Origin of the sequence: Algihabitans albus (assembly GCF_003572205.1) — a bacterium.
Taxonomy (GTDB): Bacteria; Pseudomonadota; Alphaproteobacteria; order Kiloniellales; family DSM-21159; genus Algihabitans; species Algihabitans albus.
Genome location: NZ_QXNY01000002.1, coordinates 508,674 through 620,990, shown reverse-complemented (window position 1 = coordinate 620,990; position 112,317 = coordinate 508,674). Strand labels below are relative to the sequence as shown.

Annotated in this window: 108 protein-coding genes, 1 tRNA gene, 1 CRISPR repeat array and 1 riboswitch (1 of these 111 cut by a window edge); of the genes, 60 read left to right on the top strand and 49 right to left on the bottom strand. The window is 65.7% G+C overall.

All coding sequences use genetic code 11. From position 1 onward, the window contains the following. The first annotated feature begins 350 nt into the window (after window positions 1–350). Genes cas9 through cas2 form a run of 3 tightly spaced genes read left to right on the top strand, consistent with a single transcriptional unit; the run spans window position 351 to window position 4,903 of the window. Entirely contained in the window at window positions 351–3,632 is a 3,282-nt protein-coding gene (cas9, locus tag DBZ32_RS04520; protein WP_162906559.1) for a type II CRISPR RNA-guided endonuclease Cas9, read from the top strand. A 22-nt stretch (window positions 3,633–3,654) separates the two neighbouring features. After that, complete coding sequence (gene cas1, locus DBZ32_RS04515; RefSeq protein ID WP_119165891.1) at window positions 3,655–4,554, top strand: type II CRISPR-associated endonuclease Cas1; 900 nt, start codon at window positions 3,655–3,657, stop codon at window positions 4,552–4,554. 4 nt (window positions 4,555–4,558) lie between these two features. Beyond that, window positions 4,559–4,903 (top strand): CRISPR-associated endonuclease Cas2, encoded by a 345-nt coding sequence (gene cas2 / locus DBZ32_RS04510; protein ID WP_208539098.1) that lies wholly within the window; start codon window positions 4,559–4,561, stop codon window positions 4,901–4,903. Window positions 4,904–4,976: 73 nt separating this feature from the next. Continuing rightward, window positions 4,977–6,460: direct repeats of the CRISPR family, unit length 36 nt; unit sequence ATTGTAGCCGCTTAGAGATCGAGGGCCAGCCGCAAC. A 243-nt stretch (window positions 6,461–6,703) separates the two neighbouring features. Here cas2 and DBZ32_RS04505 read toward each other — a convergent pair. Further along, window positions 6,704–6,907 (bottom strand): hypothetical protein, encoded by a 204-nt coding sequence (locus DBZ32_RS04505; protein ID WP_119165890.1) that lies wholly within the window; start codon window positions 6,905–6,907, stop codon window positions 6,704–6,706. A 239-nt stretch (window positions 6,908–7,146) separates the two neighbouring features. Between DBZ32_RS04505 and DBZ32_RS04500 the strand changes: the two genes are divergently transcribed. Further along, window positions 7,147–7,725, top strand: coding sequence for a hypothetical protein (locus DBZ32_RS04500; protein WP_119165889.1), 579 nt, complete (start codon window positions 7,147–7,149; stop codon window positions 7,723–7,725). Between the two features lie 237 nt (window positions 7,726–7,962). Here DBZ32_RS04500 and DBZ32_RS04495 read toward each other — a convergent pair whose 3' ends face one another. Together DBZ32_RS04495 and DBZ32_RS04490 are read right to left on the bottom strand one after the other, a co-directional pair. Beyond that, window positions 7,963–9,297: an NAD(P)/FAD-dependent oxidoreductase gene (locus DBZ32_RS04495; protein ID WP_119165888.1), complete on the bottom strand. Its 1,335-nt coding sequence runs from the start codon at window positions 9,295–9,297 to the stop codon at window positions 7,963–7,965. Between the two features lie 50 nt (window positions 9,298–9,347). After that, entirely contained in the window at window positions 9,348–10,397 is a 1,050-nt protein-coding gene (locus DBZ32_RS04490) for a fatty acid desaturase (RefSeq protein ID WP_119165887.1), read from the bottom strand. A 241-nt stretch (window positions 10,398–10,638) separates the two neighbouring features. Between DBZ32_RS04490 and DBZ32_RS04485 the strand changes: the two genes are divergently transcribed. After that, window positions 10,639–11,493: a helix-turn-helix domain-containing protein gene (locus DBZ32_RS04485; RefSeq protein WP_119165886.1), complete on the top strand. Its 855-nt coding sequence runs from the start codon at window positions 10,639–10,641 to the stop codon at window positions 11,491–11,493. Continuing rightward, entirely contained in the window at window positions 11,490–12,308 is an 819-nt protein-coding gene (locus DBZ32_RS04480) for a phosphate/phosphite/phosphonate ABC transporter substrate-binding protein (protein ID WP_119165885.1), read from the top strand. Before DBZ32_RS04485 ends, DBZ32_RS04480 begins: the two co-directional genes overlap by 4 nt. Window positions 12,309–12,331: 23 nt before the next feature. On the opposite strand, the gene DBZ32_RS04475 is transcribed toward DBZ32_RS04480, so the two are convergent. Continuing rightward, window positions 12,332–12,841, bottom strand: a complete 510-nt coding sequence (locus DBZ32_RS04475) for a plastocyanin/azurin family copper-binding protein (RefSeq protein ID WP_119165884.1) — start codon at window positions 12,839–12,841, stop codon at window positions 12,332–12,334. A 369-nt stretch (window positions 12,842–13,210) separates the two neighbouring features. Between DBZ32_RS04475 and DBZ32_RS04470 the strand changes: the two genes are divergently transcribed. From DBZ32_RS04470 to DBZ32_RS04465, 3 genes are all read left to right on the top strand, one after another. Further along, a complete protein-coding gene (locus DBZ32_RS04470; RefSeq protein WP_119165883.1) occupies window positions 13,211–14,644 on the top strand; it encodes an amidase in 1,434 nt (477 codons plus the stop codon). Window positions 14,645–14,781: 137 nt separating this feature from the next. Then, entirely contained in the window at window positions 14,782–14,928 is a 147-nt protein-coding gene (locus tag DBZ32_RS22000; protein WP_162906558.1) for a hypothetical protein, read from the top strand. A gap of 93 nt (window positions 14,929–15,021) precedes the next feature. Then, entirely contained in the window at window positions 15,022–15,342 is a 321-nt protein-coding gene (locus tag DBZ32_RS04465; protein WP_119165882.1) for a YciI family protein, read from the top strand. 145 nt (window positions 15,343–15,487) lie between these two features. Here the strand turns inward: DBZ32_RS04465 and DBZ32_RS04460 are convergent. Both DBZ32_RS04460 and DBZ32_RS04455 read right to left on the bottom strand, forming a co-directional pair. Beyond that, window positions 15,488–15,563, bottom strand: a tRNA-Thr gene (locus tag DBZ32_RS04460). 143 nt (window positions 15,564–15,706) lie between these two features. Further along, entirely contained in the window at window positions 15,707–16,492 is a 786-nt protein-coding gene (locus DBZ32_RS04455) for an SDR family oxidoreductase (protein ID WP_119165881.1), read from the bottom strand. Between the two features lie 215 nt (window positions 16,493–16,707). Between DBZ32_RS04455 and DBZ32_RS04450 the strand changes: the two genes are divergently transcribed. After that, window positions 16,708–18,039, top strand: coding sequence for a glutamine synthetase family protein (locus tag DBZ32_RS04450; RefSeq protein WP_119165880.1), 1,332 nt, complete (start codon window positions 16,708–16,710; stop codon window positions 18,037–18,039). A gap of 94 nt (window positions 18,040–18,133) precedes the next feature. Further along, window positions 18,134–18,745 carry a hypothetical protein gene (locus tag DBZ32_RS04445; protein ID WP_162906557.1) on the top strand — a complete coding sequence of 204 codons (612 nt, stop codon included), beginning with the start codon at window positions 18,134–18,136 and terminating at the stop codon, window positions 18,743–18,745. A gap of 209 nt (window positions 18,746–18,954) precedes the next feature. On the opposite strand, the gene DBZ32_RS04440 is transcribed toward DBZ32_RS04445, so the two are convergent. From DBZ32_RS04440 to phnG, 12 genes are all read right to left on the bottom strand, one after another. Then, window positions 18,955–19,713 carry a gamma-glutamyl-gamma-aminobutyrate hydrolase family protein gene (locus DBZ32_RS04440; RefSeq protein ID WP_119165878.1) on the bottom strand — a complete coding sequence of 253 codons (759 nt, stop codon included), beginning with the start codon at window positions 19,711–19,713 and terminating at the stop codon, window positions 18,955–18,957. 19 nt (window positions 19,714–19,732) lie between these two features. Beyond that, window positions 19,733–20,866: a site-2 protease family protein gene (locus DBZ32_RS04435; RefSeq protein ID WP_119165877.1), complete on the bottom strand. Its 1,134-nt coding sequence runs from the start codon at window positions 20,864–20,866 to the stop codon at window positions 19,733–19,735. 79 nt (window positions 20,867–20,945) lie between these two features. Next, window positions 20,946–21,398, bottom strand: a complete 453-nt coding sequence (locus DBZ32_RS04430) for a hypothetical protein (protein WP_119165876.1) — start codon at window positions 21,396–21,398, stop codon at window positions 20,946–20,948. Window positions 21,399–21,433: 35 nt separating this feature from the next. Continuing rightward, window positions 21,434–22,282: a glutamate racemase gene (locus tag DBZ32_RS04425; RefSeq protein ID WP_119165875.1), complete on the bottom strand. Its 849-nt coding sequence runs from the start codon at window positions 22,280–22,282 to the stop codon at window positions 21,434–21,436. A 115-nt stretch (window positions 22,283–22,397) separates the two neighbouring features. After that, complete coding sequence (locus tag DBZ32_RS04420) at window positions 22,398–23,069, bottom strand: DUF1045 domain-containing protein (protein ID WP_119165874.1); 672 nt, start codon at window positions 23,067–23,069, stop codon at window positions 22,398–22,400. Window positions 23,070–23,098: 29 nt separating this feature from the next. After that, window positions 23,099–24,241, bottom strand: a complete 1,143-nt coding sequence (locus DBZ32_RS04415; RefSeq protein ID WP_119165873.1) for an alpha-D-ribose 1-methylphosphonate 5-triphosphate diphosphatase — start codon at window positions 24,239–24,241, stop codon at window positions 23,099–23,101. Further along, a complete protein-coding gene (phnL, locus tag DBZ32_RS04410; protein WP_119165872.1) occupies window positions 24,238–24,936 on the bottom strand; it encodes a phosphonate C-P lyase system protein PhnL in 699 nt (232 codons plus the stop codon). Before phnL ends, DBZ32_RS04415 begins: the two co-directional genes overlap by 4 nt. A gap of 3 nt (window positions 24,937–24,939) precedes the next feature. Continuing rightward, complete coding sequence (phnK, locus tag DBZ32_RS04405) at window positions 24,940–25,719, bottom strand: phosphonate C-P lyase system protein PhnK (protein WP_119165871.1); 780 nt, start codon at window positions 25,717–25,719, stop codon at window positions 24,940–24,942. Then, complete coding sequence (locus DBZ32_RS04400; protein WP_119165870.1) at window positions 25,716–26,621, bottom strand: alpha-D-ribose 1-methylphosphonate 5-phosphate C-P-lyase PhnJ; 906 nt, start codon at window positions 26,619–26,621, stop codon at window positions 25,716–25,718. The genes phnK and DBZ32_RS04400 overlap by 4 nt, the downstream gene beginning before the upstream one ends. Then, complete coding sequence (locus DBZ32_RS04395) at window positions 26,618–27,751, bottom strand: carbon-phosphorus lyase complex subunit PhnI (RefSeq protein ID WP_119165869.1); 1,134 nt, start codon at window positions 27,749–27,751, stop codon at window positions 26,618–26,620. Before DBZ32_RS04395 ends, DBZ32_RS04400 begins: the two co-directional genes overlap by 4 nt. A 3-nt stretch (window positions 27,752–27,754) precedes the next feature. Further along, window positions 27,755–28,348: a phosphonate C-P lyase system protein PhnH gene (gene phnH / locus DBZ32_RS04390; protein WP_208539097.1), complete on the bottom strand. Its 594-nt coding sequence runs from the start codon at window positions 28,346–28,348 to the stop codon at window positions 27,755–27,757. Beyond that, window positions 28,348–28,872: a phosphonate C-P lyase system protein PhnG gene (gene phnG, locus DBZ32_RS04385; RefSeq protein WP_119165868.1), complete on the bottom strand. Its 525-nt coding sequence runs from the start codon at window positions 28,870–28,872 to the stop codon at window positions 28,348–28,350. Before phnG ends, phnH begins: the two co-directional genes overlap by 1 nt. Before the next feature lie 181 nt (window positions 28,873–29,053). On the opposite strand from phnG, the gene phnF reads away from it, so the two are divergent. From phnF to DBZ32_RS04360, 5 genes are all read left to right on the top strand, one after another. Next, window positions 29,054–29,785 (top strand): phosphonate metabolism transcriptional regulator PhnF, encoded by a 732-nt coding sequence (gene phnF, locus DBZ32_RS04380; RefSeq protein WP_235830044.1) that lies wholly within the window; start codon window positions 29,054–29,056, stop codon window positions 29,783–29,785. Between the two features lie 240 nt (window positions 29,786–30,025). Beyond that, on the top strand, window positions 30,026–30,913 hold the full coding sequence (phnC, locus tag DBZ32_RS04375; protein ID WP_119165866.1) for a phosphonate ABC transporter ATP-binding protein: 888 nt from the start codon (window positions 30,026–30,028) through the stop codon (window positions 30,911–30,913). Between the two features lie 139 nt (window positions 30,914–31,052). Beyond that, window positions 31,053–32,069, top strand: coding sequence for a phosphonate ABC transporter substrate-binding protein (gene phnD / locus DBZ32_RS04370; RefSeq protein WP_119165865.1), 1,017 nt, complete (start codon window positions 31,053–31,055; stop codon window positions 32,067–32,069). 100 nt (window positions 32,070–32,169) lie between these two features. Beyond that, a complete protein-coding gene (phnE, locus tag DBZ32_RS04365; RefSeq protein ID WP_235830043.1) occupies window positions 32,170–33,009 on the top strand; it encodes a phosphonate ABC transporter, permease protein PhnE in 840 nt (279 codons plus the stop codon). 70 nt (window positions 33,010–33,079) lie between these two features. Then, window positions 33,080–33,406 carry an HMA2 domain-containing protein gene (locus DBZ32_RS04360; protein ID WP_119165864.1) on the top strand — a complete coding sequence of 109 codons (327 nt, stop codon included), beginning with the start codon at window positions 33,080–33,082 and terminating at the stop codon, window positions 33,404–33,406. A gap of 53 nt (window positions 33,407–33,459) precedes the next feature. Here the strand turns inward: DBZ32_RS04360 and DBZ32_RS04355 are convergent, their stop codons facing one another. Then, window positions 33,460–34,818, bottom strand: coding sequence for a DUF445 domain-containing protein (locus tag DBZ32_RS04355; RefSeq protein WP_208539096.1), 1,359 nt, complete (start codon window positions 34,816–34,818; stop codon window positions 33,460–33,462). 154 nt (window positions 34,819–34,972) lie between these two features. Here DBZ32_RS04355 and DBZ32_RS04350 point away from each other — a divergent pair, with 154 nt between their 5' ends. Then, entirely contained in the window at window positions 34,973–35,305 is a 333-nt protein-coding gene (locus tag DBZ32_RS04350; RefSeq protein ID WP_119165862.1) for a DUF5132 domain-containing protein, read from the top strand. After that, window positions 35,302–35,757 (top strand): hypothetical protein, encoded by a 456-nt coding sequence (locus DBZ32_RS04345; protein ID WP_119165861.1) that lies wholly within the window; start codon window positions 35,302–35,304, stop codon window positions 35,755–35,757. Before DBZ32_RS04350 ends, DBZ32_RS04345 begins: the two co-directional genes overlap by 4 nt. Before the next feature lie 113 nt (window positions 35,758–35,870). Here DBZ32_RS04345 and DBZ32_RS04340 read toward each other — a convergent pair whose 3' ends face one another. From DBZ32_RS04340 to DBZ32_RS04320, 5 genes are all read right to left on the bottom strand, one after another. Then, window positions 35,871–36,707 (bottom strand): Eco29kI family restriction endonuclease, encoded by an 837-nt coding sequence (locus DBZ32_RS04340; RefSeq protein WP_119165860.1) that lies wholly within the window; start codon window positions 36,705–36,707, stop codon window positions 35,871–35,873. 2 nt (window positions 36,708–36,709) lie between these two features. Beyond that, window positions 36,710–37,927 (bottom strand): DNA cytosine methyltransferase, encoded by a 1,218-nt coding sequence (locus DBZ32_RS04335; protein ID WP_119165859.1) that lies wholly within the window; start codon window positions 37,925–37,927, stop codon window positions 36,710–36,712. 141 nt (window positions 37,928–38,068) lie between these two features. Then, window positions 38,069–38,539 (bottom strand): very short patch repair endonuclease, encoded by a 471-nt coding sequence (locus DBZ32_RS04330; RefSeq protein ID WP_119166348.1) that lies wholly within the window; start codon window positions 38,537–38,539, stop codon window positions 38,069–38,071. 110 nt (window positions 38,540–38,649) lie between these two features. Beyond that, window positions 38,650–39,834 (bottom strand): methionine adenosyltransferase, encoded by a 1,185-nt coding sequence (gene metK, locus DBZ32_RS04325; RefSeq protein WP_119165858.1) that lies wholly within the window; start codon window positions 39,832–39,834, stop codon window positions 38,650–38,652. 6 nt (window positions 39,835–39,840) lie between these two features. Further along, the gene (locus DBZ32_RS04320) at window positions 39,841–42,834 is read right to left on the bottom strand and encodes a cation-translocating P-type ATPase (protein ID WP_162906556.1); all 2,994 of its coding nucleotides are present in this window, start codon (window positions 42,832–42,834) and stop codon (window positions 39,841–39,843) included. 154 nt (window positions 42,835–42,988) lie between these two features. Here DBZ32_RS04320 and DBZ32_RS04315 point away from each other — a divergent pair, with 154 nt between their 5' ends. The 3 genes from DBZ32_RS04315 (at window position 42,989) to DBZ32_RS04305 (ending at window position 47,157) form a co-directional block, all read left to right on the top strand. Then, window positions 42,989–44,152 carry a hypothetical protein gene (locus tag DBZ32_RS04315; protein WP_119165856.1) on the top strand — a complete coding sequence of 388 codons (1,164 nt, stop codon included), beginning with the start codon at window positions 42,989–42,991 and terminating at the stop codon, window positions 44,150–44,152. Between the two features lie 179 nt (window positions 44,153–44,331). After that, a complete protein-coding gene (locus tag DBZ32_RS04310; protein WP_119165855.1) occupies window positions 44,332–46,653 on the top strand; it encodes an ATP-binding protein in 2,322 nt (773 codons plus the stop codon). 99 nt (window positions 46,654–46,752) lie between these two features. After that, the gene (locus DBZ32_RS04305; RefSeq protein ID WP_162906555.1) at window positions 46,753–47,157 is read left to right on the top strand and encodes a response regulator; all 405 of its coding nucleotides are present in this window, start codon (window positions 46,753–46,755) and stop codon (window positions 47,155–47,157) included. A 42-nt stretch (window positions 47,158–47,199) separates the two neighbouring features. On the opposite strand, the gene DBZ32_RS04300 is transcribed toward DBZ32_RS04305, so the two are convergent. After that, on the bottom strand, window positions 47,200–47,952 hold the full coding sequence (locus tag DBZ32_RS04300) for a response regulator (protein ID WP_119165853.1): 753 nt from the start codon (window positions 47,950–47,952) through the stop codon (window positions 47,200–47,202). 242 nt (window positions 47,953–48,194) lie between these two features. Here DBZ32_RS04300 and DBZ32_RS04295 point away from each other — a divergent pair, with 242 nt between their 5' ends. From DBZ32_RS04295 to DBZ32_RS04270, 6 genes are all read left to right on the top strand, one after another. Further along, window positions 48,195–49,760, top strand: coding sequence for a glucan biosynthesis protein (locus DBZ32_RS04295; RefSeq protein ID WP_119166347.1), 1,566 nt, complete (start codon window positions 48,195–48,197; stop codon window positions 49,758–49,760). After that, window positions 49,748–51,571, top strand: a complete 1,824-nt coding sequence (mdoH, locus tag DBZ32_RS04290; RefSeq protein WP_119165852.1) for a glucans biosynthesis glucosyltransferase MdoH — start codon at window positions 49,748–49,750, stop codon at window positions 51,569–51,571. Before DBZ32_RS04295 ends, mdoH begins: the two co-directional genes overlap by 13 nt. Before the next feature lie 71 nt (window positions 51,572–51,642). Beyond that, window positions 51,643–52,410 carry a CDP-alcohol phosphatidyltransferase family protein gene (locus tag DBZ32_RS04285; RefSeq protein WP_119165851.1) on the top strand — a complete coding sequence of 256 codons (768 nt, stop codon included), beginning with the start codon at window positions 51,643–51,645 and terminating at the stop codon, window positions 52,408–52,410. 16 nt (window positions 52,411–52,426) lie between these two features. Beyond that, entirely contained in the window at window positions 52,427–53,011 is a 585-nt protein-coding gene (locus DBZ32_RS04280; protein ID WP_119165850.1) for a YceI family protein, read from the top strand. 29 nt (window positions 53,012–53,040) lie between these two features. Continuing rightward, a complete protein-coding gene (locus tag DBZ32_RS04275; protein ID WP_119165849.1) occupies window positions 53,041–53,802 on the top strand; it encodes an FkbM family methyltransferase in 762 nt (253 codons plus the stop codon). Next, the gene (locus tag DBZ32_RS04270) at window positions 53,799–54,605 is read left to right on the top strand and encodes a RibD family protein (RefSeq protein ID WP_235830042.1); all 807 of its coding nucleotides are present in this window, start codon (window positions 53,799–53,801) and stop codon (window positions 54,603–54,605) included. The genes DBZ32_RS04275 and DBZ32_RS04270 overlap by 4 nt, the downstream gene beginning before the upstream one ends. On the opposite strand, the gene DBZ32_RS04265 is transcribed toward DBZ32_RS04270, so the two are convergent. The 4 genes from DBZ32_RS04265 to DBZ32_RS04250 are packed head-to-tail and all read right to left on the bottom strand — an operon-like array spanning window position 54,530 to window position 57,808. Then, window positions 54,530–55,354, bottom strand: coding sequence for a methyltransferase domain-containing protein (locus DBZ32_RS04265; protein ID WP_162906554.1), 825 nt, complete (start codon window positions 55,352–55,354; stop codon window positions 54,530–54,532). The two genes, DBZ32_RS04270 and DBZ32_RS04265, sit on opposite strands and share 76 nt — an antisense overlap. Continuing rightward, entirely contained in the window at window positions 55,351–56,391 is a 1,041-nt protein-coding gene (locus tag DBZ32_RS04260; protein ID WP_119165847.1) for a glycosyltransferase family 4 protein, read from the bottom strand. The genes DBZ32_RS04265 and DBZ32_RS04260 overlap by 4 nt, the downstream gene beginning before the upstream one ends. Further along, the gene (locus tag DBZ32_RS04255; protein ID WP_119165846.1) at window positions 56,388–56,792 is read right to left on the bottom strand and encodes a 6-pyruvoyl trahydropterin synthase family protein; all 405 of its coding nucleotides are present in this window, start codon (window positions 56,790–56,792) and stop codon (window positions 56,388–56,390) included. The genes DBZ32_RS04260 and DBZ32_RS04255 overlap by 4 nt, the downstream gene beginning before the upstream one ends. Before the next feature lie 14 nt (window positions 56,793–56,806). Continuing rightward, entirely contained in the window at window positions 56,807–57,808 is a 1,002-nt protein-coding gene (locus DBZ32_RS04250; protein WP_119166345.1) for a zinc-dependent alcohol dehydrogenase, read from the bottom strand. Between the two features lie 39 nt (window positions 57,809–57,847). On the opposite strand from DBZ32_RS04250, the gene DBZ32_RS04245 reads away from it, so the two are divergent. From DBZ32_RS04245 to DBZ32_RS04235, 3 genes are all read left to right on the top strand, one after another. Beyond that, window positions 57,848–59,584 carry an alkaline phosphatase family protein gene (locus tag DBZ32_RS04245; protein WP_119165845.1) on the top strand — a complete coding sequence of 579 codons (1,737 nt, stop codon included), beginning with the start codon at window positions 57,848–57,850 and terminating at the stop codon, window positions 59,582–59,584. Then, a complete protein-coding gene (locus DBZ32_RS04240; protein ID WP_119165844.1) occupies window positions 59,581–60,804 on the top strand; it encodes an MFS transporter in 1,224 nt (407 codons plus the stop codon). Before DBZ32_RS04245 ends, DBZ32_RS04240 begins: the two co-directional genes overlap by 4 nt. A 63-nt stretch (window positions 60,805–60,867) precedes the next feature. Next, window positions 60,868–62,325, top strand: a complete 1,458-nt coding sequence (locus tag DBZ32_RS04235; protein WP_162906553.1) for a hypothetical protein — start codon at window positions 60,868–60,870, stop codon at window positions 62,323–62,325. A 60-nt stretch (window positions 62,326–62,385) separates the two neighbouring features. Here the strand turns inward: DBZ32_RS04235 and DBZ32_RS04230 are convergent, their stop codons facing one another. Then, window positions 62,386–63,429, bottom strand: a complete 1,044-nt coding sequence (locus tag DBZ32_RS04230; protein ID WP_162906552.1) for a dienelactone hydrolase family protein — start codon at window positions 63,427–63,429, stop codon at window positions 62,386–62,388. A gap of 383 nt (window positions 63,430–63,812) precedes the next feature. Here DBZ32_RS04230 and DBZ32_RS04225 point away from each other — a divergent pair, with 383 nt between their 5' ends. From DBZ32_RS04225 to DBZ32_RS04215, 3 genes are all read left to right on the top strand, one after another. Continuing rightward, window positions 63,813–64,421, top strand: coding sequence for a biotin transporter BioY (locus tag DBZ32_RS04225; protein ID WP_119165841.1), 609 nt, complete (start codon window positions 63,813–63,815; stop codon window positions 64,419–64,421). A 131-nt stretch (window positions 64,422–64,552) separates the two neighbouring features. Further along, window positions 64,553–65,506 carry an alpha/beta hydrolase gene (locus tag DBZ32_RS04220; protein WP_119165840.1) on the top strand — a complete coding sequence of 318 codons (954 nt, stop codon included), beginning with the start codon at window positions 64,553–64,555 and terminating at the stop codon, window positions 65,504–65,506. Window positions 65,507–65,553: 47 nt separating this feature from the next. Continuing rightward, complete coding sequence (locus tag DBZ32_RS04215) at window positions 65,554–66,387, top strand: alkaline phosphatase family protein (protein ID WP_162906551.1); 834 nt, start codon at window positions 65,554–65,556, stop codon at window positions 66,385–66,387. A 50-nt stretch (window positions 66,388–66,437) separates the two neighbouring features. Here the strand turns inward: DBZ32_RS04215 and DBZ32_RS04210 are convergent, their stop codons facing one another. The 6 genes from DBZ32_RS04210 to DBZ32_RS04185 all read right to left on the bottom strand — a co-directional run bounded on the left by DBZ32_RS04210 (window position 66,438) and on the right by DBZ32_RS04185 (window position 72,997). Continuing rightward, window positions 66,438–66,839, bottom strand: coding sequence for a hypothetical protein (locus DBZ32_RS04210; protein WP_162906550.1), 402 nt, complete (start codon window positions 66,837–66,839; stop codon window positions 66,438–66,440). Continuing rightward, window positions 66,832–68,229 carry a DUF7453 family protein gene (locus DBZ32_RS04205; protein WP_119165837.1) on the bottom strand — a complete coding sequence of 466 codons (1,398 nt, stop codon included), beginning with the start codon at window positions 68,227–68,229 and terminating at the stop codon, window positions 66,832–66,834. Before DBZ32_RS04205 ends, DBZ32_RS04210 begins: the two co-directional genes overlap by 8 nt. Before the next feature lie 184 nt (window positions 68,230–68,413). Continuing rightward, window positions 68,414–69,139, bottom strand: a complete 726-nt coding sequence (locus DBZ32_RS04200) for a fumarylacetoacetate hydrolase family protein (protein ID WP_119165836.1) — start codon at window positions 69,137–69,139, stop codon at window positions 68,414–68,416. A 16-nt stretch (window positions 69,140–69,155) separates the two neighbouring features. After that, window positions 69,156–70,655: an aldehyde dehydrogenase family protein gene (locus DBZ32_RS04195; RefSeq protein WP_119165835.1), complete on the bottom strand. Its 1,500-nt coding sequence runs from the start codon at window positions 70,653–70,655 to the stop codon at window positions 69,156–69,158. Window positions 70,656–70,742: 87 nt separating this feature from the next. Continuing rightward, window positions 70,743–72,269 (bottom strand): malonate--CoA ligase, encoded by a 1,527-nt coding sequence (locus DBZ32_RS04190; RefSeq protein WP_119165834.1) that lies wholly within the window; start codon window positions 72,267–72,269, stop codon window positions 70,743–70,745. Continuing rightward, entirely contained in the window at window positions 72,266–72,997 is a 732-nt protein-coding gene (locus tag DBZ32_RS04185; RefSeq protein ID WP_235830041.1) for a GntR family transcriptional regulator, read from the bottom strand. The genes DBZ32_RS04190 and DBZ32_RS04185 overlap by 4 nt, the downstream gene beginning before the upstream one ends. A 278-nt stretch (window positions 72,998–73,275) precedes the next feature. Here DBZ32_RS04185 and dctP point away from each other — a divergent pair, with 278 nt between their 5' ends. The 7 genes from dctP to DBZ32_RS04150 all read left to right on the top strand — a co-directional run bounded on the left by dctP (window position 73,276) and on the right by DBZ32_RS04150 (window position 81,005). Beyond that, window positions 73,276–74,271: a TRAP transporter substrate-binding protein DctP gene (gene dctP, locus DBZ32_RS04180; protein ID WP_119165833.1), complete on the top strand. Its 996-nt coding sequence runs from the start codon at window positions 73,276–73,278 to the stop codon at window positions 74,269–74,271. Window positions 74,272–74,366: 95 nt separating this feature from the next. Further along, on the top strand, window positions 74,367–74,927 hold the full coding sequence (locus DBZ32_RS04175) for a TRAP transporter small permease (protein WP_119165832.1): 561 nt from the start codon (window positions 74,367–74,369) through the stop codon (window positions 74,925–74,927). Between the two features lie 15 nt (window positions 74,928–74,942). Beyond that, window positions 74,943–76,274, top strand: coding sequence for a TRAP transporter large permease (locus DBZ32_RS04170; protein WP_119165831.1), 1,332 nt, complete (start codon window positions 74,943–74,945; stop codon window positions 76,272–76,274). A gap of 11 nt (window positions 76,275–76,285) precedes the next feature. Further along, the gene (locus DBZ32_RS04165; RefSeq protein WP_119166343.1) at window positions 76,286–77,764 is read left to right on the top strand and encodes a malonyl-CoA decarboxylase; all 1,479 of its coding nucleotides are present in this window, start codon (window positions 76,286–76,288) and stop codon (window positions 77,762–77,764) included. A gap of 117 nt (window positions 77,765–77,881) precedes the next feature. After that, window positions 77,882–79,060 carry a type III PLP-dependent enzyme domain-containing protein gene (locus tag DBZ32_RS04160; protein WP_119165830.1) on the top strand — a complete coding sequence of 393 codons (1,179 nt, stop codon included), beginning with the start codon at window positions 77,882–77,884 and terminating at the stop codon, window positions 79,058–79,060. Window positions 79,061–79,070: 10 nt separating this feature from the next. Continuing rightward, window positions 79,071–79,934: an alpha/beta fold hydrolase gene (locus tag DBZ32_RS04155; RefSeq protein ID WP_119165829.1), complete on the top strand. Its 864-nt coding sequence runs from the start codon at window positions 79,071–79,073 to the stop codon at window positions 79,932–79,934. 33 nt (window positions 79,935–79,967) lie between these two features. Then, the gene (locus DBZ32_RS04150) at window positions 79,968–81,005 is read left to right on the top strand and encodes a YheT family hydrolase (protein ID WP_162906549.1); all 1,038 of its coding nucleotides are present in this window, start codon (window positions 79,968–79,970) and stop codon (window positions 81,003–81,005) included. Here the strand turns inward: DBZ32_RS04150 and hemB are convergent. Further along, window positions 80,963–82,015: a porphobilinogen synthase gene (hemB, locus tag DBZ32_RS04145; RefSeq protein WP_119165827.1), complete on the bottom strand. Its 1,053-nt coding sequence runs from the start codon at window positions 82,013–82,015 to the stop codon at window positions 80,963–80,965. The two genes, DBZ32_RS04150 and hemB, sit on opposite strands and share 43 nt — an antisense overlap. 151 nt (window positions 82,016–82,166) lie before the next feature. On the opposite strand from hemB, the gene DBZ32_RS04140 reads away from it, so the two are divergent. Then, a complete protein-coding gene (locus DBZ32_RS04140) occupies window positions 82,167–83,267 on the top strand; it encodes a TRAP transporter substrate-binding protein (protein ID WP_119165826.1) in 1,101 nt (366 codons plus the stop codon). Between the two features lie 52 nt (window positions 83,268–83,319). Next, window positions 83,320–83,907 (top strand): GNAT family N-acetyltransferase, encoded by a 588-nt coding sequence (locus tag DBZ32_RS04135; protein ID WP_208539095.1) that lies wholly within the window; start codon window positions 83,320–83,322, stop codon window positions 83,905–83,907. Between the two features lie 9 nt (window positions 83,908–83,916). Here the strand turns inward: DBZ32_RS04135 and DBZ32_RS04130 are convergent, their stop codons facing one another. The 3 genes from DBZ32_RS04130 to DBZ32_RS04120 form a co-directional block, all read right to left on the bottom strand. Then, on the bottom strand, window positions 83,917–84,459 hold the full coding sequence (locus DBZ32_RS04130) for a cysteine hydrolase family protein (protein WP_119165825.1): 543 nt from the start codon (window positions 84,457–84,459) through the stop codon (window positions 83,917–83,919). 86 nt (window positions 84,460–84,545) lie between these two features. Then, entirely contained in the window at window positions 84,546–85,883 is a 1,338-nt protein-coding gene (locus DBZ32_RS04125) for an O-acetylhomoserine aminocarboxypropyltransferase/cysteine synthase family protein (protein WP_119165824.1), read from the bottom strand. A 419-nt stretch (window positions 85,884–86,302) separates the two neighbouring features. Then, window positions 86,303–87,220 carry a hypothetical protein gene (locus DBZ32_RS04120; protein WP_119165823.1) on the bottom strand — a complete coding sequence of 306 codons (918 nt, stop codon included), beginning with the start codon at window positions 87,218–87,220 and terminating at the stop codon, window positions 86,303–86,305. A 413-nt stretch (window positions 87,221–87,633) separates the two neighbouring features. Between DBZ32_RS04120 and DBZ32_RS04115 the strand changes: the two genes are divergently transcribed. The 10 genes from DBZ32_RS04115 to DBZ32_RS04070 all read left to right on the top strand — a co-directional run bounded on the left by DBZ32_RS04115 (window position 87,634) and on the right by DBZ32_RS04070 (window position 96,229). Further along, entirely contained in the window at window positions 87,634–88,773 is a 1,140-nt protein-coding gene (locus DBZ32_RS04115) for an isobutyryl-CoA dehydrogenase (protein WP_119165822.1), read from the top strand. 234 nt (window positions 88,774–89,007) lie between these two features. Next, on the top strand, window positions 89,008–90,069 hold the full coding sequence (locus tag DBZ32_RS04110) for an enoyl-CoA hydratase/isomerase family protein (RefSeq protein ID WP_119165821.1): 1,062 nt from the start codon (window positions 89,008–89,010) through the stop codon (window positions 90,067–90,069). A gap of 58 nt (window positions 90,070–90,127) precedes the next feature. Next, entirely contained in the window at window positions 90,128–91,033 is a 906-nt protein-coding gene (mmsB, locus tag DBZ32_RS04105) for a 3-hydroxyisobutyrate dehydrogenase (RefSeq protein ID WP_119165820.1), read from the top strand. 91 nt (window positions 91,034–91,124) lie between these two features. After that, on the top strand, window positions 91,125–91,781 hold the full coding sequence (locus DBZ32_RS04100) for a glutathione S-transferase family protein (RefSeq protein WP_119165819.1): 657 nt from the start codon (window positions 91,125–91,127) through the stop codon (window positions 91,779–91,781). A gap of 55 nt (window positions 91,782–91,836) precedes the next feature. Continuing rightward, window positions 91,837–92,436 carry a LysE family transporter gene (locus tag DBZ32_RS04095; RefSeq protein ID WP_162906548.1) on the top strand — a complete coding sequence of 200 codons (600 nt, stop codon included), beginning with the start codon at window positions 91,837–91,839 and terminating at the stop codon, window positions 92,434–92,436. Between the two features lie 101 nt (window positions 92,437–92,537). Next, window positions 92,538–92,685, top strand: a riboswitch (FMN riboswitch). Between the two features lie 73 nt (window positions 92,686–92,758). Further along, window positions 92,759–93,274, top strand: coding sequence for a 6,7-dimethyl-8-ribityllumazine synthase (locus DBZ32_RS04090; RefSeq protein WP_119165817.1), 516 nt, complete (start codon window positions 92,759–92,761; stop codon window positions 93,272–93,274). A gap of 95 nt (window positions 93,275–93,369) precedes the next feature. Then, the gene (locus DBZ32_RS04085) at window positions 93,370–93,819 is read left to right on the top strand and encodes a MerR family transcriptional regulator (RefSeq protein WP_119165816.1); all 450 of its coding nucleotides are present in this window, start codon (window positions 93,370–93,372) and stop codon (window positions 93,817–93,819) included. Continuing rightward, window positions 93,816–94,277 carry a PaaI family thioesterase gene (locus DBZ32_RS04080; protein ID WP_119165815.1) on the top strand — a complete coding sequence of 154 codons (462 nt, stop codon included), beginning with the start codon at window positions 93,816–93,818 and terminating at the stop codon, window positions 94,275–94,277. The genes DBZ32_RS04085 and DBZ32_RS04080 overlap by 4 nt, the downstream gene beginning before the upstream one ends. A gap of 49 nt (window positions 94,278–94,326) precedes the next feature. Then, complete coding sequence (locus tag DBZ32_RS04075; RefSeq protein ID WP_119165814.1) at window positions 94,327–95,499, top strand: isovaleryl-CoA dehydrogenase; 1,173 nt, start codon at window positions 94,327–94,329, stop codon at window positions 95,497–95,499. A 262-nt stretch (window positions 95,500–95,761) separates the two neighbouring features. Further along, entirely contained in the window at window positions 95,762–96,229 is a 468-nt protein-coding gene (locus DBZ32_RS04070) for a MarR family winged helix-turn-helix transcriptional regulator (protein ID WP_119165813.1), read from the top strand. A gap of 20 nt (window positions 96,230–96,249) precedes the next feature. On the opposite strand, the gene DBZ32_RS04065 is transcribed toward DBZ32_RS04070, so the two are convergent. Genes DBZ32_RS04065 through DBZ32_RS04050 form a run of 4 tightly spaced genes read right to left on the bottom strand, consistent with a single transcriptional unit; the run spans window position 96,250 to window position 99,539 of the window. Continuing rightward, complete coding sequence (locus tag DBZ32_RS04065) at window positions 96,250–97,005, bottom strand: LrgB family protein (RefSeq protein ID WP_119165812.1); 756 nt, start codon at window positions 97,003–97,005, stop codon at window positions 96,250–96,252. Then, on the bottom strand, window positions 97,002–97,376 hold the full coding sequence (locus DBZ32_RS04060; protein ID WP_119165811.1) for a CidA/LrgA family protein: 375 nt from the start codon (window positions 97,374–97,376) through the stop codon (window positions 97,002–97,004). Before DBZ32_RS04060 ends, DBZ32_RS04065 begins: the two co-directional genes overlap by 4 nt. Window positions 97,377–97,431: 55 nt before the next feature. Beyond that, on the bottom strand, window positions 97,432–98,433 hold the full coding sequence (locus DBZ32_RS04055) for a patatin-like phospholipase family protein (RefSeq protein WP_119165810.1): 1,002 nt from the start codon (window positions 98,431–98,433) through the stop codon (window positions 97,432–97,434). Beyond that, window positions 98,430–99,539 carry a mandelate racemase/muconate lactonizing enzyme family protein gene (locus tag DBZ32_RS04050; RefSeq protein WP_119165809.1) on the bottom strand — a complete coding sequence of 370 codons (1,110 nt, stop codon included), beginning with the start codon at window positions 99,537–99,539 and terminating at the stop codon, window positions 98,430–98,432. Before DBZ32_RS04050 ends, DBZ32_RS04055 begins: the two co-directional genes overlap by 4 nt. Before the next feature lie 200 nt (window positions 99,540–99,739). Here DBZ32_RS04050 and DBZ32_RS04045 point away from each other — a divergent pair, with 200 nt between their 5' ends. Next, entirely contained in the window at window positions 99,740–100,888 is a 1,149-nt protein-coding gene (locus tag DBZ32_RS04045) for an iron-containing alcohol dehydrogenase (protein ID WP_119165808.1), read from the top strand. Window positions 100,889–100,913: 25 nt separating this feature from the next. On the opposite strand, the gene DBZ32_RS04040 is transcribed toward DBZ32_RS04045, so the two are convergent. Together DBZ32_RS04040 and DBZ32_RS04035 are read right to left on the bottom strand one after the other, a co-directional pair. Then, window positions 100,914–101,528, bottom strand: a complete 615-nt coding sequence (locus DBZ32_RS04040) for a pyridoxamine 5'-phosphate oxidase family protein (protein ID WP_119165807.1) — start codon at window positions 101,526–101,528, stop codon at window positions 100,914–100,916. Further along, complete coding sequence (locus DBZ32_RS04035; protein WP_407923486.1) at window positions 101,525–102,673, bottom strand: acyl-CoA dehydrogenase; 1,149 nt, start codon at window positions 102,671–102,673, stop codon at window positions 101,525–101,527. Before DBZ32_RS04035 ends, DBZ32_RS04040 begins: the two co-directional genes overlap by 4 nt. Window positions 102,674–102,955: 282 nt before the next feature. Here DBZ32_RS04035 and DBZ32_RS04030 point away from each other — a divergent pair, with 282 nt between their 5' ends. From DBZ32_RS04030 to DBZ32_RS04005, 6 genes are all read left to right on the top strand, one after another. Continuing rightward, window positions 102,956–104,221 carry an adenylate/guanylate cyclase domain-containing protein gene (locus DBZ32_RS04030; protein WP_119165806.1) on the top strand — a complete coding sequence of 422 codons (1,266 nt, stop codon included), beginning with the start codon at window positions 102,956–102,958 and terminating at the stop codon, window positions 104,219–104,221. An 88-nt stretch (window positions 104,222–104,309) separates the two neighbouring features. Beyond that, complete coding sequence (locus DBZ32_RS04025) at window positions 104,310–104,564, top strand: DUF6898 family protein (protein ID WP_119165805.1); 255 nt, start codon at window positions 104,310–104,312, stop codon at window positions 104,562–104,564. 129 nt (window positions 104,565–104,693) lie between these two features. After that, window positions 104,694–105,455 (top strand): ABC transporter ATP-binding protein, encoded by a 762-nt coding sequence (locus tag DBZ32_RS04020; protein ID WP_208539094.1) that lies wholly within the window; start codon window positions 104,694–104,696, stop codon window positions 105,453–105,455. Window positions 105,456–105,460: 5 nt separating this feature from the next. Next, on the top strand, window positions 105,461–106,162 hold the full coding sequence (locus DBZ32_RS04015; protein WP_208539093.1) for an ABC transporter ATP-binding protein: 702 nt from the start codon (window positions 105,461–105,463) through the stop codon (window positions 106,160–106,162). Between the two features lie 9 nt (window positions 106,163–106,171). Next, window positions 106,172–107,047, top strand: a complete 876-nt coding sequence (locus tag DBZ32_RS04010) for a branched-chain amino acid ABC transporter permease (RefSeq protein ID WP_119165802.1) — start codon at window positions 106,172–106,174, stop codon at window positions 107,045–107,047. A gap of 23 nt (window positions 107,048–107,070) precedes the next feature. Further along, the gene (locus DBZ32_RS04005) at window positions 107,071–108,033 is read left to right on the top strand and encodes a branched-chain amino acid ABC transporter permease (RefSeq protein ID WP_208539092.1); all 963 of its coding nucleotides are present in this window, start codon (window positions 107,071–107,073) and stop codon (window positions 108,031–108,033) included. 9 nt (window positions 108,034–108,042) lie between these two features. Here the strand turns inward: DBZ32_RS04005 and DBZ32_RS04000 are convergent, their stop codons facing one another. Then, entirely contained in the window at window positions 108,043–108,486 is a 444-nt protein-coding gene (locus tag DBZ32_RS04000; RefSeq protein ID WP_119165801.1) for a TerB family tellurite resistance protein, read from the bottom strand. Between the two features lie 7 nt (window positions 108,487–108,493). After that, on the bottom strand, window positions 108,494–109,894 hold the full coding sequence (gene trmFO / locus DBZ32_RS03995) for a methylenetetrahydrofolate--tRNA-(uracil(54)-C(5))-methyltransferase (FADH(2)-oxidizing) TrmFO (RefSeq protein ID WP_119165800.1): 1,401 nt from the start codon (window positions 109,892–109,894) through the stop codon (window positions 108,494–108,496). A gap of 243 nt (window positions 109,895–110,137) precedes the next feature. Here trmFO and DBZ32_RS03990 point away from each other — a divergent pair, with 243 nt between their 5' ends. Further along, entirely contained in the window at window positions 110,138–111,175 is a 1,038-nt protein-coding gene (locus DBZ32_RS03990) for a lipid A deacylase LpxR family protein (RefSeq protein ID WP_119165799.1), read from the top strand. Window positions 111,176–111,309: 134 nt separating this feature from the next. On the opposite strand, the gene DBZ32_RS03985 is transcribed toward DBZ32_RS03990, so the two are convergent. Then, window positions 111,310–112,317, bottom strand: the 3' portion of a protein-coding gene (locus DBZ32_RS03985; protein WP_162906546.1) for an adenylate/guanylate cyclase domain-containing protein. It continues 177 nt past the right edge of the window; only the last 1,008 of its 1,185 coding nucleotides appear in the window; the start codon falls outside the window, past its right edge; the stop codon is at window positions 111,310–111,312.

The following is a 112,317-nucleotide window of genomic DNA, read 5'->3' as shown; positions in this document are numbered from 1 at the left end:
CGCTTGCCTTACCGCCGTGCCTTGGCCGCCCGACGCTGGAGGCGGCAGTTCCCCGCTGACCCTGAAGTCAGAAACGGAAAACGACGGGCCGCAACCCGCCGTTCCGCTCCGTAAAGGAGAATTTTTTGCACTCTAGAGTGCTTGTTAACGGGTGGCCCTCGATCTCTAAGCGGCTAGCTTGCAAGGCACCCTAGAAGACAACTTACACGATACACGTTACACTGCCAAGGGTCGATTTACTTTTGTGCAGTGCAACCGTTGGAATTTGTCCCCTTCGAGGCTCAATCGAGCTTGTGAAACCTGTGACGGTCATTTCGACGGCGGCCCTGCCCGATAGGGGGCTGAATACGATGAAATACCGGCTTGGCCTGGATCTCGGCAGCAATTCCATCGGCTGGTGCCTGCTGAAGTTGGAACCTCGGTGTGTTCTGGATGCCGGCGTGCGTATCCTGACGCCGAACGAGGAAGCGGGGCGCGATCCCCAGTCGAAAACCTCCCTCGCGGCCGAGCGGCGCGATGCGCGGTCGGCGCGGCGGCGGCGGGACCGCTTTCTGCGCCGGCAGAAGCGGCTGCTGCAGGTTCTGACGGCGGCCGGACTGATGCCGGCCGACACAGCCGCGCGCAAGGCGCTGGAGACGCTGGACCCCTACTGGCTGCGCGCGGAGGCGCTGGACCGCAAGCTGACGCTCCACGAGATCGGCCGGGCGGTCTTTCACCTCAATCAACGGCGCGGCTTCAAGTCCAACCGCATCGCCGATGGTGACGATGCGGAGAAGAGCGCGACCAAGCAAGGCATGAAGGCGCTGCGCGAACGGCTGGAGGCGGAGGGCGCGCGCAGTCTCGGCGAGCTGCTCGCGCGCCGCCACCGCCGCGACCGTCAGGGGCATCGGCTCAGGGACGGCGGGGGCTGGGCGGTACCGGAGCCGGTCCGCTTCCGGCCGACGAGCCAGGGCAGCAAGAACCTCTACGATCTCTACCCGGCCCGCGAGATGGTCGCGGAGGAACTGGAGAAGATCTGGGCGGCCCAGGCGCCCCATCATCCCGAGCTGACCGGCGGCCTGCTGGAAAGCCTGCGGCGGATCGTGATCGACCAGAGGCCGCTCAGGACTCCGCCGGTCGGGCGCTGCAGTCTGCGGCCCGAGGTACAGATGGTGGAGCGGGCGGGGCTGACGCTGGACCAGGGCGAGCGTGCGCCGAAGGCACACCCGCTGTTTCAGCGCGTCCGCATCCTGCAGGAGGTGGCCAACCTACGTGTCGGCTGGGCCGGCGCACGCGACCGTGCATTGACCCTCACGGAACGCGACGCGATCGTCGCCAAGCTGATGGCCTCCGGCGGAACCCTCGTCGCCTTCGACAAGCTGCGGGCGGCGGCGAAGCTGCCGGAGGAAAGCCGCTTCAATCACGAGCTGTCCGGCCGCAAGGGCTTCCAGCCCGACCAGACGGCGGTCAAGCTCGCCATGAAGAAGGCCTTCGGCAAACCGTGGCGCAGCCTGGAGCGGGACCGGCAGATCGAGGTCGTCGAGCGGCTGCTGGGCATCGAGGATCCGGAGGACCTGATCGCCTGGCTGCAGGAGATCTGCAACCTGGACCCCGACGCGGCCGAGGCTGTTTCGGAGCTGCGCCTGCCGCAAGGCCACGGGCAGTTGGGGCGCTCGATTCTCGCCGATCTGGTGGCGGTGATGGAGAGCCAGTCTAAGGAAGCGGTCGATCCCGAAACGGGTGAGCTCTACCGACGCCCCTTGACCTATGACGAGGCGGTCGAGGCGCTGAATCTGCACCATTCGAACCTGCGTGTGGACGGCACGGTGGCGCGGCTTCCTTACTACGGTGCGGCGCTGGCCCGGCATGTGGTCTCCAAACCGGATGCGCCGGACGGCAGTCAGGAGCGGATCGGCCGCGTGCCGAACCCGACGGTTCACATCGCGCTCAATCAACTCCGCAAGATCGTCAATGCCCTGATCGAAATCCACGGCCCGCCGGAGGAGATCGTGATTGAGCTTGGGCGCGAGTTGAAGCTGAGCCGCCAGCGCAAGGAGGAGATCGAGCGGGACAACCGGGCCAACGAGCGCAAGAACGCGGAACGGCGCGAACGGCTGGCGAAGCTGGGTGTCGCCGACTCCCACGACGCGCGTCTTCGGTTGCGGCTCTTCGACGAGCTGCCGCCGGACGAACGGGTCTGCGTCTTCACCGGCACGCCGCTCAACGTCGAACGGCTGTTCGACGGCTCGGTCGAGGTCGAGCATCTGCTGCCCTTCTCACAGACCCTCGACGACAGCTTCATGAACAAGGCGCTCTGCACCCGCGCCGCCAACCGCCAGAAGGGCAACCGGCCGCCGGCGGAGGCCTGGAGCGGCGAGGTGCTGCGGGAGATCGTCGAGCGGGCCGAACGCATCTTGCAAAGGAAGGCCTGGCGTTTTCAGCCCGACGCCATGGCGCGCTTCGACGCCGACGGCGGTTTCCTGGCGCGGCAGTTGATCGACACCCAATACATGTCGCGGCTCGCCAAGACCTACCTGGAACAGGTCTGCGAACGGGTCTGGGCGCCGCCCGGCCGGCTGACCGCCATGCTGCGCGCCAAGTGGGGTCTGAACGACCTGCTGCCGGACCATAACTTCACCAATCCGAACCAGCCGAAGAATCGCAAGGATCACCGGCACCACGCCATCGATGCCTTCGTGGTGGCCTGCACCGACCGGGGTCTGCTGAACCGCATGGCCCGCGCTTCGGGCCGGGCGGAGAGCCTGGATCTCGACCGGCTGTTTCCGGACGGTGGTTTCCCCGAGCCCTTCCCAGGCTTCCGCGCCGACCTCTCCGCCGCGCTGGAGCGCATCGTCGTCAGCCACAAGCCCGACCACGGCCTGCCGCCGGGGGCGCAGGACAACGTCCAGGTCACCTCGGGGCAACTGCACGAGGCCACCGCCTACGGCGAGGTGAAGGAGGAGATCGACGGCAAGCCCTATAACCTCGTCACCCGTAAACCCGTCCTGCAGCTCACCGACGGCGACATTGGCCGGATCCGCGACGCGCGCCTGCGCGAAGACCTTCAGGCCCGCATGGCTGCGGCGGCCGGCGGCGGCAAGCTGACAGATGCCGAGCGCCGTGCGGTGCTGGAGGCCTTCGCCAACGACCATGGTCTGCGCCGTCTGCGGATTCTCAAGACCGAGGCTTCGGTGCGGCGGGTGGAACATCGCGGCGCCGACGGACAGGTTTTCACGAAGGCCTACACCCCCGGCGGCAACCACCGGGTCGAGATCTTCACCCTGCCGGACGGGAGCTGGGGCGGCGAGGGCGTCACGGTGCACGATGCGAACCAGCCCGGCTACCGCCCGCACTGGCGGGAGGAATATCCGGGCGCGCGGCTTTTCATGCGGTTGCACAACGGGGACTTGCTTGAGGCGGATTTCGAAGGAAAGCACGAAATCTACCGGGTCTATCGGCTGGAGCCTTCCGCCAAGCGGGTTCGCCTCGCCGGCCACAAGGAGGCGGGCAGCATCGACCAGCGCCACAACGATCCCGACGATCCGCTGCGCTGGATCTTCGCGACCTACGAGCGGCTGCGCGATGCCGGAGCGCGGCCCGTCCGGGTCGATGTGCTGGGCCGGGTGTCCACGCTGCTGGAGCCGGTCGGATGAGGGCGCGTCGGAGGTCGCGCGCATGACCGGCCGCATCGTCGAGATCGCGGAAGACGGCCGGCATCTTGCTAAAAACCGGGGATTCCTGACCGTGAACGCGGGCGGCGAGGAGATCGGACGTCTGCCGCTCGATGACATCGCGGCGGTCATCGCCTCGGCCCATGGCATCACCTACTCCAATTCCCTGCTGGTGGCGCTGGCCGAGCGCAACGCGCCGCTGGTGGTCTGCGCCGCCAACTTCATGCCGGCCGCTGTTCTGCTGTCCGCCGACGGGCATCATGAGCAGGCCGGACGGATGATGGATCAGGCCGCCGCCTCGAAGCCTCTGCGCAAACGGCTCTGGGCCCAGCTTGTCAGCGCGAAGATCGAGGCGCAGGCCGCGACGTTGAAGGTTGTGGGGGCGCGGCACGAGGGCTTCGGGCTTCTGGCGCGCAAGGTGCGTTCCGGCGACCCGGACAACGTCGAGGCGCAGGCCGCGCGGCGCTATTGGCCGCTGCTGTTCGGCGCGGACTTCCGGCGGGACCGCGCGGCCGGTGGGCTCAATGCGTTGCTGAACTACACCTACACCGTCCTGCGGGCCGGTACTGCGCGTGCGGTCATGGGCGCCGGTCTGCATCCCAGTTTCGGCCTCGCGCACCGTCAGCGCGGCAACCCCTTCGCCCTGGCCGACGACCTTATGGAGCCCTTCCGGCCGGTCGCGGACCTTCTGGTCTTCGAGGCCGCGCGGGCCGGCATCCGCGAACCGGACAAGGACAGCAAGCCGGCGCTGGCCAGGGTGCTGATCACCGACATGAGCACGGCGGCGGGCGTCAGCCCGGTCGGCGTCTGTCTGCAACGGCTGGCCGTCTCCCTGGCGCAATGCTTCGGCGGCGAGACGCGAATTCTCGAGCTGCCGCGCCCGACGCTGCCGCTGGAGGGGTAGGGCGATGCCGCCGGACCGGCCGGCCTTGAGCGGGTATCGAATGATGTGGCTCTACGTGATGTTCGATCTGCCGGTCGGTACGCCGGCGGAGCGGAAGGCGGCGACGAAGTTCCGGCACTTCCTGCTGGATCAGGCCTTCGAGATGGCGCAGTTTTCCGTCTATCTCCGCTTCGCCGAAAGCAAGGAGGCTGCGGAAACCCTGATCGGGCGCGTCGGCGATGCGCTGCCGAGGCACGGGAAGGTCCATATCGTCAGTCTGACGGACAAGCAGTATGGCAATGCCCGAATTTTCACGGGACGAAAACGCGAACGCAGTCCGAAAAACCCGAACCAGCTTGCTCTCTTCTGAGTGCGGCCAGGCGTTTTCGGGTTTGTCATGGCAAGAAAAAACCCCGGTTTTCCCAGGGCATAGGTCAAGATCTATTGTAGCCGCTTAGAGATCGAGGGCCAGCCGCAACAAGCAGGCTGAACGCGCGTATGCGTGTTCTATTGTAGCCGCTTAGAGATCGAGGGCCAGCCGCAACCATCCTTTGCAGCTTCTTTTCCTATGTCGCATTGTAGCCGCTTAGAGATCGAGGGCCAGCCGCAACGTCCGCCGCACGGCGTTGGCGCAGCGCGGATTGTAGCCGCTTAGAGATCGAGGGCCAGCCGCAACAGATTTTGCACGAGGCCTACGGGCCGCGAATTGTAGCCGCTTAGAGATCGAGGGCCAGCCGCAACCGAACCGTCACGCGCTACAGTCACCGAGCGATTGTAGCCGCTTAGAGATCGAGGGCCAGCCGCAACAGGGACGTTGATCATGCGCGCGGCTCCCGAATTGTAGCCGCTTAGAGATCGAGGGCCAGCCGCAACCGAAGTGAAAAGCGTCCACGCGTGGCGCGCATTGTAGCCGCTTAGAGATCGAGGGCCAGCCGCAACGGGTACCGGTCCCTCATTACCCCTATATTTATTGTAGCCGCTTAGAGATCGAGGGCCAGCCGCAACCAGAAGTCACGGAACCCGCTACGCGCGCGGATTGTAGCCGCTTAGAGATCGAGGGCCAGCCGCAACCGCGCTCATGTGAAGCCACTGGGCAAGCTGATTGTAGCCGCTTAGAGATCGAGGGCCAGCCGCAACCGCCAAGGCCGTCATCAAGCCTTGAGCACTATTGTAGCCGCTTAGAGATCGAGGGCCAGCCGCAACTCCTAGCGCGTTGACGCTTCAAGTCCGGGATTGTAGCCGCTTAGAGATCGAGGGCCAGCCGCAACTACGAGGTCCTGTGATGACGCCGACAATAATTGTAGCCGCTTAGAGATCGAGGGCCAGCCGCAACAAGGTGTTTCTGCACGGCCTCGCGACGCTTATTGTAGCCGCTTAGAGATCGAGGGCCAGCCGCAACGCCGGCGGCGTCGTAGACTTCGAGGCCGGCATTGTAGCCGCTTAGAGATCGAGGGCCAGCCGCAACGATGCGGCTATGCACGCGCGCCTGCCCCAAATTGTAGCCGCTTAGAGATCGAGGGCCAGCCGCAACGAGTAGGCCACGCTACAACGAGTGATGCGTATTGTAGCCGCTTAGAGATCGAGGGCCAGCCGCAACCCTGAGGTCGCTTGACCGGTTTGTCCTGTTATTGTAGCCGCTTAGAGATCGAGGGCCAGCCGCAACGAGCCGGCCACGCTACAACGAGTGATGCGTATTGTAGCCGCTTAGAGATCGAGGGCCAGCCGCAACCGAGGCGCTGGTCCTGGCGGAACTCCAGGGATTGTAGCCGCTTAGAGATCGAGGGCCAGCCGCAACACATAACCGTCGGCCCAGGCCGGCAGGCTAATTGTAGCCGCTTAGAGATCGAGGGCCAGCCGCAACGGAGGTATTCGACGGCCGAAGGGTTGGCGAATTGTAGCCGCTTAGAGATCGAGGGCCAGCCGCAACCCCCGGACCCCAGGGTTCTTGGCCGACCTACTGGAGTTGCGTCGCACTCTGACGCTACGGGTTATCGTGATCTTCGGTGCCGTGAACGCCGCGCTCTTCGCGCTTCTGCGCTTTGCGTGATTCACGCGTCTGCGCTTTCTATGAGGGTGCGGCAGGGCCCTGCCACGCCTGCTGTCCGAAGCTTCGTGGTATAGAATCAACTCACGCTGTCTGGGTACGGTCGCCGCTTTAAAGATCGGACCCTTAGCGGAAGCGATTGACGCCCCGGTCGAGGCGGCGCAGGCGATCCTGGGTGCGGAAATCGTGGGGGTTGCCGCGCTGCTCCAGCCGGCGCCGCTCGCTGTTCAGCTTGCTGCGCTCGAGCAGGCGCTGCCCGCTGTCGCGAGCCGGGGCGACCGGCATGTTGAGGGGGCGCAGATCGCGGGCATCGGGGATGGTCCGCTCCACCGGATGAGGCGGGACCCAGGCCTCCTCGGCCGAAGACGCCGCCGCGTAAAGGATGACTACAGATGCTATGCACGTAAAGAGTGCATGCCGCGATAATAGAAAAAGCTTCATGAATCCCAAATGATGCTCTGAGGCAAAAAAAACAATCTGACGTCGTTCACGACTTGTAAACCGCCATGGCCTAAGGGTATCACTCCATTATACGAATCCTCAGAGAGCCAAGGGAGTAAGGTCGGGTCATGCAGCTTCCCAGCCTGGTGAAGTCGATTCTCGCCGCCTCCGCGACGGTTGCCGTTTTGATGGCGCCGGCGGCGGCGGACGACTTGAAGCCCGTCTACCTGGATGCCGTGATCGCCGAGGGAGCTACGCCACTGTCCGACGTGTCCTTCACGGTCGAACGGGTTCAGGGCGGCGTGGTGCAGGAGATGCGCGGCGGTGGCGCCGAAATGCAGCTCCCGGCGGGTCGCTACCGGGTCCGCGCCGCCTTCGGCCAGACCGAGGTCGAGCGCGACATCGTCGTCGATGCCACGAACACCCGCCACACGATCAACCTGAACGCCGGCGAGGTGCAGCTCAACATGATCCATGGGATCGGTCAGGATCCGATCCGCGATCCGATCCAGTGGGATGTCATGACCTTCGGGCGCGACGCCACCGGCAATCGCCACCTGCTGCACCAGGTCACAGCCTCGACGGCGCATCTGACCCTGCCGGGCGGCTGGTACTATATCGAGGCCACCCACAGCGGCCGGACGGTCAAGCACACCATCGAGGTCACGCCGGGCGCCGCCTTCAAGTACTTCGTGATGAAACAGTAGGCGTGCCGCTGCCGCGAGGCAGCGCTGCCGGACAAGATCGAAAGGGCCGTCGCAGCGCGACGGCCCTCTTTCTTTTCATGACAGTCTGCCAGACCCAGGCTGCTAGAGCGCGATCGTCTCAGGCGGAAGCGCTTCGCGTCCGCCTGAGACGTGAATCGCCCACGAACCTGATGGTGAGAGTAGGAGTCACGCCCCAGGTGGGATCGCCAGAGCGAGTCCACCTGGGGCGATCTTGCTCTAAACCCAGGGGCAGTGGCTGTTGGAGGAGCCGAAGGTGGTGCCGCCGGCGAAGCGGGTGAAGGCGAAGGGCTCCAGCTCCGGCACGCGGTTCTCGCCGGCCAGGACCTTGGCCACCAGCTTGCCGGCGCCGATCATCTTGAAGCCGTGGTTCGAGTCCGCGACCATGTAGGCGTTGTCGAGCACCCAGTCGAAGATCGGCACGTTGTCGGGGGTGAAGGCGCCGATGCCGCCGTTGCGGCGGTCCTTGAACTTGCTCCGCTGACCTTTGAAACGCGGCATCAGGTAGCCCATGGCCGAGACGAAGTAGTCGGCGAACCAGTCATCGGCCTGATAGGCGTCGTTGGCGTGGCCGTAGGGGTCCAGCGTCGCGCTGTTGCCGATCTTGATCGGGATGGTGCCGCCCTGCAGGCCGATGGTCTCCATGCGCTCGGCGGCATTCTTCCAATAGACGTAGAGGTGATCGCTCATCTCCTCGCCGGTCGTCTCGTTGATCACCGGCGTGTTCATCAGCTCCACGTGCAGGACCGGAGGGTCGCGGTCGTCGGCCGTGCGGTAGGGCCGGTCGACGTACATCTCGCCCTCGAGCAGCCGCCAGTAGGTCCACATGTCCTGGGTGACCGTGCCGCCGTCCGGATAGTGGCACTCCAGTTCTTCGGGCAGACCCAGCAGATCCCAGTGCTTGCCCATCCAGGCGCCGACCGAGAGCACCACGACCTCGGCCGAGATCTTGCCGAGGTTGGTGTGCAGCCGGCGGATCGTGCGCCCGGCCAGGTCGTAGCCGGTGACTTCGACTCCGGCCAGGATCTCGACGCCGTGCTGGGCGCACTTCTCGGCCAGTCCGGCGACGGCCTGACGGGTGCCGGCGTAACCCGAGGGATGCTCGAAGTGCGCCACCTCGATGCGGTCGGTGTTGAAGTCCGGCCAGATGGATTTGAGAAAGCTCTTGGCCTCTTGCCCGACGTAGAGGTCGGAGCGGTAGCCGCAGGCGTTGTGGCTCTCCACCATCGACTCGTAGTCGGCTTGCTGATTGGCTTCGCCGGCGGAGATGTAGCCGACCTGCTGAAAGCCGAAGCGGATCGGGTCGGACTGCCAGACGTCGACCGAGTGGCGCAGGATCGGATGCAGCTCCTTCGTCATGTAGAGGTTGCGCACGCAGCCGCAGGCGATTCCCGTGGCGCCGGCGCCCGGGCCGGTCTTGTCCAACACCACGATATCCTTGCCGCTGCCCTGACCGCGCCGTTCCAACTCCATGGCCAGATGCCAGGCGGTGGACAGGCCGTGTATGCCGGCACCGACGATGACGAAACGCTTGCTTTCGGGCAGAACGGACATCCCAGGATTCTCGCTTCAAGGGTTGCGGGAAGGGGTGACTGACTCTCGAGCTATATCGTGGCCGGCTCTTTGCGGTCCATGCCGGCAACGTCGGATTTGGCCGCGAACGCGACGCGCTCTCCGCCGCGGCCGTCGCGGGCAACGCCGCCCAGCGGATGCAGCGACGGTTCCTTTGGGGTGACGGCCCAGCGGCGCAGGATGGTGCCGTATCCGGCCAGGTAGTAGCCGTCGTTCGCCCTCAGAATGGCCTCCCGCTCGGCGCGCCAGACGGCCGGAATGCGGTACCAGGGCAGGCGCGGGCGGTTATGGTGAACGGAGTGCAGATTGTTGTTGAGGAACAGCAGGGACAGCAGCGGGCCGGTCTCCACGATCGCCGTTCGGCCCGCGACGTCCGGGTGCGCGCGATGTTCCAGGAAGGAGCGCAGGTGGGCCAGAGCGATGCCCGGATAGACGTAGAGCAGCAGGAGCTGCCAGAACGAGAGGCCCGCGACGCCCATTGCCCAGGTCAGGACCAAGCCGACGGAGACGGCGTGCAGCGCCCAGATCCGCGGGCGGCGCGGATCGCCCCGCAGCAGACGCAGCGATTCGCGGCGATAGAAGCCGGCCACGCAGAAAAGCGGGCCGAGGGCCAGGCGGCCGATCACCGTGTTGCGCAGTCGCAGCGACGTCCGCTCGACCCCGCCCAGCAGAGCCCAGCGGGCCGGAGCGATGTAGTAGCTCTCGGGGTCCTCGGCGGGGTCGGTCAGCCAGCGGTCGCGGTGATGCCGCAGGTGGGTTTCGCGATAGATCTCGTAGGGCAGCCAAAGCCAGAGGTTGGGCAGTACGATCAGCCGGTTCAGCCAGCTCCGGCTGGTCGGGTGGCCGTGGACCACCTCATGCTGCAGGGAGGCGTGCCAGGCGATCAGGTAGCTGCCGAAGGCCAGCTCCAGATACCAGGGCAGGGCGGCATGGAACCAGGTGACGAGTCCGAAGCCGCCGTAGATCGCGGCGGCGACGGCCAGGGTCGGCCATTCCAGTTGCAGGCCGCGTTTGCGTGCAGGACCGTGTTTGGCCGCGGAACGGTCGGTTTCGGGTTTCCTCGACGCCCGGTGAGCGGGCATGGTTAGCCTTGCGGGTTTTCGGGCAGTGTCCCGAACGGTGGCTCGGGTGTGACAGACTAAGGACATGAAAAGGCTCGCAGAATGAAGGGTGGCAGCACCTCTCGATGGGTGAATTGACACCAATATATGGGCAAGAACCGTTGCGTTGAGTATACGCAACAAGTGTTGACAAAATACAACGAACCGTTCACGGGCACAAGGCCTGTGGCGCAGGTTCTGCGGGCGAGGAGTATGGTCGGGCATGACCACGGCAAAAGACGACCTGATTCCGCCGTTTCGAGAACGCTTGGCCGAGGTGATCGAGCGGTCCGGGCAATCCCGCGCGGCCTTCGCGGCGGCGATCGGCCTCGATCGTTCCACGCTGTCGCAGCTGCTCTCTTCGGAAAACGAGCGCCTTCCCAGGGCGGAGACCGTGGTGGCTTTGGCCAGGGAGGCCGGAGTCTCGACCGACTGGTTGCTGGGCCTCAGTCAGTCGGCTGAAATCGGCACTCAGGTGGTGGCGAACCAGTTGGAGATCGAGGGCGGCGCCGGCGATCCCTTGGACAAGCGTTTGACCCGCTGGCACACCGAAGCGGTTGGCTCGAAGATCCGCTACGTCCCGGCCACTCTGCCCGACCTGCTGAAGACCGAAGCGACCATCGACTTCGAGTACCAGCAGCTCAGCCCGCGCGTGCAGGAAGCACAGCGCGAGCGGGCGGAGGCGCGGCTGGCCTACAGCCGCAGACCGGAAACCGACATGGAGGTTTGCTCCAGCTTTCAGATGATCGAGGCCTTCGCACGCGGCGAGTTCATCTGGCGCACCATGCCGGTGGCGGATCGGCGCGCCCAGTTGGAACAGATGGCCAAGCTGCTGGACGAACTCTATCCGACCTTCCGCTGGTTCCTCTACGACGGGCTGCAGCGCTTCTCCGTCCCCGTCACGATCTACGGACTGCAGCGCGCGGTGCTCTACATCGGCGGCATGTTCATCGTGCTGCAGGCGACCGAGCACATCCGCGTGCTGAGCAAGCACTTCGACGATCTCGTGCGGGCCGCCACCGTCCAGCCGCCAGACGTGATCTCGCTGATCGAGGGCCTCTTGCGCAAAAGCAAATGAGCCTTGCCTCCTTGCCGATGTACGACCTGCCGGAACTGCGGTGGGCGACGGATCGCGTCTGGCAGGCCGTGTCCGGGCGCTTGCGGATCGGCGGCTTCGCGGAGGCGCCGGCGGCGCTCACCCGAACCTTGAGCCTGGCCGAGACCTGGTCGGACCCGGACCTGCTGTTGAGCCAGACCTGCGGCTATCCGCTGACCCATGCTTTCGCGGGCCGCCTGTCGCTCGTGGCCGTGCCGCTTTACGACGCCGAAGGCTGCGAGTCGGAGAGCCGCTTCGGCCCGACCTATCGCAGCGCCATCGTGGTTCGCGTCGACGACTCGGCGGAGGCGCCTGCCGATCTGAAGGATCGGCGTGCCGCGATCAACGATTGGGACTCGCAGTCCGGCATGTCGGCCTTGCGGGCCCTGGTCGCGCCCTTGGCCGAAGGCGGCCGCTTCTTTTCCGAGGTGATCGAAACGGGAGGGCACGCCGTCTCCGTCGAAGCCGTTGCCGAAGGGCGGGCCGACGTCGCCGCGATCGACTGCGTCACCTGGGCGCTGCTCGGTGATGTCCGGCCACGGGCGCTCGAGTCTCTCCGCGTCCTGACCTGGTCGGTTCGGGCGCCGGCCTTGCCCTTCGTGACGTCGCCCGGTCGTGCCGCCCAGGCGGCCCGCATTGGAGGTGCGCTGACGGAGGCGATGGAGGACCCCGCTTTGACCGAGGCCCTCGCCGCGCTGCGGCTGATCGCGGTCGCGCCGCCCGAGCGCGCCGACTACCGCCGTATCCTGGAGATCGAGGCGGAAGCCGAAGCGCATGGGTATCCGGTCCTGCGCTAGAACGCGCCGCGATAGCGGAGGGATCAACTGGGTTTGGTCGTCTCGTAGCGCGTTATCAAATCGGCGAAGGCTTGTTTCTCCCGGGCGCTCGCGCGCATCTGCTCGATCTTGTCCTGTACGCCGCTCAGGTCACCGCCGTCTCCGGCAACGACGAGCATCACCATGCCGTACTGCCCATGGCGTTTGCACCTGAAGCCGTAAAGCCCCGCCGTCGGGAGAGAGACCAGCGCTTCCTTCTGGTTGGAGATTCCCACCTCCGGCACGCCCTCGGGCCAGAATTGCGGAATGGAATGAACCGTGTGCTCGCCCCGACTGTTCAAGAAGGCGATCTCGGCGCCTGGATCGGCCAGAACCAGATCCGGCGCGAAGCGAAACATATCCGTCGCCGCGGTCGCACTCACGTCTGTGATCTGATCGATGCTCTGAATCGGCGACTCACTGCCTTGGGCCTGCGACGCGCCACCGCAGCAAACCGCTGCGACGACGATCTGCAGGGCGCGACGCCGGTCGATAACGTGGGAGGTTCCAGCCATGAGAGTTCCTCTATTTTCACCATAAGGCTTCCGATCCGAACTCTCCGGTGTCGCACCCGCTTTTTGCCTCGTGCGGGCTGTTGGCTGGAGACTACAGCGCTTGGGGGTCTTGAGCGATAGGGGCTTGCCGGATCGCCAAGCCGAAGTGTGCTGGCCGGGCCTATTTCTACCGACCTGTGGGAGGCTGGCCCGCTCCGCTGCGGTCGATCGCCGGTTGCGCCGTCCGGGCGCGCCGATTACAGCGGTAACCTCGACACCTGAACCGGGGCTGTGGCGTTGGGCTCTCCGTTTCCGCGCCGGGGCCATCTGCCTTCAACGATAAACAGCCGGGCGGAACACCGTCCGGAGTGAGAGGACTGCCGAGACGCCATGACTGACCTCTGCGACCGTTCCGCCGTCGAGCTGCGCGCCCTGATGCGCCGCCGCGAGATTTCGCCTGTCGAGTTGCTGGACTCCTGCCTGGCTCGCATCGAGGCCGTGAACCCGAAGCTCAATGCCGTCGTCGCCCTCGACGCGCCGGCCGCGCGCGCCGCGGCGGAGGCCGCCGAGGCGCTGTTCCGGGTCGGTGACGGGGTGCACCCGCTGACCGGTCTGCCTGTCGGCGTCAAGGACCTGAACGAAACCAAGGGACTGCGCACCACCTTCGGCTCGCCGCTCTTTGCCGAGCATGTTCCGGCCGCGGATGCCGGAGTCGTGCGCCGACTGCGGGCCGCCGGTGGGATCGTGGCCGCCAAGACCAACACGCCGGAGTTCGGCGCGGGCGCCAACACCGACAACGCCGTCTACGGCTTCACCGGCAATCCCTTCGATCCCATGAAAACCTGTGCCGGCTCTTCCGGCGGCTCCGCGGTGGCGCTCGCCACCTCAATGCTACCGCTTTGCAACGGCTCGGATCTCGGCGGATCGCTGCGCACGCCGGCCGCCTTCTGCGGTGTCGTGGGTCTGCGGCCGACGCCGGGCCTGGTCGCCAAGAGCGCACCGGCGATTCCGACCGCGCCCCTGTCTGTCGAAGGACCGATGGGCCGCAGCGTCGCCGATCTGGCGCTGCTGCTGTCGGGGCTGGCCGGCGCGGACCCGGACGATCCCTACAGCCGGCCGCTCGAGACGGCGCCGCTCGCCGACCTGCAGCCGGTCGATCTCGGTCAACTCAAGGTGGCGGTCAGCGAGGATCTCGGTTTTGCGCCGGTCGACGACGAAATCCGGAGTCTCTTCCGGGCGCGGCTGGCGGGCTTCCGCCACCTCTTCCGCGACGTCCAGAACCGCGACCCGGAAATGGCCGAGGCCAATCGCGTGTTCGAGGTGTTGCGCAGCATCGGTTTTCTCGCGGCGCATCTGGAGAAGGTGGAGCGGCATCCCGACAAGGTCGGCGCCAACGTCGCCAACAACGTGAAACTCGGCCTGACCTTCACTGCGCGGGACGTGGCCTGGGCGAGCAAGCGCCATGGCGAGATCGCCCGCGATTTCACCGGACTGATGGAGGAGGTCGACCTCCTGATTGCGCCGGGCGCCTCCGCCAAGCCCTTCGCCAAGGGCGAAAGCTATCCGGCCGAGATCAACGGAAAGCCGCTCGACACCTACATCCACTGGGTGGCGATTTCCTACGGCCTGACCCTGACGGGCCATCCGGTGCTCTGCCTGCCCTGCGGCCTGGACGCCGACGGCATGCCCTTTGGCCTGCAGATCGTTGGCCGCCGTTGGGACGAGCGTCGTCTGCTGTCGATCGGTGCGGCCCTGGAAGCGGCCCTGGCGGCGGTTCCGGGCTGTGCCCGGCCGCTGCCCGATCTCGCGCGCCTGATGACTTGAGGGCTGGACGAGGGCCTGAGTTTCACAACCTTGGGCGCTTTCTCCTTGCGTCGAAGGGGCAGTTCTCTCATATAGCGAAGGGGAATCGCGCGGTGCCTTAAACTGCGGCAAACACAGAGAAAATCGGAGTCGAGTCGTTGGAAATCCTCTTTATCGTGCTGTTGATTGCCACGCTCGTCGCCGGTATTCCGGCCGCGCTTAAGTCGGCCGTCTGGCCGAAGGTGGCCTTCGTGGTGATCTGCGCCGTGACCTTCAAGCTCGGCATGCTGCAGTTCTACACCTAGAGCAGGGTCGCCCAGACGAGATCGCTTTGGCGATCCCGTCCAAGGCGTGACTCCTGCAGTCCTACTCTTTGGCAGGTTCAGAGAGCGGTTCACGTGCCGGGTGGAAGCGGTTTCGCTTCGACCCCCGACGATCGCCCTCTAGATCTGACGGCAGCGCTTACCGAGGTTTGGTGCTTCCGAGCCCAAGAGTGCTGCCATGGCCTGTCTGTCCTGGCTTACGACCATTCCGGCAAAGGGCGGGAACGGGAGGACGCGGGGGCCGAGCATCGGGCTTATCCGGCCTCTTTTGGCAAGCGGCTCCTGGCGTCCGCTGCGCTGCTCGGGGATGACGGTCAAACCATTGCCGGCGGTGCCAGCCTGCTCGACAGGCAGAGCAACGAGGAGGCGGTGCGCTTCGAGGCCGAAGCCCCCTAGGCCAAGATCGGTATTCGCGAGCGCGTCACCATTATTCTCTGGCGTCTGCGTTGGTGGGTCGGCCGGTTCCGGCTGGACGGACACGCGGCCTTCAAAGGACACCAGACCTTCGGGTGAAATGGTACCGAGGGACGCTGGAAAAGGCTGGTGCCCCCGGCAGGACTTGAACCCGCAACCTACCGCTTACAAGGCGGTTGCTCTACCAGTTGAGCTACAGGGGCCCGCTGCATCGCGCAGCACGACGACGGAAGGTATGCGGGTCGCCGACCGGGCGCAAGCGCCTCAGCCGTCGGCAGCGCGATCGTCTTGGACGGAAGCGGATCCGCTTTCGCCTAAGACGTGAATCGCTCTTCAGATCTGGCTTTTACGGTTCCTGAGAATCGTCGATCACGTAGGCGGCGGTGATGCCGCCGTCGACCGGCAGCAAGGCGCCGTTGAGATAGCTGGCCTCGTCGCTGGCGAGGAATAGCGCGACCGCCGCGATTTCCTCCGGTTCCGCCAGCCGGCCCTGGGGCATGTAAGGGCGCCGTTTCGCCCAGGCGGCTTCGTCCGACAGGAAGGTGCGGACCAGTTCGGTGCCGGTCGGTCCGGGGCAGATCGCGTTGAAGCGCAGGCCCTGGCGAGCATGCACGACGGCCAGTTCCCGGGTCATTGAGGCGACGCCGCCCTTGGCGGCCGTGTAGGCGATCTGCGGGTAGGCGGAACCGACCAGAGCGACGATCGAGGCATTGTTGACGACCGAGCCGCCGCCGGCGCGCAGCAGCGCGGGCACGGCGAACTTGCAGACCAGGAAGACGCTGGTGAGGTTCACCGCCAGCGTCGCGTTCCAGGCGGACAGCGGCGTGTCGGCTGCGCCTTGATCTTCGGGATGGACCAGCCCGGCATTGTTGAAGACCGTGTCCAGGCCGCCAAGCTGCCGCTCGGCCGCTTCCAGGGCCTCGCGCGCCGCGTCCTCGTTCGTCAGGTCCGCGATGACGGGCAGCGCGGTACCGCCGATGGCACGCAAGGCCTCGGCCGTCGCCTCCGCCGCATCCTGCTTGATGTCGCAGCAGGCGACGGCCGCGCCTTCGCGGCCGAAGGCGAGCGCCGCGGCCCGGCCGATCCCACCGCCTGCGCCCGTGATCAAAGCCTTCTTGCCTGTCAGTCGCATCGGCCTTCCCACTCCTCTACTCCGGATCCAACTTGCGCCCGCACTGTGGGACTTCGCAACTTCTTCGTTGCACTTCCAAGAAGCGCCAAGCTAGCCTCCCCATAACACCGCAGGCGGGCTAGCCTGAAAAGAACGGCAGGGTCGTCGCTGAGCGCAGGGTCGTCGCTGGGCGAGGGGTTGCCATTGGGCAATGAGAGGGGAGGCGCGGCAGCATCATGGCCGAAGCGCGCAGTATTTCCGAGATCGTCGACACGCTGAAGGACCGGGGGGCCAAGTACCTTCGCTTCGAGTTGCCGGACACCCATGGCACCAGCCGCTCCAAGACCGTGCCGATCGACAAGGTGCAGGGCTATGCCGAAGGCGGGCTGAACCTCTACGGCGGCACGTTGGCCCTCGACACCGCCTCCTCCGTCGTGCCGGGGAGCGGTCTCAACGAGGAAATCAACTATGCCGACACCAAACTCTGGCCCGACTTCGCGACGCTGCAACCGGTGCCCTGGATCGAGGGCCTGTGGAAGGTCATCTGCGACCTGACCTTCAACGACGGCACTCCGGTCGAGGCGGCGCCCCGCTACGTTTTGAAGCAGCTTTTGGACGAGGCCGCCTCGCTCGGCTTCTCCGTCAAGATGGGGCACGAGTACGAGTTCTATCTGCTCGACGGCGAGACTCATGAGCCCTTCTTCGAGGGACTGCATATCTTCAACTCCACCCGCAACCACTGGCTCGAGGGCATCGAGCCGCTGCTGGACGCGCTGATCGCCCAGGACGTCGATCTGATCACTCACAATTGCGAGTACGCGGGCAGCCAGTTCGAGATCAATTTCGGCCCCGGGGTGGGCCTCGCCGGCGCCGACAAGGCCTTCACCTTCAAGGCCACGGTCAAGGAACTCTGCCACCAGCTCGGCTACCAGGCGACCTTCATGTCGAAGCCCTGGGCCGACCGGGCCGGCTGCGGCTGTCACGTGCACATGGGGCTGCTCGACAAGGAGAGCGGCAGCAACGTCTTCCTGGACCGCGGCGATCCGAACGGGCTGTCGGACACCGCGAAGGCCTTCACGGCCGGCATTCTGACCCATGCCAAGTCCATCATGCCGCTGATCGGCCCGACTCCGAACTGCTATCACCGCCTCTCGCCGCACACCTTCGCCCCGTCCAACATCTCCTGGGGGGTCGAGGATCGCACGGCCATGGTGCGCATGAAGGCCTCGAAGGACGATCAGACCCACCTGGAGATGCGCGCCGCCAGCGGTCTGTCGAATCCCTACCTGAACGCCGCGGCAACGCTCGCCGCCGGTCTGCTCGGGCTGAAGAAGGGCTACGACCTGCCGGCCGAGGTCGAGGGGCCTTGCGAGGAAGACGATCGTTTCGAGAAGCTGCCGAAGCGGCTGGACCGGGCGCTCGAGGCCCTGGAGGCCGATGCCGATCTGCGCGCTTTGCTGGGCGAACCCTTCATCAAGGTTTTCACGGCGGTGAAACGCCACGAACTCGCGCGCTTCCATGCTCATGTCACCGACTGGGAGCGCAAGGAGTACCTGGAGGTTTACTGATCCGGTCGTCCTTGCCGTCTGGCTCTTGTCACACAGCTGTCTTTCCGGCATAGCAGAGCCGCAATGAACGCTATGAGGGAAGGTGCGAGACGCGGTGTCTATCATTTCCGCATTGAGGACGGCTGAGGCGCACAGCGAGCCGTTCGAGCACTTCATCCTGAAAGACTGCCTGGAAGCCGGCGCCTGCGAAGCCATCGACAAGACCGATGTCGATCACACCGGAGTCTTCGACGGGACCCGCGCGGGGAACAATCAGGCGCGGCTCTTTATCGGCAAGGACAACCTGAAGGACTATCCCTTCCTGCGCTCGACCGTCGAGGAACTGCGCAGCCAGGAGGCGGTCGAGCTGCTGCGTTCGCGCCACGGCGTCGATGTGGCCGGGCACTATCTGCGTGTGGAAATCTGCTGCGACCTCGACGGCTTCTGGCTCGAGCCGCACTGCGATATCGTCGAAAAAATGATGACCATCCAGGTCTACGTGGACCCCGAGAATCGGCAACCGACCCTCGGTACCGACTTCTACACGCCGGATCTTCGCCGGGCGAAGACCGTGCCCTTCGTCAACAATCAGGCTTACTGCTTCTTTCCCACAGCGGGGAAGGACTCCTGGCACGGCTTCGAGAAGCGCCGGATCGACCGCCGCCGCATGACGGTGCTGATCAACTACGTGACCTTCCCGACCGATTGGACCGTTCCGGCGGACTGAACGCTTGAGTTCTGTCGTAGCCGCCCTCGTCTTTGCTCTTGACCCCGCCGCTACAGCAGCCGTCACCTAGAGGTCCGGAGCCGGCTGTTCCGATGGCTGCGATCACCTCCGCTCAGGCAACCTCTATATCGGTGTCTTTCTGTGCCTGAAACTCGGTCCTGCCGCAGCGCATCTCTGTTGACGATCGTGTTTTTATTCTTGGAACGTGTTCAGGCTGCCAGCTTGCGCCGCTTGCGTGCCTGGATGGCCGCGTTGAAGGCGCTGTAGAGCTTCATCGAGTCCGGGTTTTCCGGCGCGCGGTACTCCGGGTGCCACTGAACGCCGAGCGCGAAGCTCTCGGCGCCTTCGATCCGCACGGCTTCGACGATGCCGTCGGGCGCGGTCGCCTCAACGGCGAGGCCCGGAGCCAGCCGCTCGATGCCCTGGTTGTGCAGGGAGTTCACGGTCGTCTCGCCGCGGCCCAGGATTTCGGCCAATGCACCGCCCGGCGTCAGGCTGATCGGATGGTTCGGACCGTACTGGACGTCGGGATCGTCGTGCTGCGGACGGCGGTGATCGAGCCTGCCCTCCAGCTCGTGCAGGCGGGGATGCAGTGTGCCGCCCAAAACCACGTTCAACTCCTGAAAGCCGCGGCAGATCGCGAAGAGCGGCAGCTTCTGCGCCAGGGCCTCCCGGATCAGCGGCAGGGTGGTGGCGTCGCGCGCCTCGTCATAGGGCTCGTAGCGCGCATGCGGATCCGCGCCGTAGTGGCTGGGGTGTACGTTGGCCGGGCTGCCGGTCAGCACCAGACCGTCCATGTGGCGGACCAGTTCGGGGATATCGAGATGGTGCCCCAGTGCCGGGACGACGAAGGGCGTCGCCTCGGTGCAGTCGGAGACGGCCCGCAGGTACTTGTCGCCGACCACGTGGAACGGCTTGCCGTCAACCTCCTTGAAGTCGGCCGTCACGCCGACCAGTGCCGTGCTCATGGTCTCCGATCTCCCGCGCTCATCCCGACTGCTCGATTTCGAGCTTGAAGGAGAGATAACGCTGCAACTCGCTCAAGGCTACCACGCCCCGCAACTCGGCGCCTTCCGCGACCATCACATGATCGCGTCCGGTGCGGCGCATCGCGGTCAGCGCCTGGGCGACATCGGCGGATGGCCCCACGACAGTGTCGCGGGACAACGGTGTCATGACGTCGGCGACGCTGAGATTGCGCCAGCGGCCCTTCGGTACCCGGCGCAGCTGGCGGGCCGCCAGGCTGCCGACCAGACGCCGCCCCTCGACGACGGGATAGAAATCCGCATGGGTGACGTAGACGTAATCCTGCACGAAATCTTCGATGCTGAGGTCGGCCGGAACGCTGACGGCGGGCTCGTGCAGAAAGCGGGTGACGGGCACTTCGTCCAGCAGGCGATGCGTGATCATCTCGCTGTAGCTGCCCTGGGCGGCGGCCCGCACGAAAAGCCCGATCAGGAACATCCAGACGCCGCCGACCAGATCGCCGGAGACGGCGCGCAGAATGCCGAAGCCGATCAGGATGAAGGCGAAGATGCTGCCGCTGGTTGCCGCGATCTTGGTGGCCCAGAGCAGGTCGCCGCGCCAGCCCCAGAGCAGGGCCCGCAACGCCCGTCCACCGTCGAGCGGAAAGGCGGGGATCATGTTGAAGCCGCCGAGCAGCAGATTGATGAGGAACAGGTAATACAGCACGCCGGCCAGGCTTTGGGGCAGGTCGGCCGCCAGGGCTATCGTCCAAGCCAGGTAGCCGAGGCCGGCCAGGGCCAGGCTCATGAGCGGCCCGGCGATCGCCATCAGGAACTCGCTGCGCGCGGTTTCGGGCTCTCGTTCGAGCTGGGCCACACCGCCGAAGATGAAGAGCGTGATGTACTTGATCGGCAGTCCGTAGGCGCGGGCAACCAGGGCGTGGGCCGCCTCGTGCAGGATCAGCGAGGCGCCCAGCCCGATCATCCCGACGATTGCCATGGACAGGTAGAGCGTTTCGCCAAGGCCGGGATAGAGCGCCGGGAAGAAGCCGACCGCCAGAGACCAGGTGACGAGCAGGGCCAGGAAGAGCCAGGTCACGTCGATCTGGATTCGGAACCCGAAAAGATCGAAAAGATTGAAGGTTTTGCCGAACATCGTGGCGGCTTTGCTCCTGTCGTTGGCCCGCTTGATCTCCGATCCTCAAGCATGCCGGCGCGTCTGTCCTTAGGGCATGTCAATCCTGCGGGGCAGGGAAGCGATTCAGGAAGGCTCGGGCGCGCGGCAGGGCATTCTCCGGAAACTGCGTCGGCTCGCGCAGCCAAAGACCATCGTAGTCGCGCGACTTTTGCTCGGAAACAAGTGCTTCGCGCGGCAGTTCGACGAGCGTGGCGCTCCAGCCCGGCCATTTCTGGCGGGCGCGTTTGAAAACATGGGCGAAGTAGGACTCCCGATTCGAAAAGCCGTGGTAGTCGAACACCCACCGCTCAGTCGTCACAACGATATGATTGCCGGTGTAGCCGGCTGCGGGCTTGAACCAGAGAGCCCGCATGTCGGGCCTGCCGTACCGCTCGAGAAACGCGTAAGCGAGGATGTGACAGGCGCCACAGGCGAAGAAGACGCGGTCGGGCAGCGCCCAGCGTTTCCGGAGATCGCGTTTCGAGTAGTCTTTGCTTCGGACTTGATACATCGCGCGTCTCCGCGGAGGTGGCGACGCGACCTCGGTCAGGCGGCCCGGAAGACCACGGGATGGCCGAGAAAGCGTTGAGCGATACGCCCGACCAGATCCGGATCGCCGCTCGTCAGAAAATCGCGGCGACGCGACGACGGTTCGGCTGACGGCCGATCGAACTCCGGATGACGCCGCAGATAGGCAGCCAGGCTCTCCGTGACGAGATCGGGCTGGGAGACCATCTTTACGCCGCGCGGAAGAGAGCGTTCGAAGAGATTCCCGACCAGCGGATAGTGGGTGCAACCCAGCACGACGGCGTCGAGGCGCCTTTCGCCCAGGCTTTCGGAGAGCGCCGCGGCATAGCGCTCCACCAGCGCCGAAAGCTCCGACTCGCTGGCATCGGCCTCGATGGCTCCGGCGAGCTTCGGGCAGGCCTGCTGAACCACGCTGACGGCGGGGGCTCGCTTGGAGATCTCGATCCGGAAGGCGTCGCTCTTCACTGTGTGCCGGGTGCCGAAGACGCCCACGGTCATCGGTTCGCCGGCGTGGTTCGGGTCGGCCTCCTGCACGGACCAGGGGACCTGCGTCACGGCTTCGACGACGGGAACGATGACACCCAGGATGCGATGCTCGGGGTAGAAGCGCGCAAGCCAATCCTGTTGGAGCCGCCTGAGGGCGATGGCGGCGGCACTGTTGCAGGCGATGATGACCAGTCGACAGCCTTCATCGAACAGCCGCTCGACGCCACGGCGCGTGAGCGCAAGCACGTGCTCCGCGCTTTTCGCTCCGTAGGGCGCCTGCCGGTGATCGCCGAGGTAGACGAAGTCGCGGAGAGGGAAGCGCTTCTCGAGGACGCGCTGAACGGTCAGCCCTCCATGGCCGGAATCGAACAGGCCGATCATGCCTTGGCCTCCAATGGAACGGTCCAACAGGGCGTGACTACGATGGTTTCAGATCTAGCAGGGAGGTTGGGAGTCGCGATCTCAACCTGTCGGGCGCAGGGTGAGGTGCTGGCCGCTACGACAGGATTGCGGCGTGCGCGCTCGCGCGAGTTCCGATCAAAGGTACCCGGTCGATCTCGGTGAAGGGTCGGTCGGTCGCCGGCTGATGAAAGAGAGAAAGGGCTTCGATCACCAGCGGTTCCTCCAGAGCCGGGGCGGAGAGACGCTGCAGCTCCGCATGCCAGCGGTTGCGCTCGGCCTCCGGCAGTTTCGTGGTGAGCGTCATGTGCCAGCGGAACTGGTCGAAGACGTGGGGATAGCCCCAGCGCTGCAGCAACTCGTCCTGCCGTGCGCTCAGGGGTTTGCCCCGCCGCTTGGCCAGCTCGGCTTCGCTCGGTGGCGCCCGGAAGCCGTCGAAAGAAGATACGCAGGCCTCGGCCAGTGCCTCCAGAGCCGGTGGTGCGGCAGCCGGCACCAGAGCCAGGAATCCGGAAAGACTGCCCACGACGACGGGGCCGACTTCGACAGGCGGTTGCTCGGTCGCGAAGGCCCGCAGGTGGGTCTTCAGGTCGGCGAGGCTCCGGCCCTCGGCGAAGCGGAAGGGCGGCTTCAGGGTTGCGTGAAAACCGTAATGGCGCGGCGATTCGGTGATACTCCGATTGTCGTCCCGCGCGAACCAGGCCTCCGCGAAAGCCGCCAGCGGCGAGTCTGGAGGCGGCGCGAAGTAGAGGGCGCAGCGCTCGGTCATTCTGTCGGCTCCGGCTAAAGGGGCGAGGGCTAGAGGACGCGCCGGCCGCCGCGCCAGACGCCGCGCACCACGGGCAGGTCGTGGCTGCGGGTCACCCAGATGACGTCGGCGCGCTGGCCTTCGGCAATCTCGCCGCGGTCTTCCAGCCCGACCATTCGAGCCGGATTGCGGCTTGCGACCATCGCCGCCCGGGAGAGATCCCAGCCCAGGTCGTCGTGCAGACGGAAGACGCCGAGCAGCAGACTGGCGGGCACGTAGTCGCTCGCCAGGGCGTCGAGCAGGCCGTTGCGTGCCAGATCGCTGACCGCGACATTACCCGAGTGCGACTTGCCGCGAACCAGGTTGGGTGCCCCGCCGATGGTGGTCAGTCCGTGATGGCGGCAGGCCCGGCCGGCTTCCAGGGTGGTGGGAAACTCGCTGATCGTCAGGCCCAGCGCCGCCGCCTCCGAGACGTGGTCCTCGGTGGCATCGTCATGGCTGGCGAGCGCCACGTCCGTCTCGCGGATCATCGCCGCCAGCGCCGTCCGGTTGGGTCCGGCCCAACGGTCGTGGTCGGCTAGGCGAGCATCGATGTAGGCGTTCATCTCCGCATCGCCGAAGCCCATCTTGCCCATGTAGTAGGTCCGATAGGACTCCAGGTTGGCGAATTGCCGCTGACCCGGCGTATGGTCCATCAGGGAGCACATGCCCAACAGCGGCTCGTCCTTGAAGTCGGCGAAGTCGTCGACCACGCCGGCCTTGCAGATCTCCAGGCGGATGTGGATGCGGTGATCGCTGCGCAACAGCCGTGCCGCTTCGGCGGCGCGGATTTCTTCCACGCTTTCCTTCAGCGTCGTATAGCAACGGTCGTCGTCGGCCTCGTCGCCCAGGCGCAGGGAATCGAAGACGGTCGTGATTCCGGCCGCCGTCAGTTCGGCGTCGTGGGCCAGCAGGGCCGGTAGCATCGGCCAGACCACCTTGGGGCGCGGCTTGACGTGGCCCTCCAGGTTGTCCGTATGCAGCTCGATCAGGCCCGGCAGCAGCCAATCGCCCTCCAGGTCCATCGCCGGCGCCCGTGCGACATGGCCTTCGTCGACCGAGACGATCTCGCCGTCGCGCAGGGAAACGGAGCCTTCGACCACACGATCCGGTAAAACCAGGCGCGCGTTGGTCAAGTTCACCTCGTGCTTCATGCAGCGGCCTTTCCTTCGACGAGCGGGATCTCGCGGGTGGCAAGGGCGGTGCGGGTCTCCGCATCGTGAAAGATGCCGACGATTGCGGCGCCCTTGCGGCGGGCATCCTCTATCAAATCTATGACTGCTTTGCGATTCCGTGCATCCAGAGAGGCCGTGGGTTCGTCCAACAGCAGGATCGGGTAGGGATGCACGAAGGCGCGGGCGATGTTCACCCGTTGCTGCTCTCCGCCGGAAAAGGTGGCCGGCGCCAGGGACCAGAGCCGCTCGGGCAGGTTCAAATGGCGCAGGACATCGCGGGCGCGCACTTCCGCTTCATCCGCTTCGGTCCCGGCGGCGACCGCCGGCTCGATCACCAAATCCAGGGCTGGCACTCTCGGAATGACCCGCAGGAACTGGCTGACATAGCCGATCGTGGCGCGTCTCAGCTCCAGCACCGTCTGAGGACTCGCGCCGACCAACTCCACCCAGTTGTCCTCCCGTCGGACCTGGATGGAGCCGCAGTCCGGCAGATAGTTGCCGGTGAGGCAGCGCAGCAGGGAGGACTTCCCGGCGCCCGAACCGCCAACCAGGGCGAGGCATTCGCCGGCCGCGACCTTCAGGTCAAGATCGAGCAGGGCCTGAATCCGGACTCCGCCTTGGGTGTGCAGGGTAAAGCTCTTGGCGAGCTTTTCGATTTTGAGCAGCGTGTTCATGGGTCAGACCGGCAAGATCGAGGAGACGAGCATCTGGCTGTAAGGATGCTGAGGATCGTCGAGCACCTGGTCGGTCAAACCCGCCTCGACCACGCGGCCCTTCTGCATGACGAGAAGGCGGTGCGACAGGAGCCGCACGACACCGAGGTCGTGGGTGACCAGGATGCAAGCCAGTCCCAGATCGCCGACCAGTCCGCGTAACAGGTCGAGCAGGCGCGCCTGCACCGACACGTCGAGACCGCCGGTCGGCTCGTCCATGAAGACCAGTCTGGGCTCGGTGACCAGGTTGCGGGCGATCTGCAGGCGCTGCTGCATCCCGCCAGAGAAAGTGGCCGGGCGGTCGTCAATTCGCTCGGCATCGATTTCCAATTGCTGCAGCCACTGGCTGGCCCGGTCCCGAATCCGACCGTAGTGCCGTGCGCCGACCGCCATCATCCGTTCGCCGACGTTGGCGCCGGCCGAGACACCCATGCGCAGCCCGTCGCGCGGGTTCTGGCGCACCAGGCCCCATTCGGTGCGGAGCAGCAGGCGGCGTTCGGCCTCGCTGAGCGCGAAGAGCTCGACCGGGCCCTTGCCGCGGCTGTCGTAGACCACCGATCCTTCGCTCGGTTCGAGTTGGGCGGACAGACAGTTGAGCAGTGTCGTCTTGCCGGAGCCGGACTCGCCGACCACGCCGATCACCTCGCCGGGATAGAGGTCGAAGGAGACATCGGCGCAGCCGATGCGCGCACCGTAGCGCTTGGTCAGGCCGCGAACTTGGAGTAGGGGACCGGCCGCCTTCATGCCTTGCTCCCGAGGGTATCCAGGTTGGGCTTGCCTTGGTCTCCCTGTCTGCGGCTGCAGTAGTCCGTGTCGGAGCAGACGAACATCTTGCCGCCCTCGTCGTCCAGGATCACCTCGTCCAGGAAACTGTCCCCGGCGCCGCAGAGTGTACAGACCTCGTCCCAGGTCTCGACCTCGAAGGGGTGATCCTCGAAGGCCAGGCTCTCGACGTTCGTATAGGGGGGCAAGGCGTAGATCCGCCTTTCCCGTCCAGCGCCGAACAGCATCAGGGCCGGCGAGTTGTCGAGCTTGGGATTGTCGAACTTGGGAATCGGCGAGGGGCGCATGAGATAGCGTCCCTCCACCAGAACCGGATAATCGTAGGTCTTCGCGATCCGCCCGTGACGTGCCAGATCTTCGTAAAGGCTGACGTGCATCACGCCGTACTCTTCCAGCGCATGCATCTTCCGGGTCTCGCTTTCCCGCGCTTCCAGCCAGCGCAGCGGTTCCGGGATGGGCACCTGCAAAACCAGGATCTGACCTTCGCCGAGCGGCGTTTCCGGAACGCGGTGGCGGGTCTGGATAATGCTGGCGCGCTCCGTTGCCGTGGTGGTCGCGACTTCCGCCGTGGCGGCGAAGAACTTGCGGATCGACACGGCGTTGGTGGTGTCGTCCGCGCCCTGGTCGATCACCTTCAGGACATCGCTCGGGCCGATGATCGCCGCCGTCACCTGCACGCCGCCGGTCCCCCAGCCGAAGGGCATCGGCATTTCGCGGCTGCCGAAGGGCACCTGATAGCCGGGGATCGCCACGGCCTTCAGCAGGGCGCGCCGGATCATCCGCTTGGTCTGCTCGTCGAGATAAGCGTAGGTGTAACCCTGATCCCGCGAAGGGCGTGCCTCGGCCATCTGATCCAAGGTCATTCGGCCGCCTCCTTCTTCTTCGCGGCTTCGACCGCGTCGCGGCGCACGAAGAACTCCGCGCGCAGCCGGCGCAGCAGCGTCAGCTCCGACTGGAAGTCCACGTAATGAGGTAGCTTCAGGTGTTCGGTGAAGCCCGTCGCCTGCACATTGTCGCAGTGATAGAGCACGAACTCGGCGTCGTTGGCCGGGGCCTTCGCCTCCTCGCCCAAGTCCTCGGCGCGCAAGGCGCGGTCGACAAGGGCCATGGACATGGCCTTGCGTTCCGACTGGCCGAAACTCAAGCCATAACCGCGTGTGAACTGTGGCGGCGCTTCGTCGCTGCCGGCGAACTGATTGACCATCTGGCATTCGGTGATTTCGATCTCGCCGATCTCGATCTCGAAACCCAGTTCCTCGGGCGTGACGGCGACTGTCACCTGACCGCAGCGGATCTCGCCGGCGAAGGGGTGATTGTTGCCGTAGCCGCGCTGGGTCGAGTAGGCGAGAGCGAGCAGGAAGCCCTCGTCGCCACGGGCGAGCATCTGCAGCCGCAGATCCCGGTCGGCCGGCAGGCGCAGGGAGTCTCGTGTGATATCGCCCAGGGGCGCGTCCTCCGCTGCGGTTGCGCCGCCGTCAGGCGTGGAGCGCTCGATCAAGCCCTCCTGTCCGAGCAGATCGGTGACGCGCGGCACCGGACCGTCGGTCTCCGGTTCGACTTCCAGCGCCGCCGCCGGCGGGTCGCCTTCGGCGGCCAAGGCGAAGTCGAGCAGGCGATGCGTGTAGTCGAAGGTCGGGCCCAGCACCTGACCGCCCGGCAGGTCCTTGAAGCTGGCCGAGATGCGCCGCTTCAGCGTCATACGCCCCGTCTCCAAGGGTTCCGAGGCGCCGAAACGGGGCAGGGTGGTGCGGTAGGCGCGCAGCAGGAAGATCGCCTCGATCAGATCGCCGCGCGCTTGCTTGATCGCCAGGGCGGCCAGCTCGCGGTCGTAGAGCGAGCCCTCCGTCATCACTCGGTCGACCGCCAGGGTGAGCTGCTGGCCGATCTGCTCAAGACTCAGTTCCGCCAGGCCGGGATCGCCGCGCCGCAGCTCTGCGAGCCACGCGTGGGCATTGTCGATGGCTTTCTCGCCGCCCTTGACCGCAACGTACATGGCTCAGTCCTCCGCGACGGTGAGAGAGCGCGGCAAACCGCAGAAGGCCCGGTCCGCCGTCAGGATCAGGTCCACGCCCAGGGGAAAGCGGGCCCGGTTGGCCGACCAGCGTGCCGCGAAATCGCTGGGGCAGGGCGAGAGATCAAGCCGCGCCGTCTCGGCGATGCCCGGGCCGCTCAAGAGGAGTCCGCCCGCGTTGCCGAGGCTGTCCAGTTGCACGACGACCGTGGTCGAGCGGTCGGGATACTCCGGCTCGCCCTGCGCGAAGCGACCGAAGTCCTCCGGCCACTCGAGGCAGACCGCGAAGTCGGCTTCGCCCGGGGTATCGGTCAGGGGGCAGCCACAATGGAAGCGCAGGAAGGCCGAGACCTCGTCGCTTCGCGCCGTCTCGTCGAGCCAGATCTTCGTGTCGCTATCGAACAGCGTCAGTGCCGTGGCTGCGGTCGCCGGTTCGAACGGCGGCGGCGGCTCGAGCGGACAGGTCATTTCCGTCAGCCGGCCAGGGCGGCTCATGGCCTCCAGGATCAGGCGAAAACTCTGCTGTGCGTGCTGCACCGGATCGGCGAAACCGGGGCGCAGGATCGCTGGGTCCGTCATCAGCCGTCTCCCCGAACGAGCGTGAAGAAGTTGACCTTCGTCGCCTCGGCCTTCCCGGCCTGGCGCTTGCGCGTGGCCGCCTGCATCGCGGCCAGCGGTGCGATGATGCGGGAGGCCAAGCGGTCGTGGTCGTCGGGGTGCTGGAGCAGGGCGTCGAGCAGAGCGATCAGCTGCGCGTGACGTTTGTCGCGCCCGAGGACATAGCCATGACCGACAAGCTGCCGGCCGGCATGGTCCAGTTGAACGGCGCAGCGCGTCACGCTGGTTTCGCCGAGATTGAAAGGCGCTCCATCTCCGCCGCTGCGGCCCCGCAGCATGACCATTCCGATTTCCGGCGGGCGCAGATAGCGCCAGATCAGGTCGTCCAGCGACTTCGGAGACAAGGCCTCCAAGTCTTCCCGCGACGCCTTGGCAAGGGTCGCCAACCAGCGCTGCCGCTCGGGGGTCTTGGCATCGGCCGCCGGCCGAACCTCACTCCGAGCATCTTTCCCGCTCGTGGCGGGCGCTTCGCTATCTCGAGTCATGTCTCAAGCCTGTGCTCGACCTATTTCAAATTCGTCTAGTCGTCCATATCAATATCATCTAAACCTATGCCAATTGCCGAGGTATGAGAAGGGTCGTGCGCATGACTCTTTCCTTACGCCGGCTTGCGGAGACGGACGCATCGCCAAGTGGGCGGCGACGGTCCTATGCCTGGAGAGAGTGGTGACGGCAGGAGAACTCGAGCGGGAAGCGGGCGTGGCCGTCTGGCATCAGATTGCCGCGACGTTGGTGGCCGAGATCGAATCGGGCGCGCTTGCCGAAGGCAGCCGCCTGCCGACGGAGCCGGCGCTTGCCGTTCGCTTCGGCGTCAACCGGCACACCGTGCGCCGCGCGATCGCGCATCTGACCGACCGCGGTCTGGTGCGGGTCGAGCAGGGCCGGGGGACCTTCGTCTCGGAACACGTGCTGGACTACCTCGTGGGGCGAAGAACCCGTTTCTCCGAGATCGTGACCGCACAGAACCGCCAGACCGGGGGACGGTTGCTCGAGGGAACACTCGAGACGGCCCGCGCGGCCGTCGCCCGAGAACTCGGCCTGCGCCGAGGCGCCAGGGTCGTGCATCTGGAAACGCTGCGCGATCTCGATGGCCGGCCCTTGGCGCTCGGGACCCATTATTTCTCCGCCGCCCGCTTTCCCGATATGATCGAGCTCTATCGCCAGGAAGGGTCGATCACCAAAGCACTCGTTCGGTGCGGCCTGGCGGACTACGAGCGCAAGACGACCCGAGTGACGGCCCGGCTGCCGGAGGCCGCCGACGCGCGTCTGCTGCGGCAGCCCGGCAACCGGCCGGTTCTCGTGACGGAGAGCCTGAACGTCGATGCCGAGGGCCGGCCCGTGGAATTCGGCATCACGCGCTTCGCCTCCGATCGTATGCAGGTCGTTTTCGGCACCTGAACTGGCCTCCGGCCCGCGGCTTCGGCGACGAAGAGCTATCCCCAGGCAAGCCCGGACTCCGTCATGCAAGAGTCATGATTCCATGGCCAAAGCATCACTGCGTTGTCATTCGGAAGATATCCAAGGCAGGCAAAGGTCATCCCGGTTGTCACGCAGCGAGGCGCCGGGCCGGCAGGCTGCGGCGCCCGACGTGGCATGCGGCCGCACGATGAGGGGCGGCCGCGGTCGGTTGGGGGGACCATGGCCGCCGTCGAAATCGAGAGACTCACCAAGACCTTCGGGAATCTGCGCGCCTTGGACGCCGTGGACCTGACCATCCAGCCGGGTGAGATGGTGGCGCTGATCGGGGCCTCGGGATCTGGCAAGTCGACCTTGATCCGCCACATGGCCGGCCTGTTGCGCGGCGATGCGGGGACAACCAAGGGGCAGGTGCGGATGCTGGGTCGGACCATGCAGTCCGGTGGACGTCTCGCCCCGAATGCCCGCAGGCTGCGCGCCCAGATCGGCGTGGTTTTTCAGCAGTTCAATCTGGTCAATCGCCTGCCGTTGCTGACCAACGTCGCGACCGGCGTGCTCGGCCGCATTCCAGTCTGGCGCGGCAGCCTGGGCCTCTTCACCAAGGAGGAGAAGCTGCGGGCGATGCGCGCGCTCAAGCGCGTGGGGATGGCGGCCTTCGCGGAGCAGCGCGCCGGCACTCTGTCCGGCGGCCAGCAGCAGCGCGCCGCCATCGCGCGCTGTCTCGTGCAGCAAGCGCGGATCGTCCTGGCGGACGAGCCGATCGCCAGTCTCGACCCCGCCTCGGCGCGCAAGGTCATGCAGATGCTGGCCGACATCAACCGCGAGGACGGGATCACCGTGCTGGTCAGCCTGCATCAGGTCGACTACGCGATCCGCTTCTGCACCCGTGCCATCGCCATGCGCGACGGGCGCGTCGTCTACGACGGCGCGACCGAGCGCCTGACCCCCGACTTCCTGAAGGACCTCTACGGGACCAGTCGCGAGGAACTGATCCTGACGGGCGCCTTCGGCAATCAGAATGCTCCCGGCGCGGAACTGGAGGAGGCCGAGGCCGGCGCCGGTCCCACCGGGGAGCTGTTGGACGTGCGGCGAGAGGCGAAAGCGTCGTGAGGAGGACCTTTGCCGCTGTGCGCGTGCTGGACCTGCCGTAACCCGGTCTCTCGCGGATGCGTCCCGAGAGGCCGCGCGACGGTGGGCCAGTGGAAACCGAAAAGATCGGATAGCAGAGACGATAGAGGAGTGCGTCGACATGTTGCGTAAAGTCATGGCTTCGGCCGCGGTGGCTTCGATTGTGGCGGCCGGCCCGGCCGCCGCCGACGAGATGACGGAAATCAACTTCGGGATCATCTCGACGGAATCGTCCCAGGCCCTTCAGGCCAGTTTCGCTCCCTTCCTGGAGGACATGTCCGAGGCTCTCGGCGTCCAGGTGAATCCCTTCTTCGCCAGCGACTATGCGGGCGTGATCGAGGCCATGCGCTTCGACAAGGTCGACGTCGCCTGGTTCGGCAACAAGTCGGCCATGGAGGCGGTCGACCGGGCCGGCGGCGAGGTCTTCGCCCAGACCATCAAGGACGACGGGTCCGAGGGCTACTACTCGCTGCTGCTGGCCCATGTGGACAGCCCGATCGACAGCCTGGACGACGTGCTGGCCTGCGACGGCACGCTGGACTTCGGGATCGGCGATCCGAACTCCACCTCCGGCTTCCTGGTGCCGAGCTACTACGTCTTCGCGCTGAACGACGTGGACCCGCGCGAGTGCTTCCGGACCGTGCGCAACGCCAACCACGAAACCAACGCCATGGCCGTTGCCAACGAACAGGTCGACGTGGCTACCAACAACACCGAGTCTCTCTACGCACGCCTGGCCAAGTCGCAGCCGGAGGCCGCCGCCCAGATCAAGGAGATCTGGCGCTCGCCCCTGATTCCCTCCGATCCGATGGTCTGGCGGGTCAACCTGCCGGAAGAGGTCAAGCAGCAGCTCTACTTCTTCTTCATGTCCTACGGCCGCTTCGGCGACATGGAGAAGGTCGAGCGCGAGCGTGAGGTGCTGGCCAATCTCTCCGACGGCTGGGGTCCCTTCCTGGCCTCCTCGAACGCCCAGCTCATTCCGATCCGTCAGCTCGAGCTGTTCCGCACCAAGGTGCAACTCGAGAACGACGAGACCATGAACGCCGACGACAAGGCGCGGGAGATCGCCGAGATCGACGCGCGGCTGCGGGAACTCGGTGAGTGGGAGCAGGTGGTCGCACCGCGGCCGGTTGAGTAACGCGACGACCCGTAAGGAACCGGCGGTGTCCAGGAGGGACGCCGCCGTCTCTTTTCAAACCGCATTTTTCCGTCTCCCTTTTCGAAGCCGCGAGGACGCGATGTCGAGCATCGCCGGACAGCAGACCGCAACTACAGGCGCTCAACGCCTGGACGAGATGAAGGTCGAGCTGCCCAAGCGCGACCCCAAGAAGTCTCTGCTCACCCTGCTGATCTGGGGTGTCGCCGTCGCGGTGCTCTGGTGGGCCTGGAACGGCTCCGACATGAACCCCTACGCGCTGATCGAGTACGGCGACAACATGGCCGAGTTCGCCGGCGCCTTCGCCGAGCCGGACTTCCGCCATTGGCGGCTGTTTCTCGATCAGATGCTGATCACCGTCCAGATCGCGATCTGGGGCACGCTGCTCGCGGTGATCTTCGGCGTTCCGCTCGGCATCCTCTCCTCCGAGAACCTGGTGCCCTGGTGGGTCTACCATCCGGTCCGCCGCGTCATGGACGCCTTCCGCGCGATCAACGAGATGGTCTTCGCCATGCTCTTCGTGGTCGCGGTGGGACTCGGCCCCTTCGCCGGCGTTCTGGCGCTTTTCGTCCATACCACCGGTGTATTGGCGAAACTCTTCTCCGAGGCGGTGGAGGCCATCGACCCGCGCCCGGTGGAGGGCATCCGGGCGACCGGCGCCCATCCGGTGCAGGAGATCGTCTTCGGCGTGATCCCCCAGGTCCTGCCGCTCTGGATCAGCTATTCGCTCTACCGCTTCGAGTCCAACGTGCGCTCGGCGACCGTGCTGGGGCTGGTCGGCGCCGGCGGCATCGGCCAGGTGCTCTGGGAGTACATCCGGGGCTTCTATTACAGCGAGACGGCGGCGGTGATGCTGATCATCATCCTGACCGTCACCCTCCTGGACATCGGCAGCCAGTTCATCCGCAAGCGCTACACCTGACCGGCTTTCGCGGCGGCGCGGCGGGGGTTAGATTGCAGCTCCCCAGCCCCAGCGAATCAGGTCCCCTATCGTGCCCAGCCGCGTTGCCCCCGAAGACTTCGATCTCCTGTTGAAGGCCCGTCCGCACATCGAGGTGGCAAGCCATATCCCGGGCCGGATCCGCCTCAAGTTCGGTTTCTCGATCCTCTCGGCGGTGCCGGAGATCGCGGAGCGCGGCGAAGATGTCATCTCGGCGATCGACGGGATCCGCGATGTCGAGAGCAACCTCTTCGCCCGCAGCCTGACCGTCACCTACGATCCGGAGGTGCTGCCGCCCGACTGGTGGGACCGTCTCTACGGCCGCGATGACGTCGCCGCGCGCGAGGTGGTGGAGCAGCTCAAGACCTCCTTCGGCTGACGGCGCGGCGCCTCCCGGCCCGGCGCCCCCGATAGGGCACGAACCGCTTCGCGCTACAGCACGTACCAGGACAGCAGGAAGATCGCGATCCCCACGAGCCCGCCGACCAGCGTGCCGTTGATGCGGATGTATTGAAGGTCGCGGCCCACGGCGGTCTCGACCCGGTCGGCGACGGTGCGCCCGTCCCAGGACTTCACCACCTCGGCGATGAAATGCCCGATTTCGTGACGCCAGGGCAGGATCCAGCTCTTGGTGGCGTCCTCGATGCCGCGGTCGAGCCGGGCCTGCATCTCGCTGTCGGCGAGCAGGCCCTTGCCGAGCGACTGCAGCGCGCCGGCCAGGGCCTTGAGAAGCAGGGAGTCGCGGCCGGCCGCCGCGTCGCGCAGCAGGATGGCGCGCAGCTCGCCCCAGACTTCGCCCAGGTAGGCCTGGGTGCGCGGGTTGCTCAGCAGTTCGGCCTGGATCGCCGCCACCTGGGCGCGCCGGGCGGGGTCCTCGCGCAGGTCCCGGGTCAGGCGGTCGAGACTGGCCTCGAACTGCCGGCGCACCGGGTGGTCGCGCTGCAGCAGTTCCTCCAGCAGCTCCGCGACGCCGCCGATCAGGGCCTTGGCCATGCGCCGGTCGATGCCGCGCGGCACCCACCAGCGCGAGCGGTCCTCGACCGCCTCGAAGATGCGCCCCTGGTGATCGAGCAGATACTGCCGCGCCGCCCGTACGATCTGGTCGAAGAGGTCGTGATGCCGGTCGGACTCCCTCAGGATGTCCAGGCCGCGGCCGAGCAGGGCCGACAGGTCGATGCTGCCGAGCTGGCGGTCCAGGGCGCGGGCGAGAAAGCTGCGCACTTCCCGGTCGCTGAGCGACTCGACCAGGGCCGGGACCGAGGCGGCCAGCCGCCCGGCCAGCTTCTCCGCCTGCTCCGCTTCGGACAGCCAGGTTCCGACACGCCGCGCCGGCGCGAGGCTGCGCAGCTTCGCCGTGACCAGATCCGGGTCCAGGAAGTTGCGCTCCACGAAAAGGCCGAGTCCGGCCCCGATCCGGTCCTTGTTGGCGGGGATCACCGCCGTATGGGGGATCGGCAGGCCCAGCGGCCGGCGGAACAGCGCCGTGACGGCGAACCAGTCGGCCAGCCCGCCAACCATCGCCGCCTCGGCGCCGGCCCGGATCAGCAGGATCCAGAAGCTAGGGTCCTCGACCATCTTGGTGCTCAGAAAGACGCAGGCCATCAGCACCAGCAGCAGCGTGGCGACCCAGCGGTAGCGGCGCAGCTCCGCCGCGCGGGTGTCCGGCAGGAACAGCGGGTCGCTCCCGCGCGCCGTTTCGGACCCGGAGTCCGGGTCGCGGCCCGGCTCCCGGTCCGGCGCGGGGGCGTTCGGCGGCGTGGGCGGCGGCTTGGGTGGAGGCGCGGAGGTCACCATGCTCCTTACGACGCTAGCCGCGGTCCAGGCCAAGGGGCGTGATCTGCATCAAGGCCCGCTGTCCCGGGGTCGCGGCATGGTTTCACCTGGGGCGTGACTCCCGCTCGAATCCGAGGCGCGAGCGGGACGGACGAAAGGAGGCAGCTTCCATATGGCCGGAGAACTGGGAAAGACAACGATCCTGGGGCTCGCCATCGGCGTCGGTGTCGGCATCGGCTTGGCCGTCCTGGCGCCCAGCGTCTTCCCCCAGGCCGCCCGCGCCGCGCGGCCCTATGCGAAGAAGGCCGCCAGGTCGGGCCTGGAGGCCTACCTGAGGGTGCGCGAGGGCCTGGCCGAGTTCGGCGAGTTCGCCGAGGACGTGGTGGCCGAAGCGCGCCACGACATCATGGCCGAACGCGCCGCGCCGCAGGCCAACGGCGCTACCGCGCCAGACACGGCTTCCGAACCCGGTCCCCAGGGCAAGCCCTCGGGAGGGCAGGGGTGACCCTGCCGCACCCGCCCGAGGCCTCGGTCGCCCACAGCTCCAGGGGCCGCCTGCGCCTGAAGGTGCCGGCGCGGCGCGGCGACCTCGCCTTCTTCGCGGAGCTGGGCGGCAAGCTGGCCGCCGCGCCGGCGGTGCGCGAGGTGGAGACCAACGCCCGCACCGCCGGCATCCTGATCAAGCACGACAGCAGCGGCGAGGCCCTGCTGGCCTGGGCCGGCGACCACAACCTCCTGACGCCCAGCGGCCAGCTCTTCACGCCCCACCGCCAGCGCCCGGCGGCGGAGCCCAACTGGCGAACGCTGGTCGTCCTGGTGGTCCTCTTGCTGGCCGTGACCCAACTCCTCCGCGGCCAGATCCTCGGTCCCGCCACCACCCTCGCCTTCATGGCGGCGCAGATCGCGCGGTTGCGCCTAGTCAGTGGGGAGGCTGAGCCAGTTGGGAGCGAAGACTAGGCCGAGGGTTTTTTTTGATCCCAATGCCCAGTCGGACCGGAGGCGATCGTTCGCCGAAAATATAGAAATGCATTTCAAACAGAAAAAACGAACATTTTTTATGAGTTATCGCCTTAATCCGCAGTTAAACGGTCGGCTCTTCGAATGCCTTCAACGAACGCGCCAAAGATATCTTCAATTGTTCTGAAGATTGGTTTTGTCTGAAAATGCGCCGCAACCTCCGCATGGATGTCTTCAGCTGACTTCCCTTCTGAATTCTCAAAGGCCCAAGCCCTTCCGGGGTGCACTGTATCCCAGGGCGACCTGTTATTCGCGCGTGTCGTAGCAGCATCACCGTGCTTGCCAATGCCGAAAAGAATCTTGGTTTCGTTGTTCCAAATCGGCCAAAAAAGGCGAATTAAATGGTTTTCCGCTGCAGTTTGGTAACCGCTCTGTACCGCCAAAGCGCGACATTCGAAGTCTTGCAACTCGATTCCAGAGACCTTCTCAATATTTTTGCGGTGTTCGTTCAAGCGGCCGAATAGCTTGGTTTCTTGCTCAATAATTGTTTTAGCCCCTGTTGGAGGATCAGCCTTTCCGACGTAAATTGGGGTTTCTGTCTTTGAAATCGGCGCGTAGATATCTGACGGGCCATTGTAGTAGATCGCATAGACGCCTGACCCGTAGAAAGATGTTATTGACCCTAAAGGAAAACGTTCTTGGGAAATCAGAGCTAAGGCAACGAAATGCCCAATCAGGCGTGGTTCGGACGGGTCGAAGAACGCGTCAGGCAATCTAATCGGATCAATTTTTCGCTCGAGAACACTCAGAGAGTCTTTCATCTCTGAGATCGCTATCAGTACTTTTCTTCGGGAAGGGGGTGTCATCTCCACCCCGCGTACCAACTCAGCAAATTGCTCTAAGGTGGCGGCGGTCTCATCAGCTTTTTGAAGCTCGGGTCTTCGCGTCATTGCTACGCAGCCTCAGCTTCGTTCAGCCTTTCAGCAACGCTTTCGCCTACAACACGTGCCAGTTCTGCTGGGACGGCGTTTCCAAGTTGCCGCATGCACTCGCTCCATGCGCCGTGAAACTTGTACCCGTCGGGAAATGTCTGGACCCTAGCTCCCTCACGGACTGTGAAGTAGCGGACCGAACCATCCGCGTGACGGAGCATGTTTTCGCCGCCAGGAACACCGTGCACTCCGGCCTTGAGCGTCTTTGAAGGCTCGTCGAGGTAACTTCCCGTGTGTCCTGGGTAAGTCTTGGCGTTTGGCTGAAACCTGTGGTCGGAAACTGAATCACTGAATCGCGTCCGTTCCGGATCAGGAAGGTCGCCAATCGCGTCTCGCGTGGTTTTCCATGGAAAGCTATCGGGCTTTTCATCTTTCGAAACACGTTTGGACAACTGTAAGGAACGACCTTCGAGAACACGGTCTTTTTTTCTGACTCGGTGTCGGTCCCAGTAGTCGCCAAAGAGTTGATCCCAAACAAGCGCATCCTGTGTGTATTCACCCGGGCCCAGTGACCATTTGGCATCGATGTCGTCGCGAAACCCAACGAAAAGCACACGCTCGCGCCTCTGTGGAACCCCATAGTTTGCTGAGTTCAAGAGCTTTGTAACCACTTGATAATGCAAGCCAGGACGTTTCGTTGAAGTGTGGTGTTGTTCGAGACGCCCTAAATGATCCTCCCATGCCTCATCTGTATCCGCCAATAGCTCCGGGTGCTCCATCTGAAGCTTCACGTATTCGAAGTAACTTAGGAAAGACGCTCGAGTCAGACCTTTTACATTCTCGAATACAAACACCCGAGGTCTAGCTTCTCGGACAGCACGAACAGCCTGCGGAAACATATCCCGGGCGTCATCATATGCGCGGTGACGACCACCGAGACTGAAGGGCTGACAGGGCGGGCCACCAGAAATTAGATCGATTTTTCCGGCCAATGGTTTGAAGTCAACTTGGCGAACGTCTGTCTCGAAAACACGCCAAATGCAATTGCCACTTGGCTGGTCATCATTGCCCAGAATTTCATGATTATGGCGGAGCGTATCGCAGCACCATTTGTCGTGTTCGACGACCATCTGAGGAACGAAGCCAGCCTGTGCCAGCCCAATACCAAGGCCACCGGCTCCAGCGAAGAGCTCTATCGATTTTCGCCCCAAGGGATTGAGGGGAAGCCTGCTTAACATGCTGCTCGCTCCTGCGATTACCTTCGCCAAGTTAAATCAAAGACCACATGACGCATCAAGAACATATTGAAAACATCTGGCCAAGAGCGAACTAGCTAGCCTGCACAAACTGTCTTGGATGCAGCGATGCATGTCGAGTGTTTACAAATTTTCTCGACTAACTATCCGCCCCTCTAGCTCCCCAAACTCCCGACCTGATACTAGCCAATCCTCTATGGTGTCGAGCAAGTCTTCAGTGCTCCAACGGCCTTTTCCGACCATGCAGCACTCCCAGACGATCAGTACACGCCAGCCAGCCTCGAATAGGGCTCGCTCGTTACCAGCATCTCGTTCGCGATTGCGGTCAATCTTCGGATTCCAAAACTCCTGACGAGACTTGGGGCGACGACCGCAGCCTTTATGTCCATGCCAAAAACACCCTCTAACTTCGATCACTGCATCAAATCTTCTGAGTACGATATCAGGCGTACCAGGCAGACTTTTCTGATGGAGACGATATCGACGTCCCCGGGCGTGGAGACCAAGCCGGATTAGCAGCTCAGGTTTCGTGTTCTTGGAACGAACCCGAGCCATCTGTTCTGATCGTGTTAGGGGTTTCTTTTGTATTGCCATTTCAGCACTCATTGGAGGAAACGGGCGCACTCAGCCGTGTTTGATGTTCGACGCAGGCCGACTGCGGGCCGGAGTCGTTGTCCAACCTGCCGGGCTCATGGCTCCCACACCTAATCCCTCAACGCTCCCGCCAACCCATCCTCCTCCCACGGCAGCACCAAATCCCCCCGCCCCATCTGCCCGTAAGTCGCCAGCGCCTCGTAAAATGGCCGGCCCTGCTCGCGCGGCAGGTGGCGCAGGCCTAGGCGGGCGAGGATCGCGGCGGGGCGGAAGTCGAAGGCATCTAGCAGGCGCCGTTTGATCTCCTCGTCGGGCAGGGTTCCGGTGCCGAAGGTCTCCACGTCCAGGCCGATGGGGCGGGCCTGGCCGATGCCGTAGCTCAGCTGGACCTCGCAGTCGCGGGCGAGCCCGGCGGCGACGACGCAGCGGGCGGCCTGCCGCGCGGCGTAGGCGCCAGCCCGGTCGATCCGGCCTGGGTCCTTGCCCGACAGGGCGGCGCCGGAATGGCGGGCGTATTCGCCGTAGGTGTCGATGGCCGTCTTGCGGCCGGTCAGGCCGGCGTGCAGCTCGGGCCCGCCCTGGCGCAGGCGGCCGTGCGGGTTGACCAGGACCTGGGTCTCGCCGGCGAGGCCCGGCGCCTGCTCGGCCAGCACGGGGCGGACGACCCGGTCCTCCAGGTCGCGCCGCAGCGCCGCCAGGTCGCCGTAGCCCTCCGGCCAGACGCTGCTGACCAGGGCCACGGTGGCGACGCGGACCGGGCGCCGTTCGCGGTACTCGACCGAGACCTGGCTTTGGCCGTCGGGCATGAGGCCAGGCAGGGTCCCGTCGCCGCGCAGGCTGTCGAGCCGCCGCACGATGGCATGGGCCAGCGCCACCGGCAGCGGCAGGAACTCGGGCGTCTGGTCGCAGGCGAAGCCGAAGAGCGTGACCTGATGCTGGGCCGGGAATTCGTCGTAGTCGGCCGGGTCCAGGGTGCGCTCGTCTTGCGGCGCCGGCTGCTCGACCTCGGCCAGGGAGGTCATGATCGAACAACTGCGCGCCTGGAAGCCGCCCCGGGTGTAGCCGGCCTTGCGGATCGCCTCGCGCGCCACGGCGGCGACGTCGGGACTCGCCGAGCCTCCGAAGCGCAGGGCGAGAAAGAGGATTCCGGTCGCCACCGCGCATTCCGCGTTGACCTGCGCCAGCGGGTCCTCGGCCAGGACATGGTCGACCAGGGCGTCGGAGATCTTGTCGCAGAGCTTGTCCGGGTGGCCTTGGGTCAGGGAGCCCGAAGTGAAGATGAAATCGTCGGCCATGGGGGATCAGCTTTCGGCGGGTTGGCGCGCGGTGGGGTGGCTGTCGGCGGGTTGGCTTGCGGCTGGGCCGCCGCCGGTCGGGGGCGTGCGGGGCGGGGCGGGTCCTCTGGAGGCGGGCTGGGGCCGCCGGCTCTTGATCGTTTCGTTGACGAGGTAGGAGCCGCCGCCGGCGGCTCCGGCGATCAGCCAGTCCGCCGCCGTCATGCCGGTCACGCCCAGCAGGCGGCGCGACCAGGGCAGCGCCAGCGCGCCGGCGGTCAGCAGGCCCAGCGCCAGCATGGTCCTGTTCAGGGTCGGGTTGGGCGGCAGGCGCTCGCCCCGCCAGAGGCTCTGGGTCTCGGAGCGGCAGGAGAGGGCGTGCAGCAGTTGGCCGGCGGTCAGGGCGACGAAGGTGGCGCCGCTGGCGCGCGGGCCTTCGCCGGCCAGTCCGCGCACCAGCAGGTTGGCGGCCAGCGCCGTCGCGGTCATGACCGCGCCCTCCGTGGCGACCTCGCGGAAGTCGTCCCGCGAGAGGATCGGCGCCTTGGGGTCGCGCGGCGGCTCGGACAGGACCCTCCTGTCCTCGGGCTCCAAGGCCAGCCCCAGGCCGGGGAAGACGTCGGAGACCAGGTTGATCCAGAGCAGTTGCATGGGCGTCAGCGGCTGCCCCAGGCGCAGGGCCGTGGCGCCGAGCATCACCAGGATCTCCGACAGGTTGGTGGAGAGCAGGAAGCGAATGGCCTTGCGGATGTTGCGGTAGATGGTCCGCCCTTCGCCCAGCGCCACATGCATGGTGGTCAGGCGGTCGTCCTGCAGCACCAGATCGGCGACCTCGTGGGCGGCCGGCGTGCCGCTGCCCATGGCCAGGCCGATGTCGGCGGCGCGCAGGGCCGGGCTGTCGTTGATGCCGTCGCCCGTCATGGCGATCACCTGGCCGCCGGCCTGCAGGGCCTGGACGATCTGCAGCTTGTTGGCCGGGCTGACCCGGGCATAGACGTGAGTCCGCTCGGCCAGCGCCCGCAGGATCTCGGGATCGAGCTTGTCCAGCTCGGTGCCCTCCAGGATCTCGACCGGGCCGCCCTGGCTCAGGTTGAGCTGCTTGGCGATAGTGTAGGCCGTTGCCGTCTGATCGCCGGTGATCATGACGGTGCGGATGCCGGCGGCATGGAAGCTGGCCATCAGCTCGGCCATCTCCGGCCGCACCGGATCGGCGAGGCCGACCAGCCCGAGCCAACGCAGGCCGGCGGGGCCGGCTTCGCTCCGGGGGCTGGCGTCGCCCTCGGCGAAGGCCAGGACGCGCAGGCCCTCGGCGCCCATGCGCCGGTTGGCCTCCAGGACCTGCGCGCGCTCCGTCTCTCCCAGAGGGGCTCCGTCGGCCATCCGGCCGCAGAGGCCGAGGACCTCGTCCGGGCTGCCCTTGACGGTCAGGAACTCGGTCCCGCCGGCTGCGCGGTGGCGGGTGGTCATCCAGCGCCGCGTTTCGCTGCGATGCTGGGTTTCCAGCAGTGGCGCGTCGCTGCGAACCCGCTCGATGTCGAGGCCGCGGGCCTCGGCCAGATCCAGCAGCGCCTTCTCGGTGGCGGAGCCGTGACGGCGGCCCTCCGCATCGATCTCGACCTCGTTGTTGAGGGCGCAGACCTGCAGAAGCCGGGGCAGGGCGGTTTCGCCGCAGTCCACCTGCTGAGCGACCATGCGGTTCTCGGTCAGCGTGCCGGTCTTGTCGAAGCAGACGGCGCCGACGGCGCCCAGCGTTTCGATCGCGTCCAGCCGCCGCACGACCGCCTTGTGCCGGCGCATGTCGCGGATGCCCAGCGCCATGGTGACCGTCGCGACGGTCGGCAGCCCTTCCGGGATCGCGGCGACGGCGAGCGAGATCGCCGACTTCAGCATCTGGGCCGAGCCGTAGCCGCGCAGCAGGCCGATCCCGACCATCCCGGCGCAGGCCGCCAGCGACAGCCAGATCAGCGTCCGGTCCATCTCGGCGAGCTGTTGCTGCAGCGGCGTTTCAGGCGGGCGCGCCTCGCCGGCCAGCGCCTGAATGCGGCCGATCTCCGTGGCCTGTCCGGTCGCGGTGACCACGGCCCGCCCGGACCCGCCGGTCACCGCCGTGCCCTTGAACACCAGATTGCTGCGCTCGCCCAGCGGCAGGTTCAGCTCCAGGAGGAGGCCGGCTGTCTTGCCCGAGGGCAGGGACTCTCCGGTGAGCAGAGATTCGTCGAGACTGAGAGACTGCGCCCGCAGCAGCCGTCCATCGGCGGCGATCATCGCGCCGGGCGAGAGCATCAGGATGTCGCCCGGCACGACCTCCGGCATGGGCACCTGTCGCTGACGCCCGCTGCGCAGCACGGCGGCGTCCGCTGCCGCGACGCTGCTCAGGCTGGAGATGGTGCGTTCGGCATCGCGCTCGGTGGCGAAGCCGATGGCGGCATTGACTAGGCTCACGATGGCGATGGCTCCGGCGTCGAGCAGTCCGCCCGTCGCCGCCGAAACCGCCGCCGAGCCGAGCAGCAGGCCCGTGGGCAGGTTCACCACCTGATCGAGCAGGATCGCGACGGGTGAGCGGGTCTTGCTTTCGACCAGAACGTTGGGTCCGACCCGGCGGAACAGAAGGCGTGCCCGATCCTCCGTCAGACCGGTCTCGGCCGAAGTCTCGAGGGCGCTCAGCACCTCCGCCGCCGGACGGAGGTGCCAGTCGCCCGGCGCGGCACCGGCGTCCCTCACGTCGGGCGAGGGCTCGGCCTCCGCCGGCGGCCGGCCGGCCGCGACGGCCGTCACGGCACCGACGAGCCTCGTCCGCTCCCCCGTCGGATCGTGGATCAGCAGGACCGTACCGGTGACGCTGCTGGTTTCGACCCTTTGGATTCCGGCCACGCCGGGCAGGTCGCGTCGCAACCGGGTTGCCAGCGAGTCATCCTGCTTCAGGCCGGGAACCCGCAGGCGCAGCCGGCCCGGAAAGCCTCTCAGGACCGTCACGCTCTCCCGGTCGTCGCGACAGGTCCGATCTGCGGCTGCGTGCGGCATGACTGGGTGATGCGTTGCCCGCCGGCCCGCTGCCATGACGTGTGTCAAGGGGAAGCCGGGATCACGTCGTTTCGTCGCCAGCCTGCGACGCATCCGGAGCGGCGGAACCCGCTGGCGCCGTCATGCTGAAACCGACTCCGCAGGAGGTCGACGCATGGTCACGCAGACTCGAGGTCGGCGAAAGCTCGACGAGGCCGCACCAGCGGACTCGCCGCAGTTTCGCTTCTACGACAATCGGCAGAAGTACCTGCTGTTCGTCACGACCACCAACGAGAAGCAGCGCACGGCCGAGCGTGTCGCGCAGGAGCTGCCCTACCTGAGGCCGCGCCCGCCGGCGCTGCGCCTGTTCGATGCCGGTACGGGCGACGGCACCGTGCTGGCGATGGCGCAGCGCGCCCTGCATCACCGCTACCCCGGTGTGCCCTTCTGCGTGGTGGCCAAGGAGATCAGCGGCGAGGATGTCCGCCTCGCCTTGCAGAAGATGGCCGACCGCCTGATGGAGCACCCGCAGACGGTCCTGGTCTTCACCAATCTGCTTTACAGCGAGGCGCCGTGGCTGACGCCGCGAAAGCTCGACGACCAAGGCCGGATCGCCTGGCGCGAGGTGCCGCTGACCGGAACCTCGGCGCATGAACTGGACGCCCAGATCCAGGCGCAGACCGACTTCGTCTCGCGTGCCTGGGCGACGCGGACGAGTCCGGAGACCGGCAACCCCTCCTATGTCGCTCCCGCCGTGCTGGTTCTCTACCGGGCCGACCAGCGCTTCGGTCTCGACGGCATCATCCCGCGGCCGCAGGCGGCGCAGTTGCCCTACGACCTGATCATCGCCTCGCAACCGTTCCGCGCGCGCCTCTCCGCCGAGCGGAAGGTCCGCAACGTCCTGGCGCCGCTCGCGCGCGCCCTCGCACCCTCCGGTCGCCTGGTCGTCGTTCAGTCCACCGGGCGCGATCCCGGCCTTCAGATCGTTCGTGGGATCTGGCCGGACGAGGCGCCCTTCGCAACACCGCGCGAGGTCCTGACTGCGGCCTTGTCGCGGGATCTCGGCGAGGCCTTTCTCGTACCGGCGCCGGAAGAGCAGCCGGAGCAGGTCACCTTCACCTACGGTCTCGAGCTCTCGACGGGAGAACTCGACTCCTCGATCGGAACCTCGACCCTGCTCGCGGCCTGGAACGCCGCCGTCTACGTCGCGCAGATCGAGGACCATCGGCTGACCGACGCGATCACCAGCGGCCGCTACCTGACGGCGACGCAGGACGTTCTGCAGCGGCACAAGGGCCTGTGGTTCGAGAACGAATCCTTCGTCGTGCTGCGGCGTTAACGCTCATCCTACGCGTTACAAAACGTTACACAAATCCGCCTCTGAGGTGTTGCTGGTTTACCGGCGCTCCCGATATTCGGTAGCCGGTCAGTAGTGCTCGAGGCGGTTGGGTGGCGCAGGCCAGTCGGAATATTTCGATAGGGCGCAGTTGGTTAGGGCGCTCTCGGCGCACCCTCCTGGTGGCCTTGGCGACCCTTGTCTTGGTTTTCGCCAGTGCGACCGTGTACTTCGGCATGCGGATGCTGAACGAAAAGGCCAGCATCCTCTCTTCCTACAGCGACGGCGCCGCGCTGGCGGTGCAGTTGGAAGCGGAGCACCAGCGCCTGTCGGCTCAGACCGCCCGTTACGAGAGCGAGCCGACGGAGGCCAACCGACAAGCTCTCTTCGAGCGTTTTCGCTCCTTTAAGGCCCAAATCCCTTTGGTTTTGACGTCGGACACGGACCTGCGGCTGCCGTCGCTGGCCGATATGCTGGAGCCGATCGGCGCGATTCTCGCCGACGTTCCGAACCTCGAACGTGAGCTGTCGGCGCTCGACCCGGCGCGCTCCCAGACCTTCGTCGCGGTGCGCGCGCGGCTGGGCGGCTACGCGGGTCCGATCGAAGACCTCTCGCACCGCGTGCTGCACCGTCAGTACTTCAACGGCAGCGACAAGCGCATTGTTGCACTGCAGCGCGAGGTGATCGCGACCTACGTCGTGATGCTGGTCGCCGGCGGGCTTCTGATCTTCCTGCTCTGGTATCAGAACCGCCTCGCGGAGCAGCTCACCGCCGAAGCCGAACTCTCGCGCGGAGAGGCTGAACGCGCGCAGCGCCGCCTGCACGATGCGGTCGACAGCATCTCCGAGGGATTCCTCCTGCTCGATGCCGACAGGCGCGTTATTCTGGTGAACCAGCGCTTCTACGAACTGCTGCCGGACGAGCTTCGCGGCTTCGGACCCGGTGACGACTATCGCACCGTGATTCGGGCGGCGGGCAACCTTGGTTTTTACGGGCAGGACGTTTCGCCCGGCGAAGCGGCGCAACACCGTCTGGCACGTCTGGAAGATCCCGACGAGCCCTTCGAACTCACCAATCCGGACGGTTCGCAAATCCGCATTCATGAGTATGTCACCGCGGATGGCGGCCGGGTCAGTTTGCGCACCGACGTAACGAGTCTGCGCCGGGCCGAGCGCGAGCGGCTGGAGTTGCAGGCCCAGTTCTATCGCACGCAAAAAACCGAAGCTCTGGGCCGTTTGGCGGGGGGCATTGCGCACGACTTCAACAATGCGCTCATGTCGATCCAGGGGTACGCCAACTTTCTGCGGGAGGACCTTCCGGCCGGTACGTCCGAGTGGAGCTACGCGGAAAAGATCCTGTCCGACAGCCAACGCGCGGCGGCGCTGGTGCGGCAGATCCTGGACTTCGGGCGCCATGGCGGTGGCATTCGGCAAGCGATCCAGCTGGATGCGATCGTCGGGGAGGCGGTCGCTTTGCTGAAAGCCAGTCTGCCCGAGGCGATCGGCGCTCATTTCCGGGACAAGACGGGCGGGGCTCTCGTCAACGCCGACGCCGCACAGATCGCGCAGGTGGCGATGAACCTCTGCGTCAACGCCCGCGACGCCATCGGCGGGGCGGGCGGCGTTGTCGATGTCACGCTCTACACGACCATGACCGATGGAATCCGGGCGGAAAGGTTGCTGCGGCCGCAGCAGGACGGCGCGGATGTGGCGGTGCCGACGGTGGTGGAACGAGGCAGGGACGGTCGCAACCGCTTATGGATCGGTGTTCTGCCGCCCGCACGCTATCACGTCCTGGAAGTGCGCGACGACGGTGTGGGCATGGACTTGGTTACCTTGGAACGAATCTTCGATCCCTTCTTCACGACGAAGCCGCAGGACCAGGGCAGCGGGCTTGGATTGGCCGCCGTTTACGGCATCGTCTTGGCGCATGGCGGCGCCTTGTCGGTGGAGACCTCGATGGGGGCTGGAACCTCGGTATCCGTGTTCCTGCCGGCGCTGGCCGCGGAGCTTGGTGACGATGTCGAGGGCGAGAGCGAAAGCGAGCCTGCCGTTCGGGTCGCGCGGCGGATTCTGGTCGTCGATGACGACCCGGAGATGGCCGAGGTTGTTGCCCTCAGCTTGCGCGGTTTGGATGACTTGGAGGTGGAAACGGCGGGCTCCGCGGACCAAGCCCTGCAGCGGCTCCAACATGAACCGGAAATCGATCTGGTCGTGAGCGAGCGGCACCTCGGCGGAACGTCAGAGCATGATCTGGCGGCGGAGGTGGACCGTCTCTGTCCAAATCTGCCGGTGATTTTCACGGCTTCCTCCGTTGCGCGGAGGGAGGACGCCGTGAGTGAGCCGAAAGGCGGGGGGCCCGTCTCGCACAAGCCGCTCGATGCGTCTGCCCTATGCCAGGCCGTGGAGCGGGCTCTGGACGCCTCGCGGCCGCCGCGCTGGGCTGCATCCTGGCGCTCGACGACCCCTCGGAGCCTCAAGGATTCTGCGCACCGTGTCGCGTAACGGCTCATTCACATTTCCTTACCGGGCATTAATTGTTGCCTTATCTTCTGTTTGCCCAACCTTGTTGGAATTGTCGGCGCTTGGGGAGGGAGATGTTACTTGGCGAAAATTTTACTTATCGACGACGACGAAGCGCTGCGGGAAGTGTTGTGCATCCAACTTCAAAGAGCGAACCACGAGGTCAAAGTTGCCTCGGACGGTAGTGAAGTTCTGGAAAACCTGGATGCCTGGATTGGCTGGACCGATCTCGTGATCACCGATCTCTTCATGCCCGAGCGCGACGGGATCGAGACGCTGCGCGGGCTGCGGCAGAGCTGCGCCGATCTCCCCATCATCGTGATGTCGGGTGGTGGGCGTTGGCAGGAGGTCGAGCATTTCCTGGGGTATGCCACCCGGCTGGGTGCGACGCAGGCGCTGCAGAAGCCCTTCAGCCGCCGCGCTCTTCTCGAGGCCGTGGAGGTCGCACTGGCCGACCAGGCCGAACGGCGTGCGGCCGCCTGTTAGCAATCCGATAGATCGAGAAATCCGGTGTGACCCGGAGCGCCGCTAGACGGTGGCGCTCGAGGCGGAAGAGCCACTGGTCATCCGTGCGCCTCGCCGCTCGACCTTGCTGGCAAGAATGTAGCCGACGGTGCGAACGGTCTTGATCAAGGTCGGATGAGCCGGATCGGCCTCCAGCTTCTTGCGAATACGGCCGATCAGGACGTCGACCGAGCGATCGAAGGGCGACCATTCGCGCGACCGGGTGAGATCCAGCAGCCGGTCGCGCGTCAGAGGCCGGTTCGGCGCCTCGGCGAGCGCGCGCAACAGATCGAACTCACCGCTGGTCAGTTCGATGTCCTCGCCACCCTCGCGCATCAGCCGGCGGTGGGTCAGGTCGAGAACGTAGTCGGAAAAGTGAAGTGTAACGCTTTCGACATCGCCGCCGACCTCCTCGCGCGGGTTGCTGCGCCTGAGTACTGTCTTGATGCGGGCCACCAGCTCGCGCGGTTCGAACGGTTTGCAAATGTAGTCGTCGGCTCCGAACTCCAGGCCGAGAACGCGATCGACCGGCGTGTCGACACCGGTCAACATGATCACAGGTACGCCACTTTCCTGGCGTATCTCTCTCAGCAAATCGAAACCGTCTGCGTCAGGCAGGCGAACATCCAGGAGAATCAGGTCGGGGGTACGCTCGCTGATGAGCCTGCGCATCTCGGCGCCGCTTTCGGCCTCACGCGCCTCGAAGCGATCGCGCAGCAGCAGCGTCATGACCATTCCGCGCAGATCGTGATCGTCGTCGACCAGCAAGATGTTCATGCCCTTACCTTCTCACACTAAGGTGGAGATCCAACAGAATGTAATCCATTTCCCCTGGAGGGCGAGGCCGCCGGTGGGGATACAAAACACAAGTATCTCACAAGTTTTACCGAACCGTTTCGCAGCTCCGCCGTTAACTTTTCACGTCAGACGGAGTCCTCACCTTCCGCAAACTCTATCGTTGTTCTGCCGTACGCGCGACCGAAGTGCGCGCGGGCCCTCCTTTATGATCATGTGTGAATATGGACAGACGTCAGTTTCTGGTTTCAGCCCTCTCGCTCCAGCTTGCGGCCGCGGCCGGCGGCTTGGTCGGCGGGCGGGCCTCCGTCGCTGCGCCGCTCGCGGGCGACGCCGTCCCTTTTTCGGTCGATGCTCTCCGGGCCGAAGCGCGCGAGCTGGCCGGCCAGCCGGCGCGCGAGCGTCCGCTGATCGAGGGGCCTCTCGCAGAGCTCGGTTACGATGCCTACAGGGACATCCGCTACGACCGCAATGAAGCGCTCTGGGCCGGATCCGGTTCGCGTTTTACGGGCGAGTTCTTCCATCCGGGGTTCCTCTATCGGCGCACGGTCAAGATTCACGAGGTCGTCGAGGGACAGGCGCGAGAACTGCGCTATGATCCTTCGCTTTTCGGTTTCGGCCCTCTGGTCGGTGACCTGGGACCTCTGCCGCAGCCGCTCGGCTTCGCGGGGTTTCGCGTTCTCTATCCGCTGAACGCACCTGGAGTGCAGGACGAACTGGCCGCCTTCCTCGGCGCGAGTTATTTCCGAGCGCTCGGGCGCGGACATCGCTTCGGGGTTTCTGCCCGCGGGATCGCCATCGACAGCTTCGCCTCGGAACGGGAGGAGTTTCCGGCCTTCACGTCCTTTTGGCTGGAACGGCCTGCGGCCGGCGCGGGTCAGGTCACCTTGCACGCCCTGCTGGAGGGCGAGAGCCTGACAGGCGCCTACAGTTTCGTTTTCCGTCCCGGTGAAAGCACGCTCTGCGACGTGGACGCCGTCGTTTTTCCGCGCCGCGAGATCGCCAAGTTGGGAGTCGCCCCGCTGACGTCGATGTTCCTGCTTGCTCCGCATCATCGGCGCACGGCGGAGGACTTCAGACCGCGGGTCCACGATTCCGACGGATTGGCGATCCTTACCGGTCGGGGCGAGCGCATCTGGCGGCCTTTGGCGAACCCCTCTCAACCGCGGGTGAGTTCCTTCGGCGACGACAGCCCTCGCGGTTTCGGGCTGATGCAGCGGACACAGACGTTCGACGCTTACCAGGATCTCGAGGCGCGTTACGATCTGCGCCCCAGCCTCTGGGTCGAACCTCTCGATAGCTGGGGTCCGGGTTTCGTCGAGCTGATCGAGCTGCCGACGCCGGACGAGACTTACGACAATATCGTCGCCGCCTGGGTGTCGGCGGAACCGGCGGCGGCCCTGACGCCGCTGCGGCTTCGCTATCGCTTGCACTGGTGCTGGACGGCGCCGGTCGAACCGAATCTCGCCGAGGTTGCCGCGACCTGGGCCGGTGCGGCACACCAGGGGCAGCCGGACGAGGGACGCGGAGGTCCGACGCGAAAGTTCGTGATCGATTTCGCGGGTCCCCAGCTTGCCGATCTGCCGGGGGACACGGCCGTCGATGCGGTCGTACAAGTTCAGAACGGCCGGGTCTCACCGCCGATCGCAAAGCCGAATCCGCCGCTGGGGGGCTGGCGGGCCTTCTTCAACCTAGAGCCGACAGGGGAAGGACCGGTCGAGTTGCGCTGTTTTCTGCGACTCGGCGATCAGCGTCTTACCGAAACTTGGAGTTATCAATGGACGGCCTAGTCGATGCTGCTCCCGCGGTTCCGCGTCGCTTGTTCTACCGTCTCTGTCTCGTCTGCCTGAGACGCGGGATCGCTCTGACCGCCGCGCTTCTCGGCGCGAGCGCCGTGCTTTCGCTTGCCGGGCAGGCCCTGGCGGCCGACGGGTTCGGTGCTGCGGATGCCGCGGCCCTGGTGCTCTTCACGCTGCCGACCCTGTGGATCGCCTGGTCTGCCGGCCACGCCTTGCTCGGCTTCCTGGGACGGCGCTTGGGCTGGACGCCGGCAGGCCTCGCAGCCCCCCAGCCGCGTGCGCCGATCCACACCCGCACGGCCATCCTGATGCCTGTCTACGAGGAGGCTCCGGCGGCCTGGGGTGCCAATCTGCAGGCGATGGGCGAGGAACTATCGGCGCTGGGTCTGGCCGGGCAATTCGACCTCTTCGTTCTGAGCGATACGCGCCGTGACGACGTGGCCGTCGAGGAGGAGGAGATGCGCAGCCGTCTGGCCGCGCGTCTGCCGATGGCCGTTCACTATCGCCGCAGGCAGGACAACACGGGCAAGAAGGCCGGCAATATCGCCGACTTCTGCCGGCGCTGGGCGTCCCGCTACGATCACCTTCTGGTGCTCGACGCCGACAGCCTCATGAGCGGAACGACGGTCGCGCAGTTGGTGCGAGCCATGCAGGCCAACCCTCAGGCGGGTTTGATCCAGACGGCGCCGAGGCTCGCGCGGCGGCATAGCCTTTTCGCGCGTCTGCAGCAGTTTTCCGCGGCGCTGATGAGCCCGATCGCGGCGACCGGGCAGGCTCTTTGGCAAGGACGGGACGGTAACTTCTGGGGCCACAACGCCATCATCCGTTCGCGCGCTTGGGCCGAATGCGCGCATCTGCCCCGCTTGAGCGGCGAGGCGCCCTGGGGCGGGCATATTCTGAGCCACGACTTCGTCGAGGCGGCGCTGCTGCGCCGCAGCGGGTGGGAGATCTGGATGCTGCCCGAACTCGGCAGCAGTTGGGAGGAGACGCCGCCGAGTCTGTTGGACCACCTGGCACGGGACCGGCGCTGGTGCCAGGGCAACCTTCAGCATCTCCGCGTGCTCGGCTGGCCGAAGCTCCATCCCGTCAGCCGTATTCATCTGATGCTCGGCATTGCGACCTACGCCATTGCCCCCCTGTGGCTGGCTCTGGTCATCGGCGGCGCGCTGCTGGGTTTGACCGATGCCCTCGCGCTGGATCCCTTCTTGGCGGCCGGCGCCCTGATGGCAAGCGGAACCCTGCTCTTCGCGCCGAAACTGCTTGCCTTGCTCGATACGCTGCTCGACCGGACGCGCCGCCGCGGCATGGGCGGCGCCTTCTCCGTGATTCTCTCGACCTTGGCCGAAACTCTCCTGACTGTGCTTCTCGCGCCAGCCGTGCTGTTTTTCCACGCGCGCTTCCTGATCGAGTTGGTTGCCGGGCGAGACAGTGGCTGGGGCCGTCAGCAGCGTGACGAAGCCGACCAGAGATGGGGTGAACTGCTGGCGTGGCACCGTTGGCATCTCGCCGGTGCGGCGCTTCTCACGGCCTTGGCCTTCCTGACCGCGACACCGGGCATGGTTCTATGGTTGATGCTCCCCGCCGTCGGCTGGGCCAGCGGCCCGCTGCTCGCCTGGGCAACGGCCCACCCTCGTGTTGCCGCCGCGACGCGCTGGTTGTTCCGCACGCCGGACGAACGCTTCGTGCCGGAGACGATTCGCCGGGCTGAAGCCTTGCTGCAACGGCTCCGTCAGGAAGACCAGCCATCGCTCCTGCCGACCGGTTTGCCCGCGACCCTCTCTGCCCGCAGAGTTGCAGCATAAAGCCGCAGCACTACCAGGGACTGGCCGCACCGGCGCTCGCGACCTAGTCTCTCTTGCCAGGTCATCAAACCATGTCGTTGCTGCACAGCTCCCATGGCGCTGCTCTTCGCCAGCTCAAGGCCTCGGCGGCGTTCGCCTTGGTCGTCGGTCTCTGCTGTGCGGCTTTAGCAGCCGACTTCCTGGTTGAGCGGCAGGGGCTGTCCAGTCCCGTGCTCTGGCAGTCTCTCGCCGTCTATCTAGGGGTCGCCGCGGCAGTGCGTCTGGGGCTTCCGGCACATCTGCCGCAGAGGCAGTTCGGGCCCGCCAACGTCGTCACGCTGTTGCGCGCCGTCCTGGTGTGCTTGCTGGCCGGTTTGCTTGGCCATGCCAGTCCGTCGGCGCTCGGCTGGCTCCTGCCGTTTCTGGCTCTCGTGGTGCTGATTCTGGACGGTCTTGACGGCTTTCTCGCCCGGCGCAGGGACTGTGCTTCGGTGTTCGGTGCGCGCTTCGATCAGGAGGTCGATGGCCTCTTCGTCCTTGTGCTGGCTTCGCTCGTCTGGCTCGATGGACAGGCTGGCGCCTGGGTCTTGGTATCTGGTCTCTGGCACTACGTTTTCCATCTCGCGCGTCTGTCCTCGCCAAGCCTGCGGCGTCCCTTGCCGCACCGCTGGCGGCGCAAGACGGTTTTCGTGCTGCAGGTGCTCCTGCTGATCGCGGCCCTGACACCGCCGTTCAACGGTTGGCCCGGCGCTTTGGCGGCCGCTCTCGGCGTGCTCTTGCTCTCCGGATCCTTTCTGGTCGATCTGTTTTGGTTGATCCATACCCGTGCCCTTACTCTTGAGCGGAACGGGACCGCCTGATGTTTGGAGAAGAGAGATGAAGCAGTTGATCGCGGCCGCGGTGCTGGCCCTGGGCCTTCCCGCGTCGCTCGCTCAGGCGGAGCCCGCACGCTATGTCCTGGACCCCGAACATGTGGCCGTAGCGTTTCTGGTCGAGCACATCGGTTACGCCAAGACGCTCGGCAAATTTCTAAGTGTCGAGGGCAGTTTCGTCTTTGACGAAACGGTGCCGGCCGTCTCCGATCTGGAGGTCGCGATCGTGGCGGACTCGGTTTTCACCGCGCATGAGCGACGGGACGACCATGTGCGCAGCGGCGACTTTCTCGCCGCCGATGATCACCCGGAGATCACCTTCGTGATGACGGGGGCCGAACCGAGCGGTCCGCGTACGGGCCGGATCCTCGGCGACTTGACCATTCGCGGCGTGACCCGGCCCGTTTCCCTCGACGTGACCTGGAACAAGTCCGGCAAGTACCCCTTCAACGACAACTACGTGACAGGCATATCCGCCCGGGCGACGGTGAAGCGCAGCGACTTCGGTATGACCTATGCTCTCGAGAACGAACTGGTCGGAGACGAGATCGAGATTCTGATCGAAGCCGAAGCGATCCGGCAGGATTAGACGGCTGCCATGAGAATCGGACGGATGTCATGACCCTGGCGGGCCTACTGGGCGAGCCGGCGGCGATCTGGGGCTTCGCCCGTTCTCTTATGATCTATTTGGGGCGACCCGGTCGGGCGGCGGCGGAGCGACGGTTTTATCGGCAGTTCGTCGGACCCGGCGATCTGGTTTTCGACATCGGCGCGCACGTCGGCAATCGCAGCCGAAGCTTACAGGCACTCGGCGCGCGCGTCGTGGCCGTCGAGCCGCAACCCCGTTTCGCGGCCTGGCTCGACTGGTTGTTTCGCGCTCAGCCGCAGGTCACGGTTCACCGTTGCGCTCTTTCGGCGCAGGCCGGCAGCGCACGTCTGGCCCTGAGCCGCCGGCACCCGACCTTGGCGACGCTCGATCGGTCGTGGCAGTCGCAGGTCGCTATGGTGCCCGGCTTCTCCCACGTGCGCTGGGAAAGCGACCTGGAGGTTCCGGTCGAGACTCTCGATCGCCTGATCGCCAGGCACGGCATGCCGGCCTTTTGCAAGATCGACGTCGAGGGACACGAGGCCGAGGTCCTGTCGGGCCTGTCCGCGGCCTTGCCGGCCTTGTCGTTCGAATACACCCCCGGAGTCCCTGAAACCGCCTTCGCCTGTATCGGGCGTTTGGAGCGGCTGGGCCGCTATCGCTACGCCGCGAGCCCTGGCGAAACCTTGGAGCTCGGCGCTTGGTCCGACGCCGGCGAGCTGCGCGCCTGGTTGGCCGCACGCGAGAGGTCCGAGTGCTCCGGCGATATCTACGCGCTGCTGGAGGGGCCATGACGGCCGACGGCATGACGTCCGCGGCCCCGGACATCCGGATCTGGGATGAAGTCCTGACCCTGGCGGCCGGAGCGGCCTCGGCCGGCCAACTCGAACGAGGGCCGTCTGGCGACTGGCCGCTTTGGCCGCTCTATCGTCCTTTGCTGAAACCGGTTTGGACTCTTGCGCATCTTGGTCAGACGCTGGACGGACGCATCGCGACCGAGGGTGGCGCCTCCCGCTACGTCACGGGGCCGGAAAACCTCGACCATCTGCATCGTTTGCGCGCCTTGGCCGATGCCGTGATCGTCGGGGGAGCGACGGCCGCTCTCGACGATCCTCGATTGACCACCCGGCGGGTCAAGGGAACCAATCCGGTGCGCGTCGTGCTCGACCCGAAGCGGCGCCTTCCATCCAGTCTCGCGATATTCCTGGACGGAGCCGCTCCGACCCTCTTGGTCGCGGCCGAGGCGGCTGGACCGCACGGTCAGGCCGAGGTCATCGCCGCGCCGCTGACCGCCGACGGACGCTTGTCGCCGCAAGGCGTGGTCGCCGCCTTGCGTGCGCGCGGCCTGAAGCGCCTTTTCGTCGAGGGCGGCGGTGTGACGGTCTCGCGCTGGCTTGTCGCCGGCGCGCTCGACGCGTTGCAAGTCACCGTGGCGCCGATGATTCTCGGCTCCGGGCGTCCCAGCCTCACGCTGCCGCCGATCGAGGATCTGGGGCTGGCGCTCCGCCCCGCCTGCCGTACCTACGCGCTGGGCGTCGACGTCCTGTTCGACTTCACCCTCGGCGACGGATCGGGCAGACTCAACAGGTCGAGATGACCGACGGTCAGACGCTGCTCGGAAAGCCGCTCGCGGGCCTGCCGCCATCGCCGGACCATGGCGGTCGAACGGCTGTCCTGTTCTATCGCCGCTGCTGCATAGCCGTCCAACAGTGCCGATTGCAGAGCCGACCGGTCGGGACCGAGGGTCCAGTCGGAACGCTCCAACCGCACCTCGCGGCCGGAGTGGCGTAGCATCTGCGCGGCGGTCTCCGCAGCTTCGTAGCCCAACGCCGGACCGAAGGACTTGTCGCGTTGATGGTGGAAGGCCACCAGTTCCAAGACCTGTACATCCTCCGCCAGTGCCGGCTCCAGGGCGATGCGCCCGTCGACGCTAAGTGCGAAGTAGACCGCCGCGTTGGCGGACTGGGCGATGAGACGGCTGAGCCAGTCCGCCGATACCAGGTCAAGCAGAGCGGAGCAGGTCACCAGCTCCACGGATTCGCTCGGCAGCAGTTCCAGATCCGCGGCGAGGTCCAACTGGATCGTCGCGATCTCCGTACTGCCCTGGCTTTCGGGGCAGAGCGCCAGGAGTTGGGAATCGTTGTCGACGAGCAGCCAGTGCTGTTCGCAGGGTAGCCGCGGCGAAACGGCACGCTGCGTCGCACCGGTGCCGCATCCGAGGTCGAGAATGCTCAAGCGTTCTTTCTGCGCGGCCCAGTCCGACAGGTCCGCTAGAAGATCGGGACTGCGGGCTTCGGCGTCGGCCGGTGCCCTCAGTGCGAGCCAGGCCGGATCGAAACCGCTCACAAGAGCCGCTCCAGCAGCCGCGAGACCCGCAGACCTGTCTCGGGCCAGCGCGGCAGGTGGTCCCGTACGGCCAGTGCCTCGGTCCGTAACGCAGCGTAGTCCAAGGGCTCCGTCATCAGCGTTTCGAGCGTCGCCGCGAGTGCGGCGTGATCGCCCGGCGGGACCAGCCGGGCCGTGCCCGGCGGAAGGGTTTCGGGGATCGCGCCGGCTGTGGTTGCAACGACGGGGACACCGTGAGCCAGGGACTCGGTCAAGACCATGCCGTAACCTTCATGGAAGGAGGGCAGCACGAAGAGATCGGCTGCTCGGTAGAGTTGCGCCAATTTGCCCTCGTCCACTTCACCAGCAAAGTTTATCCGAGGCGAATGCCGGTGATCTTCGGCAAGTATTTGCAATCGTTTGGCTTCTTCCGGTTCACGTTTGGGCGAGCCCGCCAGGAACAACTGAAAGTCGACGAACGATACCTGCTCCAAGGCCCGCAGCAGGACCGCCTGCCCCTTGCGCCGCGTCAGGCTGCCAACCGATAGCAGGGTAAAGGGACTGCCGGTGCCTTCGGCGAGAGGGGCAGGATCCACGCCGGGAAGGGCGACTGTGATTCGCTCGGCGCCGACGGCGTAGTTCCGGGTCAGGCTGCGGGCGGTCGCGGGTGAGGTGACCACGATCGCCTGCGCCGGCCGAAGAGCCGCACGTTCCAGGTCTCGCAGCCGGTCGACCTGGCCCGGCGTCAGCCCGGTTTCTTCCGCCAGAGGATGATGGACCAAGGCGATCAGCGGGCCGCGCTCTGCGAGCGCCTTCGCGGCTTCCGGCAGCAGTCCGAGTGCCAGACCGTCGATCATCACCGGCAGGCCGTCCGGGATGGCGCCGAGGCGGCGTTCGGCCTCCGGCACCTCAGCGGGATTGGCCAGGACTTCGGGCAGGCGCAGTAGGTCGATGCTCCAGCCGAGCACCCGCAGTTCGGCCGACAGCCGCTTGTCGTAGAGATAGCCTCCGGTGCGCGTATCGGGGTCGCCGGGCAGCGCGAAGATCAGGCGTTTCACGCTGGCAAGGCGCCCTCGAAGGCGGCCCAGGCGATGTGACTCTCCCAGAGCGTCACTTTGAGACCGTTCAGTCCCTTGGCCGCCTCGCCCAACTCCCCTTCGGCGATCCTCCCGGCCAGGCGGTCGAACAAGGCCTTGGCCATGAACTCCGTCGTGGTGTTCTGGCCGGCGAAGTCGGGAAGCTCGTCCAGGTTCCGGTAGTTCAAAGGCTCCAGAACCTTCTTGAGCGCCTGGCTGGCGAGGCCGATGTCGATCACCAGTCCGTCCGCGTCCAGCTCGGTTCTGCGGAACTCCACGTCGACCAGATAGGTGGCGCCGTGCAGCTTCTGGGCCGGACCGAAGACCGCTCCCCGGAAGGAGTGGGCGATCATGATGTGCTCACGGACCGTGAGAGTGAACATTCGGGTTTCCTTGTTCAGTCGTAGCGCACGACGCGACAGAGCGCCGCTTCGCCGGCGGCCAGGCGGGCCATCGTGTCGGGTAGCTCCGCAAAGGCCACTTCGCCGTCCAACAGGCTGTCGAACAGCGGATTGCGGAGCAGGGTGAGGGCCATCGCGAGACGGTCGCTGTGGCTGCGCCGAGCACGCCGGGCGGGCGACAGGCTTCCGACTTGCGAGGAGATCAGCTTCAGGCGTTTCGCGTGGAAATCCTGCCCCAGGGGGAGCGACACCGGTTTCGTCCCGTACCAGGACAGTTCCAGAATCGTCGCCTCGAAACCGGCCAAGGTCAGGCAGGGCGCGAGTCCTTCGGGCGAGCCCGTCGCATGCACCACCAGATCGCAGACGTCCGCCAGTCTATCTCCCGCCGCGTCCGGCGTCAGAAAGGGCAGATCGAGCGCCGCCGCGAGTCCCGCCTTGGCCGGGTCGGTATCGATTAGGTAGACCTCCGTGCCCGGGATGGCCGCTGCCAGCCGCGCGACCAGACAGCCGACCACGCCGGCGCCGATCACGGCGATGCGGTCGCCCAGGCAAGGGGCGCCGTCCCAAAGCGCGTTGAGCGCCGTTTCCATGTTGGCGCCGAGCACGGCCCGGCGGGCCGGCACCTGCTCCGGCAGTGGCAGCAGCAGCTCGAGAGGCGCCAGGTAGCGGTCCTGGTGCGGGTGAAGACAGAAGACCTCTCGGCCGATGAGCGGCGCCGGTCCGGCCTCGACTTGCCCGACGCTGGCGTAGCCGTACTTCACAGGAAAGGGAAACGCGCCGTCCTGTAGGGGCGCGCGCATCCGGCTATACTCGCTCTCCGGCACTTCGCCGCGGAATACGAGGCCCTCGGTGCCGCGGCTGATCCCGCTGTAGAGCGCGCGGACCAGAGCTTGGCCGGTGCCGGGCGCGGGCAGTGGTTCGGCACGCAGCGCGCCGCGCCCGGGACCTGTGATCCAGAAGGCGAGGGCCTCTTGTGCGACGGTACGGGCAGCGGTCATGAGAAAGCGCGCGGGCGATTGGAAGGGCAACGGCGGTCGGTGAGTTGGGAAGACGACAAACAAGCTAGCGCGGCGGACGCCTTGCGCCCAGCCCAAGCTTGGCGCCGATCCTCCTGGATCCGTATCTTCGTCGTCGTGGCGGCACTGGCCGCGGTGGCACAGACGCCGCTGTTGCTCGGTATGCCTTATTGGGCGCTGTCGCTGCCTCTGGAACCCCTGATCGCGGCGCTGATCCTGCTGGCCCTGCCGCCGGAGCGTGCAAGGTGGCTGGTCTTGCCCTTGGCCGGCCTGCTGACGCTGGGGTGGCTGGTGCTGGCGATGGAACGCACGGCTTGGCAGGTCCTCGGCCGTCCGCTGAAGATCTGGCTCGATCTGCAACTGATTCAGCCGGCCTTGGAGCTGATCGGCGGTTCCATGACTCCGGGCATCGCCCTGCTGGTCGGCGTCGTTTTGCTCACGCTGCCGCCGACGCTGTTTTGGCTTTTCATCCTGCTGTGCCGCCGGCTCGCCGAGGTCCGCGCCCCGCGCCTGGCCATCGCGGGTACCGCTATGGCGCTGACCGGGATGGCCGCTGCGCCTCAGGTGCCCCAGCTGACCGTCAACTTCCTCTACGACGCCGTCAGCTCTCAGATCGACCGGACCCTGCGCGTGGCGGAGGAGCGCCCGCTTTTCCAGGCCCTGTTGGCCGAGGATCCGCTAGCCGGTCTGCTGGCCGCCTCCCCGACGGTCGGTCTCCTGCCGGGGATGGCGAACGCGGATGTCGTTCTTGTCTTCGTCGAGTCCTATGGCGAAGCGGCCCTGTTCGATCCCCGCTACGCGGGCCGGATCGGCGGGACCCTGGCGGAGATAGAGCGGGATCTCGACTCCGCCGGCCTGATGCAGGCGTCGGGCTGGTTGAAGTCTCCGACGATCGGCGGCCAGTCCTGGCTGGCGCACGCGAGTTTGATGAGCGGCCTCTGGATCGACACGCAGGATCGTTGGGACCTGCTGGTTGCGAGCGAACGGCGCCTGCTGACCCATCTCTTTTCGGCAGCTGGCTACGATACGGCCTTGGTCATGCCGGCCATTGTCAGAGCCTGGCCCGAAGCCGAATTCTTTGAGTTCGACCGCACCTACTTCAACGACGATATGGGCTATGCCGGGCCTCCCTACGCCTGGGTGACCATGCCCGATCAGTACACGCTCTCGGCGCTGGAGCGGGACATTCTGGCTGGGCAGGATCCTTCGCGCACGGCGCGGCCGCCGGTCTTCGCGCAGGTCGCGCTGATTTCCAGCCATGCGCCCTGGACGCCGATCCCGCCGGTGATCGACGATTGGTCGCGGATCGCCGACGGCGCGCTTTTCGCGGAGTGGTCAGAGCCTCCGATTCCACCGCAGGAGCTTTGGCTGGACGGTGAGGCGGTCCGGGCTGCCTATCTCGAGGCACTGGACTACGTCTTGCGCACCCTGGGAAGCTGGCTGCAACAGCCTTGGGAGCGACCGCGCCTGGTGCTGATCGTCGGCGATCATGAAGCCGGCGCCATCGTCTCGAGACGACACACGGAGGGCGCCGGACGAAAGGCGGGCTCGGGACCGGAAACCGGAAGTGTCGTGCCGCTTCACGCCATCAGTGACCGGCCGGACCTCGTCCTGCGCCTGCTGCAGGCCGGCCTTGCAGAGGGACTGCTTCCGCCGGTGCGGCAAAACGATAGTCTCCCGCTGCCCATGTCAGAGTTCCGTAACCTTCTCCTCGAGACCTTTGCCGCTCCTCTGGACGACGGTTCCGTCGGGTCGTGAGCAGTTCCACGGCCGGCCGCGGGGTCGCGGTCAACTCCGCGCGTCTGGTCACGGTGGTGGTGCTGACCACGGCAGTGCAGACCGTCGGCTCATGGGCCGTGCTGTCCTTTCCGGCTCTGGCGACGGAGATCGGTAGCAGTCTGGCCGTGGAGCCGGTCTTCGTCGGATCGTTGGTGTCGCTCGTCTACGGCGTGGCCATGCTCCTGTCGCTGGTCGCGGGGCAGACCCTGCGCCGTTACGGCGCCTGCCGCCAGAGCCAGGCGGCCTTGATCGCCTTCGCACTCGCCTGCGCCGCCGCCGCCAGCGGCAATTCGGTCGGGATGCTTGTGGCGGGCCTGCTGCTCGGCATCGGCTACGGTCTGATCAATCCGGCTACGTCTCATCTGCTGGCCCCGGTCGTCCCGCCCGAGCGGCGCAATATCGTCTTCTCGCTCAAGCAGACCGGCGTTCCGCTCGGCGGCATCCTGGCTGGCCTGGCAACCCCGGCCGTGGCGGTCGCTTTCGGCTGGCAAACGGCAATCGGCAGTCTCGCTCTCGTCAGTCTGCTGCTGGCGACCGCGCTGGCGCCCTTGCGGCCCGGTCTGGACGATGACCGGGATGCCAATGCGCCGATATTCGGGCGTCCTCTCGCGGGTCTATCCCTGGTTTTGCGTCTGTCCTCGCTGCGTTGGCTGTCCATCGCCGTCTTCTTCCTCAGCGCCATTCAGCTCAGCCTCGGTGCCTATCTGGTGGTCTTTCTGGTCGAGGAAGTCGGGCTCGGTCTCGTTGCGGCCGGCGCGTTGCTGGCGGCGACCCAGGCGGCCGGTTTCTCCGGGCGCCTCATCTGGGGGTGGCTGGCCGACCGGTTGGGTGATGGAAACGGCGTCATGCTTGGACTGGCTGCGGTCATGCTGCTCGCGGCCCTGGCGACGACGCTGGTGACGCCCTCCTGGCCGCTCGTCGCCGTCTCCGCGCTCTTCCTGGTCTTCGGTGTCGCGGCGATCGGTTGGAACGGCGTTTTCATGGCCGAGATCGCGCGGCTCGCGCCGCGCGGCGAAGTCGGCAACGCAACGGCCGGTGCCCTGGTTCTGACCTTCGGCGGCGTTCTCTTCGGACCATCGTTCTTCGCCTTAGCCTATGCCGGGATCGGCAGCTACGCCCTGACCTTCGGTGGTTTGGCTTTGGCAGCTCTCGCAGCCGGCATATCCTTGGTTGCAGGCCGCAAGATTTCTTCACGTTGAAGCCATAGTTCGCGGCCTAGTTTGTCGGAAGACGATTGCGCCATGGCGAAAGAGGAGCGGGTGGTGAGCAAGAGGGCCTGGGTTGGGTTGAGCGCGGCGGTGCTTGTGATTGCCGTCGCGGGCGGTGGCTATGCGCTGCTCCTGTCGTCGGCCAACGATGCGGTGGAGCGCAATATCGCGCAGTTCCGGGACAGTTTGCCGGCGGGCGCGGTCTTCACGCACGGCGCCTATGACGTCGACCTGCTGGAACGCTCGGTCACGATGGCGTCGCCAACCGTCGATTTTAACGGCTATGGCGGCTTGGGCGTCTGGACCGCGGCCCAGGCCGTCGTTTCTGGACTGGAGCCCGACGAGACCGAAACCCGCGCGGCCCGGATCCTGCTGGAGGACGTGAGCCTGAGCGAACTGGACGGGAGCCTGAGGCTGGAGGTCGTCGAGGCTCAAGACGTCGTGATCGCCGGAGACCCTCTAGACCTTCGAAGCGGTCTTCTGCAAACCAGGATCGCCAGCCTGCGTGCCGGCGGTTTGGAAGCGGCGGCCGGAGACGTCACGTTTGCGCTCGGCGAATTGCTGATGACGGAGGTCGACGGCGGCAAGCTCGGAGACCTGCGCTTCGACGATCTGACAATCGAAACCCGCGAGCCCGAGGATCGCATCAACTTGACCGTCGGCTTCTTCTCAGCGGCGGATTTGGACCTGTCGCCGCTGATCTCCCTGACGCCGACGGAGCTCGCGGCGGTGCCGGATCAGCAGGCCTTTGACTTCGCGGTCGAGCTCGGACGAGACATGGTGAGCGGACTGACGGGATACGCCATCGAACAGCTACGTTTCGAGTCGGCCGGCCTTCCCGAACTGATGGAGTTGGCGGCCTTGCGCCTTACCGACGCGCAGATCATCGACGGCCAGGTTGTCGGAGGCTTTAGCGAGCTGCGAGGTTTGAGCATTCCTCTCGGTCCTATTGTGCCGAGCGACGCGATGCCGATCTTCTCGAGCTTGAGCCCCCAGGACCGCCTCTCGCTTTCGGCCAGCTTGGACCAGCGCTACGACCCGGCGGCTGAAAGTCTCTCGTTCGTGCAAGACGTCGTCTTGCACGACCTGTTCGAACTGGAAATCGCGCTTCGCCTCGGCAATATCACGTCGCCGCCCCATCTCAGAATGTCCGAACTGGATTTGCAGGTGACGATGCTTAGCGCCTCGCTCGATGAAGCCGATGCCGTTTTGACGGATCTCGGACTCTTGCAGCCGGCGCTCGAAGTCTTTGCGGCGCAAAGGGGTCTGACGGAAGAGGAATTGATCGGGCAGCTGATCGTCGACGCGGCTGAGGCGGTACAAGCCCTCCAGCTCGGCGCTCCTGGCCTGCAGGCGGTGCAGGCCCTCGAGGCCTTCTTGCTGGACACAGGGCGGCTCCGGATCGTTCTGGCACCTCGGGAGGAGACGCCCTTGCTATCGTTCGGCTTGGCTCGGACTCCGTCCGACGTGATGGAGCTCCTCAATCCAAGCTTCACGGTACTGACCGACTGACCGACTGACCGTGTGGCCCGGTGATTGTCGAGGCGTAGCACTCGCCAGGATCCGGCTCGGTTATCGGGTGGCGAAGAAGACCTGCTCCAGGAAGGTCGCGAAATCGGCGTTGGAACGGCTGCGCACCGCGTCGTCCCGCCCGATCATGTACCCTCCGCTGTCCGTGCAGAGGCCCAGCGACGTCTGGCGCAGCAGCCGGTTCAGCATGGGCAGGAAGGTGCTGCGGTCCCAGGCGACGCCGTCTTCGTCGACCCGGAAGCTGCAGGGGGCGAGGTTGCGCCCGATTGTACGGGGTCCCTGGAAACGACCGTCCCACTGGTGCACCGCGCCTGGGTAGACGATCCGTTCGACGCTGCTGCCGCCGGCTTCCAGGTCACCCGCGATTTCGGCACAGCGGTCGGGATCGACGATGGCGTCGCCGTCGCCCCAGAGCATCAGAAGCGGCGCGCCCGTAGTCTCCGTTCGGGCGAAGCGGGCGATACAGGGGGCGTAGAAGGCGACGTGCCCTGCGAAGCGCCGGCCGTTGAGTGATAAGGCTTCGGCCACCTGGCTGTAGAGGGCGAAAGTGCTGGCCATGCCGCCGTAGGAGAAGCCGGTCAGCACCACCCGATCTGCATCGACCTCCGGCCGCGACTCCAGATAGGCCAGGGCGGCGTAGGCGTCGGCCACCAGCATCACCTCGGTGATTTCCAGCAGCCGTTCGACGAAGCCGGCGGCGCGATCCCGCCGTGCGGCGAAGGAATCGACCACCAAAGCGGCAACGCCCAGACTGGCAAGCTGTCGGGCATAGGTGGGCTCGCGCGTCGAGATGACGCCGCCGGCACCGTGCAGAAGGACGACGGCAGGCACGGGTGCGTCGGCTGAGGCCTCCTGGGGCAGGTAGAGGCGGCCCACAGCCTCCTCCGGCGGGGCGGAAGCGGCGTCCGCCAGGGTGTAGGGGCTGCTGCTGGGGAAGGCGATGGCCGTGCCGTCTGGACCGCCGAGATCGTCGAGATCCGGCCACAGCGCGGGCAGCCGCGGTTCCGCCGCGGCAGTCGGGCGCGCGTCCGTGAAGAACCCTAACAGCAGAATGGGCAGGAGCAAGGCGAGCAGTCGGTGCGGCATGCAAGCCATATGGCGCGGTTGCGCTGGTTCGGCAACGTTCGATCGCCGCTGCACGTCACGGAGTCCTCGAGACGCTGTCGGTTCACGGAATATTTCAATCTAATACACAAAGAATTCACTTTAACATATTGATTTTACTTATTTTTGAGCGAAGATATCCGAGTTAATAATTGTGACAATACAGGCGCCTTTGCGCAAAAACCATGACGTCTTGCCTTCAACTTGCTATAGCAAATTCGTCCGGCACGCGGCCGGGTCCAGATAAACAAGAAGCAAGCAAGAGTCTGACGGACCGGCGGACGGTCGTGCACAGAAAATAAAAGGCAGGCGGTTCTGGCACCGACCTGTCGGGAAGCCCGGAATAGGGAAGGAGCGAGCCACTCATGGCACATGCTGGAATCGCACAAGACACCTTTGCCAGCGCAACGTTGGTGAATTCCCTCTGGCCGGTGGAGGAGCGCGCCCAGCGGTTGGGCCGCGATTTGGTGCTGGCGCTGCTGGGGGCGGCGATCCTGACGATCAGCGCCAAAATCCAGATGCCGATGTTCCCGGTGCCGATGACGATGCAGACCTATGTCGTGATGGTGATCGCCATGGCATACGGCTGGCAGTTGGGGCTGGCAACCGTCGGTCTCTATCTGGCCCAGGGCCTCGTCGGCCTGCCGGTCTTCGCGACGGGTGGGGGATTTGCCTATTTTGCCGGGCCGACCGGCGGCTATCTGATCGGTTTTCTGGTCGCGACCCTTGCGATGGGATGGCTGGCCGAACGCGGCTGGGACCGTCGTCTTCTGCTCGTGATCCCCGCTGTCACGCTGGGAACCGTCATCTTCTTCCTGTGCGGTGTCGCCTGGTTGTCGGTCCTCATCGGCTTCGACAGGGCCCTGGAGGCTGGGCTCCTGCCGTTCGTACCGGGGGCGGCGGCCAAGCTGGTCTTGGCGGCGGCGACCGTGCCGGCGGCCTGGCATTTCGTGAAGCGCTTCCGCGAAACCTGACATCGCCCCAAGATGCGTAGACTTCGGAGAAGGTCCGGCCATCGCGCCGGGCCTTTTTCTGTCGGGAAGGGCTTGGCCGGATCGAGTTGGGCTGGCTAGGTTGGGAAGCCATTGCAACTGTCGGCGCAGGCATGACACTCGACCTCGAAATCCAGCAGTTCATCGCCCTGTCGGAGGCCGCTTTTCCGCCGGATTTCGCGACACTGGCGCTCGAAGAACAGCGCCTCCGCTATAGCGAATTGTGCCGCCGTTTCGCCGGTCGCAGACCTCAGGGCTTGTCGGTTCGAGACCTCGACGCGCCTGGCCCGGCGGGCGATATTCGCCTCAGACTGTACCGTCCCGAGGCTGTCGAACGGCCCGGCGTGCTGCTCTACTTTCACGGCGGTGGCTATGTCTTCGGCGACCTCGACAGCCACGATGCCGTCTGTGCCGATCTGGCTGCGGGCAGCGCCGCCGCCGTGCTGTCGCTCGACTACCGCCTCGCGCCCGAGCATCGCTTTCCGGCTGCCGTCGAGGATGCGCGTGCCGGCCTGACCTGGCTTCTGCAAACCGCCGCTGACCTCGGTTTGGACCCCAGGCGGATTGCCGTCGGCGGTGATTCGGCGGGCGGCAACCTGGCAGCCGGACTTTGCTTCTGGGCGTGCGCGCAGGATCTGGCGCCCTTGGCCGGGCAGCTTCTGATCTATCCGGACCTGGGCTTGGCCTTCGAAGATCCGCAGCGCTGCCGAACGCCGGATGCGCCGGGGCTCAGCCGGGCCGACATGCGCCACTACCACGAAAGCTGGCTGGGGAGCGCGACGACCGGAGAGCCCTCTGCTGCCCCGCTCTTGAACCGAGACTACGCCGGTTTGCCGCCGACCTTCGTTCAGGCGGTGCAGTACGATCCCTTGCGGGACGATGCGGAGGTCTATGCGGAGCGTTTGTCTGCCGCAAGAGTCTCCGTTCGTCTCGACCTGCAACCCGGCCTGATCCACGGCTACCTGCGTGCTCGCGGCATGAGCGCTGCCGCCAGACGGGCCTTCGCTGTCGTGGTTTCGGCGCTCGCGGATACGATCGGTCATTCAGCCGTCACCTCCGCTCGTTAGTGTCCGACCTTGCAATGTTGGAAGACTCGGCAAAGGACGCCCGCCGCATGGTTCGACAGAAAGTCATCCTGGTCATGATCGATGCGTTGGGCGATGCGGTGGCGCGCGCGCAGTGCGGTTATCTGATGGCCTTGGTCGAGGCCGGTCAGGCGCGCCTCTGGCGCATGCAGTCGGTGCTGCCCAGCCTGTCAATGCCGGCCTATACGTCGCTGCACAGCGGCACGCCTCCGGCGGAGCATGGTCTGGTCTCCAACGACCTGGAGGTCATGGCGCCGGTACCTCACGTCTTTTCCATCGTGCGCGAGGCGGGCGGGGTCACGGCGGCCGTGGCCGAACGGCTCTATGCCCTGCTGTTCAACGCCGCGCCCTTCGACGACGTCGAGCACCTGGAGGTGGTGGAAGGTGCGGGCTGGGTGACGCATGGCTGCTTCTACACCGAGGTCCGGCATACCCGCTTCAACCCCAGCATGCTCGGCGACCACGATATCTGTAACAGCGCGACTTTGCTGGTCCGCCGTCACGCGCCGGACTACCTGCTGGTCCATTCCGCAGCAGCCGACGCGGTCGGCCATACCTTCGGCGCGGACTCCTTCGAGTACCGGCACCAGGTCTGGAACATGGACAATGAGCTGGCCCTGGCGATTCCGGTCTGGCGCGCGGCGGGCTATCGGGTGCTGGTCACCTCCGACCATGGGATGAGCGCCGAGGGCCGCCACGGCGGGGCCGAGGAGGGCATGCGCCCAGTGCCCTTCTGGGACATCTGCGGCCGGGAGGGCGGCGAAATGCCCGAGACCGTCAGCCAGCTCGCGGTCGCTCCGACCATCCTCGAGATCATGGGCCTGCCAATCCCCGAGACGATGCGCGGCGTGTCGCTGGTTTAGGGGAGGACAGGCCCCGGGCAGGTGCGGTGCGGTCCTCGGGGAAGGGCCGATCAGTTCTGGGGCGGCGGCGTAACCGTCAGACCGCAGGTGGTTTCGTCACCCAGGTAGTAGAGGTGATTGCGGCCGTCGCGCGTGATCAGCGAGAAGGTCATGATGTCCTGGATGCGCGAAGGCGCGAAGCTGGTCACCGCACCGTGCTCGATGATCGTCTGGCCGCCCTGGTAGCAGACGAAACGCGCCTGAAAATCTTCCGGTATCTGAGATTGGAAGAAGGGATCCTGTTCGGCTCCCGGCTCTGGCTGGCTGTTCTGTGCCACCGCTGCGCCCGGCGACATGGCCAGAAGCAGCGCGACGGTCAGGCTGTACCATACGCGCGACCCCGCGCCTCGCGACCACCGTAGCCTGGAGCCGGCGGCGGTCCGCGCTCTGGCCGCCGATCCGCTCTCAAGCACCGAACGACGCCCGGCGATAACGGCGAAGGAGGCCGAGGCCAAGCAGTGCCGTGGCGAAGAGCGGCAGGGCCGCCGGCACGGGCACGACGGCCGGACTGTCCGACAGGGCCGCCGTGAAGATCCCGCTCGTGCCGTCGGTAAAGCGCGCGAAAAAGGCGATTCCGCCGGCGTCGTTGAAGGCGCCCGCGAAAGACAGAGCGCTGATGGTCCGAAAGTCGCCGCCGCCGATATCGAACAGGTCGCCCTTTCGAACGACGAGCCACAGGCCGCCTCCGGTTTCGGCGAAGATACCCCCGTCGTTCATGCTGGTGACGCCGACGCCGGTCAGGGCGGCCTGAAACGCTGTCTCGCCGTTGGCATTCAGGCTGGGGGCGTCAAAGGAGGCGAAGACGGCATCGGTGCCGGGCGCGGCGTCGCCCTTACGCGCCACCAGGCGGAGGCCGCCGCTCGACTCGCTGAAGATGCCCTCATCGTTCGCGCGGGTGACGCCAGTGCCGGTCAGGGCGGCCTGAAACGCTGTCTCGCCGTTGGCGTTCAGGCTGGGGTCGCTAAGGCTCAGGAAGGTCGCGGCCGTGTCGGGCGCAGGATCGTTTTCGCGCGCTACCATCCTTAGGCCGCCGCCGGTCTCGGCGAAAATGGCCCGCTCGTTCGCGCGGGTGACGCCCGCGCCCTCCAGGCTGGCGCGAAACGCCGTCTCGCCGTTAGCGTTCAGGCTGGGGTCGCCGAGGCCAAGGCTGCGGAACGTCAATGTCGTGCCGGGCACAGGGTCCCCCGTTCGCGCCACCAGGCCCAGGCTGCCGCCGGACCCGCTGAAGATGCCCTGACCTTTCGCGAAGCTGCCGCTCAGGAAGCCTACAAACGCCGTCTCGCCGTTAGCGTTCAGGCGGGGCGTTTGAAAAGAGTTGAAGGTCTCGGTCGTGCCGGGCGCTGCCTCGCCCTTACGCGCCACCAAGCCCAGTCCGCCGCCGGTTTCGGCAAAGACCGCCTGATTGTTGGAGAAATTTGCGCCTGAGCCCCTAAGCGATGCCACAAAAGCCGTCTCGCCGTTGGCGTTCAGGCGGGGGGCGGAGCTAAACTCGTTGAAGGTCGCGGTCGTGCCGGGCGCGACATCGCCTTTACGTGCCACCAGGCCCACGCTGCCGCTGGACCCGCTGAAGATGCCCTGATTGTTCGCACCACTGGTGCCTGGGCCGGTCAGGGTGGCACGAAACGCCGTCTCGCCGTTGTCGCTCAGACTGGTGGGGAGATTAATTCTGGAAAACGTCCCGGTCGTGCCGGGCGCGGTCTCGCCCGTCAATGCGACTTTACTGAAGTCGTAGACGGCGGCGCCGGCCGGAGTTCCCAGCATCACCAGCATGCCTGAAACCGCCATAAGTGCCTTGAGTTTCATTTGGAGCCCCCCGTTTTCCCGCCGTGCCCCGCCATACGGACGATTTATAAAATTTGATTAACATGCCATCTAAGGGGAGTCACCTGCAAAAGTTGCAAAACTTTCCGCGAAGACTAGTTTTCCAACGGAGTGGCCGTGGCTTGCAGGTGCAGTCGGACCGAGGCGCTGGGGTCGGCGGAACGAGCTAGTCGCTGGCGCCGCCGGATCCGAGCAAGGTTGCGTCCAGCCGTCCGACACTCTCAATTTCGCAGGCGATCTGCGCCCCTACCTGCAGCGGCCCGACCCCGGCTGGGGTCCCAGTGAAAATCAGATCGCCCGGCGCCAGGGTCCAAAGTTTGGAAAGCTCGGTCAGGATCTCGGGAGTCTTCCAGATCATCTGAGCGAGGTCGCCGTCCTGCCGAAGCTGACCGCCGACCGAGAGCGCGATGCGACCCTTCGTTGGATGGCCGATCCGCTCCACCGGTACGATCTCGGAGCAGGGGGCCGAGCCGGCGAAGGCCTTGGCCGAGTCCCAGGGGCGCCCCAGCTTTTTCGCCTCGGCTTGCAGGTCGCGGCGGGTCAGGTCGACGCCGACGGCATAGCCGTAAACCAGGTCGAGCGCGCTGTCCGTCGTGAGGTTCCGGCCGCCCCCGGCGAGAGCCACCACCAGTTCGACTTCGTGGTGCAGATCCCGGGTTGCCGACGGATAGGGCAGGGCAGCGCCGGGCGGCACCACGGCCTCTGGCGGCTTGGTGAAGAAGAAGGGCGGTTCGCGATCCGGGTCGTGCCCCATCTCGCGGGCATGGTCCGCGTAGTTCCGGCCGACGCAGAAGATGCGATGCACCGGGAAGCGCTCGGCCAGGCCGCGCACGGGCAGACTGACCACTGGCGCCGGGTGGAAGATGTATTCGTTCAAGTCGACTTCGGTCATGTCGCGGGAACCGCCCTCACTCCATGTTGAAGATGATGGTCTTCTTGTAGGTGAAGTTCTCCAGCATGGCCTCCAGCGAGGCTTCCTTGCCGAGACCCGACTGCTTGATACCGCCGTAGGAAAGGTTCGGCATGACCACCAGGTTCTGGTTGACCTGGACGAAGCCGGCCTCCAGCCGCTTGGTCGCGTCCAGCGCGGTCTTGAGGTCGCTGGTCCAGATCGTGGCGGCGAGACCGTAGACGCTGTCGTTGGCCGCCGCGATCACCTCCTCGTAGTCGTCGAAGGCGATCACGCAGGTCACCGGGCCGAAGATCTCCTCCGTGATCAGGCGGGAGTCCGCCGGCAGGTCGGTGAAAATCACCGGCTGTACGTAGTAGCCGCGCGACAGGGCTTCGTCCGCCGGGATCTGCGAACAGAGGTGCGCCGTTCCCCCCTCGGCCTTGCCCTGGGCGATGTAGGACTTCACCCGCTCGAACTGCTGCTGACTCACGATGGTCCCGATGTCGGTCGCTTCGTCCAGCGGATCGCCCATCACCATGCCGTCGACCTTGGCTTTGAGTCTTTCGACGAAGGCGTCGCGCAGGTTGCGCTGCACGAAGATCCGGCTGGAGGCGGTACAGGATTGGCCCTGGCGGGTGAAGCGCATGCCGGCGGCGGCACCGGCGACGGCCCTGTCCAGGTCCGCGTCGGCCATCACGATCATCGGCGACTTGCCGCCCAGCTCAAGGGTCACCGGGATCAGCTTCTCGGCGGCGGTGCGGTAGACCGCCTTGCCGGCCTCCACCGAGCCGGTGAAGGTGATCTTGCCGACCTTGGGGTGAGCGACCAGCGGCTGGCCGCACTCGGGTCCGAAGCCGGACAGCAGATTGAACAGGCCCTTGGGGAGGACTTGGTTCATGATCTGACAGACCCGCAGGACCGCGTAGGGCGCCTCCTCGGCCGACTTGACCACCACGGCGTTGCCCGCGACCAGGGCCGGCGCGATCTTGAAGGCCATCAGCATCATCGGGACGTTCCAGGGGATGATCGCCCCGACCACCCCGATCGGCTCGCGGGAGGTCACAGTCAGCATGTTCGGATCGAAGGGAACGGACTCGCCCTTCAACTCGCTGGCCAGTCCGCCGTAGAAGACGAAGGCGTCGGCCAGAACGCCCGCCTCGACCCGGCTTTCGGTTCGCAGGGCCTTGCCGGTCTCCAACGCCACCAGCTTGGCCAGCTCTTCCTTGTGCTGCTCCAGCAGGCGACCGCACTCGACGATCAGCTTACCGCGCTCGCGGGCGGGAGTTTCGGCCCAGGCCTTTTGGGCGCGGACGGCAGCCTCGACGGCGCGGGCCACGTCCTCGGCGTCGCCTTCGGCGGTCTGGCCGATCACCTGCAGGTTGGCGGGATTGACGACGTCGAAGGTGCCGCCGCTTGCGGCAGGCACAAGGGCGCCGTCGATCAGGTGCTTGCCCTCCAGTTCGCGCACCAGCGCGCGGGGGTCGGTCTGAGTCACCAAGGTGGAAGCGTCGGGCATGGGGCGTCTCCCGTTAAAGCGTTTCTATCTTTACGGCTGTTCAAGCGCAGACGGCACGCCAGCGCAAGTGCGGCGTCCGGATGGCTGCTAAGCGGTCCCGAAGGTCTCGCCGTAGGCTTGGCGCAGCTCGGCCTTCTGGACCTTGCCCATGGTGTTGCGCGGCAGGTCCTCGACGAAGAAGACGCGCTTGGGCACCTTGAACCGGGCGAGGTCCTTGGCGCAGGCTTCGATGATCGCGTCCTCGGCGATTTCGCCGCAGCGCTTGACCACGGCTGCGACCGCCTCGCCGAAATCGGGATGGGGCAGGCCGACGACCGCGGACTCCGCGACACCGGGCAGAGCGTCGATCACCAGCTCGATCTCTTTCGGATAGACGTTGTAGCCGCCGGAGATGACCAGGTCCTTGGCGCGTCCGACGATGTGGACGCAGCCCTTGGCATCGATCTTGGACATATCGCCGGTGATGAAGAAACCGTCCGCGCGAAATTCCTCGGATGTCTTCTCAGGCATCTTCCAGTAGCCCTTGAAAACATTCGGACCCTTGACCTCCAGGACGCCGATTTCTTCGGCGCCGAGCTGTCTGCCATCCTCGTCCGCGACGCGCACCTCGACCTCGGGCAGCGGGAAACCGACGGTTCCGGCGCGACGCGGCCGCTCCTCCGTTTCGCTGTAGGGGTTGGAGGTGATCATGCCGCATTCGGTCATGCCATAGCGCTCCAGGATGCGCTGGCCGGTCCGCTGCTCGAAGGCCTCGAAGGTTTCTTCCAGCAGGGGAGCGGAGCCGGACACGAAGAGGCGGACGCCGGAGGCCACCTCCTTTGTGAAGCCCACCTCGGCCAGCAGGCGCACGTAGAAGGTCGGCACGCCCATCATCACGCTGCAACTCGGCAGCAGTTGGATCGCGCGTTCGGCATCGAACTTGGGCAGGAAGACCATTTCGCTGCCGTTTGCCAGAGTGGTGTTGATCGCGACGAAGAGGCCGTGGACGTGGAAGATCGGCAACATGTGCAGCAGCCGGTCGCCCGGACGGAACCCCCAGATCTCCTTCAGCGCCAGGGCGTTGGAGCTGAGGTTGCCATGGGTCAGCATCGCTCCCTTGGAGCGCCCGGTGGTGCCGGAGGTATAGAGGATCGCGGCCAGTTCGGCGGCGGCGGCGGGATGGCTCTCGGCCAGGGGTTCGAGACCGGCCGCGGCTTCGGTCAGGCTGCCGCCGCCTTGGGCGTCCATGGTGTGGACATGGGAAACGCCGCTTTTCTCGGCAATCTCGCGGAGAACCGCTTCGCTCTCGGGTCGACAGACCACCAGCGCCGGCGTGGCATCGCCCAGGAAGTAGGCGATCTCGGCGCCGGTATAGCCGACGTTGAGCGGCAGGTAGACGGCGCCCATCTTCATGACGCCCAGATAGAGGAAGACGGCATTGGCCGACTTGTCGGTCTGCACCGCGACGCGGTCGCCCGGCTTCACGCCCAGTTCGCTCAGCAGTCTTGCGTAGCGGCCGGCCTGTGTCTCCAGATCGGCATAGCTGAGGAGGCGTCCGTCCTCCAGCTGCATTACCGGTTTTGTGCGGTCTTTCGGAAAGTTCTCGGCCAATAGGTCGTAAAGGTTTTCACTCATCCTGCGGTCCGTCGCTTGCTCTCTTTGCTGATGCTGTCTTCGCCGGTAGTGGCTCGACCCTCCGTCATCTGGCTGTCGCCGTAGGGCAGGGTGGAGAGGAAGTCGGTGAAGGCGCCGCCCTGGACGGTTACATGCCTGCGGAGGAGCCGTTCGGCCTCGTCGGCATCGCCGGACAGCAGGGCACTCACCACCTGTTCATGCTCCGCGAAGCTGTCGGCCAGCCGCCCGGCGCGACGCAGCTGGATGCGGCGGTAGGGCGTCAGGCGCTGGCGCAGGGCGCGCGTCTGCTCGGCCAGGAAACCGTTGTGGCTGCCGGCGTAGATCGCCTCGTGGAAATCCAGGTTGGCGGCGTAGTAGGCGTCGGGATCGTTTTGACGAACGAAGCGGCGGGTGTCCTCATGCAGCCGCTGCAGTTCGGTCCGTTCGTGCTGGCCCATGCGTCGGGCGGCCAGACGGGCGCAGAGGCCCTCCAGCTCGGCCATGACCTCGAACATCTCCACCATACGCTTCAGACCGAGTTCCGCGACCGTTGCGCCCTGTCGCGGCCGAATCTCGACCAGACCGCTTGCCGAGAGTTGCATCAGCGCTTCGCGAACCGGCGTGCGCGAGACCTGAAAGCGTTCCGCCAGACGAACTTCGTCCAGCCGCGCCGCCGGCGCCAGCCGACCGGTCACGATTTCCTGTTCCAAGCTTTGCCGGATGCGGTCGGCCCGCCGTTCCGCCGCCACAACGGCCTCCTTCTGGCAAATCTGCCGTGTGCCGTCGTTGACGGACTCGCACGCGGCGAAGAATTTCTCGATTGGCAGATATACATGACCGACTGCTTTGCATACAAGGTTTGCGCTCTTGTATACAAGAAGCTACGATCCTGGTGCTGCCGCGTCTTTGCAGAACCTGCGCTATCTCACGCGCCAGCGGTTGCACAGGGACAAAAACCGCCCGTCGTCCGAAAGAGCGCGCAGATCGCTCTGGCCGGCGGGCGCCGAAAGCAAAGGAAAGGGAGGACATGTACAAACATCTCACCGCCGCCGCCGTGGCGGCCCTGCTCGCCACCAGCGGCCTGACCGGCCAGGCCGAGGCCCAGACCACGCTGCGCTTGTCGCACCAATGGTCGACCTCGGACGTCCGGCACCAAGTCGCCGAGATCATCAAGACTCATGTGGAGGAGGCTGGCGTCGATCTGTCGATCCAGATCTTCCCGACCCAAAGCCTCTTCAAGGCGCGCGAGCAGTGGCAGCCGACCAGCCGCGGCCAGCTCGACATGACGGTCTTTCCCTTGGCCTATGCCGGGGGCATCCACCCGGAATTCAACCTGACTCTCATGCCGGGTCTGGTGAAGAGCCACGACCATGCCGCTCGGCTCAACGACTCTCCCTTCATGGATGCGATCAAGCAGATCGCCGAGGATGACGGAGTCAGAGTGCTTGTCGACGGCTACCTCGCCGGCGGTTTCGCCGGAAAGGAGAGCTGCATCACCTCGCCCGACGACGTGCAGGGCTTGCAGACCCGTGCCGCCGGCAAGGCCTTCGAGCAGATGTTGGCCTCGGCGGGCGCCTCGATCGCCTCCATGGCCTCCTCCGAGATCTACAACGCCATGCAGACCGGCGTGCTCGACGCGGCCAACACCAGTTCCTCCAGCTTCGTGTCCTTCCGGATCTACGAACAGGTCGCCTGTTTCACACCGGTGGCCGACTACGCGCTCTGGTTCATGTATCAGCCCGTCCTCATCTCCGAGCGTAGCTGGGGGCGGCTGAACGACGACCAGCGCGCGGCGCTGGAGGCCGGCGCGGAGAAGGCCGAGGCTTTCTACTTCGAGGAAGCCAAGAAGCAGGACGCCAATGCACGCCGCGTCTTCGAGGAAAACGGCGTCGAGATCTCGCTGATGACCGAAACGGAGTTCAACGCCTGGCGCGAGATCGCGGCAGAGTCCTCCTACGAGGCCTTCATCGAGAGCGTGCCCGACGGTCAGCGCCTGCTCGATATGGCGCTTTCGGTCGAGTAGTTAGTCCGCGAGCAGGGCGGCCCGGCTTGCGTGGTCTCCTCGCCGGGCCGCCGTGCGCGCCCTACTGATCCCGTGTCCCCGAAGGTCGTTTTCCGATGGTGGTTTTTTTCCGTCTCGTCTCGCGGATTTCACTCGTCAGCGGCGTTCTCGCCGCCTCGATGATCGCGGTCTCGATTCTTGTGGTCTGTCAGATGGTCTATCTGCGCTACGTCGAGAACGCCTCGACGGTCTGGCAGACTGAGTTCGTGACCTACTGCATGCTGGCCGCGACGCTGATCGGCATGCCCTACGTGCAGAAACTGCGCGGGCATGTGAACGTCGACCTCCTGCCGATCTACCTGCGCGGCCGCGCGCGCTACGCTCTTGCGGTCGGAACCTATCTGCTGTCGCTGGCGGTCTGCCTGCTCCTGACCTTCTACGGTTTCGAGATGTGGCACGAGGCCTGGGTGGGAGGCTGGACGTCCGACACGGTTTGGGGCGTCCCCCTGGACATTCCCTATGCGGCACTGCCCCTGGGGTTCGGATTGATGTCTCTGCAGTACATCGCCGACCTCTTGGCGCTCGTGACCGGCCACGCCAGGCCCTTCGATCTTCCCGACGACGCGCTGGGCGCGGCGGCCGCGGCCGAGCGCGTGACGCGCGATCTGCCGCGCTGAGCCGGAGCTGATTCCATGGAACTCGATCCGCTGACGCTCGGTGTGCTGGTCGCTCTGGCCACCATCCTGGTTCTCTTCTCCGGTATCTCGGTCGCCATGGGCCTGATCGTGGTGTCGGTCGGCTTCATCTGGGTCTTCGACTGGAACGGATGGTTCTCGGTCACGCTGCTGCCGGAGATCCTCTTCGGCAAGCTGAACAACTTCGCGCTGCTCTCGATCCCTATGTTCATCCTGATGGGCGCGGCCGTGGCCTCCAGCCGTGCCGGCAGCGATCTCTACGAAGCGCTGGAGCGCTGGCTGACCCGCGTGCCCGGCGGGCTGGTGGTGTCCAATCTGGGCGCTTGCGCCATTTTCTCCGCCCTCTCCGGATCTTCGCCCGCCACCTGCGCGGCCATCGGCAAGATGGGCATCCCCGAGATGCGCAAGCGCGGCTACCCCGACACCGTGGCCGCCGGATCGATCGCCGCCGGCGGCACGCTCGGCATTCTGATCCCGCCGAGCGTCACCATGATCGTCTACGGCATCGCGACGGAAACCTCGATCGGGCGGCTCTTTCTGGCCGGAGCCCTGCCGGGCCTGATGCTGGTCGGGCTCTTCATGGCTTGGTCGATCTACGATACCTGGCGCAACGGTGCGACCGAGGTGTTGACGCCGACGGTCTACAGCTGGGCGGAAAAGTTCTCGGCCCTGCCGCGTGTGGTTCCCTTCATCGCGATCATCCTCGGCGTGCTTTTCGCGCTCTACGGCGGCGTCGCGACCCCCTCCGAGACGGCAGCCGTCGGGGCCTTGCTGGTCATCGTGGTGGCGGTCGTCGTCTACCGCATGTGGCAGGCCCAGGCGCTCTGGGTTGTTCTGCGCGACTGCACCAAGGAATCGGTGATGATCCTGTTGATCATCGGCGCGTCGGGGCTGTTCAGCTACATGCTCTCCAGCCTCTTCATCACCCAGTCGATCGCGGAGTGGATCACCCAGCTCGACGTTAACCGCTGGGTGCTGATGCTTGCGATCAACGTCTTCCTGCTGATCGCGGGCTTCTTCTTGCCCCCCGTGGCGGTGATCCTGATGGCGGCCCCGATCCTGCTGCCCATCGTCGCCGCCGCCGGTTTCGACCCCTATTGGTTCGCGGTGGTTCTGACGATCAACATGGAGATTGGCCTGATCTCTCCTCCTGTTGGTCTCAATCTTTATGTTATCAATGGCATCGCCCCCGACATCAAACTGCAAACGATCTTGAAAGGATCGTTGCCCTACGTTGGCTGTATGGTGGTCGCGATCCTTCTTCTCTGCGTCTTTCCGGGAATCGCGACCTGGCTCCCGGATTTGGTGATGGGCCCGGCGATCAAGTAGCGGTGGCGGTTATGACCACGAGCGATCAGCAGCAGGCGGTCAAGGAAGGCTTCTTCGAACGCGCCTTCGGGAACGTGTCCAGCGCTTGGCGCGATATCGCCGCCACGGCCGCCCGCACGGTGGGCGTGACTTCACCGGCCGAGGCCGCGCGCAATCCCGACGCTTTGGAAAAGCTGATGGCGGACTGCCTGAAGGCACGCGGCGGCGAAGTCGCGGCGCGCGGGCGGGCGGCGGAACTGGGACGCATCTACCTGCAGCTTGAAGAAGAGGGACGGCATCTGTTCCTCGAGGTCTTGGCGACCCGCTTCGCCGTGGATCGAACGGCGGTCGAAACGGCCATGGCGGACTATGCCGCCGCAGCGGACGAAGAGGCCCGGCTGACCGCGCAGTTCGCATTGCGTCAAGCCTTGGTTCCGCCACGGGTCAAGCTCCTGACCCAGTTCAACGGGCTGCCCGAGGGTGTCAAGTTCCTGGCGGATCTGCGCGCCGACCTCTTGCCGATCGCCAAGCAGGACGCCTACCTCAGCGGGCTGGACAGCGATCTGCACGAGCTGCTGACTTCCTGGTTCGATGTCGGGTTTCTCGACTTGCGGCAGATCGACTGGTCGTCTCCGGCGTCGCTGTTGGAGAAGCTGATCGCCTACGAGGCGGTGCACGAAATCCGCTCCTGGGACGATCTGCGCAACCGGCTCGATTCCGACCGGCGCTGCTTCGCGCTGTTTCACCCCCGCATGCCGGACGAGCCGCTGGCCTTCATCGAAGTCGCCCTGACGAAGGGGATCGCCGGCTCCGTGCAGGCTCTGCTCGACGAGCAGGCGCCGCTATCCGATCCGAGGGATGCGAATACGGCGATCTTCTACTCCATTTCCAATACCCAGCGCGGTCTTCAGGGCATCTCCTTCGGCGACTATCTGATCAAGATGGTCGTACGCGAGCTTTCGGGCGACTTCCCGAACCTCAAGGTTTTCGCCACCCTGTCCCCCGTGCCGGGTCTGCGCAAATGGCTCGATACGCTGGATGCCGAAGTGCTCGAACAGGCCATGAGCGAAGAGGAGCGGGGCGGTCTGCGGGCACTCGGCGGCAGCGACGCGACCGAGGAGGCGTTGCGGGCTGTCCTGGAGGCTCCCGAATGGGCGCAGGACGCGGTCACGACGAAGGCGCTGGAAGGTCTTTTGACCCGAATCGCCGCCCGGTATTTCACCGAAACCCGCGAAGACGGCCTGCCGCTCGATCCGGTCGCGCGTTTTCATCTGCGCAACGGAGCGCGCCTGGAGCGGATCAACTGGCTGGGCGACACCGCACCCAAGGGCCTGCGGCAATCCGCCGGGATCATGGTAAACTACCGCTACATCCTCGACGATATCGAGAAGAACCACGAGTCCTTCGTCTCGAAAGGGACGGTGGTCATGAGCGCCGATGTGAAGGCGCTGGCGAAGCGCGCGCGCGAAAGCGGCGGCGGCGCGGCCTTGCGCCGCCTGAGGCTGGGGTAGCTCCGCACCGATCGCGTTGCCTTCTGCCTTCCCCACTGCGTCTCTCTGCGGGGTTGCGTCGCTCCCGGTAAAGGCTCATCAAGGCAGGCCCGATGCCCAGCTTGAGGGTCCTTCCACATGTCCCAGCGCCGGAGCGCTCGAAACGTCAGCTACGTGGATGCCGAGGCCGTGGCGCGCGCGCTGTCGCCCAGCTATCCTGTCTACCTGCTGCGTCCACATCAGTTGGCGGCGAACGCGCGGGCCTTTCTGGATCGTTTCTCCGGCTCGGTGCTCTATGCGGTCAAATGCAACCCGCACCCCCAGGTGCTCCGCGCGCTCTACGACGCCGGTATCCGCCACTTCGATACGGCGAGCCTGCCGGAAATCGCGCAGGTCTCCGAAGCCTATCCCGACGCACGGACCTACTTCATGCACCCGGTCAAGGGACGGGCCGTCATCCGCACGGCCTATGAGGTCTACGGCGTACGGCACTTCGTGATCGACCATGCCAGCGAGCTGGAGAAGGTGCTGGAAGAGACGCGCAAGGGGCTGCCCGAGGAGCTGGTCGTCATCGTTCGGCTCACGACGCCGCCGGCGGCCGGAACGCTCTATCACCTGGCCGCGAAGTTCGGCTGTTCCGAAAGCGAGGCGGTGGCGCTGCTGCGGCAGGCCCGCACCGCCGGCTGCCGCGTCGGTCTGGCCTTCCATGTCGGCAGTCAGTGCCGCACGCCCGGAGCCTACGGAACGGCCCTCGACATCTGCGGGCGGGTCGCCGCGGAAGCGAAGGTGGAACTGGCCTGTCTCGACGTCGGCGGCGGCTTCCCGGCGGACTACGTTGAGATGGTCGCGCCGCCCTTGGAACTCTATCTCGACGAGGTGACGCGCGGCTTGACAGCAAACGGCTTCGACGGCGTCGAGGTGTTTTGCGAGCCGGGGCGCGCTCTGGTCGCCTCCGGTTGCTCGTTGCTGATTCAGGTACAGCTGCGCAAGAACGACCAGCTCTACGTGAACGACGGCATCTACGGCAGCCTGTCGGAGATGGTGGATGCCGGGATCCGCCTGCCGGTGCGTCTGGTTCGCCCGGACGGCCCGACACCCAGCGCCGAGGAGCGGGACTTCATCGTCAACGGCCCGACCTGCGATTCTCTGGACGTCTTGCCTCAGCGCTTCCGCTTGCCGGCCGACGTACGTGAGGGCGATTGGATCGAAGTCGATCAGATCGGCGCCTACTCCAACGCATTGGCCACACATTTCAACGGCTTCTATCCCGAGACCTTCGTCGTGGTGGAAGACGCGCCGCTTGCGCGCGGCCAGTAGGGAGGCGGCAATGGAGCCGAAGGAAAGCCGCGTCCAAGGCCTGTCGGCTAGCGGGTTCCACCGGATCGCCTACCGCGACTGGGGGCCGCGCGACGCGGGGCGCACGGTGGTCTGCGTCCACGGCCTGACGCGCAACGGGCGCGACTTCGACGCCTTGGCCGCCCACCTGGCTCAGGCGGGTTGGCGAGTGATCTGTCCGGATGTGGTGGGGCGCGGCGACAGCGACTGGCTGGGCAATGCCGCGCACTACGGATACGCCCAGTATCTACAGGACATGACGGCCTTGCTTGCCCGCCTCGATGTGGAGGAGGTGGATTGGATCGGAACCTCCATGGGCGGTTTGATCGGCATGATGCTGGCGGCCTGCCGCGGACATCCCATCAAACGCCTGGTGGTCAACGATGTGGGACCTCTGATCCCCAAGGCGGCGCTGGAGCGCATCGCCGAATATGTCGGCCAGACCTGGGCCTTCGCCGATCTGGCCGAGGCCGAGCGACATGTTTGCAAAGCCTATGGCGGCTTCGGCGATCTCACGGCCGCCCAGTGGGCCAAGCTGACACGGGATTCGCTGCGCCCGGGTCCCGATGGCGGCTACCTGTCGAACTACGATCCGGGGATCGGCGCCCCCTTCGTCGGACAGCCGCTGAAGGACGTGGATCTCTGGGCCACCTGGGATGCGATCTCCTGCCCGGTTCTGCTGTTGCGGGGCGCCCAGTCGGATCTGCTGAGCACCGAGACGGCGGCCGAGATGAGGCGGCGCGGCCCGCCGACCCGGCTTGTCGAGATCCCGGGCGCGGGGCATGCGCCGGCGCTGCTCAGCCCTTTCGAGTTCGCGGCGATCCGGGATTGGCTGGACGAGACGGCTGCGCGGTAAACGCTGTCTGGCCGACGACACGCCCGTCCGGGCGTGACGGGGGAGGCGCTGTACCCGGTCGCCAGCGATGCTATCTCCTATCCCATGCTGTCGGACTTCCACGCGCGCGCGCCCTGGCTTAACGGCGACCTCCAGACCCTGCGCAACACCTTGGTGCGCCCCAAGTTCGATCTTTCGCCTTGGCCGGAGCGAAGATTGGAGTTCGATCTGGGCGACGGCGATCGTCTCTTGGCGAAGCTGCATCGGCCGTCGGAGCCAGGCGAGCGGCCCATCCTGCTGCTGATCCACGGCCTCACCGGCTGCGAGGACTCGACCTATCTGAGGGCCAGCGCAGCCCACTTTCTGCGTCTTGGCTATCCGGTTGTGCGTCTCAACCTGCGGGGTGCGGGGCCCGCCCGCCCACTTGCGGAGGGTCACTATCATGCCGGCCGCTCGGACGATCTTCGCCGCGGCCTCGCCGTTCTGGCGGACCAGGTGCCGGAGGCCGCCGTGGGCGTTGCGGTCATGGGCTATTCGCTGGGCGGCAACATGCTGCTGAAGCTCCTGGGCGAGGGCGGTCTGCCGCTGCCGATCCACGCGGCCGCGAGCGTCTCCGCACCTGTGGACCTCAAGGCGACCCAGGTGCGGATGATGCAGCCGCGCAACTGGGTCTATCACGGCTATCTGTTGCGACGGATGAAGGCGGAAAGCACCGCCGCTCCAGAGGTATTGGCCGCCGTGCGGAGCGTTTGGGAGTTCGACGAGAGAGTTGTCGCGCCGGCCAACGGTTTCGCCGGTGCCGAGGACTACTACGCGCAGTCCGCCGCAAAGGGCTACTGGCGCGGCATCCGTGTACCGACATTGATCGTGACGGCGCTCGACGATCCCTGGATTCCGGGGGAGAGCTACCTGCGCCAACGCTGGAGCGAGAACCGCCATCTGACGCTGCTGACGCCCAAGCAGGGAGGCCATGTCGGTTTTCACGGACGGGGCAGCCGAACGCCCTGGCACGATCGCTGTTTCGAGGCCTTCCTTGGGGAGGTCGCGCGTCAGCCGGCGCGCAGTCTTTCCGCCGCTTCGATGGCGAAGTAGGTGAAGATCCCGTCGGCACCGGCGCGCTTGAAGCTCAGCAAGGCTTCCATCATCGCCCGATCGCCATCGATCCAGCCCTGCAGGCCGGCACCTCTGATCATCGCGTACTCGCCGCTGACCTGATAGGCGAGGGTGGGGACGGCAAAGGTTTCCTTCACGCGGCGGATGATGTCGAGATAGGGCATGCCCGGCTTGACCATCACCATATCCGCGCCCTCGTCGAGATCGAGGGCGACCTCGCGCAGCGCTTCGTCGGAGTTGGCGGGATTCATCTGATAGGTCTGCTTATCGCCCTTGAGCGCCGCGCCCGAGCCGATGGCCTCGCGAAAGGGGCCGTAGAAGGCGCTGGCATACTTGGCGGCATAGGCGCAGATCGCGACGTCCTGATAGCCCTCGACATCCAGGCGGCGGCGGATCTCGCCGATGCGCCCGTCCATCATGTCCGAAGGGGCGACCAGATCGCAGCCGGCCTCGGCCTGGACCAGGGCCTGACGACAGAGAATATCGATCGTCTCGTCGTTCAGGATCCGGTCGCCGTGGACGATCCCGTCGTGACCGAGCGCGTTGAAGGGGTCGAGCGCCACGTCGCAGATCACGCCGAGATTGGGCGTCTCCGCCTTGATCTTGCGCACGGCGCGGCAAATCAGGTTTTCGGGGTCGACGGCCTCGTCGCAGGCGGCCGTTTTCTTATCCGGTTCGACATAGGGAAAGAGCGCGACGGCCGGAATCCCCAGCTCGGCGGCACGGCCGACAGCGTCGGACAGCTCCGCGAGCGAGACGCGTCGCACCCCCGGCATCGACGGAATTTCCGCCTCCACGCAACTTTCGTCGCGCAGGAAGATGGGCCAGATCAGATCGTCGATGCCGAGCCGCGTTTCGGCAACCAGTCTGCGGGTCCAGCCGTGGGTCCGATTGCGGCGCAGCCGAAGCTGAGGATAGGCGCCGGTCACGGCGGCCGTCGGCTGTGCCGTGACCGTCTGGCGCAGAAAGGTAGGGCTGTCCTCCGGCATCGATCTTTCCACCGCACTCGTTGTGTGTGCTTGTTGCTTGACGGGTGAGGATAGGCCTCTCCCCGCCGTTGCTCAAGTGATGGCGCAAGATCCGGCATCCGGGCAAGATGCCGCGCAGAGAGCCGAATTGCCGGAATCGAGGAGCGAGCCGATGCCAACAACCCGTCGTACTTTTCTGACCACTGCCGGAGCAGCCGCGACCGGAGCGACCGCGACGGCGGGCCTGGCTGCTCCCGCGCTGGCCCAGTCGGCGCCTCGAAAGCTGACCATGGTCACCGCTTGGCCAGCCAACGCGCCGGGCGTCGGCGTCAACGCCAACCGCTTCGCCGAACGGCTGCGAAGACTGTCCGGCGGCCGCCTGGAGATCGACTTCTTTGCCGCCGGCGAATTGGTGCCGCCCTTCGAGGCCTTCGATGCGGTCCGCGAGGGCACCGCCGACCTCGCCCATGCCACGCCCTACTACTGGGTCGGTAAATCGCAGGCTCTACACTACTTTACCGGCGTACCCTTCGGCATGACGGCCGTCGAGTTCGCGGCCTGGCTGCGCTTCGGCGGCGGTCAGATTCTCTGGGAAGAGGTTTACCAGCCGCTCGGCGTGTTGCCGTTCTACGCTGGCTCCTCCGGAACTCAGGCCGGCGGCTGGTTCAACACGGAGATCACCAGCGTCGAGGACTTCCAGGGATTGAAATTCCGCATCGCGGGGCTGGGCGGCGAGGTCCTGCGGCGGCTCGGCGCGGCTCCGGTGCTGACACCGCCGGGCGAGATCATGCCGGCCTTGGCGACGGGCACGGTCGACGGCGCCGACTGGATCGGCCCCTGGAACGACATCGCCTTCGGTCTGCACCGCTTCGCCAAATACTACTACATGCCGGGCTTCCATGAGCCGGGACCGAGTCTGGAGGTCATCTTCAACGCCGCGGTCTTCGCGTCCCTGGAACCGGATCTGCAGGAGGCGATACAGACGGCGGCCTCCGCGACGGCCTTGGAAACCCTGGCGGACTTCACCTACCACAACGTGGTGGCTTTCCAGACGTTGCTCGACGAGCACGGCGTGGAGATCCGCCGCTTCCCGGATGCTGTCGTGGAGCGGCTGGGCGAAGAGAGCCGCCTCGTTCTGGAGGAGGTCGCGGCGAGCGATTCTCTCACGGGGCGGGTGCATGACAGCTATATGGACTTTCTGGCCCAAGCTCGAGCCTACGGACCCCACGGCGAGCAAGGCGTTTTGAACATGCGCAGCTTGGCGGCCGGCTGACGGCCTAGGACATGTTCAAGCCAAGAAAACCGTCGTATCTCCGGCGGGCTGCGTGACCGTGGCACAGGACCCGGACGACGGGATCGTGCCGCGGCTGGAAACATCGCGCCTGCTTCTGCGAGGACACCGGCGCAGCGACTTCACGGAGAGCGCGGCCATGTGGGCCGACCCGAAGGTGGTCGTGCAGATTTCCGGGACGCCGTCTTCTCGGGAAGACTCCTGGTCGCGCCTTCTGAGATACAGGGGCCACTGGTCCTGGCTTGGTTTCGGCTACTGGGTCGTCGAAGCCAAGGAGGGTGGGCGTTTTCTCGGGGAAGTCGGTTTTGCCGACTACCGCAGAGCCATGAGGCCGTCGCTTGAAGGCATGCCGGAATCCGGCTGGGTCCTGAAGAGCGCGGAGCACGGCAAGGGCTTCGCCACCGAGGCGGTATCCCGCATTCTCGACTGGGCGGGTGGCCGCCCAGGGTTCGAGAAGACGGTCTGTATCCTGGCTCCGGAGCATGTCGCATCGATCGCTGTGGCGCGAAAAGTGGGGTACGCGGAAGAGACGATGGGAACCTACCGGGGCCAACCCACGCTGGTCATGTCGCGATCCGATCCGGCCGCACCGGATGTGACCGGGTCTATGCCGGCCCGGTGATCCGGCGGTTCAGAGGAACGCGGCACTTTCCACAACCTCGGTCTTCTCGCGTCTCATATCAGCGAGACTGCGAGCATGAACCTCCTCGGCGCGTTGCAGGTCGCCGCCCGGACCGTGCTGGTCGAAGGTTGCGCAAGCGTCGGCGACGACCTGTGTCGCATACCCCAGACCCTTGGCCGCCTGCGCCGTCGCGGCGATCGAGTTGTCCGTCACGAAGCCGCAGATCGCCAGGGTCTGCGCTCCCGCACCGGCGAGCAGGCGCGACAGTGACGTGCCGGCGAAGGCTGAGGGCGCCGACTTCCAGAGCAGCCATTCCTCGGCTTGCGGCAGGGCCTCCGGCTTGGTCGCACTGCCCGGCCCCTGGAAGGTCGAGGTCTCCTCTCCCGGCAAGTGGTGAGCATGGATCACCGGCGCGCCGGCTGAGCGCCAAACGGAGAGAAGACTGGCGATGATCGCTTCGGCCTCGGGATTGTTGCGACGGCCCCAGCGGGGATCATCGAGCGCGGCCTGTGCGTCGATGACGAGAAGCGTCGGCGGTTGCAACCGGTTCATGGGCGAGCTGTCCTGTAAGGCGCAGGGAGAGTGATGAGAGGCACCGAAAGGGGCGGCCGAAACGGCCACCCCGTCGGAACCCGCATCTATTCGGCCGCTGCGGCGGTCTGCGCACAGGCTGCCGCCAGGCCACGGTCGAGGTCGGCGAGGATATCGTCGATATGCTCGATACCGACCGACAGACGGACGTAGCCGGGGGTGACACCGCTCGCCAGTTGCTCCTCCGCCGTCAATTGCGAGTGCGTGGTCGTTGCCGGATGGATGGCCAGGGAGCGCGCGTCGCCGATGTTGGCCACATGGTAGAACAGCTCCAGGCCTTCGATGAAGTTCCGCCCGGCCTCGGCCCCATCCTTTAACTCGAAGCCGACCAAGCCCCCAAAGCCGCCGCGCAGATAGGTCTCGGCGCGGCGTTTCTGTTCGGCGTCGTCATGCAGCCCCGCATAGGTGACCGACAGGACGGCGGGGTGATCCCTGAGGTACTCGGCCACCGCCAGGGCGTTGCGGCTGTGCTCGCGGATGCGCAGCGGCAGCGTCTCCAGACCCTGCAGGAACAGGAAGGCGTTGTGCGGGGTCATGGCGGCACCGAGATCGCGCTGCAGGGTGACCCGAGCTTTGATGATGTAGGCGATGGGCCCCAGCGGCTTGACCGCCTCCGTCCAGACCGCTCCGTGATAGCTGGGGTCCGGTTGGGTCAGAAGCGGGAAGCGCTCGGCATGGGCTTCCCAGTCGAAAGTCCCGCCGTCGACGATCAGGCCGCCGACCGAGGTGCCGTGCCCGCCGATCCACTTGGTCGTCGAGTAGATGACGATGGCCGCGCCCTGCTCGAGCGGCTTGCAGAGCAGCGGAGCCGCGGTGTTGTCGACGATCAGCGGCACGCCCAATTCGCGTCCGATCGTCGCCACCTCCGCGATGGGAAAGACGGTCAGCTTCGGGTTCGGCAGGGTTTCGGCATAGTAGGCGCGGGTTTTTTCGTCTGTAGCGCGGCGAAAGTTCTCCGGGTCGCTCGGGTCGACGAACCGGACTTCGATTCCTTGGGTCGCGAAGGTGTTGGCGAAGAGGTTCCAGGTGCCGCCGTAGAGGTCCGTCGAACTGACGATATTGTCGCCGGCCTGGGCGATATTCTGGATCGCCAGGGCGCTGGCGGCCTGGCCGGACGAGGTCGCCAGAGCGGCGGCACCGCCGTCGAGAGCCGTGATGCGCTTTTCCAGCACGTCCACGGTCGGGTTCATGATGCGGCTGTAGATATTGCCGAGCTCCTTCAGGGCGAAGAGGTTCTCGGCGTGCTGGGTGCTGTCGAACTGATAGCTGGTGGTCTGATAGATCGGCACCGCGACCGCTCCGGTGGCCGGGTCGGCCCGCCAGCCGGCGTGCAGAACCTGAGTCTCCGGGTTGCGTGAGGTCACGGTCTTGGATTGGTCGCTCATATCTTCTACTCCCTGTGGACGCCCGCCGAGGGCGTGCGCAGCTAATGGTTCGGCGATCCGCGCTGCCGGTTGTCCGGACGCAGGTCGTCGAGCGATGGCGAGGGGCCCACGAGGGGTGGCGCTTTAGCTTTTGATGACCCGGAGCAAGCTGCCCCTCAAATCCCGGGAGCCGGTTCGGCCGGCCAGACCCAACGGGACATATGCGCTGCTGCGCGATGGCCCGGACAACATAAAACCCGCCGCGGCAAGCCGGGCGGGTTCATCCGCCTCTCTTTAGCCGCATTTCTAAAGCGCCCGCAATCTGAGGTTCAAATCGGCGCTGAAGATACGATGCGCAAAACCGGACCGTCGGTCAAGACGCAACTGTCGAAAGGCTGCGACCAGGCGCCGCGCTCGGTCCGGGCGGTCGTGAAGCTCGGTTAGGCGGCCTCGCCCATGAAGGGGATCGAGATGTCCTGGCGGATTTCCGCGACACAGAGAACCAGGGGGTCGCCTTTTGCCGTGTGGCTGGGCAGGAGCAGGCGGCGATAGGGGACCCAGGCCGGCTCTTCTCCGTCCGGTACGATCAGCGAGCGCACGTCCTCGAGATGAGGGCGTCCCGACGCCACGACCTCGCGATAGGCGCGCAAAAGACGGTTCAATTGGTCCGGCAGCAGCCAAGGAAAACTGCAGAGCTGGCCTTCCAGGCTCTGCGCCGTCTCTGTCCCCAGTGCCTGCGCGATGGCATGTTGAGCGCCGATGTGATGAACCAATGCGCTGGTCTGGCGCGCTCGCGGCGGCGACATGACAAGCAGGTGCTCCGCCAGCCAGGTGATCGGCCGGTCTTCCGCCCAAATCCGCTCCGAAGCGTCCCAGGCGGCAAGCGCGCGTGCAGTCACCGGCACATCCTCACGCTCAATTTCCGAGCGCTCCAACCGGGGCTCGTAGGGCGAGAGACGGGCGACCGTCAGCGGCGCGATGAAAGCGACATTGCGGAAATGGCGGGTCCGGTCGAGCCGCCGCGCGGCTGCTTGCCGGTCGGTGAAGACCTCCCGGTTCCAGCCGCCATGGAAGAAGTCGAGATGAATCTCGCGATAACGCTCATGCAGGATGCAGGTCTCGATCGCCTTCAGACTTTGAGGATCCACATGGCGAACATCCCACTTGGCGTGCAAGCAGCCGCCTTGGACCAAGGCTCTGACCATACCCAGCCAGCGAAAAGCATGGCCCTGCTGGCGCTCTGCGATCGGTTCGCGCAGGTGTTCGAAAGGGCTGGCCGGATCGACCCTGTGCCAGTGTCCCAGATCGTCAATCCAGTACAGGCAGTTGGCCGGCTTGATAACTGTAGCTATCGACACTTGAGAGACCTATCCCTGCCGGACCGCCCCTGATGCCAGGGCTCCCCGACATCCGTCCGGCGCCACGGTCTTCCGCTAAACAGTCTTCCGCTCAACCGCATGGCCGGACCTGACTTCTCCGCATTTTGCCGCGTCGCATCCTATTGGTGAAGGCCTTAATGATTCTCACTGAAATCCCAAAGATGATCCTGTGACGATTCTGTTGGGTTACTTCATCTCTCGCGGGTGTGCAGCTGCGACCCGAACGCCCATCGATAGCTGCCTGACGGTTGTCCGATGGCCGTGCGTTGACAGACGACAGCTCCCCTCTATCATCCCCGTCTTTCGCTAAAAGCGGGAAGAGAAAATCTCCGTTCGATTACGCTAAACAAAATAAAAGAAGTTAAAATATATCTAAAAGAGGCGGATAAAGTATGGATTTCCGGCTGAATGAAGATCAGCGGGCCTTTCGGGATATGGCGCGGAAATTCGCCAATGACGAGATGGCGCCCCACGCGGCCGGTTGGGACGAGGGGCAGATCTTCCCGGTCGATGCGCTGCGCAAGGCCGCCGGACTTGGTTTCGCCGGTATCTACATCGCCGAGGACGTTGGCGGGTCCGGCCTCGGCCGCTTGGATGCGGCGATCATCTTCGAAGAGCTCGCCGCCGCCTGTCCCTCGACCGCCGCTTATCTGTCGATCCACAACATGGCCTGCTGGATGATCGACCGCTTCGGCGACGACGCGCAGCGGCAGGCCTGGCTGCCGAAACTGATGACCATGGAGCAGTTCGCCAGCTACTGCCTGACCGAACCCGGCCATGGGTCCGATGCCGGTAATCTGACGACCCGGGCTGAGCGCGTCGGCGACCACTACCTGCTGAACGGGCAGAAGGCCTTCATTTCCGGCGGCGGCGAGTCGGATGTCTACGTCGTGATGTGCCGTACCGGCGGCGAGGGCCCGAAGGGTATCTCCAGTCTCGTCGTGACGAAGGACATGCCGGGCGTTTCCTTCGGCAAGAAGGAGGTCAAGCTCGGCTGGAACAGCCAACCGACCCGCTCCGTGATCTTCGAGGATGCCCGCGTGCCGGTCGCCAATCGGCTGGGCGAGGAAGGGATCGGCTTCAAGGTCGCGATGATGGGCCTCGACGGTGGCAGATTGAATATCGGCGCCTGCTCGATCGGCGGCGCGCGCTTCTGTCTCGAGCAATCGCGCGACTACATGAAACAGCGCCGCCAGTTCGGCCAGCAGCTGTCGGAGTTCCAGGCCTTGCAGTTCAAGCTGGCCGACATGGCGACGGACCTGGAGGCCTCGCGCCTGCTGATCCATCGAGCCGCCTGCCTGCTGGATGCCAAGGATCCGGAGGCCACGCAGTATTGCGCGATGGCCAAGCGCTTCGCCACCGACGCCGGTTTCGCCATCGTCAACGAGGCCCTGCAGTTGCACGGCGGCTACGGCTATATCCGCGAGTATCCGATCGAACGCTACCTGCGCGACCTGCGGGTCCATCAGATCCTCGAAGGTACCAACGAGATCATGCGGATGATCGTCGGACGACAGCTTCTGGCGGACTGAGGCAGCTTCGCTGGACAAAGCCGGGGCTTTTGCGCTTCCTAGAGCAGGATCGTCTCAGGCGGAAGCGCTTCAGCGCTTCCGCCTGAGACGTGAATCATACTCTAATCATAAGGTTAGAGTGCGATTTGCGTCCCTGATGCACGCGATACCGTGTCCATCAGGGATGATCGCGCTCTAGCCGCTGCCCGCCCGTGAGCGGACACGAAGCGGTAGAGAGGGGAGACGCAGCAGCTGATGAGCCAAGAGTCCGAAATCGAGTTCGAAACCCGCGGCCCGCTGGCCGTCGTAACACTGAACCGCCCGGAGGCGTTGAACGCCCTGACGCTCGGCATGATCCGGGCGCTGCAGCCGAAGCTTGAGGCCTGGGCGGCCGATGATGCGGTCAAGGCCGTGGCCATTAAGGGGGCCGGGGAGAAGTCCTTTTGTGCCGGCGGCGACGTGCGTGCGGTCTGGCAGGCAGGCAAGGAGGGTAGCGCGCTGACGCGCGAGTTCTTCTACGAGGAATACAAACTCAACCGCACCATCCACGTCTTCCCCAAGCCTTATGTCGCCCTGATCGACGGCATCGTCATGGGCGGCGGGATCGGCCTGTCCGTGCATGGCTCTCACCGGGTGGCGGGCGACCGGACGTTGGCCGCCATGCCGGAGACGGCCATCGGCCTCTTTCCCGATGTCGGCGGAAGCTGGTTCTTGCCGCGCCTCCCGGGGCGCCTCGGTCTCTGGATGGCCCTGACCGGCGCGCGCCTGAAGGCGGTCGATGCGCTCTATGCCGGCCTTGCGACCGATTATGTGCCCGCCGCCGACTACGGCGAATTGGAAGCGGCCTTGGCGCAGGCCCTGACCGAAGGTGGCGACGCCGCGGCGGCGGTCGATGCTGCCATCGCGCGCTTCGCGACGGATCCGGGACCGGCGCTCTTGGCCGAACAGAAGGCCGAGATCGACCGGCTGTTCGCGGCCGACGGCATCGCCGAGATCCTGTTGGCCCTGAAGGCGGATGGCGGGGACTGGGCGACGAGCCAGCTCGAGATCCTGGAGAGCCGCTCGCCGACCTCCATGAAGGTCACGGCAGAGCAGCTCGTGCGCGGGCGCAACCTCGATTTCGACGCCTGCATGACCATGGAGTACCGCATGAGCCAGGCGGCCATGGCGGGGCATGATTTCTACGAGGGCATTCGGGCCGTGCTGGTCGACAAGGATCATGCGCCGAAGTGGCAGCCGGCCAAGCTCGCCGAGGTGACCTCGGAGATGCTGGAGGCCTACTTCGCGCAGCCCGACTCCGGCGATCTGACCTTCTGACGAGGCGCGGATCACCGGCGACACAAAAGAAAAAAGAGAACAGCGGGAGGAGGAAGGCATGGCGGATATCGGTTTTATCGGACTCGGCAACATGGGCGGTCCCATGGCGAAGAACCTGGTCGCGGCCGGTCATGCGGTGAAGGGGTTCGACGTCACGCCCTCCGCCGTCACCGCCGCCGAGGCGGCCGGCATCGTTCCAGTCGAGACGGCGGTCGCGACGGCAGCCGATGTCGAGGTCGTCTTCACCATGCTGCCGGCCGGTCGGCATGTGCGCGGCATCTATCTGGGCGAGGATGGCGAAGGCGTCGTCGCGGCGGCGCGTCCGGGCACGGTGATGATCGACAGCTCGACCATCGACATCTCCTCCGCGCGCGCAGTTCACGCGGCGGCGGCGGCGGCCGGTCATCTGATGGTCGATGCGCCGGTGTCCGGCGGCGTCGCGGGGGCGGAGGCGGGGACTCTGACCATGATGGTCGGCGGCGCCGACGCGTCCTTCGAGGCGGCCAAGCCCTACCTGGAGATCGTCGGTGGCAAGGTGATCCACGCCGGCGGGGCGGGCAACGGGCAAGTCGCCAAGGTCTGCAACAACATGATTCTCGGGATTTCGATGATCGCGATCTCCGAGGCCTTCACCTTGGGAGACAAGCTCGGGCTCGACCCCAAGGTGTTGTTCGACATCTCCTCGACCGCCTCGGGCTCTTGCTGGGCGATGCTGCACCACAATCCGGTGCCCGGCATCGTCGAGACGGCGGCCGCCAATCGTGACTACAAGCCGGGCTTCGCCACGGCCATGATGCACAAGGACCTGCAACTGGCCCAGGCGGCCGCGCAGGAGGCGGGGGCCGCGACGCCGCTCGGCGCCGAGGCCGCGGCGCTCTACACCCTCTTCGCCAACGCCGGGAACGCGGATCTGGACTACTCGGCCATCATCAAGCTGATCGCGGGCAAGACGGAGACAGCTTAGCTTCGCTCATGCGTGACATGAGGCTTTGTTGCTTGTCGCCCTTGGCGCCACGTCGCAATCTCGCGCGCAGCGCAACGGGGAAGGGCAGACGATGAAGCTTTACTGGAATCTGCGCTGCGGATCCTTCGCTCCGGAGGCCGTGGCCGTCGAGGCGGGGCTGAGCTACGAGCGGGTGCGGGCCGACCACCGGGCGAGCGATCCGGCCCAGCGCGCCGGTTACGAGGAATTGAAGCATCATAATCCCATGGGGCAGATCCCCACGCTGGTCCTCGATGACGGGCGCGTCATCACGGAGTCCGCGGCGATCGCCCTCTGGTTTGCGGAGTTGAAGCCCGAGGCCGCGTTGCTGCCGCCGCCCGGCAGTCCCGAGCGTGCCTGGGCCCTGCGCTGGCTGATGTATCTTGCTTGCGAGATCTATCCGGTCGATCTGCTGGAAAGCTATCCCGAACGCTATGTCGCCACGCCCGATCATGCCGAGGCCTTGGTGTTGGGTGCGAATGCCCGCATCGACCGCGATTGGGAGATCATCGAGCAGGCCCTCGGTGAGAGGGCGGGCGAGGGTCCTTTCTGGCTCGGCGAGACCTTCTGCCTGACCGATCTCTACACCGCCATGGTGCTGGCCTGGCACCGCGAAGGACGCGATCATCTCGCCCGTTCTCCAAAGCTTCAGCGGCTTCTGGAAGCGACAATCACCCGCCCGAAGATCGCGCCGCTCTGGGCTGAGTACGACCTCGGCGCGCGGTTTTAATCCGCGCCTTTTGGAGACTAGGCATTTGGAGCCTTGGACGATCTTCGCCACCGTCATGACCCTGTATCTCCTGGCGGCCATGACGCCCGGTCCCAACCTGCTGGTGACCGTGCAGGCGAGCATGGCTGGGGGAAGGCGCAGCGGACTGTCCGTCGTTTTGGGGATCATGGTCGCGTCGATGATTTGGGCGGCCGGCAGTTTGCTGGGCCTCAACCTGCTCTTCGCCCTGGCGCCTTGGCTCCATGGTGCCATGATGGTCGCGGGCGGTGCCTTTCTGATCTGGATGGGCTTGAACCTGCTGCGCAGCGCGTGGCGGCCTCCGGAGATGCGGCGTGACGGCGGCCTGCCGGCGCGGCCGTGGGGGTGGCGCGGCTTTCGGCAGGGCCTGCTGGTCAACTTGGCGAACGCCAAGTCGGCGGCTTTCTATTCCAGCCTCTTCGCCGTCTCGGTTCCGCCCGATGCGCCCGGCTGGCTGATCGCCGCACTCGTCGGGGCCGTGGGTCTCGGGGCCGGTTGCTGGTACGGCAGCATGGCGCTGCTGGTGACCCTGCCGCCGGTCGCCCAGCTCTACCGCCGCGCGGAACGCGGTCTGACAGCGCTTTCCGGTCTCGTCTTCATGGGCTTCGGGATCAAATTGCTGGCCGGCCGCGCGTGACGGCACCCAACTCGACGCCGTGCCGTCGACTGCGCGCCTTGGACTTGTGACGCTGTCTCGCTCCGCCTAAGCTGCGGGGCGCTCCGCAATCTGCAGGAGCGCGTTGTTCTCAGGGCGGGGTGGAAGTCCCCACCGGCGGTGAGCACATCCGTGCGAGCCCGCGAGCGCCTTCCGGTTCGACCGGAAGGGTCAGCAGATCCGGTGCAACTCCGGAGCCGACGGTCATAGTCCGGATGGAAGAGAGCAATCGGCAGAGCGCGTCTCGAACGAGACGGGCTTTCCGGGGTTGCTCGCCCTGATTCACGTCGATTGGAGACATGACATGAATCAGAAGCGGATCCCCCCTCAAATCTCTATCGCCTTCGTTAAGGCCGGCTGGCATGCGGAGCTCGTCGAGCGCTGTGAAACCGGATTCCAGGAGGAACTGGCGCGGCGGAAGCGCGACGACTGCCGAGTGGACACCTTTGACGTGCCCGGCTCTTTCGATATCCCCCTCTTGGCGAAGAAGCTTGCGGCGAGCGGTCGTTTCGATGCCATCGTGGCGGCGGGCTTCGTCGTCGACGGCGGCATCTACCGACATGACTTCGTAGCCTCGACGGTGATCGACGCGCTGATGCAAGTGCAGTTGGAGACCGGCGTTCCCGTCGTCTCCGCCGTGCTGACGCCGCACCATTTTCAGGAACAGCCTCCCCACCTTCGGTTCTTTGGGGAGCACTTTCTGGTCAAGGGGGCGGAGGCGGCGCGGGCCTGTCTCCAGATCGTCGAAACCTTCGGCCGTCTGGTTGAGGCACCCTTGTCCGCGGGTCAGTCGGCCGCGCATCTCCCACAAACCGGCTGACCGCGCCGATCCGCTTATTCGCTTCGCGTATCGCGCCAGACGTCTCTGTGGACATGCTTGACGTTAACGTAAACGTCAATTATTATTTCACCATAATGATCAATCTCCACCAGGACGTTTCGACCATTGCGACAGGCGGCGAGACCTGGGGAATCGCCGATTTGGCGGCGGATTTCGAGACCACTGCGCGGGCAATCCGGTTTTACGAAGCCGAAGGCCTCTTGTCGCCCCGGCGCGAGGGTCAGCGGCGGATCTATGGCCGACGCGACCGCACGCGGCTGCGTCTGATCCTGCGTGGCAAACGGTTGGGCTTCTCGCTGGCGGAGATCCGCGAGATCTTCGGGCTCTATGAAGATGCGGAGACCGGCGAGGCCGGCCAACTGTCGCTGCTGCTGGGCCGCATCGCCGAGCGGCGGGCCGCCCTGGACTCCAAACGCCGGGACCTGGAGGCGGCGTTGGCCGAGCTGGACGAGGTGGAGCAGGGCTGCCGCAGGCGGCTCGGCGAACTGACCGGGACTGGCGCGGCAGGAAAGGAGACATCATGAGCGCCCTGCAACCGAGCGATCCGGAGTGGGAGGCGAAGGTCCGGGAGTCCTTCGCGCGCCAAGGCATCATGGCGACGCTGGGGGCCGAGCTGACGCGCGTCGAGCCGGGCTTGGTGGAGATCGCGGTCGACTTCCGCGAGGGCCTGTCCCAGCAGCACGGTTTCTTCCACGCCGGCGTTACCTCGACCCTGATGGACTCTGCCGGCGGCTACGCGGCCTTCAGCCTCTTTCCGGCGGGGTCCTCCATCCTGACCGTCGAGTTCAAGATCAACATGCTGGCCCCGGCGCAGGGTGCTCGGCTATTCGCGCGTGGCCGGGTCTACAAGCCCGGCCGCACCTTGACGATCTGCGACGTCGAAGGGCTGGTGTTCGGCGACAGGGGCGAGCGCGTCTGTGCCAAGATGCAACAGACCCTCATGCGGATCGACGGCCGCGCGGACATGCCCGCCGCCGGCTGAGACCTCGATCGTAGTCGTCAGACTCATTTCGCTTTGGAGACTCCGCTTCATGATCCCCAACCAGCTTCCCAGCCTCGACTTCGACCTCGGCGAGACGGCCGACCTTCTGCGCGACAGCGTCATGAGCTTCGCGCAGGAGAAGATCGCGCCCCTGGCGGCGGAGATCGACAGGACCGACCAGTTCCCGCGCCACCTCTGGCCGCAGATGGGCGAGCTGGGCCTGCACGGAATCACGGTCGAGGAGGAGGAGGGCGGCGCCGGTCTGGGCTACCTGGAGCATGTCGTCGCGATGGAGGAGGTCAGCCGCGCCAGCGCCTCCGTCGGCCTGTCCTACGGCGCCCATTCCAATCTCTGCGTCAACCAGATCCGCCGCAACGGATCGGCCGAGCAGAAGCGCCGCTACCTGCCGAAGCTGATTTCCGGTGAGCATGTCGGATCCCTGGCCATGAGCGAGACTGGCGCCGGCTCCGACGTGGTTGCCTTGCGCACCCGCGCGGAGAAGAAGGGCGACCGCTACCTCCTCAACGGCTCGAAGATGTGGATCACCAATGCCAGCGAAGCCGAAACCCTCGTGATCTACGCCAAGACCGATCCCGACGCCGGGCCGCGCGGCATCACCGCCTTCATCGTGGAGAAGGACTTCAAGGGCTTTTCCATCGCCCAGAAGCTGGACAAGCTCGGCATGCGCGGCTCGCCCACCTGCGAGCTGGTCTTCGAGGATTGCGAGGTCCCGGAGGAGAACGTGCTCGGTTCCGTCGGCAAGGGCGTCAACGTTCTCATGAGCGGCCTCGACTACGAGCGTGCGGTGCTGGCCGCCGGGCCGCTCGGCATCATGCAAGCCTGCATGGATGTGGTGCTGCCCTACGTGCACGAGCGCAAGCAGTTCGGCCAGCCCATCGGCGAGTTCCAGCTCATGCAGGGCAAGCTGGCCGACCTCTACACCACCATGAACGTCTGCAAGAGCTACGTCTACGCGGTGGCCAAGGCCTGCGACGCCGGAAAGACCACCCGCATGGACGCGGCCGGCGCCATCCTCTACGCCGGCGAGAAGGCGACCTGGATGGCGCTGGAGGCGATCCAGGTGCTGGGCGGCAACGGCTACATCAACGAGTACCCGACCGGCCGCCTGCTGCGCGACGCCAAACTCTACGAGATCGGCGCCGGCACCAGCGAGATCCGCCGCTGGCTGATCGGCCGCGAACTCTTCGAGCAGACGGCCTGACGGCGCGATCTTCCCTCAGGCCGAGCCTGTCGAACCAGGTGGCTTGCACGCGGTGCAGAATCGCAGCCATGGCGGGAACAGCCGGGAACGGGCGAAAGGCCGCGATCAGGCCTCCGAACGGTCGAACTCCCGCAAAGCCGCGCTTGACAAGACAGCTCGAAGACTTCCAGGTAACCTGCGGTGGGTGGCCCTTAAGGGCGCCTTAACCCGCCTCTGCGCCTAATGGCCGTGAAAGATCGTATTTTAGACTGGAGGATGTGCCGTGCTGGCCGCCTATCTTGATTCTCTCCAGGTTGTCGAGCGTCTGCACCGTCAGTTGCTCGAAGTCATCAAGTCCGAGCTGGACCAGCGCGGAATCCGGGACGTCAATAACGTCCAAGCGCTGATTCTCTTCAATATCGGCGATGAGGAAGTGACGGTCGGCGAGCTGACGCTGCGCGGTTACTACCTGGGCAGCAACGTGTCCTACAACGTCAAGAAGCTGGTCGAAAACGGCTATCTGATTCAGGAGCGTTCGCTGCACGACCGCCGCTCCTTCAACGTGCGTGCATCGGACGAAGGCCGTAACATTTGTAAGATGTTGGCCGACTTTTTTGCACGCCATGCGGGTGATATGGGCGAGAGCGGTCTTGTCGAGTCCGAACTGGAGGAGTCGACCAAGACCCTGGAGCGCCTGTTGCGCTTCCTCAGCGCTCCGCAGCGTCTGAGCCGCCTAAGCCCGGCCGCTTAGCAGCCTCAAACGCCGAGGGCCTATCCGAAAAGGCGAAGCAGCAGCGGCACGAGCATCGCCGTTGCAAGGCCGTTGAGGCCCATCGCCAGGGAGGAGAAGGCGCCGGCAACCTCGTTGATCTGCAGCGCGCGGGCAGTGCCGATGCCATGGGCCGAGAGTCCGATGGCGAAACCGCGTGCGCGCCAGTCCTTGATGCGCAGCAGGTTCAGCGTTCCGGTCGCCAGGACCGCGCCCAGGATCCCCGTCAGAATCACCAACACCGCCGTCAGCGAAGGTAGACCGCCGATGGCCTCCGAGACGCCCATGGCGATCGGCGTGGTGACGGACTTCGGCGCTAGGCTGAGCAAGGTCTCGCGAGTCGCACCCAGCAGCCAGCCGATGCCGATGGCGCTGCCGACCGCCGTGGCGGCACCGCCGATCAAGGCGACCAGCAGCGGAATGAGCGTACGCCGCAGGGCCCGGACATTGCGGTAGAGCGGTACCGCCAGCGCCACCGTCGCCGGCCCCAGAAGAAAGTGCACGAACTGGGCGCCGTCGAAGTAGGTGCTGTAGCTTGTGCCGGTGAGCACCAGCAATCCGACCAGCAGCAGCACCGCGATCAGCACCGGGTTGGCCCAGGGACTGAGGCCGGCCCGGCGATAGATCCAATCGCCCAGCAGGTAGGCCGCCAGGGTCAGCGTCAGGAACAGCAGCGGCGAGGTCGCGAGATAGACCCAGACCTCGTAGAGTTCGCTCGCGACCGGATCGAGCGCCGCTTGCGTTTCCAGCTCGCTCATTCTTTCCGCTCCTCCTGCCGCGCTTCGGCGCCGGTGATCCGCGCCGTCAGCGAGAGCAGCAGCGCCGTGACGGCGACGGTGAGGACCGCGCTGCCGATCAGGGCGCCCAGGATGGGCAGCCACTCCGCACGGACCAGATCGAGATGCAGCATCACGCCCACACCGGCCGGCACGAAGAGCAGGGCCAGGTTGTTCAGCAGTCCGTTGGCGACCTGGCCGAGTTCTTCGGGCGGTTCGCCGCCCCGGATCAGAAGACCGAGGAAGAGCAGAGCCATGCCGACCACCGGTCCGGGGACGGGCAGGTCGACCAGCCGGACGGCCGCTTCCCCGATCAGTTGGCATAGCAGGAGCAGGGTGATGAAGAAGAGCATGGCCGATCCTCCTTTCAGGAACAGATCGAGTCTCGCCGGTTCGTCGAGTCGGGCCTTACTCCAAAAGGCCTGCCAAATCGTCGAGCGAGGCGCGTAGGGCCGTGCGGCCTGCGGCGATGGCCTCCTCGGCGCGATTGAACTCCAGCAGCGCCATGTTCTGCAGCGCCGGCTCGATGAGCAGGTCGGGTGGATCGGCCGCCAGACGGCTGCGGGTCACGTAGTCCTGCAGGATGTGGATCGAGCCGAAGACGACATCGAGGTAGCGCGGAATGTCGGCCTGCAGAGCAGAATCGGGCGTGTGAGCGAGGAGGGCGCGCAGGCCGGAGTCCAGGGGCAGGTTGCGCAGGAGCGTCTTCACCCCAGGCAGCGGGAAGCGCGGCCGGCCGGGGCTGCGCCGCTGCTGCCGGCGCTGTTGACGGCGGTTGGCCATTCCCGAGGTGAGGTTGACCGCGATCACCCGTTCGGCCCCCAGCGCGCGCGCCAGGGTGACCGGGACCGGATCGACGATGCCGCCGTCGACCAGCCACTGGCTGTCGCGCTTGACCGGTGCGAAGAGCCCCGGCATGGCGAGCGAGGCCAGTACGCCCTCGGCGAGAGGCCCCTCTTGGAGCGCGATCTCAAGGCCGGTCGCGAGGTCGGTTGCGACGCAGGCGAAGCGCGGTGAGAGGCTCTCGATCGCCTCGTTGTGGTGTGGCTTCAGCAGCCGCCGCATCAGCCGGCCGCCCCCCAGCAAGCCGCCGTTGGCGATCCGCAGGTCGAGCGTGCGCAGGGCGTCGAGGCGATTGAAGGTGAGCGCCCAGTCGGTCAGCCGGTCCAGACCCCCGCTGACATAGGCCCCGCCGACCAGCGCGCCGATGGAGGAGCCGACCACGATGTCGGGGTGGATGCCGGCCGTCTGCAGTTCCTGCAGGATGCCGATGTGGGCCCAGCCGCGCGCCGAACCGCTGCCCAGCACCAGACCCAATCTCGGTCGGGTGCCCGTCCTTGCGGCCTCAGCCTTCGCGATTCCCGTCTTTGCGGAGTCGCGGGCCGCAGCGCTTGTCCGGCTCGGGCTCACCCGATTCGCGTCTCCGCCAGCCGGTCCTCGTCCAGATCGATGCCGAGACCAGGCGCCTCGCCGAGCAGCAGTTGACCGTCGTCGTTGGCGACCACTGCCTCGGTCAGGCCGAAATCCCGCCGTTCCGGCGTCCAGGCCGGCGGATCGAAGGGGTACTCCAGGAAGCGGCAACCGCCGACTCCGGCGGCCAGGTGCGCGTTGGCCAGCAGGCCGATGCCGTGCCCCCAGGTGTGAGGCGTGAACTCCAGGCCGGCATCGAACGCGCTCTGCGCGACGCGGCGAAGACCGCTGATCCCGCCCGTGCAGACCACATCGGTCTGGATCACGTCGAGGCAGCGGCGGGCGACGATTTCCCGCAGCTCGTGCAACTCCCGGGTCATTTCGCCGCCGGCGATACGCAGGTCGACGGAGTCGCGCAGTCTGGCCATGCCGTCGTAGTCGCCGCGATGCAGGGGTTCCTCCATCCAGTAGATGTCCAGGTCTTCCAGACACTCCGCGACCAGCAGGGCGTCCTTGAAGGTCCAGGGCAGGGACGTGTCCCAGGGCATGCGCCAAGCCTGGTTGCAGTCGACCATCAGTTCCAGATCGTGACCGACCGCCTCGCGAAGCTGCTCGAGCACGGCGACGTCCTGGCGCCAGTGCGGTCGCTGGAAACGGACCTTCAGGGCCGAGAACCCCTCTTCGCGCAGGGCCTGCGCCAGGTCCACCAGCTCCGCGCCGTCGCGCAGCGAACCGGAGGAGGCGTAGAGAGGCACCCGGTCGGAGGCACCGCCGAGCAGCCGCCAGATCGGTTCGCCCAGGATCTTGCCGAAGAGGTCCCAGAGGGCGATGTCCAGCGGCCAGCAGCGCCCGTAATGGAATGAAAGGTTCTCGATAACCCGGAAGTGCCGGTCGAGTTCGCGCGGGTCCTGTCCGACGAAGAGATTTTCGTGGCCGGCGAAGCCGGGCATGGCGTCGCCCGCACCGATCCCGACAAGGCCCACGTCCGTTTCCACGCGAACGAGCTGCAGATCGAAGTGTCGGCGGGGTCGGGTATCCCAGGAGGCTTGGAACGGAGGGTCGAGCGGAAGACGATGAACGCTTTGAACGATGCGTGTGATTTCCATGGTTGAGACTGTCGATCTCTCCGGCTGAAGTGAAAAGGCGCGACGAGCCTGCGGATCGTCAGGCAGGCCGTCAACGAAAAGGCAGCTTGGTCCCCGAGAAACCTCGACGACATGTCGATTTTGCAAGTATAGCGTCTCGGTCCTGCAGGGTGGTTTTGCAAGAGACCAAAGCGTGGTGATGAGGCGATGGCGGCAGTGGAATGGCGGTAGTGGAGTGGCAGCGCGGGCCGCGCGCGATCAGTGGGCAGGGCGCGCTCGACCGTCTGGGCGTCGAGGCCGGGAGGCTGACGGGGCGGTCGACCGCGGTTCTGCTGGTTGCGGATCCTGGCGTACCCGCCCTGGCGGATCGGGTGGAGGCGCAGCTCTCCAGCGCGGGTCTCGCGGTGGCGCGCCATGCCGAGGTGGCTGGCGATCCGAAAGCCGAGCAGGTCGAGGCGGCGGCGTCCCTGGCACGCGAGAGCAAGGCACGGCTGATCATTGGCCTGGGCGGCGGTTCCGCCTTGGATGTCGCCAAGCTGGCGGCGGCGGCGGCGGGCGGATCGGCGCCCGTCCAGGACTATGCCCTGGCGGCGCGGCCTTTTCCTGCCGGGGCCTTGCCGGTGATCGCGATTCCCACCACCGCGGGCACCGGCTCGGAAGCGACGCGAGTCGCGATCTTCTCGCGCGGCGACGGCGCCAAGCTCTGGGCCTGGGGCGACGAACTGCTTCCCAAGGTGGCGCTCCTCGACCCCGAGGCGACGGTCGGTTTGCCGCCGCATCTGACAGCGGCGACCGGGGTCGATGCGCTGGTTCACGCCATCGAGGCCGCGACCAATCGTAACGCCGACAGCTTCTCTCGGGCGCCGGCACTGGAGGCGGTCCGGCTCGTTGCGGGCAACCTGGGCAGAGCCGTCACCCGGGGCGACGATCTGAAGGCACGCGGACAGGTGCAGCTTGCCGCCTTTCTGGCGGGCCAGGCGATCGACACGGCGGGCACAGGGGTCGCCCATGCGCTGGGGCATGCGCTCGGGACGCTCGGACGGGTCCATCATGGCCGCGCCGTGGGCCTGTCGCTTGCCGTGGCTCTGGCTTCGAATGCTGCGGCGGCGCCCGTCAAGCATGCGGCCGTCGCGCGGTCCTTCGGATTGGACGGCGCCGATGCCGTGGCTGTCGCCGGGCTTGAAGGCGCCTACGTGACACTGCTCGAAGAGGTCGGTTTGGACCGCGATCTAAGCGCGCTCAACCTGGATCCCGCCGCCTTGGCGGCAGAAGCGCAGACGCGCGAAAACGCCCCCATGCTGGCCAGTAACTGCCGCGCTTATGGCGGCGATGAACTTTTGGATCTCTGCCGCCGGCTGATCGCGGCGTGACGTCTCAGTATCGCGGCGTGACGTCTCAGTAGAGCCGGTCCTTATAGGACTCCTGGATCCCCGCCTCGGTCTTTTCGGCGTCCAAGCCGGCGATCTGATCCGCGATCATGCGGCCCAGGCTTGGAAAGCTCTTGCGGTCGATCTGCCTGTCCGGATCCCACAGCTTGGAGCGGATGAAGGCCTTGGCGCAGTGCAGGTAGGCCTCCTCCACTTCGATCAGCAAGGCGGAGGGCGGCAGGCGTCCCTCCACCGCCAGGGGCTCCAGCAACGCGGGGTCGGTGACGATCTGGGCACGACCGTTGACCCGCAGCGTCTCGTTCATGCCGGGCACCATGAAAAGCAGGCCAACCTTCGGATTGGCGAGAACGTTCGAAAGGCTGTCGATCAGCTTGTTGCCCGGCCGGTCCGGCAGCAGCAGGCGGGTCTCGTCCAGCACCCGGACGAAGCCCGGCGGATCGCCGCGCGGGCTGACGTCCTGATTACCCTCGGCGTCCGAGGTGCCGAGGACGACGAAAGGCGAGGCGGCGATGAACGCCCGGCAGTGCTCGTCGAGCCGGGCGAGCCGCTTCAGCTCCGTCGTCGCCTTGGCCGCCCCGTAGCGGTCGCGCAGCGCTTCCAGGCTGCCGATCGCGTCGGTCATCCGAAGGCTTGCAGGCCGGTCTGCGCGCGACCCAGGATCAGCGCGTGGACGTCATGGGTGCCTTCGTAGGTGTTGACCGCCTCCAGGTTCATGACGTGTCGGATGACGTGGTACTCGTCGGACACGCCGTTGCCGCCATGCATGTCGCGGCTGGTGCGCGCGATATCCAGCGCCTTGCCGCAGGAGTTCCGCTTCACGAGGCTGATCGCCTCCGGCATCAGCTTGCCTTCGTCCATCAGCCGGCCGACCCGCAGGGATGACTGGAGGCCGAGCGCGATTTCCGTCTGCATGTCGGCCAGCTTCTTCTGGACGAGCTGGGTGGCGGCCAGCGGCTTGCCGAACATCTGGCGCTCTAGCGTATAGCCGCGCGCCGCGTGCCAGCAGAACTCGGCGGCGCCCATCGCGCCCCAGGCGATTCCATAGCGCGCGCGGTTGAGGCACTCGAAGGGACCGCGCAAGCCGCTGGCGTTGGGCAGCAGGTTCTCGTCCGGCACGAAGACGTCGTCCATGACGATCTCACCGGTGATCGAGGCCCGCAGCGAGAACTTGCCCTCGATCTTCGGCGCCGACAGACCTTCCATGCCCTTTTCCAGCACGAAACCCTTGATCTTGCCGTCGTGCGCCGTCGACTTCGCCCAGACCACGAAGACGTCGGCGATCGGGGAGTTGGTGATCCACATCTTGGCGCCCTTGAGACGATAACCGCCGTCGATCTTAGTGGCCGTTGTGCGCATCGAGGCCGGATCGGACCCGGCGTCCGGTTCCGTCAGGCCGAAGCAGCCGACCCATTCGCCCGTCGCCAGCTTAGGCAGATACTTCTTGCGCTGAGCCTCGTCACCCCAGGCGTAGATCGGATGCATGACCAGCGAAGACTGCACGGACATGGCCGAGCGGTAGCCGCTGTCTACCCGCTCGACCTCGCGGGCGATCAGGCCGTAGGACACGTAGTTGGCGCCAGCGCAGCCGTACTCTTCGGGCAGTGTCGAGCCGAGGAAACCCAGTTCGCCCAGTTCGGTCATGATCTCGCGGTCGAAGCGCTCGTGACGGTTGGCCTCCAAGACGCGCGGCATCAGCCGCTCCTGGCAGTACTGATAGGCCGCGTCGCGGACCATCCGCTCGTCTTCGCTGAGCTGTTCGTCCAACAGAAAAGGGTCTTCCCATTGGAAGCGGGCGGCCGGAGCCTGGGGTGCGGGCTCGAGCTTGGCGGCGGGTTCTGCGGGGCTCACTAGGGTCGTTCCTCCGGTAAGACGTAAGCGTCGTGCTACAGGTTCTACTCAGGTTCTCGTTACTCGGCTTCTAGATATATTGCGTCGTCCTGCGGCGGGGTAGGCTAGGGCCGTCATGGCCGCTATGTCACTGGCGGACTTAATGCCGCTGCCTGACTATAGCACCAGATCGTCAGGACTGCCGCGCCGAAGGAGCGCTCGATGACCGAACTCCCGCCCGAGACCGCCGCCGCCTCCAGGCGCGACATCCTGATCGACGAGATCACGGATTGGCTGATGGAGCAGGCGCTCAAGGGCAGCACGCTCGAGAGTCTCTTGAGGGGAACCCTCGACGGCATGATCGCCGCCGGCTTGCCCATAGCACGGGCCAACGTCGGTATGACGACGTTGCATCCCTTGTTCGAGGCCATCAGCTACACTTGGACGGTCGAACGCGGTCTTGTCGAGGAGCGTTTTCCGCATCGCGATGACGGGATCAGTGAGGAGTGGCGGCTCAGCCCTCTAAAATGGCTGATCGAGCGGAAACTGCCCGTACTCAGGCGGCGGCTCGCGGGACCGGAGGCGATGCTCGACTTCCCGTTGCTCGTGGATCTCGCCGAACAAGGATACACCGATTATCTCGGTTGGCTCGCCGTCTTCGAGGAGGACCGCTATGACGGAGCTGTCGGGTCCTTCGCGACCATGCGCCCAGCCGGATTCACCGAACCGCAGATCGCCGCCATCCGGCGTATTCAGGCGCGTTTGGCCGTCGCACTGAAGGTGGTGATGCGCGAACAGCTCACTCACAACGTTCTCTCCGCCTATCTGGGCGCGGCGGCCGCAGACCGGGTGCTCGACGGCCAGATCAAGCGCGGCGACGGCCAGACCGTCCAGGCCGCCATCTGGTACTCCGACCTGCGCGGTTCGACGGAACTGGCCGAGCAACTGGAGGCCGAGACGTTCCTGGAGACTCTGGATACCTACTTCGACGCGACCGCCGGCGCGGTGATCGCCGAGGGTGGCCAGGTTTTGTTGCTGATCGGCGATGCGGTCTTGGCGATCTTTCCGGTCGAAGAGGGCGGCGCGGCCGATGCCTGTCGCCAGGCGCTCGCCGCGACGCAGCGCGCCTACGCAGACATGGCGGATATCAACGCGCGCCGAACGGTCGATGGGGCACCGCCTTTGCGCTTCGGTCTCGGACTCCATGTCGGGGAACTGCTATTCGGCAACATCGGCACGCGAGAGCGGTTGGAGTTCACCGTCGTGGGGCGGGCCGTCAACGTGGCGGCGCGGCTGGAGGAACTGAGCAAGACGCTCGACCGCTCGGTGCTGGCCAGCACCGATTTTGCCAAGCTTTTGCCGTCGGAGGCTTGGGAGGCGCTCGGCGCTCGCGAACTGCGGGGGCTGGCGGATCCGGTGGAAGTAATGACCTTGGCGGTCGAACACCCGCTTGAGCGGATCCAAGAGGCTGAACGGCGCAAAGCGTGACCCTGCCGCGACGCCGAACGGGCCACAGCGGGGCCGGTGGCCTTTTGCTTAACCTTTCCTTGACCTTCACTGACGAAAGTCTGTCGGCATGGCCAAGTCTCGCGACGTTATTATCGAGTTCTTGCCTTGCGGCGCCTACGTGAAGGTTTCGGCAATCGATGTCGCGACCGGCATTGAGGCGTCGATCGTTGGCGACCCTCTGCGGGGCGAAGCCGCGCTCGAGGATCTGGCGATGAAGAAGCTCGACTACGTCATGGACCGCCGGCGCGCAGGGCGCGGGGGCGGCAAGAGCGGTTCGGCGCGCCCTCAGACCCCATCGCGCCGTAAAGGCCTCTACGTCTGAGTTTTCCGCAGGTCCGGCGGGTTGATCCGGGTGAATGATCCTGGACAGGACGGGTCGGCTCGTCTAGCACATGCGATCTTTTTGTTACGCTACGGTTGAATGGCGTCGCATGACCTGTCTGGAATTTCGGTGATCAGAGTCGAAAACCTCGTCAAGCGCTTCGGCGGCTTGATGGCTGTGGACGACTGTACGCTGGACGTGCCCGCCGGCTCGATCACGGCGGTGATCGGCCCCAACGGCGCCGGCAAGACGACGCTCTTCTCGATCATCGCCGGTTTTCTGAAGCCCAACTCCGGGCGTGTCCTGATGGACGAGCACGACATTACGGGATTGAGTCCACCTGCTTTGTTTCATAGGGGGTTGGTACGGACTTTTCAGATTCCACATGAATTGCCCCGAATGACGGCGCTGGAAAACCTGATGCTTGTCCCGGGGGATCAGAGCGGAGAGCAGGTTTGGGCGGCCTGGTTGCGGCCGGGACGTGTCCGCCGTGAGGAGCGTGCGGTTCGCGAGCGGGCCGAGGAGGTCTTGCAGTTCCTCAATCTCTACGAACTGCGCCACGAACTGGCCGGCCGGTTGTCCGGGGGACAGAAGAAGCTGCTGGAACTCGGCCGCACGATGATGACCGAGCCGCGCGTCGTGCTGCTCGACGAGCCGGCTGCGGGCGTCAACCGGACTCTCTTGGGCAAGCTGACCGAAACGATTCATCGGCTGAACGAAGATCGCGGCTACACCTTCGTCGTGATCGAGCATGACATGGACATGATCGCGGAACTCTGCAGCCCGGTGATCGTGATGGCCCAGGGGCGGGTGCTCGCCAAAGGCAGCATGGAAGAGATCCGGAGCAACCGCGCCGTTCTCGAGGCCTACCTCGGCGTGACGGAGGCCTGAGGCGGATGCTCGAAGCCAAGGGGATGACCGGAGGATACGGCGGCGCCGACATTCTGCACGACGTCGAGGTCGTCGTGGCGCCGGCTGAGATCGTGGTGATCATCGGACCGAACGGAGCCGGCAAGTCGACCGCCATGAAGGCGATCTTCGGGCTGGTTCACCTGCGCGAGGGAGCGGTGCGGTTCGATGGCCGGGACATCACCAACCTGGCGCCCAACAAGATCGTCTCCCAGGGGATTGGCTTCGTGCCGCAGACGGAGAACGTCTTTCCGAGTCTGACGGTGTCGGAAAACCTGGACATGGGCGCCTTCGTGCGGCGCGACGACTTCGAGGCGCAACGGCAAAAGGTCTACGAGCTCTTCCCGATCTTGCGGGACCGGCGGCGACAGCCGGCCGGGCAGCTCTCGGGCGGGCAACGCCAGATGGTGGCGATGGGGCGTGCCCTGATGCTGGAGCCGCGGCTGCTGCTGCTCGACGAGCCGACCGCTGGTCTGGCGCCGGCCGTTGTCAACGACATGTTCGACGCGATCCGCGACGTGAACCGCGAGCTCGGTGTCTCGATCCTGATGGTCGAGCAGAACGCCAAGCAGGCCCTCAAGATGGCCAATCGCGGTTACGTCCTGGCCGCCGGGCAGAACCGCTACGAAGACACCGCCGCGAACTTGCTGGCGAACCGTGAGGTCGCCGAGATGTTCCTGGGGGGCTGACGGACAGAAATGGCGGAACTCCTTCAGCTCGTCTTCTTCGGCCTGGTGCTCGGCAGCATTCTGACGCTGGGCGCGATCGGCCTGTCGCTGACCTACGGCATTCTGAAGTTTGCGCACTTCGCGCACGGCGACTTCATGACGCTCGGCGCCTACTTTGCCTTGAGTTTGGTAGCGACGGCACAGTTGCCGATCCTGGTTTCGATCCCCATCGCCGCCCTTGCCACCTTGGTGGTCGCTCTGATCGCCGACCGTTTGATCTATCGACGGCTCAGGCGCACGCGGCCTGTGATTCTGTTGATCGCCAGCGTGGGTGTCGCGCTGATTCTGCGCTCGGCGGTACAGATTATCTGGGGTCCCAACGTTCAGGTCTATGCCCAGGGCATCCAGTTGCCCTACGTGATCCCCTTTGGCGACGGGGCTGTCCGGATCAAGCCGGACCACCTGATCATCATGGGCGGCGCCCTGTGTCTGGTGACGTCGTTGCATTTTTTTCTGCAGCACACTCGGGTCGGCAAGGCGATGCGGGCCATGTCCGACAATCCGGACCTGGCGCAGATTACCGGCATTGATACCGAGAAGGTCGTGCTCTGGACCTGGGGCATCGGCATCGCCTTGGCCGCGGTCGGCGGCATTTTCGCCGGAATGGATTCGCAACTTCATCCGAATCTCGGCTGGCAATTGCTATTGCCGATCTTCGCGGCGGCGATTCTCGGTGGGATCGGCAGGCCCTACGGCGCGATCGCCGGCGGAATGACGATCGGGTTGGCCCAGGAACTTTCGACTATGGTGATCCCGCCCGAATACAAGCCTGCCGTCTCCTTCGGGATCATGGTTTTGGTGCTGATCGTCAGACCGCGCGGCATTTTCGCCGGCAGCAGCACCTAGGCGCGGAGAGGAACGACGACGTCATGGACCCTCTGCTCAACTACGCGATTTTCTTCATCACCATCGCCGGGATCTACGCGGTCTGGACGCTGGCTCTCAACGTCCAGTGGGGCCTGACGGGACTCTTCAATATCGGCATCGTCGCCTTCGTGGCCGTCGGCGGCTACACCTCCGTTCTGCTCACCATCGAACCCTCGGCCACCTTCGCGGGCGGTCTCGGGCTGCCGCTGCCGGTCGGGTTCCTCGGCGCGATGCTGGTCTCCGCGATCCTTGCGCTTCTGATCGGTTTGATCACGCTCAACTTGCGGGCCGACTATCTGGCGATCGCCACCATCGGCATTGCCGAGATCGTGCGCCTCTTCCTGAAGAACGAGGAGTGGCTGACCAATGGGGTGCGGGGCATCGGCGGCGTGCCGCGGCCCTTCTCCGATCTCGGTCCGGAAGGCATGGCGCTCGCCAACATGGTTCTGGTGCTCTTGTGCGTCCTGGTCATCTTTCTCTTGGTCGAACGCGCCCGCCGCGCGCCCTGGGGTCGGGTGCTGCGCGCCATTCGCGAGAACGAACTGACCGTCCTGGCGTCGGGCAAGACGGTGAAGTCCTTCCGCCTTCAGTCCTTCGTCCTCGGTGCGGCCCTGATGGGGCTCGGCGGCGCGCTCTACTCTCACTTCGTCGGTTTCATCAGCCCGGAAGCCTTCGTGCCGCTACAGACGACCTTTCTGGTCTGGGTGATGTTGATCGCCGGCGGGTCCGGCAACAGCAAGGGCGCGGTGCTGGGCGCCTTCGTCATCTGGGGCATCTGGTCGGGCAGCCAGATCGTGACCGGGTGGTTGCCGCCGGAGCTGGCCACGCAGGCCGGTGCGCTGCGCATGGGGCTGATCGGGTTATTGCTGGTCCTGGTCCTGCTGTTCCGCCACGAAGGCCTGCTCAGCGAGGAAGACCAGCGCCGCGCCGACATCGCCCGCGAGGCGCGTCAGGACCGCCGCTAGTTTAGGCCGCTAGACGAGCAGGTGAGGCGGCAGGTTCAGCCGCTTGGCCAGTTCCTCGACGGCGCGCCGCTCGCTCTCGACATAAGCGCCGTCCGCCTCGCAGACCGCGCGGCTGATGCGGAGCAACAGATGCCCGCACTGCGGATCCTCGGCGAACTTCTCCACCGCCGCGAAGACCTCGGCACGGCCTTCGTCGCCGCCTTCGTCGCGGTCCTTTTCAAGAGCGGCCACGTAGTCGTTGAAGAGGTCGACCGCGGTATGGACGTCGTAGAGCTTCAGCAGTTCCAGGCTTCCCAGCAGTTCGTCGACCCGGACGCGCTCGGAGAAGGAAACCTCGCCGTCGGCGGTCGCCACCAGAGCCGAAGCCGCCATGGCCGCCTGCAAAAACGGGCGGTTTCGCAGACGTTCGGCTTGAGTCTGAAAGAGCTCGCGGAGGTCGGCCAGGAATGCCATGCCCGGTCTACTCCGCCGCCTGCCGGTTGCCGGACCGTCCAAGATCCGGCGCCGGGCCGCCCAGCCAGGCCTCCAGATCGCTCAGCGCGCGTCGGGCCATGGCCGGCTTTCGTTCGCGTTTCTTGAGCTTCTTGCCGTCCGCTCCGGCCGGGAGCGGTGGCAAGAGCCCGAAATTGATGTTCATCGGCTGAAAGGTCTCGGCGTCCGCACCGCCCGTGATATGACCGAGCAAGGCACCGAGTGCCGTGGTCGGTGGCGGCGGGGTCTGCACCTCGCCAAGGTGTTCCGCCGCCGCGAAGCGACCGGCCAGAATGCCGACGGCGGCGGACTCGACATAGCCTTCTACCCCGGTGATCTGGCCGGCGAAGCGCAAGCGGGGCTGCAGCTTCAGGCGCAGTTCGCCGTCGAGCAGACGCGGTGCGTTGATGAAGGTGTTGCGGTGCAGCCCGCCCAAGCGCGCGAAACCCGCCGTCTCCAGTCCCGGAATCATGCGGAAAACGGCGCTCTGCTCGCCATACTTCAGCTTGGTCTGGAAGCCGACCAGGTTGTAGAGCGTCCCGAGCGCGTTATCCTGGCGCAGCTGTAGGACGGCGTAGGGCTGCCGCCCGGTTCGTGGATCGGTCAGGCCCACTGGCTTCATGGGGCCGTAGCGAAGGGTGTCGATGCCGCGCGAAGCCATGACCTCGATCGGAAGGCAGCCCTCGAAGTAGGGCGTATTCTTCTCCCAGTCCTTGAAGTCCGTGGTTTCTCCCGCAAGCAGAGCCGCTACGAAGGCCTCGTACTCCTCCTTGGTGAAAGGGCAGCTGACGTAGTCCTTGCCCGAGCCGCCGGGGCCCGGCTTGTCGTAGCGGGACTGCATCCAGGCCTTCGAAAAGTCGATGGTCTCGCGGTAGACGATCGGGGCGATGGCGTCGAAGAAGGCGAGTTGGGCTTCTCCGGTCAAGCTGCCGATCGCTTCGGCCAGGGCCGGCGATGTAAGGGGACCCGTCGCCAGGATGACCGAGTCCCAGTCGGCCGGCGGCAGGCCTTCGACCTCGCCGCGTTCGATGGCGATCAGCGGCTCGGTCTCCAACGCGGCGGTTACAGCGGCCGAGAAGCCGTCGCGGTCGACGGCCAATGCGCCGCCCGCGGGCAGCTTGTGGGCATCGCCGCAGCGCAGGATCAGAGATTCGCAGCGCCGCATCTCTTCGTGCAGCAGACCGACGGCATTGTTGAGCGCGTCGTCCGAGCGGAAGGAGTTCGAACAGACCAGTTCGGCCAATCCGTCGGTCTGATGCGCTTCGGTCCCGCGTGTCGGGCGCATTTCGTGCAGCACGACCTGTACGCCGCGCCTGGCGATCTGCCAGGCGGCCTCCGACCCTGCGAGACCGCCGCCCACGACGTGAATAGCTTTTTGTGTGGCCGTCATGGTCCGACAGATAGCCCGAGGCAGCCTGCCGGTGCAACCAAAGGACTAGAAAGCGATTTACGACCTCATGGACTCGCTATCCGATCGAGACTATCACGATCTCGTCCGCAAGTTGCCTACGACCGGTGCGTTACGTAGGGCATGGTGCGAACAAGCGCGCGACATCGTTTACGCTATGCTGTTCGGCGGCCTGCGCCTGAGGCAATGTCGCGCGCCCAAAGACTGCGGAAGGTCGGTACCTCGATGCGTTTTATGGTCTTGCTCGCCGCTGCCGTTGGCACCGCCGCGCTTTTACCGGTCGCGCCCGCGCTGGCTGACGATCTGCCGGAATGCGACGTCATCGCGAGCCTTCAGGTCGAAAACGACCGGATCGCCGGAACCGACCGCAACTACACGCACGGAACGCGGCTGTCGCTGCTGTCGCCCGAGGTCAACGGCGGTTGTGGGGGCGAGGATTGGCGGCGCCCCGAGCAAACGCTGCAGAGCTGGGCTTCGTCGGTTCCGTTTCCCGATCCTTATCCGAACCGGCGCTGGAAGCTGGCGCTCGGTCAGAGCATCTTCACACCGGAAGACACAGGGGCGGAGAATCCGATCGATGACGACCGCCCCTATGCGGCCTGGCTGTACTTCGGATTCGGCGTGGTCGCCTATGACGAGGCCTACAGGAACTATGAAGCCGTAAACCTCGATCTTGGTGTGGTCGGGCCTCTGGCACAAGGCGAGTTCGTTCAGAACACCTTCCATAATTTCATCGGCGTCCCGGAGGCCGACGGCTGGGACAACCAGCTCGAGAACGAACCCGGCTTCGTGCTCTCCTACGAGCGCAAGTGGCGGTTCCGGGCGCCGGGCCGGTTCCTGGGCATGCAGGCCGACGTCCTGCCTCACGCCGGCGCCTCGGTGGGCAACGTCATGACTCATGCCGGCGTGGGCGCCACCTTCCGGATCGGGGGAGGCCTGCCCGACCGGGACTTCGGACCGCCCCGGATCCGGCCTTCCGTTCCCGGTTCCGAGTTCTTCACGCGTGAGAAGAAGCTCGGCTGGTATCTCTTCGGCGGCGGCGAGGCACGGGCGGTCGCGCGCAACATCTTCCTGGACGGCAACACCTTCCGCGACAGCCAGTCGGTGGAAAAGAACAACGTCGTCTTCGATCTGCAGGGCGGCGCCGCCCTGTCCTATGACCGCGCGCGGCTGGTCTTCACCACCGTGCTGCGCTCGCCAGAACAGGAAGAGGACGATCAGTACGACCTCTTCGGCGCCCTGACCCTTGGAGTACGCTTCTAGATCAGATAGTGATCAGTCGGACCCAATAAGTGGGTCCGGCGATTACGTTAAATCTAGTCTAGATTCAGGGCGTTACAGTCTGTTTCTTGTGATCGGCGGAACCGCGAAGCGATTCCATACGATCACAACAGGCTCTAGTCTTCGAAGGTAGGCACGAAGGCCTCGCGCGGCTTTTGGATTCCCTTGAGCTGCGTCTTGCCGAGCGAGCGGGCCTTGCCGCCCCAGGCCCGCAGGAATTCGTCGGAGACGACCAGCGGCGGTGTCTGACCTTTCGTGAGCGGCTCAAGGCGGGTCGCCAGGTTTACCGCCGGCCCGATCACCGTGAAGTCGAGCCGGTCGCGCGCGCCGACGTTGCCGTACATCACATCGCCCAGATGCAGGGCGATACCGCAGTGCACGTTCCCTTGGTCTTCCAGAGTCTGCAGAGCTTGCCGGGCGGCCTTCAAGGCCATCACCGCCATCTCGCGATCTCCGGCGCCGCGCTCCTCAATGGGAAAGATCGCCAGCACGCCGTCGCCGATGAACTTCAGGATCTCACCGCCATGCCCCGTGACCGAGGCGCAGATCGCGTCGAAATAGCGGTTGAGAACGTCCAGCACCTCATCGAGGGGATGCGTCTCCGACAGGCCGGTAAAATCGCGCAAGTCGGAGTACCAGACGACGGCGTGGATCATGGCGCCGTCGCCACGCCGGATCGAGCCTTCCAGAACGTTTTCGCCAGCGATCGGGCCGATGTAGGTTTCCAACAGCATCTGCGCGGTGCGTTGGGTTTCCTGAAGCTCGAGGGCGAGACTGAAGGTGGGCAGCACGAGATCGAGCGCGGCGATGTCGGCGTCCGTGAAACCGCCGATCCGGCTGGTGGTGAAACTGATCGCCATGTTCTGGCCGCGCGAGAAGAAGATCGGCCGGATGGTGTAGTCGGTGAAGCCCTGAGCCTTGAGGTCGTGGAGGATCGGGAAGTCGAGGTCGTCGTCGGCCACCTCCAGCCGCCGCCGCAAGGCCGGGCCACCGTCATAGATCGGCTTGATCGGGCTGCGCAGATACATCTCGGTGTTCTGGACGCCATGCGCGCGGTCCACCTGCACCGTCCCGCCGGTTTCGGAGGTCCAGACCAGGGTGCGGGCCGAGAACAGCGGATGCAG

Coding starts and splice junctions, on each gene's coding strand:
- cas9 (WP_162906559.1), top strand. CDS start 351: ATGAAATACCGGCTTGGCCTGGATCTCGGCAGCAATTCCATCGGCTGG.
- cas1 (WP_119165891.1), top strand. CDS start 3,655: ATGACCGGCCGCATCGTCGAGATCGCGGAAGACGGCCGGCATCTTGCT.
- cas2 (WP_208539098.1), top strand. CDS start 4,559: ATGCCGCCGGACCGGCCGGCCTTGAGCGGGTATCGAATGATGTGGCTC.
- DBZ32_RS04500 (WP_119165889.1), top strand. CDS start 7,147: ATGCAGCTTCCCAGCCTGGTGAAGTCGATTCTCGCCGCCTCCGCGACG.
- DBZ32_RS04495 (WP_119165888.1), bottom strand. CDS start 9,297: ATGTCCGTTCTGCCCGAAAGCAAGCGTTTCGTCATCGTCGGTGCCGGC.
- DBZ32_RS04490 (WP_119165887.1), bottom strand. CDS start 10,397: ATGCCCGCTCACCGGGCGTCGAGGAAACCCGAAACCGACCGTTCCGCG.
- DBZ32_RS04485 (WP_119165886.1), top strand. CDS start 10,639: ATGACCACGGCAAAAGACGACCTGATTCCGCCGTTTCGAGAACGCTTG.
- DBZ32_RS04480 (WP_119165885.1), top strand. CDS start 11,490: ATGAGCCTTGCCTCCTTGCCGATGTACGACCTGCCGGAACTGCGGTGG.
- DBZ32_RS04475 (WP_119165884.1), bottom strand. CDS start 12,841: ATGGCTGGAACCTCCCACGTTATCGACCGGCGTCGCGCCCTGCAGATC.
- DBZ32_RS04470 (WP_119165883.1), top strand. CDS start 13,211: ATGACTGACCTCTGCGACCGTTCCGCCGTCGAGCTGCGCGCCCTGATG.
- DBZ32_RS04455 (WP_119165881.1), bottom strand. CDS start 16,492: ATGCGACTGACAGGCAAGAAGGCTTTGATCACGGGCGCAGGCGGTGGG.
- DBZ32_RS04450 (WP_119165880.1), top strand. CDS start 16,708: ATGGCCGAAGCGCGCAGTATTTCCGAGATCGTCGACACGCTGAAGGAC.
- DBZ32_RS04440 (WP_119165878.1), bottom strand. CDS start 19,713: ATGAGCACGGCACTGGTCGGCGTGACGGCCGACTTCAAGGAGGTTGAC.
- DBZ32_RS04435 (WP_119165877.1), bottom strand. CDS start 20,866: ATGTTCGGCAAAACCTTCAATCTTTTCGATCTTTTCGGGTTCCGAATC.
- DBZ32_RS04430 (WP_119165876.1), bottom strand. CDS start 21,398: ATGTATCAAGTCCGAAGCAAAGACTACTCGAAACGCGATCTCCGGAAA.
- DBZ32_RS04425 (WP_119165875.1), bottom strand. CDS start 22,282: ATGATCGGCCTGTTCGATTCCGGCCATGGAGGGCTGACCGTTCAGCGC.
- DBZ32_RS04420 (WP_119165874.1), bottom strand. CDS start 23,069: ATGACCGAGCGCTGCGCCCTCTACTTCGCGCCGCCTCCAGACTCGCCG.
- DBZ32_RS04415 (WP_119165873.1), bottom strand. CDS start 24,241: ATGAAGCACGAGGTGAACTTGACCAACGCGCGCCTGGTTTTACCGGAT.
- phnL (WP_119165872.1), bottom strand. CDS start 24,936: ATGAACACGCTGCTCAAAATCGAAAAGCTCGCCAAGAGCTTTACCCTG.
- phnK (WP_119165871.1), bottom strand. CDS start 25,719: ATGAAGGCGGCCGGTCCCCTACTCCAAGTTCGCGGCCTGACCAAGCGC.
- DBZ32_RS04400 (WP_119165870.1), bottom strand. CDS start 26,621: ATGACCTTGGATCAGATGGCCGAGGCACGCCCTTCGCGGGATCAGGGT.
- DBZ32_RS04395 (WP_119165869.1), bottom strand. CDS start 27,751: ATGTACGTTGCGGTCAAGGGCGGCGAGAAAGCCATCGACAATGCCCAC.
- phnH (WP_208539097.1), bottom strand. CDS start 28,348: ATGACGGACCCAGCGATCCTGCGCCCCGGTTTCGCCGATCCGGTGCAG.
- phnG (WP_119165868.1), bottom strand. CDS start 28,872: ATGACTCGAGATAGCGAAGCGCCCGCCACGAGCGGGAAAGATGCTCGG.
- phnC (WP_119165866.1), top strand. CDS start 30,026: ATGGCCGCCGTCGAAATCGAGAGACTCACCAAGACCTTCGGGAATCTG.
- phnD (WP_119165865.1), top strand. CDS start 31,053: ATGTTGCGTAAAGTCATGGCTTCGGCCGCGGTGGCTTCGATTGTGGCG.
- phnE (WP_235830043.1), top strand. CDS start 32,170: ATGTCGAGCATCGCCGGACAGCAGACCGCAACTACAGGCGCTCAACGC.
- DBZ32_RS04350 (WP_119165862.1), top strand. CDS start 34,973: ATGGCCGGAGAACTGGGAAAGACAACGATCCTGGGGCTCGCCATCGGC.
- DBZ32_RS04340 (WP_119165860.1), bottom strand. CDS start 36,707: ATGACGCGAAGACCCGAGCTTCAAAAAGCTGATGAGACCGCCGCCACC.
- DBZ32_RS04335 (WP_119165859.1), bottom strand. CDS start 37,927: ATGTTAAGCAGGCTTCCCCTCAATCCCTTGGGGCGAAAATCGATAGAG.
- DBZ32_RS04330 (WP_119166348.1), bottom strand. CDS start 38,539: ATGGCAATACAAAAGAAACCCCTAACACGATCAGAACAGATGGCTCGG.
- metK (WP_119165858.1), bottom strand. CDS start 39,834: ATGGCCGACGATTTCATCTTCACTTCGGGCTCCCTGACCCAAGGCCAC.
- DBZ32_RS04320 (WP_162906556.1), bottom strand. CDS start 42,834: ATGCCGCACGCAGCCGCAGATCGGACCTGTCGCGACGACCGGGAGAGC.
- DBZ32_RS04315 (WP_119165856.1), top strand. CDS start 42,989: ATGGTCACGCAGACTCGAGGTCGGCGAAAGCTCGACGAGGCCGCACCA.
- DBZ32_RS04300 (WP_119165853.1), bottom strand. CDS start 47,952: ATGAACATCTTGCTGGTCGACGACGATCACGATCTGCGCGGAATGGTC.
- DBZ32_RS04295 (WP_119166347.1), top strand. CDS start 48,195: ATGGACAGACGTCAGTTTCTGGTTTCAGCCCTCTCGCTCCAGCTTGCG.
- mdoH (WP_119165852.1), top strand. CDS start 49,748: ATGGACGGCCTAGTCGATGCTGCTCCCGCGGTTCCGCGTCGCTTGTTC.
- DBZ32_RS04285 (WP_119165851.1), top strand. CDS start 51,643: ATGTCGTTGCTGCACAGCTCCCATGGCGCTGCTCTTCGCCAGCTCAAG.
- DBZ32_RS04280 (WP_119165850.1), top strand. CDS start 52,427: ATGAAGCAGTTGATCGCGGCCGCGGTGCTGGCCCTGGGCCTTCCCGCG.
- DBZ32_RS04275 (WP_119165849.1), top strand. CDS start 53,041: ATGACCCTGGCGGGCCTACTGGGCGAGCCGGCGGCGATCTGGGGCTTC.
- DBZ32_RS04270 (WP_235830042.1), top strand. CDS start 53,799: ATGACGGCCGACGGCATGACGTCCGCGGCCCCGGACATCCGGATCTGG.
- DBZ32_RS04255 (WP_119165846.1), bottom strand. CDS start 56,792: ATGTTCACTCTCACGGTCCGTGAGCACATCATGATCGCCCACTCCTTC.
- DBZ32_RS04250 (WP_119166345.1), bottom strand. CDS start 57,808: ATGACCGCTGCCCGTACCGTCGCACAAGAGGCCCTCGCCTTCTGGATC.
- DBZ32_RS04230 (WP_162906552.1), bottom strand. CDS start 63,429: ATGCCGCACCGACTGCTCGCCTTGCTCCTGCCCATTCTGCTGTTAGGG.
- DBZ32_RS04225 (WP_119165841.1), top strand. CDS start 63,813: ATGGCACATGCTGGAATCGCACAAGACACCTTTGCCAGCGCAACGTTG.
- DBZ32_RS04220 (WP_119165840.1), top strand. CDS start 64,553: ATGACACTCGACCTCGAAATCCAGCAGTTCATCGCCCTGTCGGAGGCC.
- DBZ32_RS04215 (WP_162906551.1), top strand. CDS start 65,554: ATGGTTCGACAGAAAGTCATCCTGGTCATGATCGATGCGTTGGGCGAT.
- DBZ32_RS04205 (WP_119165837.1), bottom strand. CDS start 68,229: ATGAAACTCAAGGCACTTATGGCGGTTTCAGGCATGCTGGTGATGCTG.
- DBZ32_RS04200 (WP_119165836.1), bottom strand. CDS start 69,139: ATGACCGAAGTCGACTTGAACGAATACATCTTCCACCCGGCGCCAGTG.
- DBZ32_RS04195 (WP_119165835.1), bottom strand. CDS start 70,655: ATGCCCGACGCTTCCACCTTGGTGACTCAGACCGACCCCCGCGCGCTG.
- DBZ32_RS04190 (WP_119165834.1), bottom strand. CDS start 72,269: ATGAGTGAAAACCTTTACGACCTATTGGCCGAGAACTTTCCGAAAGAC.
- dctP (WP_119165833.1), top strand. CDS start 73,276: ATGTACAAACATCTCACCGCCGCCGCCGTGGCGGCCCTGCTCGCCACC.
- DBZ32_RS04175 (WP_119165832.1), top strand. CDS start 74,367: ATGGTGGTTTTTTTCCGTCTCGTCTCGCGGATTTCACTCGTCAGCGGC.
- DBZ32_RS04170 (WP_119165831.1), top strand. CDS start 74,943: ATGGAACTCGATCCGCTGACGCTCGGTGTGCTGGTCGCTCTGGCCACC.
- DBZ32_RS04165 (WP_119166343.1), top strand. CDS start 76,286: ATGACCACGAGCGATCAGCAGCAGGCGGTCAAGGAAGGCTTCTTCGAA.
- DBZ32_RS04160 (WP_119165830.1), top strand. CDS start 77,882: ATGTCCCAGCGCCGGAGCGCTCGAAACGTCAGCTACGTGGATGCCGAG.
- DBZ32_RS04155 (WP_119165829.1), top strand. CDS start 79,071: ATGGAGCCGAAGGAAAGCCGCGTCCAAGGCCTGTCGGCTAGCGGGTTC.
- hemB (WP_119165827.1), bottom strand. CDS start 82,015: ATGCCGGAGGACAGCCCTACCTTTCTGCGCCAGACGGTCACGGCACAG.
- DBZ32_RS04140 (WP_119165826.1), top strand. CDS start 82,167: ATGCCAACAACCCGTCGTACTTTTCTGACCACTGCCGGAGCAGCCGCG.
- DBZ32_RS04130 (WP_119165825.1), bottom strand. CDS start 84,459: ATGAACCGGTTGCAACCGCCGACGCTTCTCGTCATCGACGCACAGGCC.
- DBZ32_RS04125 (WP_119165824.1), bottom strand. CDS start 85,883: ATGAGCGACCAATCCAAGACCGTGACCTCACGCAACCCGGAGACTCAG.
- DBZ32_RS04115 (WP_119165822.1), top strand. CDS start 87,634: ATGGATTTCCGGCTGAATGAAGATCAGCGGGCCTTTCGGGATATGGCG.
- DBZ32_RS04110 (WP_119165821.1), top strand. CDS start 89,008: ATGAGCCAAGAGTCCGAAATCGAGTTCGAAACCCGCGGCCCGCTGGCC.
- mmsB (WP_119165820.1), top strand. CDS start 90,128: ATGGCGGATATCGGTTTTATCGGACTCGGCAACATGGGCGGTCCCATG.
- DBZ32_RS04100 (WP_119165819.1), top strand. CDS start 91,125: ATGAAGCTTTACTGGAATCTGCGCTGCGGATCCTTCGCTCCGGAGGCC.
- DBZ32_RS04095 (WP_162906548.1), top strand. CDS start 91,837: ATGACCCTGTATCTCCTGGCGGCCATGACGCCCGGTCCCAACCTGCTG.
- DBZ32_RS04090 (WP_119165817.1), top strand. CDS start 92,759: ATGAATCAGAAGCGGATCCCCCCTCAAATCTCTATCGCCTTCGTTAAG.
- DBZ32_RS04085 (WP_119165816.1), top strand. CDS start 93,370: ATGATCAATCTCCACCAGGACGTTTCGACCATTGCGACAGGCGGCGAG.
- DBZ32_RS04080 (WP_119165815.1), top strand. CDS start 93,816: ATGAGCGCCCTGCAACCGAGCGATCCGGAGTGGGAGGCGAAGGTCCGG.
- DBZ32_RS04075 (WP_119165814.1), top strand. CDS start 94,327: ATGATCCCCAACCAGCTTCCCAGCCTCGACTTCGACCTCGGCGAGACG.
- DBZ32_RS04065 (WP_119165812.1), bottom strand. CDS start 97,005: ATGAGCGAGCTGGAAACGCAAGCGGCGCTCGATCCGGTCGCGAGCGAA.
- DBZ32_RS04060 (WP_119165811.1), bottom strand. CDS start 97,376: ATGCTCTTCTTCATCACCCTGCTCCTGCTATGCCAACTGATCGGGGAA.
- DBZ32_RS04050 (WP_119165809.1), bottom strand. CDS start 99,539: ATGGAAATCACACGCATCGTTCAAAGCGTTCATCGTCTTCCGCTCGAC.
- DBZ32_RS04045 (WP_119165808.1), top strand. CDS start 99,740: ATGGCGGTAGTGGAGTGGCAGCGCGGGCCGCGCGCGATCAGTGGGCAG.
- DBZ32_RS04040 (WP_119165807.1), bottom strand. CDS start 101,528: ATGACCGACGCGATCGGCAGCCTGGAAGCGCTGCGCGACCGCTACGGG.
- DBZ32_RS04030 (WP_119165806.1), top strand. CDS start 102,956: ATGACCGAACTCCCGCCCGAGACCGCCGCCGCCTCCAGGCGCGACATC.
- DBZ32_RS04025 (WP_119165805.1), top strand. CDS start 104,310: ATGGCCAAGTCTCGCGACGTTATTATCGAGTTCTTGCCTTGCGGCGCC.
- DBZ32_RS04015 (WP_208539093.1), top strand. CDS start 105,461: ATGCTCGAAGCCAAGGGGATGACCGGAGGATACGGCGGCGCCGACATT.
- DBZ32_RS04010 (WP_119165802.1), top strand. CDS start 106,172: ATGGCGGAACTCCTTCAGCTCGTCTTCTTCGGCCTGGTGCTCGGCAGC.
- DBZ32_RS04005 (WP_208539092.1), top strand. CDS start 107,071: ATGGACCCTCTGCTCAACTACGCGATTTTCTTCATCACCATCGCCGGG.
- DBZ32_RS04000 (WP_119165801.1), bottom strand. CDS start 108,486: ATGGCATTCCTGGCCGACCTCCGCGAGCTCTTTCAGACTCAAGCCGAA.
- trmFO (WP_119165800.1), bottom strand. CDS start 109,894: ATGACGGCCACACAAAAAGCTATTCACGTCGTGGGCGGCGGTCTCGCA.
- DBZ32_RS03990 (WP_119165799.1), top strand. CDS start 110,138: ATGCGTTTTATGGTCTTGCTCGCCGCTGCCGTTGGCACCGCCGCGCTT.